The organism is Planococcus wigleyi, assembly GCF_014836985.1.
GTDB lineage: Bacteria > Bacillota > Bacilli > Bacillales_A > Planococcaceae > Planococcus > Planococcus notacanthi.
Map to the genome: position 1 here is coordinate 245,473 of NZ_JACSPU010000001.1, position 115,343 is coordinate 360,815.

The window sequence follows — 115,343 nt, forward strand, 5'->3', positions numbered from 1 at the left end:
GCGGAAATCACAGATGACGTATCTGGAGTAAATTATGCAATTGCAAATTTCGAATCTCCTTCTGGAGATCGCTCGATCTCTATCCAACTGCGCCTAAACAGTTCATCAGGTTTGTATGAAGGGAAACATCTTGTGACGACAAACGATGAAGGAGGCCTGTGGCAACTTAGCTATATCAATGTCAGTGATAATGTATCGAGTCGAAAAAATTATTACCCCAAAGATTTCCCAAATCCTTTAGAGTTTACAATATTGAACGGAAACGGAGATTCTGCCGCTCCGGTAGTCCATAGCCTCGAAGTAAGCCCGGACAAAGTATCTGTCGGTGAGGAAATAATAGTGAAAGCGGAAATCACAGATGACGTATCTGGAGTAAATTATGCAATTGCAAATTTCGAATCTCCTTCTGGAGATCGCTCGATTTCTATCCATCTGCGCCTAAACAGTTCATCAGGTTTGTATGAAGGGAAACATCTTGTGACGACAAACGACGAAGAAGGCCTGTGGCAACTTAGCTATATCAATGTCGGTGACAACGTATCAAGTCGAAAAAATTATTATCCAAGAGACTTTGTGGAAACAAGTAAATTAAATTTTATTATAAGTTCTTCTCCCAGTGACCTCGAAAAAATATCAATAAATGACCCAACTTTACCGTATGCTATAATCACGAAGAATGAAGTTTTGTTTGAAAAACTAATTAAAAAAGACTTATACGTCGGTCCTAACTCTACTATTACTATAGCTGAGGACGTAACAATAACCGGGAACGTATACGTTTACGGAACACTTATCAGCCATGGAGGATTAACAATCCAAGGCAGCCTAAATGCTAAAGCCGTGACATATGGTTCGAACTCTACTGTATCTCCGGGTGCGGTAAGATTGGTTGGTGGTCAGAATACGATTCGTTCGACTGTCGTCTCAAATCAACCGTATGAAGTTCCATTTTCAGTCGATAATGAAGATTTAACAAATGAAAAAGGAACTATAGAAATTACTGGGAAGACACTGCCTTTCCTAGATGTTTCCTTACAAGGCAGTCCAATTTCACTCGAAGAGGATGGGTCTTTTGCTGCCACAGCTGAAGGTGTAACTTCTAAAGGAATTCAGTTTAACTTAATAGATGTGTTTGGAAATGATATCAAGAAAGATATTGCCGTAAAAGATGTTGTGCCGCCTGCAGATGTCAGTGGATTTACTGTTTCAAAAGAAACGCATAATGAAATTCAAGTGGCTTGGAAAAGCGGTACCGATACTGATTTGAAAGAGTATGCTTTGTATTCGAATGGCAAGTTAATAACCACATTACCAGCGGATTTAACTTCATACAAATTCGAAAAGTTGAACGAAGGTACAAGCTATGAATTAGCAATAGCCGCGGTTGATACGAGTAATAACACAAGTAACCTGGTAAAAGTAACTGCAACAACTTCACTTTCGAAACCTATCGTAAATCCAGTAAGCGACAAATCAACTTCCGTAACTGGACAGGCTGCTCCTGGCACTACGGTGTCAATTCAAAACGGAGAAGCTGTGAGTGGATCAGGGAAAACGGATGCTGCTGGGGAATTTAACATTAAAATTCCAACTCAAAAAGCAGGGACAAAATTAACGGTATTTGTTAGTAATGAAGCTGGTATCGTAAGTGAGAAAGTGACGATTACAGTGGAAGACAAAACGGCTCCTATTTTGTCGACATTAGCAGAAGTGACGGACAAATCAACTATTGTAAAAGGAGCTGCAGAAGCGGGCTCCGTCATTGCAGTGAAAGTTGCAGGTGTAGAAATCGGCAAGGGAACCACGAACAAAGACGGAAATTTTGCAGTGACAATTGCTAAACAAAAAGCTGGAACAAAGTTAAGTGTAACGGCGACTGACACAGCTGGAAATGTTAGTTCTGCAAAAGTAACGACAGTGATGGATGTAACAGCACCAAGCACGCCATCAGTGAACAAAGTGACAGAGCAATCAACAGCTATCACTGGAACAGCGGAAGCCGCTGCCAAAATTATAATTAAAGTAGGAAACAAAGAAATCGGCACAGCAACTGTAAGTGCAGATGGAACCTATTCAGTATCAATTCCGAAACAATCAGTCGGAACTGTCCTCTCTTTTACAGCGACAGACAAAGCGGGCAATGTCAGTTCTGTAAAAGAGATTGTAGTGGTGGATGGAACGCCTCCGGCAATTTCATTGACAAGCAAAGTCACGCACCATTCCACACGCGTTATCGGTACCGCAGAAGCTGACGCGAAGATCACGGTCAAAGCTGGAACGAAATCGATCGGCACAGCCACTGCTAATGCAAAAGGGCACTATGAAGCAACCATCGCGAAACAAAAAGTCGGGACTAGATTGTCTATCGTAGCAACGGATGCCGCGGGCAACAGCAGCAACGCCATTGCGGTCACGGTCGTGGACGGCAACTACCCCGATTTGAAACTGACGCACTGGGCGTTGGATGAAATCATGTACTTAGCCGACGATCAAATCATCGGCGGGTACCCGAACGGCGGCTTCCAGCCCGAGAAAAACACAACACGCGCAGAAGCTGCGAAGATGTTGGCTCTAGCACTGGACTTGCCGATTGTGGAGACTTCTTCCGGCTATAAAGACGTTTCAGGCAAGCACTGGGCAAAAGATTACATCGCGGCGGTTTCAAAAGCAGGTTTGTTCAACGGGAACCCGGATGGTACGTTTGCGCCGAACGATGTCCTGAAACGTGCGGAGATGGCAAAAGTCATCAGCATCGCGTATGATTTGAATTCAAGCAACAAGAACCATTTCAACGACGTGAAAGCTGGGCATTGGGCGAAGGGTTATATTTCGGGGCTTTATGAAAATGGCATTACGACCGGATTCCCGGATAAGACGTTCCGTCCTGGAGCTTCTACGACTAGAGCCGAGTATTCGGTGTTCTTGGCGCGAGCTTTGAATGAGGATTTCCGTTAATAGAATCTTTGTAAGAGAAAGCACATTTCGAAACTTCGAATGTGCTTTCTTTATTTTAAAAAAAGTAAAGAGCTAGTTCTTTATTAAGGTAGTAATTAAAAGTATTCATCAATAGGTTTAATTAGTAGAGAGATTTAAAGTTTTACTATTAAAATATATTTTAGTAGAAAAAGAAATAGTGTGGGTGCCAGGCACCCGCTCAATTTCGTGCAAATTTAAATGATTTGCCCATTGTGCGAGCTTAAATACAGTTCTACATGAAAATTTCTCTTATTTTATTAAAAAGTTCCTTAATTTCCGTTTGGAACTATTAGATCTAGGGAAATAATTGATATCTTGAGATAACATAGGAGGAACACAGGTGGATCGTTTTTTGCAGGGTGTTGCTGATTTTTCAGCTTGGTTATGGGGGATACCGCTCATCACCATGCTATTGATATCAGGTCTTTATATGACAGTTAAACTTGGATTTTTTCAATTCCGTTATTTTGGCTATATTGTCGGACAGACGTTCGGCAGCGTATTTAAAAAACCGAAAGGGGAAGGGACCGTCACTCCGTTTCAGGCGTTGACATCTGCTTTGTCTTCTACTATCGGAGCAGCGAACATTGTCGGTGTGCCTGCAGCGATTATGTTCGGTGGGCCGGGAGCGGTTTTTTGGATGTGGGTCATTGCGCTGATCGGCATGGCGCTTAAATTCGCTGAAAGTGTGCTGGCGGTTGAGTACCGCGAGAAAAACAGCATGGGCGAGTTCGTCGGTGGTCCGATGTACTACATGACGAAAGGCTTGAACATGAAGTGGCTGGGCATTTGGTTTTCATTTGCCTTGATGATTGAGTTGATCCCAAGCATCATGGTACAAGGGAATTCCATCGCCACTACAGTACAAGCGACGTTCAACATTCCGTTGTTGTGGACGGGGATTGCTACCGCTGTACTGGTGTCCATTGTTGTTTTCGGTGGCATCAAGCGAATCGGTAAGGTCACAGAAATTTTCGTTCCATTTATGGCATTGATTTACGTCGGTGGCGCAATCGTGATTTTGTTGATGAATGTCAGCGCCGTGCCCGAATTCTTTATGCTGATTTTCAGCAATGCCTTTTCGCCTGCTCCTGTTATGGGTGGTTTTGCCGGGGCAGCGATTGTGGAAGTAATCCGCTGGGGATTTGCCCGCGGCCTTTATTCAAACGAAGCTGGACTCGGTACAGCCCCGATTGCCCATGCAGCTGCCATGACAGATCATCCTGTTCGACAGGGGTTCTGGGCAGTCATTGGAGTGGTTGTCGATACGCTGATTGTCTGCACGGCAACAGCTTTTGTTATTTTGTCTTCGGGTGTTTGGACGGAAGACGGGGCTATGGAGAATTCCTCTGCTTTGACGAGCCTGGCGTTTGAATCTTATTTCGGCCAATTCGGTGCAGTTCTTGTAACGATTTCATTGATTTTCTTTGTCCTTTCCACAATTTTGGTGGTTGTGTTCTACGGCGCCAAGCAGGCTGAGTTCCTGTTTGGCACGAAAGCGTCTTATGGCATGCAAGTGGTGTACATCCTTGCGGTTGTTTTGGGCGCAGTCGGAGCAGCAGAAGTGATCTGGGGATTCCTCGACATCATGCTGGCAGCAATCCTCATTCCGAACGTCATTGCCATCTTGCTGTTAAGCAAAAAAGTAAAAGCATTGACTACCGAGTTTTTCACGTCGGACAAGTATTACATAAAAGACCAAAGAGAGAAGCAACGAAACAAAGCGAAAAAAGCAGCAACAGCGGATCGTTAAGTTTCACCTCTGTGTGCAGCACAAGTCAGTCTCTGCAAAGAAGTTGACTAACAAAAACGCCACCTCTGAAATCCATTGATTTCAGAGGTGGCGTTCTGTTATTTACGGGGAGTAATGAATAGAGAGGGAAAACCGGAAGTCACAGTTGGCCACTCAAGACCAGCTATGACTTCCGATTAATAGGTTGTAACCAGGATGCCTTTTAGCGAATCTTCGAATGAAAATTCCAGATTGATTTTTTGTTCTTTATCAAAATAACCGATCACTTCAGTCCCTGTATCTGTCCGGCTGTAAAAATTCTGCCCGTAATGCTGAATTATTTCTTCTTTCGAATTTTCGAGGGAAACGTTTTTTTCAGTTTCATACTTGGCTGTTGGAAGAACATATCTGACGACTTTCCCGTCAACAATCTTCACCTCTAAATCGATGTTTTTCTTGCTGGAACCAAAGCTTAAGTAAGTAGCCTTTGGTTCTTTTGTTTCTTCCATAACGATAGGTTCGCCCAAAGTTTTTAGAACGTCCGATTCAGAAGATCCGACGTGAACCGATGCCACACTTTCAGCGGACAAATCCGTACTGGCCGTCTCATCCAGCAATTCAAGTTTGTCCTTTGTTCCACAAGCGGATAGAACAAACAAAGCAAGCAGGAGCACAGTTCCAATAAATAATCTCTGTTTTCGCATAGACTGTTCGGTCTCCTTTCAAATAATACCCTTTACTATGATTACATATGGGTTTCCAGATCTCCACTTAATTCTTCTATTATTTTTTCTTGGTCGTATGGAATATTATTTTCCTTGAAGTATTGAATAAGCAATGCAGCATATCCAGACGCGTAAGCAGTTGCGAACGATACACCTGTGTCAAGTGTCATCTTGTCCTCGTATAATCGCTTTCATCTTAATAGAAGCTAAATTAAATTCCGAGCAGCAACGGAGAGTGGTAGCTTTCAATTATTTCTTAATTCCGGTTAAAGAGAGGAATTATTCCAAAGGTAAAATTTGATTGAAAATTTCTTTTGAAAATAAAAAACTATTAATTATAAAAAAAATATATAGAAAAAATAATTCTATTTGATAATATAGTATTAAGACTAAAAACCTTAATAAATTACAAATTTTATAATTTAATAGTTATATAATTTGAAAGAAGCTGGTTTTTAAATAAAAATAGCAAGAAATGAATGGAAAAACACATTTTTATTAAAGAGAAGAAAAGGGGAAAAAGAATGGTTGCAAATAGAGAAGAAGAACCAATTTATTTTGAAATGGAAGAAATAGAAGGAAATATGTACGAAGAGTTTAAAGGAATTGTTGAAGAAGTAAGTACTACAATAAATCAAAAGATTTTATCTTCACAGGTATTTAAACCATTGGAAGAAACTTTGAAAAGATATGAATCTCAGTTGCCAAAAATAAAAAATTCAATTGAAAGGGCAGAAAGCGTAAATAAATATCTTGAATTAACAAAAGCTAACCTTTCTAAAGATATCGCAAGTACGATCAAAATTGTTAGCAATCAAGTTATAAAAGATGTAGTTCTTTTAAAATTAGAGGAAGTACTAAAGAAATATGAAACTCAAACTGTCAATATAACTAAACAATCAAGTGGCTTAAAAGATGTTGTAATTGAAATGAAAAAAATAGAGAACTTAATGATTGCTACTGTCAATAATGCGATCGAAAATCAAATTAAAGAAATACTAGAAGAAAAAGTATTGAAAAGGTTTGATCTAATCCATAATGAATTCAGCAAACATTTGTCGTTTTTGAATTTAAGTAATAAAGAAGCAGAAGGTTTACTCGGAAATTTGGAAACAACTCGAAAAAATATTCATAAAGATACTATTAAAAGTTATGAGGAAATAAGTCGAAGTCTAAATGAATATCTATCTATGGAACTAACTGGATTATATGATAAGTTCGGCGAGCAAATAGCTGTAATTGAATCAAATAATCAAGAGTTTCAAAACACAACAAAATTCTTAAATAAAACAATAGAAAATTTGCAAGAAAAACATGAATTATTAGTAAGTAAATTTAGTGAAGCTGATTTAAAGATAGAGGCTTTGAAGCAACAAAATAGTTTGGCAGAACAAAAAATGGAAGCAAGCGCTCGGAAACAATTATCTTTGTTAATCGGTATAGGTTTAGTGAATATCGGAATTTTAATAAGTGTGTTTATTTAATTAAATATTCTAGAATTCTGATTGGAGAATAAATGCGGATGAGTATAAATTTAAGGAATGAGAAGCGGATGCTTCTTGTAAAAGAAATGATTAGTACACGTGGCAAAGAAAGAATGAAAGTAAATCTTCAGCACCATTTTACTCATCAAAAAAAGAAAATTGGATCTATAAGTAAAGAAATTAATGATTTCGTAGAGAGTTCGAAGAACGGTGAATTAATTCGACCTATTCCAGGTGAAATGGACGAAGTAGCCTATAAAATGAATGAACTTACTGAGAGTCTAGATCAGACTTTTACTTTATTTATTGTTGGTATGGGTAATTACGGAAAATCGACCTTAATAAATGCTTTGCTAGAATCAGAAAAGGCTCCAGTAGATTTTAGACCTAAAACATGGAAAATCGATGTCTACGATTCTAATATGCCAAACGATAAATGCTTAATTATATATAAGGATGGAAAAAAAGAAGAAAAGTCAGTAAATGAAACGAAAATATTTATTGAAGAAGAAGAAAAGAAAGCTTCAATAAGCCAAAAATACGTACAAGAAGAGAAACGTAAGATTCTTTCAGCCTTAAAAACGAAAGAAGAAGTTCGAGAAACGGAAGAATACTTGAAGAAAGAATTTCTTTATCAATCTAATATTATTGAAGTTCGCTGGCCGGTAAAGAAAAATATTTTGACTGAAAAATTTCATCTTGTAGATACACCTGGGTTAGTGCAAGAAAATTTGTCTGGTCAAACAATTGTTAGTCTGCAAAATTATTACCCTAAAGCAGATGGTGTTATTTGGATGTTAGATGCGACAAAGATTGCTTCTAGAAAATCAAAGGAAATGATTGAAGAGTTAGAAAAGTCTCTTGAGAAAGTTGGAGGAAGAACAGACAATATTATCGCGGTAGTGAATCGTATAGATGCTATTCGCAATAATGGTGGTGAAGAAGCTGTTCAATTAATAATGTCAGATGCCAAAAAAATATTTGGTTCCTACTTCAAAAAAATTATACCTATTTCTGCGAAGCAAGCTTTAAAAGGGATACTTTCTGAAGACAAAATACTAATTGAGCAAAGTGGTATGCTACAGCTCCACAATGAAATAAAGACAAATTTTTTAAGAAATGCTCAAAGTATACAATTATCCAGCAAGATGACGGGGTACAAACAAGTGGTGTATCAACTTAATGAAGATGAACACCCAATAAAATCTTATTTTAGTAGATTAAGCAGTGATTTAGGTGAACTTTCAAAACGGAATTCTAAAATTAAAGAGAAGTATGAAATGCAGAAAATAGCGTATGAAGAAAACTTACAAAATATTGTTGATGACTTTAAAACGAACTTAAAAGTACGAGTTGAAGGAAGTGCTGAAACTCTTTTTGATTTAGAAACTGAAGAGTCAAGAAAAAATTATATTAATACTCAAATACTGAAATTCGAGTTACTAGAAAACGAACTACAGAATTTCATGAGATATTGGCAGAAAGAGTTAAATACTTCTCTGAAAATCCTACAAAAAGAAATGGTTTTCACTGAATATAAATTTATTGATCCCTATAAATTATTGAAGAATGATAAAGAAAAATCAAAGTACTCTACTGAAAACGTTAATATCAAATTAAGTTCGGGGACGGTTGATACGGGTGAACTTAGTATAGTCTCTGGAGCAGGATTTGCAGTTATTGGAGCCATGGTATTAGGACCAATAGGGTTATTATTAGGTGGAATTACAGGTGCTTTAGGAATAAACAAAGGAATTGCTAAGTTTTTTAAAAGTGGGACATTAAAAAAACAGCTGAATGAAGCTGCATCTGAACATATTGATACAGTCCAAGAAACTGTTTTAGAAGAAATGGAGAAACTGAGATCAAAAGGCGAGAATAACGTGATGGAAGTGCTTCATACTACTTTTTACAATCTTCATGGAAAGCAAAATCAAAATATCCCCAATCTACTTAGAGAATTTTTTAATTGTTTCAAAAAGAAGATTGAATATCCTGACTTTCAAGAATTGTTGATGAGCGAATATATTAATAAAAAACAAAAGGGAGCTTAATTATGAGTGTACATGAGAATATAACTGACCTTTATACGAAGATGAACAATTCTCCCATTAGGGAAATGATACGATCTGAAAAGAAAAGTCCTTTAGAAATTGACACTGATTTTATATCTGAGGATACAAATAGGTTGAAAATATTAATCGATAACCTGAGAGAACCCTTAAAAGTTGTAGTGATGGGAGAAGTAAAAGCCGGAAAGTCTACTTTATTAAATGCTTTTGCAGCGGAACAGCTATCTCCAATGAATGTATCAGAAGCTACAGCAAGTATTTTAGAAATAGTCTATAGTGAAAAACCATACGGTAAAATTGTAATGAAAGAGGACGAGATTAAAGGGACTCCGAAAGAAATTTTTCAATTACTTGAAGAAAAGCAAAATGACCAATTTTTCTTTAAAGAGTGCGACCATGTAGAAATAGGGTATCCATTGCCCAATCTACTTAATTTTACTTTAGTTGATACTCCTGGACTAGAAACGGTAACAGATGAAAATTCGGACAGAACCAAAATCTATCTTGGAAAAACAGATGTTGTGTTGTGGGTATTTAATGGTAATCACCTTGGACAAAGCGATATAGAAGATGCTCTTCTAGAAGTAAACAAATTTGGTAAACCCATTATTGCAATTGTAAATCGAGTAGACGAAGTAGATGCAGAACCAGAAGAGATAACCGAATACATGGAAGAACAAATTGGTATGTACGTTAAAAAGGTGTTTCCGCTTTCTGCTAAGATGGCATTAGAAGGCAGAAAAAATAATAATCAGGAAGTAGTCAAGGAATCAGGATTTAAAGACATTTTGGATTACCTTGATAAAAACATAAGTAAACAAGTAGATTTAACAAAGCAAGAATCCGTCCTTCAGTCAGCTGATGCACTTTTGAGTAGAGATTTACTTAAGCACAGTGGATATATCGATGCTATTAATTTTATTGAAAAAGAATCAAATGAAGTACGTGATAGGATAAATGAAAATAAAAGTATGATTCAGAGAAAGATTATGTGGGAATTCGATAATTGGTACAGTAGGGATTTTCTTGAGAAAGAACGTCAGCAATTAAAAAATCTAGTAGAAGATTCAGGAGCATTGAACATAAAAGGTAATTTAACAAAGGTTGAAAAAGAAATTCCAGTTTTACTTTCAAATGATAACGTCTCTGAAAAATTAAATGAAATGATAAAGAAAACAGATATAAGTTTTGAACAATTATGGCAAGGAGCCATTAATAATATTTCTAAAGATACTTTGTTGAAAATACAAGAGTTTCAAGAACAGGCGGAGGCTAAGTTACAAATGGAATTATCCCAACAATCTTTTGTTAACGATAAAGATGTTGATGTAGTTTCTGGGGCTACAAAAGGAGCATTGCTCGGTGGTGCGACAGGGGCAGCAGGTGCTCTTTATGCAGCAGCTTTAGGTCCCGCAGCATCCGTAGTTACTTTAGGAGTAGCAGCTTCAACAATGTTGCCTCCGTTACTGATTGTAGGAGCCGCATTTGGTGCAGTATCTACATTTATGAAATTAAAGTCGGAAAAAAATATTGCTATTCGAAATATTGATGAGGCAATCCAAAGAATTAAAGAAGAGAATAAAGCTGCAATATACTCTACTGTAGAAAATCTTTTTATTGAACGTGGTGAAACTATATCTAGAAACCTCGAAAGCAATATCTTGAAATCATTTTCAAATAATGAAGATTTTGATGGATTGATTAAGCTTAAAATGGCGATTGAAAAGTATCTATATAAATTAAAAGATCATCAACAACTGTTGGTATTAGAGAACGTTTAAAATACCTTTTAATAGAAAATGATAAAGCGGTGTTCCTTTAAATGCAGGATACAGCGCTTTTTCTTGAATTACTAAAATCGTAAAAGACAATTTAAAATATATTATTAGTTTGGGGGAATAGTTGTTATGGGTGTTCTAAGGTTTACGGTGGGTGGTACGGCAAAAATATTAGGTAAAGCCGCAAACGGGCTGGTAGGAGAAACTGGAAAACTGTTATCTAAAAGATCCCCAGAAGCTGGAGAATTTTTAAGTGATATTGGTACAAGTGTTATAAATGCTTCGGTTGCTTCAATAGATACTTTCTCGCAGTTTGCTGATGGTGGAATTCAAACAGTATATGGAGCGGCAACTAAAAACAAAGATACTGTACAAGCTGGTTACGAAGAGATGAAAGCTCCGATAAGTCGGACAGCTATGGGTATTGGGAAAACTGTGAAATATAGCGTTCAAAATGTTAGTAAAACGGCAGGAGGCCTAATAAGCGGTAATATCGTCGAAGCGAAAGAAGGTGGTAAGAACTTGTTGAAAACGGCTATTGTGCTTGGTGCTGCAGTAGGAGTTATTGATGTGCTTGATGGCTCAGATACGGCAGATGCCGAAGAGCTTGAAACACGTAATCATAATTTAGCTGGCGAGGAACATCCAATAACTGGTGTGCCGTTTGAAGAAAACTCGATTTATTATGAGGGCACACTTCATGAAGGAAGTTTTCCAGTATTTGAAGCAAGCTTTGAAGCTCAATTAAATGAAGACCAATATTTAATGAGTGATGTCACCCATATTCAAGAAGCTAATTTACAACTGTACAATGCTATTCAAGAAAATCCTATGCTCGCAGATTCAATTGGTTTGACAGAATCAGAAATTATGTACTTGCATACAAGTATGACTCCTGAAGGATATGATTGGCATCATCATGAAGAACTCGGAAAGATGCAATTAGTAGAAGAAGAAGTTCATCAACAAACAGGACATACTGGTGGAAGAGAGATTTGGGGTGGCGGAGCTGAATTCAGATAGATAGAATTAATGTAAATTGTTGGAAAATGAATCATGAAGTAGTAGTATTAAAAATGCTTTACGTTAGAAACTGGTGAAAAATAGAGTGAAAAGATGTTACTCATCAAAAAGGCGTGTCCGGGAATCTAAATCTGAAAAAAGAGATGGGGTAAAATGAAGTGTCAACACCGGTTTATTTTCCCATGATAGCCGGAATAAGATTCCCGCTTTTTTCTTTTCCTTTAGGCGATAGAGATCACCTTTGATATTAAAGATCACCCAATGGTGAAGTAGGCCAACAAGAATGGCTATGGTCGATACATCATTTCCAAATGCTTTGACCTATTTAATAACCAACCTATTCAAGGCTAAAATTTAAGAGACCTCATATGTGTGTGACTCCAAATTAAAGGAAAATTGGATATGAAGAAAGCTTTTTTGCATCACCATCAATGTCATTATTATTGAATTCTCTTACCACGGTATTAAACGTGGCATGGAGTATTTGATCTTCAACTCTGCGGCTGCCCTTATGGTAAAGCGTGTGTTTTATAATATCCAGGACTTGAACATCGAGGAGCAGTTTATTACTGTTGATACGGAAATGTATATCTTCATCGTTGGTGCCATCAAAGGAGTCGGGCAGGATAATATCATCGGCAGGATTTTGGCTATCCATGATGTATATCTGCCCAATCCTCTTGGCAGCATGGAGATAGTACTCTAAAGGGAGCGATTTACTCATGGAAGGAAATCTATTTGTTTTGCTTATTGCAATCGTCTTATCTATTGCTACAGTTATTGCTGTTATCAAAGGTTCATTCAATTCTGGAGATGCACTTTCTCCGAGAGCTTTATCCTCCAAGTTTGTTCGGGAAGATATTGTTTCCGGTCATCTGATTGTAGATGGCCGGAAGATTCCTACTTATAATATGGGGTTGCTCAGTCTTGATGGCGGCATCATCACATTAAAATTCTATCACGGTTTCAATTCGCCCGTTCGTATCACAGATGTGACAATGAATGGTATTTCCATCTTTTCTTTCCTAGCTTCAAGCACCAACCAGAAGGAGCGGAACGATTATACTATCCAGTTATTAAAGCAGACAGCTAATCAAAAGACTATCTCTCATGACTTGGCAGGTGAAGTGGAACAAATCATATTGGAAGTTGATGAATTGAACGCCCATATGGCAGCTGGCGAAATCGTTCACCTTCCTGGTTCCGAAGACTATGCGTGGCGTGGGCGCTGAACCGGTGCTTCCGTCACTACTCTTTTGAAAAAATTGAGACCAAAATGGTTTGTCCCCCTTTTTTCGGACAACCGAAAATACAGCTTTCAAGTCTGTAAATGCGCTTCGAGAAAGGTTTTAAAATCGCGCCCCTGTGTTAGACGCAATTTAATTTATACACAATAATTGCATACCAAAAAAGCCGTATCTAGGAACCCCAAGGGTTTAGAGTGACCCAATAAAATGAGACAAGGAAAAAATACCCCCAACGTCGTATGTAGTTACAACGACAAACTGGAGGTGTTTTTCTGTATGGGGTCAAAAAAGGGATCGACAAAACAATTTTATCCCGAGGAAATTAAATTAGAAGTGATCCGGATGAAGCTTAGCGGCGACTATACCATTGCCTGTTTATGGCATGCATGTGGTTTATATCCTTGCGGTTGTTTTGGGCGCGGTCGGAGCAGCAGAAGTGATCTGGGGATTCCTCGATATCATGCTGGCAGCTATCCTTATTCCGAACGTCATCGCCATCTTGCTGTTAAGCAAAAAAGTAAAAGCATTGACCATCGAGTTTTTCACGTCGGATCAGTATTACCTAAAAGACCAAAAAGAGAAAAAACGAAAAAAAGCAGCGAGAGCGGGTTACGATTCTTAACATAAGCTCCGCGTCAAAAGCCTTGAATTCCCGAGAAGGGAAGTTCAAGGCTTTTTTGCTGGATTGTATTTCGGAGAGGGGAATGATTGAATTGTGTGGGTGCCAGGCACATAAACAATATTTCTTCAAATTAAAAAGCCTTAGCCCCCTTAAAAGAGATCAAGACTTTGATGCTGCTACTTTCACTAATCTACTTTTGACCTCTTTTTGGATTCCTTACTTTCTTTAACTTAACTCTCTTTAGAAAATTTGTTATCCACGGAAGATGATTGCCTCATTGATTGCTTCTACTACTGAATAAATGAAGTTCTTATCAAGTGACCAAAGTGCATCTTTTTCATTGGCACTGGTGGATAGCCTTACAATAAATTTGGATTTTTTCATCATAAATACTAATACAGCTAATGCTATAAAAAAGATACCTCCAAAAAAAGTTTCGGCAAGCACTAGGAGCCCTATCAACGCTGAAATTATCTCGAACTTTCTACCAGGTTTTGATTCTAAAGTAGATACAGAGGTTACATTTGCGGTTGCGTATGTGGTGCCTCCCAAATTCATTCTGGTATTAGTAATTAATACATTTTTACTTTGAAAGAAAACCGTTTCTTGTGCCTGAGCCACCACTCTGCGACCTCCTAAATAATTATATTTATATATTACTATCGTATCGTTTTTAAAAGCAGAAAACAACGAAATCTAAAGATAAAAGATTTTAAAGCTTTTAGAAAACGTATTGCCTTAATAAAAAGAACTCAGTTTATAAGCAATGATTGCATACTAAAATGCCGCATTCAAAACCCTTACAGGTCGTAAAATGCGGTTTTACTATATTTAAGAAGATATGAAGATCGAATCTTTGATGAAAAAAATCAATATTTTAATTACTTTGTTAATCCTTGCTGGATTCGCGGCAATCGTTATTTGGATCAATACGAGAGATTCAGTTGTTCCAGCTGTCCAAGCAAAACTGAAGAGGTGGCAGAAGTAGAAAGCTTATTCCCGATTTCGGAATGAGCTTTTTTCATTTAAGAGGAATAAGTTTAGTGGAAGACTGTTCATTTGGAGCAAGCAAGCCTTGCGTCTTTTTCATATGAGAAAAGAATCAGAACGCGCAGATCACGTTTATTCTTCCCGCTCAAGGGAAAAAGATAACATCTCATAAAAGTTTATGGAAAATATTACATATAAAAATGGAGGGAGTTTATGCTGGAGATTCATCCTCTTCTATTAATAGTGATTATTTTCAGTATCAGCCTCAGCTTTGTTACGCTATCGACGATCCGAATGATCTTGACCTTGAAAGGCTATCAGTATTCAGCCGCAGCGCTATCGATTTTGGAAGTGATCATCAACATCCTTGGCCTCGGGCTGGTATTGGATAATGTAGCGAACGTGCAGAATTTATTGGCGTATGCGCTTGGGTTTGCAGCGGGGATTGTTGTGGGTTCCAAGATTGAAGACAAACTGAGTCTCGGCTATGTGACGGCCAATGTCATTTCCCAGGACAACAGCGGCAGACTTGCTTTGCAATTGCGGAAAAAAGGCTATGGGGTGACGGACTGGCAGGCAAATGGTTTTGAAGGAAAACGCAGTTCGATGCAGATTCTCATGCCGAAAAAGCAGGAAGTGAATCTGTACCGGACGGTGAAAGAGCTGGATCCACAGGCATTCATTGTGGCGTATGACGCCAAAACGATTTACGGCGGGTTCTGGATACGTGCCCTCAAAAAACGGCATATTGCCAAGTGAATAGTGTGGGTGCCAGGCACCCACACAATTGGAAAAACGCTCATCCCAACTTGAACTTGGAATGAGCGTTTTGTTATGAACTTTTGATTTGATCTTGTTTTACATCTCTACGCATCGTATGCTTAACGCCCCATTCATGCATCGCTTGCAGGACGGGCTCCAGGCTCCGGCCGTACTCTGTTATGGAATACTCGACTTTTGGCGGGACTTGCGCGTAGACTTTGCGTTGGATGATGCCTTCGTCTTCCAACTCGCGCAATTGTTTCGTCAGCATTTTTTGGGTGATGCCGGGCATCATCCGCTTCAGTTCGTTGAAACGTTTGGTGCCTTCTTGAAGCAGGTATAAGAGAATCATGTGCTTCCATTTGCCGACGAGGACGCCTAACGCATCATCGACCGGGCAATTTTCGGGGATCCTGTCCACTTCTATTTCCTCCTCGGTATCTTTTTGTATACTATACCACTTTAGAGTGCGTACTTATAAAGATGGGGATTGGCGTTTATACTGGAAGCAGTGAGGCTACAAAAGTTGGGCATTGCCCACTGCATGTTACGATGAACTTATTCGAAAGGTGGAACTATCAATGGAAAAATATCGCATCAATCCAGATGACGGCATCGAGTTTGGCATCTATACACTGGGAGATCATCTCCCGAATCCGGCGACGGGGGAACGGATTTCTGCGCAACAGCGCATTCATGACATTATCGACTATGCGGTGCTTGCCGAACAGGCAGGCGTTGACTTCTTTAGTGTGGGCGAAAGCCATCAGGAATTTTTCGCGACACAAGCGCATGCGGTGGTGCTTTCGGCTATCGCGCAGGCGACGAAGAAAATCAAAATCGCCAGCTCTTCAACGATCATCAGCACGTCCGATCCGGTCCGGGTCTACGAGAACTTTGCGACGCTTGATTTGATTTCCAACGGCCGTGCGGAACTTGTGGCAGGGCGCGCTTCCCGTGTCGGGCTTTTTGAGCTGCTTGGCTACAATCTTCACAACTACGAAGAATTGTTTGAAGAAAAATTCGAATTGCTTCGCCTGATCAATGAAAACGAAACCGTCAATTGGAGCGGGGAGTTCCGTGCACCGCTGCGTGATGCACAAGTGCTTCCGCGTCCGGTCAACGGTTCGTTGCCGATTTGGCGTGCAGTGGGCGGAACGCCGGCCAGTGCGATGAAAGCGGGCTATGCAGGTGTGCCGATGTTCATGGCGCATCTCGGCGGTTCGACTTCCCAATTTAAACGGACGGTGGACAGCTACCGTGAAGCAGCGCGGGCAGGCGGGCATGACCCTGCACAATTGCCGATCGCGACAGCCGGATTTTTCTATGCGGCGGAATCTTCCCAGCAGGCGCTGAAAGAGCTGTACCCGCACATCAATGAAGGCATGAAACGCACCAACGGCGGTGGGTTCCCGAAACAGCTTTTCGCACAAGGCGTCGATCCGCACAACATCATGAATATCGGCAGCCCCCAGCAGATTATCGAAAAAATCCTTCATCAGCATGAAATGTTCGGCCATCAGCGCTATATCGCCCAAATCGATTTTGGCGGCATGCCGATGGACAACATCAAGAAGAACCTGGAACTGATCGGTACGGAAATCCTGCCGGCCATCAAGAAATACACCGCTAAAAACAAGGAGGGGCAGGCATGAAGATTGTTGGCTTATCCGGTTCCCAAATTGGCTCGAAAACAAGAATCGCCATGGACGCCACCCTTAAAGTGATGGCGGAAAAATACCCGGAAGTGGAAACGGAATTGATTGACCTCGCAGACTACAAAATGGAATTCAGCGATGGCCGGAACTATTTGGATTACAGTGGCGACACCGGCTATGTGACAAAGACCCTGATGGAAGCGGACGCCATCATCATCGGCACGCCGATTTTCCAGGCTTCGATTCCGGCAGCGTTGAAAAATATTTTTGACTTGCTTCCGGTCAATGCGTTCCGCGACAAAGTCGTCAGCATGCTGGTAACAGCAGGATCCGCCAAGCATTATTTGGTGGCGGACACCCAGTTGAAGCCGATTCTTGCGTACATGAAAGCGCAGATGGTGCAAACTTTTGTTTTCATTGAAGAAGTGGATTTTCACCAGAAACAAATCATCAACCACGATGTGCTCATGCGCTTGGAGCGTTTGGCGGAAGATACGGTGGTCTTGACGGAAACGTTCACGAAGATCCGTGAGGAAAAAGAAGCGGAGTATGATTTTTAATTGGATGGGATCACGAGAAAAGACGCCGGAAATTCGGCGTCTTTTTTTGATCTCTTCAGTACATGAGCTTCAAACGTTCAGAAATGTCCCTGATGGAATTCGTGGCTATGGTGACCTCGTTGTTTTCTCGCCAGTTTCACCAGAAACGCAGCAGCTGAAATGCCGATGGCTGGACCGTAGATGCCTCCCCAACGGAGAGGGATTTCTTTTGAACCGAAAGAAAGCGGCTGTTTCTTGCCATACGTGTAGGCGGTCAATTGATCCACCGTCGGCATCGCGGTATGGCCCGGCCGGACCATGGCATAAAACTCGTCGGTTAAATGCTCGACTTCATCCGCTACATTCATCAAATGGCCCATGACGTTTTCAAAGGTCGGACTCTTGGCGATTTTGCTGACCATTAAGACAAAGACCGGCTCGGGAATCCGCTCGATTGCCCGGATCCCAGGAGGCGTGATGGTGACTCCGGCATTTTGAGTGGCCTGGAGTGCTTCATGCAATGCGCGTTTCAACAGCACATGGGCATCCCGTGTAGCGGCGAAATGTTCTTGGTCTGTATTGCACGCGTAAACGGCTGGGGCCAGCGTCGGAATCAACAGAGCGACATGCGTCTTTAGCCAATCGTCCATGTCTGTCCGAATCTCCGCACGGAAGCCGCGCATCGAGCTCAGCACTTCTGCCACTTCACGTGTTCTGGCTGTCACGCTGCCGTCCACTTCGCCGATTGGCAAGGCCATCGGTTTCTTTTCTTCAACGGGCATCATGTGCATGACATGCCCTTTCTTGAAGCCGCCGGGATGCGGAAAACCGGCCATGACCCGTTCTTTGCCGAGTGCGTCAATGAATTCCTGCTGCCCCGCTGCATTGTTCATCATCAACAGAAACGTGGGGATGGTTTTATTGGCAGCCAAGGCAGGGAGAATCTCGGACACGCGATTTTTGCGCATCGGCACGATAACCAAATCATAATGGTCTTTTTCGTTCAAGTGGTCCACGACTGGCAGGTGTGTGACCGTCTGTTCGCCAGTTTCCGTGTTTTCGGTGACAATTCCGTACGTTTTCAATTCTTGCTGTCGCTCCTCGTGATCAAGCAGGGCAACCGAATGCCCTGCCTGTGCCAGGCGTTCAGCGAACAAGCTGCCGAAGGGCCCGACACCGTAGATCAGGATGTTCTTCTTCATGGGGATCCCTCCTTTAACATGTTGGAAAGCGGCCATGGCTTGAGTGGTGGACCTCCTTTTCTTTAGAAAATGTGTTCTTCGCTTCAAGCTCAACGTATGAAGAGATATGTAAAGTTGGTCAGTTGCAGGCATTGATGTGATTCAGTATTCTACATGCGTGCTATTTATTTGATTTATTATATCATTTTCCAGGCCTGGAGTATTTCATGAAATCTCAGACTCGCCGCGAGGGTTGGCTCGCTTTTGATTCGATATGATTATGATATCAATCAATTTATAATTGAATATTCAGTTAAATTAAACTATGATGGTTGTAGTACTTTAAAACTAAGGAATTTACATAGTGGTTTAAAAGTTAAAGAGTTGAGAAGATCCCGTATGAGGATGCAGGACAATGAAAGGCTCTTCTTCTTGATCATTCAGAAGAAAGAAGCAGAAGGGGAAATGGAGGGATGAAAAGATTAGCGCTTCCGGCTTTATTGCTTGGCATTATTGCCATTGGATTTTTAATTTTTTGGTTGGTTGGCCGATATCTATAGAGAATCCGTCATAATGAAGGAACAAGTAGATAAAAGGGGTTTCCGAGAAGTTTTTTGATTCGGCAACCCCTTTTTTGTTTTGGATAGACGAATTGCGGTAGCGAATGGAGTTGTTCGTGTAGCGATCGGGGATGTGCAGGTAGAGATAGAAGTTGTACAGGTAGGAACGGTTAAAACTCTTGTAGAAAAAGCGAACACCCGGTTTGAAACGAAAAGGCGTGATAAAAGAGAAGTGGGAAGCGATATCGCGGTTGCTAATGAAAGCGAAAAAATGGTAACTTATAATTCGTTTTTGATGAATGATAAAATATTTATTTTGAGACTATAGTCACTCTGCGAGTTTGCTGTTAAACTGAATTAGCTAACAATATTTGGATGTTGTTGCTTTAATGCTGTAAAAGTTATCAAAGGAAAAACTCGAAGGCGATAATTGAAAAAGGGGGATTTATTATGAAAAAGATTGGTTTTGCTATTATGTCTTTAATGCTAGTAATGAGTTTCACAATCAGCGCAGCACCGATGCCGGCAGATGCTGCAGGCGTGAAGGCAAAGACGTATGCCAACTGTAAAGAAATCAATAAAAAATACAAAGGCGGCATTGCCAGTTCTTCCAAAGTGAAGAACAAAGGCGGCGCAACGAAATACAAGCCGTTTGTATCCAAAGCTCTGTACGAAGCGAATAAGAAGAGCGATCGGGATAAAGATTTGATTGCTTGCGAGCGATAAAAAAGTGCCAGGCTCTTCTATGAGCGAGGAGCACCAATTATAGAAAAAAATGCCATCTTCGATGAAATCAGCAGATTTCGAAGATGGCATTTTTGCGTTTAAAGAGAAGGATGAGGGCAGTTATAATCTGTCCTTGTAGGCAGAACTCTCAACAAAAAACATCCCAAAAAAGTTTTTGGGATGTTTTTTCTATTTATTTCTTCTCCAAACCAATCGCAAACCCTAAGTAGCTCAAGGCATTGCGTGCTTTGAACAAATTGCTCATGGCCATGCGTTCGAGTTCGATCTGCGTCATCTGGTGCTTGCGGAGTTCGCCATCTTGGGCGATTTCTTCCTGCTTGGTGATGACTTGGACAAAGCTGCGTTCCATCTGGTCGCGGAGCTGCAGCGTCCGGATGGTGGCGACGTTCTGGACCTGGGACAGCTCGTAGCCGAAGATGTCCTTCGACAGCCAGAATAAGGCTTTCAGCGCACCGTTTTTGGTGTCGCGGATAAACGGCTTGAGCGAGTTTTTCATGTTTTCTTCCTCGAACCAGATGCGCTGCATGCCGGCGCGCGGGTCTTTCATGTCGAGCTTGTAATAATGGGCCACGAATTGAGCGGTTTTTGTGAACAGTGAGAACGACTGGCGGTAGACGGTCTTCAACTGTTCGTTGCGTTCTGCGCTTGGTTTCTTTTCCTGTGCTTCGTATAAGTTCCAGCGCAACGCTGTGAATTCCGAAACCATGGCGTCCATGAAGGTTTCGAGGAAGACGCCGCGTTCCTGGTCATTGGCTTCTTTGTGGCGGTAATTCAGCGTATCGATTTTCATGGTGCCTTTGGGATCGATTTCATTGCCATCATTCAGAAGCAAACGGTGCTTGGCACACCAGTCACGGTACTCGCGTTCGTGGCCTTCGAAAAAGTTTGGCTTGTAGCTGCCGGTCATATCGATTGGCCCGATTTCCTCAAGCATCTTGACGGCGAGCTTCAGGCGGTCTGCATATAAGGCGCGGCCGTTGGTGTTGCTGATTTTCTCAGCGCCTTTGTCGAGCAAGTCGCGTGACAGGTGAAGCGCTTCGGCTTTCTGGTCTTTGTCGCGCAGGAACGTCGAATAAAACAATAGCCCCCAGCCGCGCTCAGCGTCTTTGCGCTCGTAGGATGGATCTTTCTCGGCTTCGATCATATCTTCCAAGACATCCAGCCCATCAAGTGAACGGCCTACATAAATCAACGCTTCTGCGTAGTTCAGGCAGATTTGATTCCAGATGGTGGTCGGCACTTTGGCGCGGAACTGAGCGTGCAAGCTTTCAAAGAGAAACAGCTGGCGCTGCTTCATTGGACTGTTCCAGTCTTTTTGAAGCTGGTGCTGGATTCCGAGTTGGCTGGTTTCCAATAGAATCGCCAGTGGATAGGAAGTTTGGCCATCCAGGCGTTTTTTCAAATGGCTGATGATGTCGTTGAGCTTTGCCGGCTGTGTGCGGGTTTTCTGGAATTCCTGGAGCAACAGCTGTGCAGCTTGGTAGACTTCTTTTAAATCAAATTGCCCGTAATCGTCTGATTGGGCAATGTCCTGTAATGTTGACATGGGAACCCTCCTTGAATAGGTGCTTCTTCTATTATTGTAACGAAGTGTGGGGCAGGGGTCACCCTTTGTTGTCGGAATTTTATGGTTTTCAGTTTTGGGAGTGGAGAATCAGATTTTAAAGGGAATTGACTGGTTTTAATAATATCTGAATTTTTAGTAATTTATAGAGGTATTCGTAAGATTTTGCTGTTAAACTAAGGTCAAGAAGCAAGCAATTAAACGGAGGAGTGACGAGCGTGAAAAAGCTGATGGGTGTGCTGGTCGTTGTGCTGTCGCTGTTTTTAGCCTTGCCTGTTGCCGCTGCTGCACCGGATTTGCCGCAGAATCACCAGTTTTATGAGGAAATGACTTATTTGATGGAGAAAGGAGTGATTACGGGGTATACGGATGGCACGGTCCGTCCGGATCAACAAGTGACTCGTGCCGAAGCGACGGTCATGATCGGCCGACTGCAAGGGCTCGATGGGACGAAACGGGCGACGCCGTTCCGTGACGTGGCGGCTGGCCATTACGCCAGCGGCTATGTCGCCGGAGCGGCAGAAGCGGGCTATATCCTTGGATACGGGGACGGGACTTTTCTTCCCAATGCGCCGATCATCCGCGGGGATATGGCGCTGATTTTGGAGCGTGTCTTTGACCTTGCGTTTACGCTCAATCAGTCGTTTACGGATGTGCCGCAAAACGCTTATTACACAGGGGCTATCAGCAAGATCCTGGCGGCGAACATCACCATCGGTTATCCCGACAATACGTTTCGGCCGAAACAGGCTGTCACGCGCGGCCAGTTCTCTGCATTTCTCGCGCGCGCCTTGGAGCCGGAATTTAAAAACGATGCGACGATCGCCCGTTCCTACCAGAAAGACAAAACCAAAACTTACACGTATCACATGTCCGACGGAACAACAGCGGTCCACCGCTTTGTCGATGTGCCGGATCGCGGCGGGATGGCCTACGGATTCATGTGGACAGTCGAAGTGGATGGCGACACCTACGAATACATGGAGTTTGAAAGCCATCAGCTCTTCGCATTCGGCTATCCGTATTCCGAGTACGAGGTCGCACTCGTCTATCCGGTCCGAGTCGGCAAAACATTCAATGTGGGGTTAGGCGATGAAGTGATCATCCATACCATCACCGGTGTCAACAAAACCGTCGAGACGCCATACAGTACATTCACCAACGCAACTGAAGTGACGACGCAGGATGGTCTGCGGTATTACATGGCGGAGGGCTTTTCAACGATTAAATCGATCAACGCGCAAGGGCGTGTGGAAAGTGAATTGGTGAGTGTGGAATAGGACGGAATAGTGAGGAATTGTGTGCGTGCCTGGCACGCACACAATTCAATTTGCGGAGTTACGCACGTTCAAAGCAAAATACGCACGCTCAATATAAAATGCGTTTACTCAAAAAAACTTATGCACGTAAAAAAAGAAATACGCACGTTTGAGTTTCAAAATTAGCAGCTAGTTAACTATTCGCCCTCAGGTTTAGGTGCCTGGCACGCACACAATTACCAGCCGCTCTGCGTATGCAGAGTAGGCTTTTTTTATGAATTCAATCTCTCAGTTCATATGAATTGCATATTTTGTAAAGGCGTATTATATTGTATGAGACATCAATCATTGACCCATCAATTATATGGGTTTGACAATCAGTAGATAAAAAGGAGTTTCGACAGTATGCAAAAATTAAAAGTAACAAATGATTTCGATCAGATCGTCAACGGCCGCCGTTCGATCAAACTATATGACCCGACGGTGAAAATTAGCCGTGAAGAAATGAGCGAAATCATCGCTCAGGCGTCCAGAGCACCGTCTTCGATCAACTTGCAGCCATGGCGCTTTCTCGTTATCGACAGTGAAGAAGGAAAAGAAAAGTTGCTGCCTTTGGCTTCATTCAACAGCAATCAGGTCAAGACTTCTTCAGCGGTCATCGCCATTTTTGGAGATCTCAATAATTTTGATTATGCCGAAGAGATTTTCGGCAAGGCAGTGGAACTGGGCTATATGCCTGCAGAAGTGAAGGAAATGCAATTGAACTATTTCACACCTCTGTTTGAAGGGATCAGCAAGGAACAAATGAAGGACACCGTTATGCTGGATTCGGGTCTTGTGGCCATGCAATTGATGCTGGTCGCCCGTTCGTACGGATACGATACAAATCCAATCGGCGGATACGACAAAGAACAGATTGCTGAAGTATTCGGCATGGACAAAGAGCGCTATGTTCCGGTTATGCTCATTTCCATCGGCAAAGGGGTAAATGAAGGCTATCCTTCTTATCGCCTGCCGGTAGAGGCGATTACAACCTGGAGCTAAACCAGCGTTTATTTCAGGTGAATATGGTCCGTTGGTGTATACTCTTTAGTGACAGGTCAATGAATAGTGAACCGCGCTATCAACTGGCCTCAACGATCAGGTAGGAGGTCCCGTTATGACGTGTTCATTTTCAAAACAGGAACAAGTCCTGCAGCAGTTTAAAGGGCTCACCAACCAAGTCAGCCCCAAATTTGAACGGTGTACAGGCATCAGCGCATCACGCTATGAACTGCTGTCGCAGCTTTATCAAACAGATGAAATCAACCAATCGACCTTGCAGAAAGCCGTCAATATCGACGGCGCAGCCATTACGCGCCATTTGAAACAGCTGGAAGCCGGCGGAATGGTGGCAAGACGAAGAAATCCTGCAGATAATCGGGTGATTTTCGTCAGCTTGACGGAAGAAGGGCGCAAACAGATTGTCGAATACCGTAAAGAAAATATGGGATTTGTGAAGCAAATGCTCCATGATTTCACATCGGAGGAAGTAGACGTCTTGTCTGATATGCTGGACCGCATGCAACACAACATCGTTGATTACTGATACAAAAACAGTAAAGGATAGGTGAGACTCAATGATCATCATTCACGCCAACATGCAAGTAAAATTGGATCAAGAGCAGGAATTTCTTGAGGCAATCAAAGAACTTCTGCCAGCAACACGAGCGGAAGAAGGCAACATCAGCTACGAGTTGATGAAATCCATCGAGCAGGACGGCCATTACACAATGGTGGAAGTATGGAAAGACTTCGAAGCCACGACTGTCCACGGCAAAAGCGAACACTTCATGGCTTTCACTGACAAAGCAGCAGCGTTTATGGCTGCGCCAATGGAGTTGAAAGTGTTTAACGGAGAGACTGTCGAAATCTAAATTTATAAATTTGTAATGCCGCTCTGCATTTTGCAGGGCGGTTTTTTATGTATGAGTTGTTTGGGAGTTGTTTGCGTGCCTGGCACGCAAACAATTTACAAACAACTCAATAGTAAGCAAGCAGGTCGCTTTTGCACTGTCCATCGCCGTTTTTAGTATGATAAGCTAAAAAGAAAAACGGATGGTGAGTGGATGAAGGCGTATATTTTGAAAGTGGAAATGATCGGTTTGGAGCCGGCTGTATGGCGGCGTCTCATTATACCGGCGGGGGCGACGTTTCAACGGCTGCATGCGGCGATCCAGGGCATAACAAATTTTCAAAGCGAGTATTTGGACTGGCCGTTGCATTTACATGAATTCCGTTTGCCGGAAGAGAATTTGCTGGTCACCAATGAGCCGCAGGTTTATGAAGAGTTCAAAAAACAGAAGAAAGGTGCGGGCGGACCAACTGTCCGGAAACCACAATCGATTAAAATTGATGATTATTTGGAGAAGTATGGCCAACTTTCCTATACGTACGACTTCGGAGACAATTGGCAATTTGAGATCCGTCTGAAGAAGTGGTAGAGGATTATTATTTCGGTTATCCGACAGTATTAGACGGAGCGGGAGATGCGCCGCCTGAAGATGTAGGAGGGGCGACCGGATTCAAGTACTTGCTTTCAGTGCTCGCGGATGAGTCGCATCCCGATTTTAAGGAGATGTTATGGTGGAGCAAAGAGCAATATTTTGAACCATACAACCGGAGCCGCATCAATGAGTCTCTCACTAACCAAAAAATCAAGAAAACGGAATGGGAGAAGATTGACCACGTGAACTATGAAGTATTGACGGACAAATACCGTCCGATTGAAAAAGATACCGAATGGGACCGATTGCCCGCCGATTTTGATGCAGAGCAGTTCTGGAAGTATATCAAGGCCTGTACCCATCTGTATGGTGTGGTGCCGTTCGATAAAGTTCTGGAAATCTTCAACCGGCAGAACCCCAAAATGTACATAAAAAGTGGCCAAGCGTTTAGAGTCATGAGAGAAGCAGAGTGGCAAAAGCCGATGGGGCAATCACAAGTGAGACAAGATGGCTTGGATTTTATTCATCAACAGGTAATGGAATCCGGGACAAAAGCCTTTATTGAAAGCAACGGGTCTGGAAAAGACTGGTACGTCCCGGATAAAGAGAAATTGCTGAAGTATGCGGACGACCTATACATCGAACCGACTGCTGCTTACCAGGCGTTATATCGGAAGCTCGAGCCGCATTTTCATCCGCTCAAGTCAGTCAGCCTGAAAGAGGCCTTAAAGAAAGTATCTTTGATGATGCAGATTGAGACTGGTGCAACCCAAGCAATGCAAGAATTGATTAATTTCAGCGGCTTTGGTAGTGACCAAGATTTGAATGAGCTGGTCGGACTGTATTCGAATTTTGCTAATCATTCCCGTCATTGGGCCAATCGAGGCAACCGACCAGTCGAGCTAACTCACCGAGATAATTTGATGCCGCTGCCAGCTATGCCCTATGAAATAACAGAGGACAGTGTAAAAGTGGGCCGCAATGATCCGTGTCCATGTGGCAGCGGCAAGAAGTATAAGAAATGTTGCGGAGCTTGAGCAGGTTGACAAGACTTGTCCCCTGTAATTGAGTGCGTGCCAGGCACCCACTCAATTACAGACGTATCAATGTACGTTAACCCGGTGACGTTCCCAATCGCCATCGCGGTGTCATCGAGTACGGCATTTGCAACCCTAATCGCATCGTCAACTAACGCACTCTTCATGACCGCAGGGGGCTATAAGTTCAGCGACTTCGCCAAAGCGGGGATTCCGTTGTTGTTTCCGGTGTAGGCGGCAGGGCACGTGATTTGTCAAATAAGTAGTATATGCTGATGTGTTGAGAAGTTCGTCAATCCTTTAAAGAATAATTGTATGAAGAAAAGCCCTACCTTGGAAACCATAGGGTTTCCAAGGTAGGGCTTTTCGTATTAAGGAAATTTGCAACTTTAACTAGCATTTCTGTTTAAAAGAACCCTTGCTTGTCTTCGCTGTAGCTGACCAGCATGTTTTTCGTCTGCTGGTAGTGGTTCAGCATCATCAAGTGGTTTTCACGGCCGAATCCGGACATCTTGTAACCGCCGAATGCGGCATGGGCCGGATATTGGTGGTAACAGTTCGTCCATACGCGCCCTGCCTGGATGCCGCGCCCGAAACGGTAAGCCGTGTTGGTGTCGCGCGTCCAAATCCCTGCACCCAGTCCATATAAAGTGTCATTGGCAATTTCAAGCGCTTCTTCTTTCGTTTTGAAAGTCGTTACTGATACGACAGGCCCAAAAATCTCTTCCTGGAAAATCCGCATTTTGTTGTGGCCTTCGAAAACGGTCGGTTGAATATAGAAGCCTTCAGACAGCTCGCCGTCCAAGTGATTGCGGTCGCCGCCAGCCAGAACCTTAGCGCCTTCCTGCTTGCCGATATCCAAATAGGATTGGATCTTCTCCATCTGTTCAGTGGAAGCCTGTGCTCCCATCATCGTTTCCGGATCCAGCGGGTTGCCGGTCTTAATTGCTTCCACGCGCTTGATGGCACGTTCCATGAATTCATCATAAATATCTTCCTGAATCAGCACGCGGGATGGGCATGTACAGACTTCCCCCTGGTTAAGAGCGAACATGACAAATCCTTCAATCGCTTTATCAAGGAAAGCATCGTCCTGGTCCATAATGTCTTTAAAGAAGATGTTCGGTGATTTGCCGCCCAATTCCAGCGTCACCGGAATCAAGTTCTGTGAAGCGTACTGCATAATCATACGCCCTGTCGTCGTTTCACCTGTAAATGCCACTTTGCTGATTCGTGGACTGGATGCAAGCGGCTTGCCTGTTTCAAGACCAAAACCGTTGACGATGTTCAGCACGCCCGGAGGCAGGATGTCGCCGATCAGTTCAGCCAATACCAGGATGCTTGCGGGCGTCTGTTCAGCGGGTTTCAATACCACACAGTTGCCGGCAGCCAGAGCTGGTGCCAACTTCCAGACAGCCATTAAGATCGGGAAGTTCCACGGGATAATCTGTCCGACAACACCAAGCGGCTCATGGAAATGATACGCGACTGTATCGTTATCGATTTGGCTTAACGAACCTTCCTGCGCACGGATCGCTCCGGCAAAATAACGGAAATGGTCAATGGCCAACGGGATGTCGGCATTCAATGTTTCGCGTACCGCTTTGCCGTTATCCCATGTTTCCGCAACGGCCAGCATTTCCAGGTTCTGCTCCATCCGGTCCGCAATCTTCAATAAGGCATTGGCGCGTTCAGTGACCGACGTTTTCCCCCAGGCATCTTTTGCCGCGTGCGCTGCATCCAACGCCAGTTCCACGTCTTCAGCGGTCGAACGGGCGATTTCTGTAAACTTCTTGCCGGTGACCGGTGAAACGTTCTCAAAATATTGTCCTTTTACCGGCGCTTTCCACTCACCATTTATAAAGTTTTCGTACTTCTCTTTAAACGTCATATTTGAACCTTCTGTGTTTGGCATTGCGTAGACCATTGTAATTCCTCCCTTTGAATTGGAATACCGTACTAGACATTTTCCTTATAAGAAAAGATAAATAGAACGGTTCGTTTTTATAATGTCAAAAAAATCAGAATTATTCAATGCAGTTTAGTGAGGACATCAAAATAATGCTAATGAGAGTAGTTAAAATCCAGAGACTTTAAAAAGACGGAAAATTATAATAAGTTAACTGCTAGAAAAGGAGGTTCGTTTCATTAACCTTGAAGTGAGAGTATATTTTGTCAGTGACGTACAAAAAGTGGATTCCAAGCGGCATTATTCCTTTTGGAAATTAGAATGGTAATGGCGTGTGAGGGGATGCTTTCGGTTCTCTAACAGGATTTGCTATGAAACCAGCCAGAGAGTTTAGTCCTGAATTATTTACTGCTCCAGTGGGCGCGATACAGAAGGAAATGATAGACACTCGATCAAAGAATCGTTTCTGCAAAACCTATTGATTTTAACCTATTACAGAAAGAAGGAGATTCTCTATGAAACGTTCAAAAAGATTTGAAATTTTGGAAGAAAGACCAGTCAATAAAGACGGATTTGTACAAGAATGGCCAGAGACGGGATTTGTAGCCATGGAAAGTCCAAATGATCCAAAACCTTCTATTAAAGTAGAAAATGGAAGAATCGTAGAGTTGGATGGCAAGAGGAGAGAAGACTTCGATATGCTCGATCAATTTATTTCCGATTATACAATTGATGCATCAATTACAGAGCAAGTTATGGCGCTGGACAGTGTAGAGATTGCCAGAAAACTTGTCGATATTAACGTCCCCCGTTCTGAAATCGTCGAACTGTCGAAAGGGGTGACACCTGCAAAATTGCTGGAAGTCCTGAATCACATGAACGTCGTAGAAATGATGATGGCTTTACAAAAGATGCGGGCCAGAAAAACACCATCCAATCAATGCCATGTAACAAATGTTCGAGACAATCCCGTGCTGATGGCTGCGGATGCTGCAGAAGCAGGGTTGTATGGATTTGATGAGCAAGAAACCACTGTTGGAATTGTTCGATACGCTCCATTTAATGCATTGGCTCTACTGGTCGGTTCCCAGACAGTAAGAGGAGGGATTTTAACTCAAGATTCCTTAGAAGAAGCAACTGAACTTCGTTTGGCTATGCTCGGACTGACTTCATACGCTGAGACGATTTCTATTTATGGAACTGAACCAGTTTTTATTGATGGTGATGATACGCCTTGGTCTAAGTCATTTTTGGCCTCTGCCTATGCGTCACGCGGGGCTAAAATGCGTTTCACATCCGGGACAGGTTCAGAAGTGCAAATGGCTGGAGCCGAAGGGAAGTCCATGCTTTATTTGGAAATTCGTTGTGTCATGATGGCGAAAGGTGCGGGAGTTCAAGGCTTACAGAATGGATCAATCAGCTGCATCGGTATACCTGCCTCAGTTCCAAGTGGACTCCGTGCAGTTTTAGCTGAAAACTTGGCTACGACAATATTTGACTTGGAAGTAGCTTCTGGGAACGATCAAACGTTTTCGCATTCGGAAATTCGCCGTACGGCTAAAATGCTTTGCCAGATGCTTCCTGGGACCGATTTTATCTTTGCTGGATTCAGTGCGGTGCCAAACAATGAAGACATGTTTGCTGGATCGAATATGGATTCAAGTGATTTAGATGACTATTTAATCATTCAACGGGATTTGATGGTAGACGGCGGATTAAAGCCAGTAGATGAAGAAAGCGTGATTGAAGCACGCTATCAGGCTGCAAAATCTATGCAGGCAATTTTCGATGAGCTGGGATTCCCTGCTATTACTGACGAAGAAGTGGAAGCCGCCACTTACGCCAATAGCAGTGAAGATATGCCGACGAGAAATGTCGTAGAAGACTTGAAGTCAGCCGAACAGATTTTACGAGATGGCATTTCAGGCTTTGATATAGCACTTGTATTGGAAAAAAGAGGGTATCGGCAAACAGCCGAACGGATCTTCGATATGTTAAAACAGCGTGTTGCAGGCGATTACCTCCATACTTCTGCGATTATCAATAAAGACAATCACGTTATGAGCGCGGTAAACGATGAAAACGATTACAGCGGTCCGGGGACTGGCTACCGCCTAAGCCCTGAACGTTGGGAAGAAATCAAAAATATTCGCCAAGCGATTAGTCCACAAGATTTTGACTGAGGGGGAATTTCAAATGACGACACCGACTTTTTATATCGATATGAAGATAACAGAAGAAGGAAATGCACAAAAAGGTTCAAATCCACGTGAAGTGATGGTCGTGCTGGGGCCAGCGTATGGTAAAGAATTAAATAAAACCATTGTCAAAGTAGACCATGCTTCTGTTCTCCGTGAGATTTTATCAGGAATTGAAGAACAAGGAGCTGTTCCACGAGTCATTCGAAGTTTACGCACCGCTGACTTGGCTTTTATGGCACATGGTGCCGCGCAACTGAGCGGCTCAGGAATCAGCATTGGCTTACAGTCGAGGGGAACCGTAGTGATCCATCAACGTGATTTGGATCCGTTAAGCAATCTTGAACTATTTCCACAGTCTCCGGTCATTACCTTGGAAATGTATCGGCAGATTGGGCAAAATGCTGCCAAATATGCGTTAGGAGAAAGTCCAAATCCTGTGTTGGTCGTAAATGATGCCATGACACGCCCGAAATATCAGGCGATTGCGGCATTGCTTTACTTAAAAGAATGCCAGTCACTGGTTCCAAACCAGAAGCCGATTGAACTCAAAGTGGAATTTTCAATTACTGAATAGGAGGAATTGCAAATGAAAAACCCAATCCAGGAAAAAAAGAGAAGGTTGTCAAAGGAAGACTATCCATTAGGATCGAAAAGTGCTGATTTACTATTTACAACAACGGATAAAGCCTATGACGAGTTAACACTGAATGCAGCTATATCGGGTGAGATTAAAGGAACGGATATGCGAATCAGCCCGAAAACCTTAGAGATGCACGCAGAGATCAGTGAAAGCTTAGGGCGTAACCAATTGGCTAAAAATTTCCGCCGTGCAGCTGAAATGATCAATATTTCCGACGCACGTATATTGGAAATTTACAATGCCATGCGGCCAAATCGTTCCAGCAAAGAAGAACTGCTGAAAATCGCTCAAGAATTGGAAGAAGAATACGGTGCTGTAGAGAACGCCAGTTTAATCCGGGAAGCAGCAGACGTTTATGAAAGAAGAGGTAGATTAAAGGAAATTGAGGACTGAGTGCTATGAAAAAATTAATAGCGGGCGTAGATATTGGCAACTCCTCAACGGAAGTTGCCATCGCACAAATAGAAGATAATCACGCTGTCTTTCTTTCTCAACATTTAGTTAAAACTACCGGAATTAAAGGAACGATAGATAATGTAAAAGGCATACGCTTTGCATTGCAAGAAGCGGCCAAAAAGGCAGGTATTTCATTAAAGGATATTGAAACGATCCGTTTGAATGATGCAGTTCCTGTAATTGGCGATTTAGCAATGGATTTGATTAGTGAAACGATCATCACGGAGTCTTCGATGATTGGCCATAATCCGGATACGCCAGGTGGAGCAGGTATGGGGATTGGCATCACAGTTATAATTGATCAGCTGACTGCAATAGAGAATAAGGAGCAGGAATACATTGTCGTTATTCCAAAGGAATTTGACTATGAATGGGCTGCTCATCGGATAAATAAGGCAGAGCAAGATGGAATCATCATTACAGGGGCTATTGTCCAAAAAGATGACGGTGTGTTGATTCATAACAGGTTAACGAAAGAGATACCCATTGTAGATGAAGTTTCCTTGATTGAAAAAGTGCCGCTGGGCAAATTGGCTGCGATTGAAGTTGCTTTACCTGGTTATGTCATTCGAACATTAAGCAATCCCTATGGACTTTCTACCGTGTTCAATCTTGATCCCGACCAAACGAAACAAATTGCGTTGGTTGCAAAAGCCTTGGTAGGAAATCGTTCCGCTGTGGTCATACGCACTCCTCAAGGAGAAGTGGTGGAGCGCAAGATAGAAGCAGGACGTGTCATCTTAAAAGGAACTAATAAGCAGCAATTGGAAGTATCCATCAATGATGGGGCCGAATCCATAATGAGTACGTATGAAAAGCTGGGGGTTCTTCAAGATGTCCGAGGAGAAACCGGCACGAATGTCGGGGGAATGTTTAATGGATTGCGCTATGATTTAGCGCAACTTACTGGACAAGCTGCTGAGGAAATCATGATTTCTGATTTCCTGGCAGTGGATGCAGTCATTCCAACGAGCATCAGTGGGGCGATGGCTGGTGAACTGTCGATGGAAAGCGGCGTCGCTTTGGCTTCGATGGTAAAAACAGATAAAGTTCCAGTGCAGCGAGTAGCTTCTTTACTGGAAGAGGAAATAGGCGTAGCGGTAGAAATAGGCGGAATTGAAGCAGATATGGCAATTCGTGGTGCCTTAACTACTCCGGGCACCAGAAAGCCTCTTGTCATTTTAGATATGGGCGGCGGTTCGACTGATGCGGCTTTAATGAGTGAATCCAGTAAAATCACTTCAATCCATTTGGCAGGTGCCGGAGACATGGTGACGATGCTGATCAATTCAGAATTGGCTTTAGACAATAAAGAGCTGGCTGAAAAAATCAAAAAAAATCCATTAGGCAAAGTCCTAAGTTTATTCCATATGCAATTGGAAGACGGGACGATTCTTTTTTCGAAAACGCCATTTCCTCCACATACATTTGGGAAAGTGTTGATTCGCGAAGAAAACGATCTTACCCCTTTGCCGAATAAGTTATCGATGGAGAAAGTACGCGATATACGCCGAAGTGCCAAGCGGCGTGTGTTTGTGACAAATTCGCTCAGAGCCCTTAAAAGAGTTGTGCCTACTGGAAATTTGAAGCACTTATCTTTCGTTGTCATGCTGGGGGGATCAGCTTTGGATTTTGAAATTCCACAGATGATTACCGAAGAGTTGGGGAGATTTGGAATAGTAGCTGGCTTTGCTAATATCCGAGGAACTGAAGGTCCCCGGAATGCAGTGGCGACTGGTTTAATCTTGTCTTCTGTTGGAAAAGAGGTCGTCCAATGAGCCTGAGGGAAGTTTATGTACTGATTCTCCATCATGACATTCAGCTGGATGAACTGAAAGAAGTTTGTGCAGGCTTGGAAGAAGAAGGCGTTCCCTATTTACTTCAAGAAGAAAAGCAGCTGGATACGTGCATTCAATTGTCAGCGAAGGCTGCTTCAAATTCACCGCTGCAGGTTGGCATCGGAATCGACCGATTCGGAAATATCTGTGTGCAGCATGAAAAACTGGAAAAGGACAAACCATATCTGCGGGGAGAATTAAAGAGCAGTCGAAAGGCTGGAAAGAATGCAGCCCGCTTGGTCAAAGGTTTGTCTTTAACGTTATAAAAAGAAGGGATGAAAAAAATGAGCCAACTTACGTTAGCGTTAGCGAAAAAAATGATTGAGGCTGCAGAAAAAGAAGCTGCCGAAATCAACGTTCCCATGGTGATCAGTATTGTGGATGAGGGAGGCAATTTTGTGGCTTGCCATCGGATGGATGACGCGCTTTTAGTAAGTGTCGACATCGCTCAAAACAAAGCTTGGACATCGGTCGCTATGAAAATGCCAACTGAAGAACTAGCGAAGGCAACAAGTGATGGACAAGAGTTATTTGGTATCAATACAACAAATAGCGGCCGTGTGGTTATTTTTGGAGGCGGAATTCCGTTGAAAGAAAATAAGGCGATTATTGGTGCCGTAGGGGTCAGTGGAGGTTCCGTTAAAGAAGATATTCAAGTAGCAAAAGCTGCAGTGGATGGGTTGGAGAAATCCAGCCAGACTGCAGCAGACGTTTCCAATTAAAAATAATGGGCACGGTTATACTGTGTTTCCGAAAAGATCTTTAGGAGTTTCCCAACTCCTAAAGGTCTTTTTGGAGAAGTTACATTCCTTTTATAGGACTTCGATGATAAATGATTGAGCAGATAATACCTCAAAACTTTCTTTATAAAGATTAAATAAGCTATAATAGAGGAAAACAATTTCTGAAAAGAAGAAATATTCAGAATTGGTATGGGGGGTAGACTTTGACTGCATACAATCTAAACCAACTTGTGAATGTCGAGGTTCTTCAGGAGATTCAGGAACGTTTTGCAGTAGCCAGTGGATTAGGGGTTATTATTGCAGATGAACACGGGCAACCTATTACGAACCCCTCAAACTTCACCAACTTTTGTTCTAAAATGCGTTCAACGGAAGAAGGGGGGGAATGTTGCGCTTTGTCGGATCAAAGCTTAGGGCGCCAAGCAGTTTTGCAAGAAAAACCAACTGTTCACTATTGTCACGCCGGCTTGATTGATTTAGCTGCACCCATCGTTCTGAACGGGCACCATCTCGGCTCTGTTTTATGTGGCCAAGTATTGATGGAACCGCAGGATAAAAAGCAAATTCAATTTATGCGTGAACAGTTCAAACATTTTTCCATTGAGAAAGAATTACTTGAGCAGTATGTGCAGGAGATAGAGTTTTCAAGTCAAAGGCGAATCGATTCGACTTTGCAGATGTTGCAATTGGTTGCGGATTACATTGTGAAAATAGGTTCTACCCACATGGTTGAAGAAGAATTGAACAACAAACTGATGAAGGAGCTGGAGGTGCATATTCAATTAGAGTCTCTTCTTCAGGAAACAGAACTAAAGGTATTGCAGACGCAAGTCAATCCGCATTTTTTATTCAATACCTTAAATACAATTTCTCGGATTGCTTATTTGGAAAATGCTGAGCAAACACAAAATGTAACATATTCATTGGCAAAAATTATGAGATACAGTTTACGCAGTTCCACCGAACCCGTAACGTTAAAAGAAGAATTAGACTATATCCAAAGTTATTTGACGATCCAGCAGTCACGTTTTCGCAATCAAATCCAATATGAACAATTGTTGGAAATAGATGCTGAGGCGATTAAAGTACCTATATTTTCAATTCAACCACTTATTGAAAACGCTATCATTCACGGTTTAGAACCACAAAGTGGAGACCTGAAAATTAAATTCCATGGTTATTTGAAAGAAGGCAATGTCATACTGGAAATTTCCGATACAGGGGTAGGTGTATCGGAAGATAGAATAGCTACTATTTTTTCGGCTGCCCGAAAGAAAAGCAATAGCCATACTACAGGGATTGGTATGAATAATGTTCAACAACGGATAAAGCATTACTTCGGCAAAGAATATGGCATAAGTGATATTAAGAGCGAAATAGGCAGGGGAACGACGGTGCAAATTACATTGCCAGCAGTGGTGGAGGTGGATGCCCTTGAATCTCATGATAGTAGACGATGAGCCGCTGGAACGAGAAGTATTGTCGATGATTATAAAAAAAGAAAAGTTAGCCATTGATCAATTTGTGGAAGCGAAAAATGGCGTAGATGCGGTCTATTTGGCTAAACAGAAGAAAATTGACTTGGTGCTCATGGATATTGAAATGCCGGTTATGGATGGCGTAACAGCTGCGAAAATAATCAAAAAAGATTTACCGGAATGCCATATTATTTTTTTGACAGCGAACGACGAATTCAGCTTTGTTGATGGACTGATTCCACGAGAAGTTAACGACTATCTTTTAAAGCCGGCTCACCCCACAGATATCGTCCAAGCCTTACTAAAACATATTCCAATCCAGCAACGACCGGTGCTGAACTCTTATGAATTCCATGAACCTTATAGACATCCTGAAATTGATAAAGTCATCGAATATATAAAGGAGAACCTTCACTTAGATTTAAAGTTGGACGCATTAGCGAGCATGGTTCATTTTAATGGCCAATACCTCAGCAGACTGTTTAAGCAAGAAACCAATCATACACTTACACAATACATTACGGCTTGCCGACTTGAAAAAGCGAAGCATTATCTTAGTTATTCAAGTGAAGACAAGGTCGTAGAAATAAGTAAAAAGTGTGGGTTTATTGATTCGAATTATTTTGCAAGGGTTTTTAAGAAATATGAAGGAATTAGTCCTAGCCAGTATCAGCAACAGATTTTTTCGAACAGGAAAAAGAGAATCAATTCTTTTAGCAATTTCCTGATGTAAATGCTATAGCCCATCTTTTTATTTAATTCAGGTTGCTTGATTAATTCTTCATTATGGCCTAATTTTCCAAAAGGATATGGAGTTAAAATGTGTATGCGGAGTGGTGATGAATGATAACCAGAAACAAAATTTATATGCCTGATTACAAAAAAACAGCCAGCTTCGGCAAGAAGCTGGCTGTTTGCTATAGTAGACGATTTTATAATTTAAAGCGCCGCCATACCGCCATCGATCCGGTACTGCGACCCTGTAATGAACGTACTTTCATCGGATGCCAAGAACACTACCAGGCTCGCGATGTCGTCCGACTCTCCGTAGCGTCCGAGCGGAATGCTCTTGGCCATCGTGGCTTCATCCACTTCCAAACCGGTTTCCAGGGAACGCATCATGCGTGTGTTGACTGGTGACGGATGAATGGAGTTGACGCGGATTCCGTGAGGAGCGTTTTCCACTGCTGCCGCTTTCGTCAAACCGACAACTGCGTGCTTCGATGTGATATAAGGCGAAACGTTCGGCGATCCGCCAAGTCCTGCAACCGAAGAGGTGTTGATGATGCTGCCGGATTTTTGCTTGATCATGACCGGCAATACTTTCTGAAGCCCTAAGAAGACGCCGCGTACGTTGACGGCAATGACTTTATCGAAATCCTCCACTTTTTGTTCGGTAATCGGTGTAACTTTGCCTTCGATCCCGGCATTATTGAAAAAGATATCGATTTTGCCGAACTTTTCCACGGTTTCATCGACATACTTCTGGACGTCTTCTTCCTTGGAAACGTCTGCTTGGACCGTTAAGACACTTTCGCCCAGTTCTTTTTTCGCTTCAGCAAGCGCATCTTCAAAAAGGTCGACCAAGACGACTGACGCTCCTTCATCCAAAAACCGCTTCGCTGTGACTTTGCCGATTCCTCCGGCTCCGCCTGTAATCACTGCTACTTTTTCCTGTAATCTTCCCACCATACATTCCTCCTGTTAATTTCAGAATTGATGAATAATTACTGAGGTACATTTCTTATTCTCCTAGTAATATAGCTGATATTAATGAATAGGGGTTATTGGGTGGAACCGACACCCTCATTATTAAATTATTATAGAAAGAAAAACAACCAGCTTCTAGCTGAAGTTGGTTATTTTAAAGTAAAAGATGCGTATTAAGCTCGTGTGTTTATGTAATTGTGTGTGTGCCAGGCACCCATACAATTTACAATGAAGAAATGGTCTTAAGGAGTTGCCTGGATGGCTTCCGTAATTTGGTCTACCGCAATTACGAGCTGATTATTATTAACGACGGCTCAAAAGACGGGTCCATTCCTTTGTTGATGGACGTGCTGCAATTAAGGGAATGTCCACTTCCTGCAATGAATAAGCTTGAGTACGAGGCTGTTAAAATGACCTATTGTTCCGATCTGTATCCCCACATACATGTAATTGATAAAGAAAATGGCGGCAAAGCCGATGCTTTGAATGCAGGGGCTGACCATTCAACGGGAGATATCATCATTACGCTTGATGCCGACAGCGTACTGGAGAAAAACTCGCTTATGCACATCAATGAAGCGATGCAGGATCCTCTGGTTATCGCGAGCGGCGGCATGGTGCATGTTGGACAAATGTACAAAGGAGGCCATCCGGAATTTAAAGGAAAAGGCCTGGTGAAATACCAATTGTCTGATTACATGATGTCGTTCTATGTCAAACGCCTGGTGCAAGCAAAATTCGGCTTAATGTCCGTCGTATCCGGCGCATTCGGTGCATTTCGGAATTACGCATTGTTTGAAGTCGGCGGCTATAAGAAAACGATTGGCGAAGACATGGAAATCACACTCAACTTTCAAAAGCTCATCCATCAAAAATACAAAAACAGCAAAATGCTCTTTGTTCCGAAAGCGCAATGCTATACCGAAGTTCCTGCTGACTTTAAGAATCTGTCTAAGCAGCGTGTCCGCTGGCAGAAAGGGTTTCTCGATTCCTTGCGAATCTACAACAAACATAAAGTCCATAACCTGGGGATGAAGTTCGTGATGTTTATGATTTTGGATGCCTTACTGCCTGGAGTAGTTGGCATTGTCACCACATTTGCGCTCATCGTATCGCTTTTCACTGGGGATCTGGTGGGACTGACGTTGATCTTGTTGATTATGACAGCGACTTTGCAAATCTGCCTGCGTTTGACTGCTTACCGAATCGCCATGCAATATGACCATCGGTATTCACTCGTAGACTATGCTAAAATTTTCGTTTTTTCAATTCTTGAATACCCCACTTATCGGATGCTGGATACGTATTATTTCGTCTATGGCTCGGTTGCTTACCTGTTTCAGCACAACCACTCATGGAATAAAGTGGAACGAACCGGCTTGGTTTCCATCTATCCCGAAACCCTGGCTGTAAATGGCATACCAGAGGTGCTTCAAGTGGCCCATGCAATGGTTGTTGACACAGTCCTGGAAACCTTGGAAAAAGTAGAATCGGTCGAGTCGAATGAAACCCAAAAAACGAATGAGGGAGTTAAAAAAGTTGGATAGGTAAATGACTAGCATGAGTACGCTCGTTCATTATTATTACAAAAAACCGCTTAAGAAAAATTCTTAAGCGGTTTTTTGGCATCTATTGCTCTTGCAGCATTAATTGATAATGAATGTAATCGAAGAAATGGGCCTGAGCGAGCATTTCTTCGGAAGCGATGTTTTTTGCCTGTTGAACAACTTCTCTAGCCATTTCTTCTTCTCCTGTAAGCAAAAAGTAGCTTTGAAGATAATAATAGACAGCGAGGGATTCATAATCTACTGTGGCATCCTTGGTTTCGCGATTATACCGTCCGTAAAGTCGCTGCTCGTTATTCCATTCTTCTTTGAGCCAGTAAAAAAACGATTTGGAATGCAGATTTTCTTTTTCCCGATTGATGGCAATCAGCAATTGGTCAATTAAATGGACTTCATCATTGTTGATGTATTCCTGCAGCTTGGTATCGTAGTATTCCGGAAAAAAGACCTGTGTGGCGTCCACATTCTTCAGCAATTCAACTGATTTCTCGGAGATGACTTGGGAACCTGTTACGTAACTAAGTGTCAAGCGCTGCGCCGGTAGCGAATATGACCAGTCATAATAGTCCACTGTATAGTTATTGTGCATCTGAACAGAATAAAGGGAGCGGCTGATTTTATCCGCTAACTCATCATAAGCGGTGTTTTCAAAAGCGTCTGCTGCCCGTTGCAGAACCGATAGAATGCGGATGTCATCAATCAACGCATTAGTTGTAGCCTTTTCGTTTAAACGCCACTGGATGAAAGACAGACGATTTTCATTGATGAGAAACTCATTTTCCAGAATCGAAACTTGCTCCTGAAAAGTCTGTTTATCACCAGCCAGCAACAGGTATTCCATGTACAAACCGAGGCTTTCTGATAAGACTTCGGAATCCGGTTTCCCAGGGTAGGCATGGATTAGTCTATCGGAGTGCATGTATTCTTTTTCAACTTGCTCCTGCACAGAGTCCATATCTCCACATCCGCTCATCATTAATAGAAGAAAAAAAAGGCAGATAATTTTTTTCTTCATCAGCCGATTCCTTTAAAGCGTTTTGTTTTATCCCAAGCAATGGTCGTTCCGCGGATGCGGCTCCAAACATAAGTGGAAAAGCTGCGAATCAGCAAGATGATGAACAACTGAGCATAGGTAAAGTACATCACGAAGACATAGAGGACATTCTTTAAAGAAACATTTCGGTCGACGACTAATGCACTCAACAATTGGCTGGTGTAGACAATGTAACTCATGAACCACAAAATCAATAACGGAGCCTCCATGTTCGGTAGCTCATAGCCGGCTAAGCTCATTATGAAAAAAACATCGGAGAAGAGAAGGACTCCTACAAAGACCAGGTAAGTCAAAACGTGCTGAAGGCTCAGGAAGAATGTCTTTCCTCTCCAATGTGTCAAATCCAATAACGATTTTTCCAGAAGATAAATATTGCCTGTGAGCCAGCGCGTCCGCTGTTTGATGAAAGTTTTGACTTGTTCAGGCTCTTGTTCCCATGTTCGGGAAGTAGGCACAACCGGCAGCAAATAACCTTTTGCTGTTAGGCGGACGGTCAGCTCTGCATCTTCTGCTAAAGCCAGCACGTCGTACCCACCCAATTCTTCCAACACGGATCGGCGAAGCAGCATATTGGTTCCAGCGAGCGACCCCAGTTTGAAGATTGTCCAGCGTCCACATTGCATGAGCAGCTGGAACACTTGGAATTCCAATGCAATCATCCGTGTTAAAGTGTTGGTGTCTTCATTTTTTGTTTTCACGTAACCCACGGCGCCAGCAGCATTTTGGGTCGTTTCTGCTGCTTTGACTAATTTTTCAAGGGCGTCGGATTCAGGTTCATTGTCCGCATCATAGACAACAAAATATTCAGAATCAGAAATGCTTAAGCCATAGTTCAACACCCGAGATTTTCCGGAAGGTGAGCCTGGTGGAACTGGAATGTAGTGAATTCTAGAAAATACATTGGCAAATTCTTGAGCAATCTCCGCTGTATCATCCTTTGAGCTGTCGTCCAGGACATAGATGTCCAATTTTCCTTTGTACTGCAGCCGGGCCATGGCCCGCAATGTGTCTTCCAGTACAATGCCTTCATTATGTGCGGGAATAAGCAACGCGACACTAGGGTATGCATCGAGTTCTGGCGCATCTCTATATGCGAGGCGAAACCAAATGCCAGCGACAGTCATAATAGAATAGAAAGTCAACAGCACCCAAAAAAAAGCCATGATAATGACGATTAAAGTTGTCATGATTTGATCTCCACCAGAGCGGCCAATTGACTGGCCTTATCTACCTGCATCTTCATGAAAGTGAAAGGAGGTTCAATGAAATTGAGTTCTGACCGGACCTTTTCCTGAAAGCGTTCGAGCATCCGCTGAGTTCCTTCTGCATGCGTATTTTTTAAAACAATATAAATGGCTCCGCTGTTACTGGAAATCAAATCGAATTTTTGGCGAATTGTCTGCAGTGCCAGACGTTCCAGGTCTTCCTGCAAATTTACCTTTGTCCGTTTATTTGGATAAAGGATATCGATTTTAACGAACCAGGCTTCTTCTTTATTGCGCTCACTCGATTTCAACAGCCATTGTGCCTGTTCATTGAATTCGGTCAAGGTTAGTAATTTGGTGACACCGTTGTATTTTTGCAGCAGTTTCACTTGCTGTTTCAATTCTTTATTTTCATAACCGATCTTTTTGATGAAGTTTAATAAAATCCAATACATCAATACCAGGCTTGTCAGTAATAGATGTTCATACATATACAACATCTGCATTTCAGGAGTTTTCTGATTGGTAAAGGAATATGCGGTTAAAAAAACGCCAAAAGCCAAAGCGATGGTAATTGCGTATAAAAATAGATAGCGGTCGTGCAAAAGAGTCATAATTAAAATGGACAGAGCGCCAATAGCAAGGACAATTTGATAAAAAGGCAAAGCCAGATAAGCGATAGCCCACCCGTTGATCAAAATTCCTAAAATCAATACACCGAGAACTAGATTTTTCTTCATACTTATCCCTCGCTTCTTAAAATTATGGGCCTAAAGACTTTTGTGACCGATTATTTATTCGATTAACAATACCATGTAACTATGAATTTGGCATTATTTTTTTATAATAGCTTTCTATTATTAATAAAATTGTTTGCGTGCCAGGCACGCAAACAATTTACAAACAACTCAATAGTAAGCAAACAGGTCGCTTTTGCACTGTCCATCGCCGTTTTTAGTATGATAAGCTAAAAAGTAAAACGGATGGTGAGTGGATGAAGGCGTATATTTTGAAAGTGGAAATGATCGGTTTGGAACCGGCTGTATGGCGGCGTGTCATTATACTGGCGGGGGCGACGTTTCAACGGCTGCATGCGGGCGATCCAGGGCATAACAAATTTTCAAAGCGAGTATTTGGATTGGCCGTTGCATTTACATGAATTCCGTTTGCCGGAAGAGAATTTGCTGGTCACCAATGAGCCGCAGGTTTATGAAGAGTTCAAAAAACAGAAGAAAGGTGCGGGCGGACCAACTGTCCGGAAACCACAATCGATTAAAATTGATGATTATTTGGAGAAGTATGGCCAACTTTCCTATACGTACGACTTCGGAGACAATTGGCAATTTGAGATCCGTCTGAAGAAGTGGTAGAGGATTATTATTTCGGTTATCCGACAGTATTAGACGGAGCGGGAGATGCGCCGCCTGAAGATGTAGGAGGGGCGACCGGATTCAAGTACTTGCTTTCAGTGCTCGCGGATGAGTCGCATCCCGATTTTAAGGAGATGTTATGGTGGAGCAAAGAGCAATATTTTGAACCATACAACCGGAGCCGCATCAATGAGTCTCTCACTAACCAAAAAATCAAGAAAACGGAATGGGAGAAGATTGACCACGTTAACATAGAAAGAAAACAACCAGCTTCTAGCCGAAGCTGGTTGTTTTAAAGTAAAGGATGCGTATTAAGCTCGTGTGTTTATGTAATTGTGTGTGTGCCAGGCACCCACACAATTCCCTCATAGCTCCTAATCCCTGTTGGGTGGAATTCCTGTAATATCTTGACAGGCTTAGTAAGAGTCAGTAAAGTAGGAGAGATGCCTGAATGGTATTTTGTCGTATTTCAATTAACGGTTTTCAAATCTGCCTCTAAGCAAATCAATTGTTGGAAATTGATTTATTTTGATTGGCAGTGGATTTATCAGGAATTGCGTCAAAGAGATAGATTAGGTGGAAATAAAAATGAATACATTCCGGCGAAAGTGTTAAGGAAGAATCTTTAGCAACGGCTGCCGACATGAGGTGAAGAAGTGCAAATCATTAAAGCAAAGAATTATGAAGAAATGAGCGAAATCGCTTGCTCAATGCTCGTGGAGCATGTTCAACAAAACGAATCCCCGGTACTCGGATTGGCAACAGGCTCTACGCCTGAAGGGCTTTACCACTCACTGATCACTGAATACCGCAAAGGAACTGTGTCATTCCAAGGTGTGACGACGTTCAATTTGGATGAATATGTCGGCTTGGACGAAGAGGATGCCAATGGCTATCAATTTTATATGAATGAAAAGCTTTTCAACCATATCAACATTCCGAAAAGACAAATCAATTTGCCTAACGGTGTATCGGCAGATTTGGACAAGGACTGTTCAGACTACGAGTGGAAGATCCAAGAAGCCGGCAACATCGACATCCAAGTCTTGGGACTGGGCTTGAACGGCCATATCGGATTCAATGAACCGGGAACATCGTTTCTAAGCAGAACACATGTCGTCGATTTGGACGAATCGACGCGCGAAGCCAATGCCCGCTTCTTCTCAAGCATTGACGAAGTGCCGACCCATGCTATCAGTATGGGGATCGCTTCCATCATGGAAAGCAAGAAAATCCTGCTTTTGGTATCCGGAAAAGAAAAAGCCGAAGCCTTGTATCAGGCGATGAACAGCCCGGTGTCGGAAGAATTTCCGGCAACGATTCTCCAACTACACCCTGAAGTCACCGTCATCGCCGATGAATTGGCGTTGTCGAAAGTGCTCGAGTCATATGGTGAAGACGCCATCGCTCATGAACTGCAAGTGAAATAGACATATAGACAGAACCTACCCCCTGCCGTCACGGCAGGGGGTTAATTGTTTGCGTGCCAGGCACGCAAACAATTCCCTTTGAATAGGAGAAAAATACTAGTCAATTTTCATCGTGGGTCTTATAATGAAAAGAATCAAGTTGCTCTATAAAATTAGAAGAATTAATGATATAGCTATTCGATAAACCCAGTCTATTTTCCATTAAGGCTCAACCCATTTGAATCACCATACAAATAGAGGACTTACGACTATAGAAGAAAGCTGAAGGGAAGAACGCTTTGAAAGCTAAATACATACCGGTTGTGCTGTGGGCTTTGTGCATCCTGCTGGCCACCAACAACTACAATTTTCAGTCCCTCTTATTCGCTCAGGAAATCGATTTCCACATTCGCCTGTTCCCGAACTTTTCGGATCTGTTCATCACGAGCGATATCCATTTGGAAAGCAAGACCTATGTGTTTCAGAAAGTCGGTCATGCCCTGTCTTTTGGCATCCTGTTCTTGATCTTGGCCAAAACCATTGCCAACGATACCAAAGCCATCATTCTATGCAGCCTCTTCGCATTCTTCACGGAAGTGCTGCAGTTGTTCTTTGAACGGAGCGGCAGGTTGAGTGATGTGCTGATCGACATCGGCGGCATTTACCTTGCCTATCGTTTGAGTGTTTACGTGAAAGCACAGGGAGGACCGGTTCCGGCCTTTTGGAAAACCGTCCAGAAAATTGCCGGTGTATTTGCGGATCAGAAATTACGCTAGTCTTAATAAAATAAAATCGCCGCCTCTTCGATGGTTGAAGAGGCGGCGATTTTTATTATTTATGGATAGAACGTCAGTAAAAGAACTTATTAATTTAAATAAAAGTTACCACGTTAAAATTATTTCCTAGGACCTCTGAAATGGTATTGCATCCTATAATTTTCCACTATATAATAAATCAACCACATTTTCATGGGGAAATGGGAGAGGCGGGAATAAGAAATGAAAGCGACAGGGATACAGACAGCACAGCAAGCCGTGGAGGCAATCCGTCAGTTATGGGCGGGGCGTTCAATCCGGAAATTGCGTGCGTTTTTAGGGGAACTCGAGACAGAAGATGATTTTTACCGGCTGATGCGTTTGACGGATCAGGCGGATTTATATACGTATAGCCATTTGCTGGCAACTCAGGCGCATAAGCGTTTCGGGACGCTGCGGACATTTACGTGGAGTTGTGCGCGACTGCTTGAAACGGGGCGCAGCCTGGAAGCGGAAGAACGCATGATGGGACGCCTGCAGGGCATTTCGTCTGCCAACGATTCGGTGGAAGAGCTGGCGTCGGCGCATCAATTGCTGCTGCGGGTATTTGCCCAGCTGAACCGCCTGCCGGAAGCGAAAGCGCAACTGGATCGTTACGCGGAACTGAAAGGTTTTGTCTGGCCGGACCTGGAAGGCTTTTATTTTATCCACAGCGGAGAATGGGCTGAAGCGGAACAGGTATTGGAAAAAGTCTTAAGTGATGATGTGACGGAACGCAGCTCGTATGTAAGGTTGCAATATGCGGATGTGCTGGCGATGACCGGCCGCCCAAAAGAGTCGTTGGGCGTTCTGGAACATGGAGAGCAGATCGAGCCCGGCACATGGACTTACCGTGCGGACATCATCCGTACGCTGTTTTTCCTCGGCTATTACGAAAAAACGTTAGATTTGATCACGGCATACAATGAAGAAAATCCCTATCATGTCCACCGTCCGTCCTTTATTTACATGACTGCCGAAGCTCTCTATAAACTTGAGCGCTGGGAAGAGTTGAAGGCATGGGTTGCGGATCACCCGAAAGTGCTGGAGAAAAGTGTCTACGGCAAAGGGGAAATCCGAAAGGAAGCCGAGCGCCGGGAGCTTCAATTGACGCCCAACATCCAGAAGCTCAATTATTGTGTGCCGGCATCACTCGCATTGATGCTGGAAGCGTATGGCATGAAAAAAGGGCAGGACGAAATCGCTGAGCATGTATTCGATGTGACGGGTTCAGATCTGCAAAAGACCATGGAATACATGGAGATGCTTGGGTTTACAGCGCGTTATTTCAAAGGGACGATCGACGTCTACAAAAAATTGATTGATGCTGGGATTCCAGTGCTGCTCAGCATGATGATTGAAAACAATGCGCATGTGCAAGTGGTCATCGGCTATGACGACCGGCTGCAGGCGCTGATCATCCAGGATCCGAATGACCTTGGACCGTATTTATTGTCCTACCAGGACGTTGCCGATACGTTCAAGTTGACCGATTCCTTGAGCATGGTATTTTTGATGCCGGAACAGCTGGAAATGCTGGAGTTGCTGGACAGCAAGCAGCATGACTTTTTCAATGAATTATTCACTATTTGGGGAGACGACACAAAAGGGCGCGACAAAAACCGGTCAATCGAGTTTCTAAAGGCGCATCCCGATGAGCGCTATGCGGCAGTGGTCGGTTTGGTGACTTTGTTCTCAGAAGAAGCGAAAGCCCTTCATTCGACATGGCTCGAAAAGATCCACCAGGACCTCGGCAAAGAAGACGGCGAAGTGGCTTTGCTTGCGGCGCATATGCATTACCAGAAAGATGAGACAGAACAAGCGCTGGCAAGCCTTGCGCTTGTGAAGGAAAAGAATTCGCCATACGCGCTGTTTTTGAAGGCGGCGATTTTGATGAGCCGCAATGAACACCAGAAAGCGATCCCGCTCTTGAAACGCTCGATTGAGTTGGACAATTACCAACCGATGGCGTACAGCCATTTGGCGCGCTGTTATTTGGAAGTCGGCAAGACCTACCAGGCATTCAAATGGTCAGGAATTGCGCTTGACCAGGTGCCGAACGACATCTCGACGCGCATTACGCATAGCCTGATCCAATACGAATCGGGTGCTTATGAGAAAGCGTTGGCGCGTTTCCGTGAGCTTTCCGATGAACAGCCGGAAGATGGGTATTTCATTTACGAAATGGGCCGCTGTCTGTTGGCGCTCGGGGAAGAAGAGAACGCCATCGAGGCATTCGGGCGTGCTCGGGATATTGATCCGAAAGAGCCGTTTTCGTATTTGCGGATTGCTGAAATCCACCTGGCTGCAAAAGACTGGCCGGAAGCGGAAAGCGTTCTGCATGCCGGCATCGCCAATTGTGAAACGGCTGATGTGCTGCATCAGTATTTGGGCCATCTCGACATGGAAAAGGAACAGTATCAAGAAGCGGAAGCGGAATACCGCAAATCGCTTGAAATGGACCCGAATGATTTGTTTACGGCGACGCACATTGCCCATGCGCTGCTCAAGCAGCAGAAAATGGCCGAATTGGGTAAATGGGTCGCGCATTATGCGGAATCCGGCGATACCGATTATTTTGTCCGGACTGCGGCGATGCTGTGGCAGGAGTCAGAGGACGATGCGGGCAAAGCACTGGCACTGGATCTGCTGGAAAACGGTATGGCGCGTGTTGCGCTGGATCTTCATGAAATGGCCGAACAGTATGCGGATTTCGGCGAAGCACCGCAGTTCCGCAGCCGCTTGTTTGATTTCTTCAAAGGCCTGCGTGAAAAGAAAGCGGATGCGCTTTTGCTGTGCTATGAAGCGAGCCTTTACGAACTGGAGGACCATCAGCGTTATGCACAGATCCTCTACAGCCAGGCGGCGGAACTGGAAGGCCTGGCGCTTGCTCTTTACCGCCTTGGCCTGCTTGCTGAACAAGCCGGAAAATGGAATGAAGCACTGGCTCACTTCACGAAATGTGCGGAAGCGGAAGCCGGCTTCACAGGAGCTCATGAAGGATTGATGCGGACGCATTTGGCGTTGGAAAATAAAACACAAGCGTTTACAGCGGCTTTGCATGTGCTGGAAAATGAACCACTGCTGCTTGATCTGGGTGAGCTGTTCGGTCTGATCGACAATGAAACACAGCTTGCGGCTGTAGAGAATTCATTGAAGAAAGTGTCCTTGCAAGTACCGGAGGAATGGCTGCTTGCAGCACAAGCTCATATAGCAGAGAAAAAAGGCGATTTATCGGGAGCAGAATCGTTGTTCCAACAGGCGAAAGCGGTCAACGGGGCCTATCCATCGCATTACCAGCATATCGAATTTTGCGTCCGCCAAGGGGATGTAAAGCGTGCAGTCGGATTGCTGGAGGAATTGATTGCCGAGCATCCGGACGAGGAAGGTTTGTATGCCGAATACGTCCGTTTGCTGATGGACATGCGCAAAACCGGCGACCTGCACAAACGGTTGAGAAAACGCCTGAAAGGCGAGGAATTGGCGATGGCGCAAACGTACAGCGCAGATCAATTGGCGGAATGGGTCGATGAAGAGGATGAAGAAGCGCCGAAGCATTTTATCCGCAGGCTGCGTGACAAGTCACGACGTTTCCTGATGCTTTCAAACGTCATTTCGCTTTACCTGGAGGCCATGAAGAATTTCAAGGACAGCGAAGTGCCGGTGCTGCATCTCGCCGACTTCTATATGAACCGCGGCATGGCGGATGATGCGGCGAAGGAACTTGCGCCGTTCGTCAAACGCACCGGCCATTTTGGAGCTGCCAAAGCGCTACTGCAGGCGACCCTGCAGGAAGCGAACGAAAAACAGTCCGAAAAGCTGTTGAATAAAGCCATCAAACAGGCGAAACAACTTCATTTGGAGCAGCCGGCAGATATCGATATTGTGTTATGGCAAGGCGATATGGCGGCTGTACTCGGCGAAATCGCACAGGCGGAGGCGTATTACGAGCAGGCGATTGCTTTGAATCCGTACCACAGCGAAAGCTATGTCCGTTTATTGCATTTGTTGGCAGAGCACCAGCCGGAAGACGCCAAGCGTTTTGAAAGCCGTCTGCCCGAGGAGCTGCAAGTCAATGAATGGATCCGTTTGTCGCTGGCCATGATCTACACGACGATGGGCGACAGTGCAGCCGCCACAGAACGGCTGTTGGCGCTGCAGGATGATGAACCCACATACTTGCCGGTAGGCTATGAACTTGCACGTGCTGCCATGAAAGCCGGGCAACCCACGCGTGCCAAAGAATTGCTGAGCCAGTTATTCAATACCGAAGGCGGCGAACAATTTATCGAAACCGCCATCGAAGAGGAATTGTTCGAAGAAATATTGGAAGATGTTTTTGCCGTAGGGGTTTAACTCTGTTCCAAAAATAAATACAGCTAATCAAAACCACCTTTCCTGAAGCTCATAGATTTCAGGGAAGGTGGTTTTTGTATGCCGAAATATGGCAAAGGTGCGAGCGGATGATTGCCTGTATTTGTCGAAAAGAGTTGAATTTGGCACTACCTTTCTTCATAATTATTAGGGATATAGTCATGAATTAAATACAATAGGTTCAAGGAGTGGCAAAAGAATGAAAATGATGGTCAAAACGATAAGTATAACAATCGGCGTCTTGGCGCTGTTGGCAGGAGCCGGTTATTATTTTTTCACGCAAAATTCCACGAGCGGCGGAGAAATAACGAAAGTGGCGGACAAAATCGAGGAGCGTGAAGAAAAAGAAGGCACGCCTGAAAAGAGCGGAACTGAAGAAGAAGATGCTGATATGACAGAAGTCGATTTGCAAATCCTACTTCATCAGATGACGCACCAAAAAATCAGCGCTGGCAAAAAGAAAGGCGCTGTCGAAATGACGCAAGAGAACATCGATGGCTTGCTGCTGATTGTACAAGCCAACAAGCATCTGTATGAGCACGGCCCTTTTTATGAAGACGCCTTGACTGAGTGGCAGCAAGGAGATTTCTCCAACTCCGTCACGGTCCACAACACCATCTGGGATTGGCATAATGGTACGGTCGGCAGAGCTACCGGGTTGATGAGTGCCGAAGAAGAACAGGAATTTGTTGAAAGACATTTTAGATAAAAATACTATACATAGAAGAAGAGGCTGTCCGCGGACAGCCTCTTTCTTCAGCTTCTTGCCGATTTGTAATTGTTGTACTCAGGCACCACCGAGCGGTCCACATAAAGGTGGAAGAACCACTCGCCGGCTGACAGGACCAATGCGCCAACCAGCGCCGGCGTCACCATCTCGAAATTCTGGCCGGTCAACAGCCAACCGATCAGCCAAATGGTCAGGAACGCCATGACGAAATCAACAAAAGTTGCGATGGTATTGCGCCCTGACTGATTTTCTGGTCTGCCGGCATTCAAAAAAATCATGATATCGCCCATTGCGTAGGACAATGCTGTCAGCGCCAAACTGATCAGCAGCGTATCAACAAACGAAACATCAAAAATCAAGGTAAGAACGATCAATAAGACAGCAGCCACCATTACAAATTTAATCGCCAGTGCAAGCAAATGCCTCAACAGCTTCTCCTCCTCAAAAAAAATTCTATTAAGGAGAATTTACCCGTTTTCCGGACAGAGTATGCCGAAATGTGAAAATAACACGAAAAGCCGCCTCTCCATTGGCTGAAGAGGCGGCTTTCAAACGATTAACGTACGTTCATTTCATTGGGGTGAGCGCCTTTGCGGCGGTCTTTGTTGAGTGCGTTGATTTCATTCATTTCCGCTTCCGACAGCTCGAAGTCGAAAACATTGAAGTTCTCTTCGATGCGTGACGGCGTCACGGATTTCGGAATGACGATTGTGCCGTTTTGCAGGTGCCAGCGAAGAACAACCTGAGCCGGCGATTTGCCTTTGGCTTCGGCGATTTTCTGGATGGTCTCATCTGTCAGCACTTCGCCGCCTTGGTCAAGCGGGCTCCAGGCTTCAACGAAGATATCATGCTTAGCGCAGAATTCCTTCAATTCGTTTTGTGCCAGGTACGGATGGCATTCCACTTGGTTCAGGACCGGCGGAATGTCGCATTCCGCAAGCAAACGCTCGAGGTGCTCAATTTCGAAATTGCACACACCGATCGCTTTGACACGGCCATCTTTATACAGCTGCTCCAACGCTTTATAGGTATCCACATAATTATCGAATTCCGGAGTCGGCCAATGGATCAGATACAAATCGACGTAATCTAGGCCGAGGCGCTCCAAGCTTTCTTCGAAGGCGCGCAACGTATTGCCGTAACCTTGGTCGCTGTTCCAGACTTTCGTCGTGATGAACAACTCTTCACGCGGCACAGTCGTTTCCTTCAACGCTTTGCCGACGCCTTTTTCATTCTGGTAAATCATAGCGGTATCGATCGACGTATAACCCGTCTCCAACGCTTTCGAAACAGCTGCGGTTGCCTGGTCGTCTTCAACTTGCCAAACGCCAAAGCCCAGCTGCGGCATTTTTATCCCATTGTTTAATGTAATAAAGTCCATTATGCATTTCTCCTTTAGGTTTATTCGGTTAGAGTAGATGTTTACCCGGTACTTCGGAACTCTAAGCATTATTATAAAGGAATCTTTCAACTTCTGTCGAAATAGTTTTGGGAGAGGAGTTGAAAGCCATGAGTATGCAAAAAATTGTCGAAACGGATTTGGTGCGCGACGAGTACGGCAACTATTACAAAGTAGTCGGCACCCATATGGAAGAGGATAAATTGACTGCCATCGAGGTTTCGAACCTGTATTTCGAAAAATCTTTCGAAGTTGGCACAGACAGTCTGGACGAAAGTTACCAAGGCAAGCCGTTCGGCGTCTATATCCAGGATCAAGTGAACGCCTACATCGAGGACATTCAGCAAAACGAACGCCCGATCTATGGCATCCGCGACTTGATGGTCAACCGCATCAAAGTCTACGCGGTCGACATCACCCAACCGCACCCAAAACGCAATTTATAATAGAAGATACGAAGCCATCGCCAAGCTCAACATGAGCTTGGTGATGGCTTTTTTATGGCTTGGAAAGTATTTCGTGGCGAATGGAAAGTATTCCGCCATTAACAGAAAGTATTTGCGCTCCATTGGAAAGTATTTGCCCCGAAACAGAAAGTATTTCCATATAACTGGAATAAATCATCGTGGATTCCTCCCGATTATGGAAATACAATCCCCAACAGAAGAAATACGCTTCTTAAGCGGAAAGCGCAGCATGCGCTTTCCTTGTTTTGGGTATTCAGCCACTGGTAAAGAGTAATGCTATTAAGTGGAAGATGGAAGCACAGGTGGCATCCAGTCCCTTCAAATACATGCCGTAACCGAAAAATATGTATTCTCGGACGCAAGAATCTATAGAACCACACAGAATTAAAATAAAAAATATCTATTTGTGTAACTAAAATACTACTTTAGTTACTTAATTGTAAAAAAAATAGTCATTTACTCTTATATATTCTTAGTTATAATGCTATTATAGATTTATGAATTTTTAGACAACTTAAATAAGAGAGGAATTTGTTAAATGACAAGGGATGAACTGTTGGAAGCATTGGAAAATGATATGGGATACGTTCAGGCATATCGCAAAAAAGAAGAGGAGTACATTCAAAAAGACTCCTTTAACACTCGATCCATTCTTGGTAAAAAAAAGAATAAGACAAAATGGCTCTTATTGATTGGATTGCCGATCGGATTTGTGCTGCTGAATGCTATCAATCCGTTTAAAGATCCGAGTACATTTGCAGATGTTTTTTGGGGAGTGATAATAGCGTTAATCGCTTCATTTGTGTTGAGCAAGAAAGAGGACAAAGCATATAATGCTGAATTGGCAAGTCTCGAAAATGAAATGCAACAACTGGAAGGTACTTATTATAAGAATTCTGCCTTGCCTAGCGTCAGCCAAGGGATTTATAAAACAGAAAGGTTTCACTACTATGTTTCTAATTTTATTGCGGATGATTTAAAAGAATGCGCCAAACTTTTTCACCAGGAAGAGCAGAACGATCGAATCATTGGTTCTGTGGAAGAAGTAGCCGATAGCGTATGGGATTCACATTCCGCTATGGCTGGGCAATTAAGTCAGGTAAATCAATCCCTTAATTCGGTAAACCGGGGGTTATCTTCAGTAAATAGCAACTTGAATTCAGTCAAATCAAATACAGAAAGATTATAAAAACCGACAGAAAAAGGGGAATTGGAATGAAGAACTCAGGGTTAGCAGCGGTATTAAGTTTTTTATTAACAGGATTAGGACAAATTTATAATGGTTCTATCGCCAAAGGATTGATATTGATTGTTGTGCAAGTAGTCAATGCCTTTTTAATGGTTATTCTTATTGGTTTTATCACTTATCCGATTGTTTGGATCTGGTCAATTTACGATGCTTATAAATCGGCTGAACGAATCAATGCACAACTCGTCCAGCGCCCATACGGCAACCGGGCTTAAGCAATGGAGAGCCAAGGGATAAAGTATAAAAGAATGATAGTTTTCAGCGCAATGCTTTTCCTGATTGGCTGCTCGGATACTTCGAACGAGCCAGACACGGAAGAAATCATTGTCGGGGAATTTGCGGAAGTAGAAACCGAAGTCGCGGAAGTGAAAACTAAAGCTGAAGAGACGGAAGAGGAGAAAGAAGAAACAGCAACTTTCCAATTGGCAAATTACGAAGGTGAATGGGAACAGCAACATGAAATGAATGCCCCCTATCTGACCACACGAATTGAAAACGTCGAAGGCGATTCTGCTACTGTTTATATCGATTCTATGTCGGAAGGTGCGCGTTATATTGCATCAGCCGGGCAGGAGCAAGTAATGTTCCAGGAAGGCAAAGCGATTGTGGAGTATGAAGATGATGGTTCTGGCGCTTCCGGAACTGTGGCAGTCGAACTGCTGGAAGAAGAAATTCTGTTAACGGTCGTGATGGCACAGGAAGGGCAACCTTTATGGAGATTGCCTGATGGGGAATTCAGTCTTGGGCGAACTCAGGCAGAGGACCAAGCCACAGTAATAGAAGATGAAGCTGCCGATGCTGAAGAAGATTCTTCCCCAGAATCTGTAACGATTTCAGCAGGCAAAATAGCTCCACAAACTGATGAAGAGTATCTGTCAACCGCAACAGCCATTATGGCAGAGTTTTGGGAGGTTATGGACTATATGATTACTTTGTACTCCTTCAACTCCAGCAACCCTGGCGATTACGCCATCATTGAGCCGCATATTTCCCATCTTGTCACAGCAGAGTTTTCGGAAGCAACGCTTGCTGCTTATGCAGAGGATTATTATTGCGAATGCGATTCCGGATTGCTCCCGGGTATTGATGAGAGGCTAAGTAATACCAGCATCAAGCAAATCGATGAAAATACCTATCAAGTAATTGGAGATTTTTTAATCGATCCCATGTCACCGGAACCAACTAGCATGACACAGATTCTTGAGTTTAAAAAGCAGGAAAATCTATGGAAGCTGAACAATTGGCAGTTCCATGAGTAAGAGGTTGATAAAAATCCTAACTTTTTTAAGGTTAGGATTTTTTATTTCCTAAAATATCCTTTACTTGAAGCTGAATTCTAATATAATAGGTAAATAGATGTTATTTATGTGAGAAAAGTAATACCTTGTACTCGTTATTATTTCTTATATCTATGCCATTTTTCTAACAATATTAGGAGGTTATATGATGAAATGTACAAATTGTGGTCATGAACAAGCTTCAGGGAAGTTTTGTGGGAAATGTGGCAGTGTGCTGGAAGCACATCTAACAGGAGATGGACAAACTTCCGCTCTGGAAGCAACACCCGAAAAACCCGTACAGCCGTTGTACACAGCTGCACCATCAGCAACAGGAGCATCCGCCTATCAGCAGCCAGTAGAACCAAATCAGCATGTTGTGAAAGTGAAAGAAACTTCCAAGCAATATTGGGCGTATTTTCTGCAATATGTTAAAAGTCCTTCATCTATACTTGCTCAATCATCCGTCAACTTCACTAATTCACTAATTACCGTGGCGATTTTCGCATTGGTTTTTGCGTTGGCGGTCTACAAAAACCTCAGCTTGATCATTGCTCCATTTGAAGATTTCGGGAGCATATTCACGGATTCTTCCAGTATGATGCCATCTTTTTTCAGCGTCTTGATTAGCTCAATTTTGACCATTGCTGTTATTTTCCTGTTATCAGTAGTCTGTATTTATGCTGTCAATAAATTCTTGAGAACGAATCTTCCGTTTAAAAACATTGTCACTAGTTTTGGCACCTTGCTTATTCCAAGTATGGTTTTATTGTTGGCTGCCTACTTGTTGTTGATGATTGAATCGATCATCATTGGAAATTCACTTCTTGTCTTGGCAATCAGCTATAGCATTTTCGTTATGCCGCTATTTTTAATCACTGCTTTGCTTACAGCCAAAAAGCAATCGGTTGATGCCTATTATGGCTTTATTAGCTATATCATCCTTTTTGGAATCGCCCTTTCAATCACGCTTTCTGTGCTCTTTGATTCAACAATAGGCAGATACATGGAAATGTTCAGTGACATTCTATAAATAAGAAAGCAGGAAAATAAATGACCATTTTTTGTACCAGTTGCGGGCATCCAAATGAAAAAGGAAATAAAATATGCGTGGAATGTGGAAAGCCGCTGGCAGTACGGGCATCCGCTGAAACGAAAAAACCAATGGCTCTGAAAACCAAGGTGCTTACAGCGGTTATTGTGTTGCTTCTTGCGGGTCTGGGTGGTTTGTATTCATGGGGAACCAAAACCGCTTCTGCGGAGACAGCGGTCTCTAAATTTTTTGAGGCACTGGAAAAGAAAGACGCAAACATGCTGGCAGAGCACATGGCGTTATCAAACGGCAAACAGGTCGAGCCTAAACAAGCAGCTGCTTTCATGGAATCATATCCAAACTTGACTCCGTACGATTTGGAGCAGGTGGCAACAATCAGCCAAAGCGGAAAAGTATTGGGTGTATTCAATGCCTTTAAAGTCGTTTTGCCTGAACAAACGGTTTCCTTTGAATTTCCTCACGAAGGGCTTGAGCTTCATTTAGATGGAAAGAAAGTGGCCTCGGTAGAGGAAGAAGATGGGATTTACCGATTCACAGGATTGGTTCCCGGATCTTATGATGCAAAATTCGTTTATGACGGAGAGTATACCGAGTTCACACATCCGTTTGAGCTGACGATTGAAATGAATACTGGTTCTGAAGAAACGTTCATTTATGAAGAGCTGCCGGCAGAATCGGTTGTTTTGGACTTCGATGTGTTCAATGAAACCAATTATAAAAACTACAAAGTCATTGTCGGCGAGAAAGAATTTGCGGTTGATGCTACTGGTGCAACCGAGCCAATCGGTCCATTGCCTTTGGATGGCAGCCTGACTGCACAAGGGGAAATCGAGTTTCCATGGGGCAAACAGGTTTCCGAACCATTGAAAATCGACTCTGACTATCAAACCTTGGAAATCTCTAAACTTTCCAAAGACCAGGAAGGCAAGCTGGTCGAACAGCTGACTTTATTTGGCGAACAATACACGCAGGCACTCGGTACTCGGGATGCTTCTGTTTTGAAAACGGCCACTGCCGATCAACGGAAAGTGTTCGAAGAAGAGTTCAAAATGATGAAAGAAAGTAATTTGTACTTTAAAGGTTCATTAACAGAAATCAAATTGGAAGAGCCTTCGATTGTATTAAACGGAAATGGCGAATCGGTTTCGATGCTTGCCGAATTGGTCGTGAACGGCGCTAATTATGCAAAAGGCGATACCGTCGTACTGGACCGGATTAATCTGGAAGCAGAAATCAGCTTTGTCTATGACGCAGATGCAGGCAAATGGCTAGTGGGGGAATACGTGAGCAACTGGTTCTCGTCCATTGAGCCGACACGTACGATTAAAGGTTCCGGAAAAGTCTACGAAGTGGCCGGAGCAGCCGGTAAAGCAGAAAAAGCCGAAGTACCTGCAGAAGTTACCGAAGAGAATTTCGGCATCAGCGACAGTGAAATCGACTATTTCTTTAACGCCTATAACGATAGCAGTGTGGCGGCCATCAACTCGGGAGATTTCGGTATGGTGTCATCCATGGTCACGCTTGATGGGCCGAGATTCCAAGAGCAATCTAAGTTTGTCAATGATACGTATGCTAAAGGGATTACAGAAGAACATTTAGGGACGTCTGTCGAAAAAGTGGAAGTGGTGGACGACGGTTATCTGCAGGTGACAACGATCGAGAAATTCATCATTCACGGCACAGAGAAAAGCAGTGAAAAAGATTATCGGACAGTAACGATTATTTATGTAGAGGGCGCTGATCTTTATGCCCACAAACTGATATCCACAAAAGAAATCTAGGAGGAAACCGATATGAAGCAGTTTTGTCATGAATGTGGAAATCCGATGGAGGCAGATCAAGTATTCTGTGCTGAATGCGGTGCGCCAAAAGCTGTGCCAAACACTGAAGCGCAAACACCGATCGTCCAAAAACCGAAAAAGCCTTGGTCATTCAAGAAAAAGTTGGCGTTCCTGTTGGTTGGTATTTTGGCGATTGCTTTGGTGGGAGGGCATTACACTATTCAAGCGAAGACTTCCCCAGACAGCAAAATCAGCAATTTCCTGACAGCACTGGAATCCGGTGATGCGGAAGCGGTCCTAAAAGAAATCACCATTTCAGAGGACATCAACAAAGATGAAAAAGTCTATGTCTCGTACTTGAAATCGCTTGATTATGGAGTGCTGCAATCGAATATCACTGAAGCAGCGGCTGGCATTAAAAAAGACGGCATCACTCGCGTCATAACTGATGACAATGGCCATCAAGTTTTCAAGCTAAAACAGGAAAAATACTTGAGCTTGTATCCCGTCATTTCGATTGAAGCCGTTCCAGTCAATGTGGAATTGGCGACCGATTTGCCTAATGGGGAATACAGCATTGCCGGCAAGACTTTCGATTTGGCTAAAGGCAAACAAGTGATGGGAGCGTTTCTTCCAGGCGTCTATCCGGCAGCTGTCTCTGCTGATGGAGTTTACAAAAGCACAGCAGAATTTGAACAGGAAATTTCCGGCAATGAAGATATGGCAATCGAGCTGCAAAAAAAACAGCTGATGGTCACCCTTTCTTCTAACGAACCGGAAGCCTTAGTATTTATAAACGGCAAGACGACTAAGAAAAAAGTGAAAGAACTGGCTGAAATCGGTCCTCTATTTGAAGGAGAGAAGCTGTCTGTCCATGCCGAGCTGAAAGACAAAAAGTCAGAACTTCTTGAAGTGGTTGGCGGCGATCAAGTCAATTTATCTATTGGTGAAGAAGCGGTAGTAGCTATAGAAGAAGGGGAAACAGAAGATAGCGTTTATTTTGATAAGGAAAACATCACTGAGTTTATTTGGAATTTCCGCAGTGCCTATGAAGCGGCGTTGAATGCTAAAGATTATTCGCAAGTGGCATCGTACTTGAAGCCAGGCAGTAGTGCTTTGAAAGAAATCGATGAATTTATAGGAGATCTTGGAAACCAATATTTCCTCTATGAATTCTACACAGATGATGTTCTCGATTATAAAGTCGAAGGCAACAAAGCCTATGTTAATACTTATGAAGAATTTGACTTCACGAATCACTTATACGACACCGTCAATTATAAACGTTATAAAGTATACGAAATAGTAATTGGAACAGACGGCACTTATGAAATCGAATCTATAACTATTGAAGACACGAAGCGAACAAACTAAAAATGGTCGAAAAACCATCGCCAAGCTCACAATGAGCTTGGCGATGGCTTTTTTATGGCTTGGAAAGTATTTCGTGGCCAGTGGAAAGTATTCCGCCGTTAACAGAAAGTATTTGCGCTCCATTGGAAAGTATTTGCCCCGAAACAGAAAGTATTTCCATATAACTGGAATAAATCATCGTGGATTCCTCCCGATTCTGGAAATACAATCCCCAACAGAAGAAATACGCTTCTTAAGCGGAAAGCGCAGCATGCGCTTTCCTTCTCTTAGCCATCCAGTGCCTTCCTACAATGATTATTTCCGGCATCAGCGGGTAAAGAAGAAGCAACGACACATTCAGGAGGGATGCATCATGACCAACAATGACGCACACGATAAGAACCTGCACCACAACCAGGATAATGAGGAATCAACACTCGATAAAGTCGTCAAAAAAACCAGCGAAATGCTGAGCGGCAGCGATGAAGGCTGGGAATCCTCCGGCAAAACCGACGTAAGAGAAACTGCAGGCGACGATTTCCAAAACGCGCCGGATGAAAGCTCGGAAGATGTGCCGACGGAAGACCGAGTCATCCGCGATCCGAAAACCGGCGAAGAAACAATTGTGAAGAATGACAATAAAAAATGGTCACTTTAAGCGAGACACTCCACGACCCATTCCACTCCCTGGAATGGGTTTTCTTCGTCCAATTGTGATAAACTTTTTTTTGAAGGTAATTAATAGAATATTAAATTTTTAATTGAAAAATATAGCCTATACGTCGGAAGGGGATGGAAGAGAATGGCCAAGAAAATGGAACAGATCCAGCAGGAAGCGTTGCAGCGTTATTTAGCATTTGAGGAAGAGCGCCGGCTGGAAGCACAGGCGGCAGCATCAAGAGAACGGATGATGACACGGTCGAGCATCATCAACCACCATGATAATTTGGCGATGGAGCGGATCATCAACAAAAGCGATTTGTTTCCGATTGCGCATCTGCAAGCGGGGCTGGACGTCAGCAAAGCCGTTTGCCGGATTTCGATCCGCAGCAAATCCGGTCAGCTGCAAAGCTACGGCACCGGATTTCTGGTGGCACCGAATTTATTGCTGACGAATAACCATGTGCTCGAAACGCCCGAAGCTGCAATGTACGCGGTGGCCGAGTTCAATTACGAAGATGACGTCCGCTTCATGCCGCGCGACATCATCAGTTTCCGCTTGGATCCGGAAGCGCTTTTCATTACCGATGAGGCGCTGGACTTTACGCTCGTAGCGGTGGAAGAAAACAATCAGCATGACATCCCGCTGACCGATTTTGGCTATTTGCCGCTATTGCCGAAGCCGGGGAAAATCCTCGAAGGCGAATACGTTACCATTATCCAACATCCGAACGGCGGGCCGAAAGCAATCACCATCCGTGAAAATGAAGTTAAGTTCATCTCATCTGACTTTGTCCATTATGTCAGCGATACGGAACCGGGTTCGTCAGGTTCGCCTGTGTTCAACGATCAATGGGTAGTCGTGGCCTTGCATCATGCGGGTATTCCAGATCCGAATGACCCCACTAAATGGATTGCCAATGAAGGCATCCGCATCAGCTCGATTATCCAACATCTCAGCGAGGCGCGGAGCAATTTGGAAGAGGAGCGTTCACGTAAACTGCTGGATCAGCTGCTCGCTGTTGTTATGCCTGGCTCTGCTGCAGAACCGATGGAAGTCGGCGTGTTATCCGAAGATTGGTATGCGGATGCTTTCGGCTATGACCCGGCATTTCTGGGAGACGGATTCCATGTGCCATTGCCCGCATTGGGCGACGCCCTTATAGACGATGCGGCGCAAACTGCGGACGGCGAGACGGTCCTTGATTATATGCATTTCTCGATTGCGATGAGCAAATCGCGCCGATTGGCGTTTTACACAGCCGTCAACATTGATGGCAACCAGCTGGTGGACGTCAAGCGAAGCAACGACCGCTGGTATTTTGATCCAAGGATTGACGAAGCTTACCAAATCGGACCGGAATTTTACCAATCAAACGATATCGACCGGGGTCATTTGGTTCGGCGCCGTGATCCGAACTGGGGCGTTGATGCGGTGAAGGCCAATGAACACACATTCCATTTCACCAACTGCTCTCCCCAGCATAAGAATTTCAACCAAAAAGCGTGGCTGGATCTGGAAGATTATTTGCTCGATAATGCCCGCGACCACAGCATTAAAGTCTCGGTGTTCACAGGGCCTGTGTTCCGGGACGATGACGTGCGCTACCGGGATGCACAGATTCCGGATCAGTTCTGGAAAGTGGCGGTGATGCTGAAAGACGATGCGACTTTATCAGCTACTGCTTACTTGCAGACACAGGAAGATTTGATTGGTGGAAATCTGGAATTCGTCTACGGGCAGTTCGGGACTTATCAAGTGTCGGTCGCGCAAATCGAAGAACTGACAGGGCTTGATTTCGGCAATCTGCGTGAGGCTGATCCATTGGCTGCAGGGAAAGCAGCTCTTGTCCAACGGGCGGAGGATATCCTTCTATGAAAATGATGCTGGAGCTGGAAGGCGTCACCCGAAAAAGAGACGATAAAATCGTATTGAATGGCGTCAATTGGCAGGTCCGAAAAGGCGAACATTGGGTGCTGTACGGCTTGAATGGCGCCGGGAAAACCTCACTGCTGGATTTGATCAATGCCTATTTTTTCCCATCGGAAGGCAAAGTGACGGTACTCGGAATGGAATTCGGCAAGACCTATCTTGCGGAAAAACTGCGCAGCCAGATCGGCTTTGTGTCTGCCTCTATCCAACAGAAGTTGCCGATCTACAACAATGCATATGAAGTGGTGCTGAGCGGAGCGTTCGCTTCTCTCGGCCTGTATCAGGAAACGACGGATGAAATCGACCGAAAAGGCGTCGAGATTCTTCGGGAACTCGGCTGCCTCGATTACGCCAACCGCGATTACCACACCTTGTCGCAAGGCGAAAAGCAGCGCGTGTTGATCGGACGTGCGTTGATGGCGGATCCCGAACTGCTTATTTTGGACGAACCGACCGCGGGCCTCGATTTCATCGCCCGGGAAGAACTGCTCGAGGCGATTGCCGCCATCGCGCAAAAGCCGAACGGCCCGACCATCATCTACGTTACCCACCATATCGAAGAGATCTTGCCGGAGTTCAATAAAACCTTATTGCTGAAAGCCGGCAGCGTCTTCGCTTCCGGCAACACAGAAGAGCTCATCGACAGTGAACAGTTGTCCGGTTTCTTCGATATGCCCGTAAACGTCGTCTGGAGCAACGGACGGCCCTTGCTGTCAAAAGTCAGAAACCATTGAATGGCTGAGGGCGGGGTCCCAAGCCTGCTTGGGACCGAAAGTGCTCAGCGGAAAGCGCAGGCTTGCGCTTGCCTGAGTTTGGGCATTCAAGAGGTCTTGACTGAATTGGACAGTATTGTGTGGAGATTGGACAGTAAATCCATTTATCGGACAGTATTTGCGGCAATTTAGACTGTATATCACCTCAAACGGACTGTATATCCAATTCACTGGAAGAAGTCGGCAGCAATACACCGAATAACTTCAACAAACCCTGTCCGACAAGACACGCTCTTGCCGGACAGGGTTTTATTCTGCTGAAAATCACCGGTAAACTATCTGAACTATCTGCAAACTATGATAAACTGTCGGTAGACAACCCAGATTCTCAGACGTTTTCAAACTATCCGAATGGGAGGAATTGCTATGGCAGAGGGCATTCACAGGATTTTAGAAGAACGTGGGATTCAAGTACCGGAAGCGCATCAGGACATGCTGGTGCAACAGATGAAAGCGGTGCAGCAATTGCGGGAAACCGTGGACAATTCGCAGCTGAAAGATTTTGATATGGGGCTGACGCATGTGCCGGGAGGTGAGCGGCCATGAACGAAGAATTGGCAGCACAATCCATTGGCGAATTAGCGCCGAAACTGCGCGACAAACATGTGTCGCCTGTTGAAGTGACGGAAGCCGTATTGGCTAATATCAATGCGTATGACGGAGAAATCAATGCCTTTATTCGCGTGCAGAAAGAGCAGGCGCTGGAATCGGCGAGGCAGGCGGAGCAGGAGATTCAAAGCGGCAATTACCGTGGCTTCTTACACGGCATTCCGATGGCGCTGAAGGATATTTTGTATTTCAAGGACGAACCCGCGACGATGGGTTCGAAAATCCATGAAGAATTTGTCGCTGATTTTGATGCGACTGTAGTATCGAAACTTAAGCTGTCTGGCGCGACTTTCCACGGCAAACTGAATATGCACGAGTATGCATGGGGAGCGACGACCACCAATCCGCATTACGGAGCCTGCAAGAATCCGTGGGACCTCAGCAAAATTCCAGGCGGCTCAAGCGGCGGGTCTGGTGCTGCGGTGGCGGCGAACATGACCATCGCTTCGCTTGGGACAGATACCGGCGGTTCGATCCGGATTCCGGCATCAAGCTGTGGCATTATCGGTTTGAAGCCGACGCATGGCCGCATCAGCAAGTACGGCTGTTTTCCGTTGTCGTGGAGCCTTGACCATATCGGCCCGATGACGAAAACCGTTTTCGACGCAGCGCTCCTGTTGGAAGTGCTCGGCGGTTACGATCCGAAAGACCCGACATCTGTGGACCGGCCGACGCAAAATTATTCCGGAGGGTTGAATGAAGACGTCAAAGGAATGGTCATCGGCATTGAGGAAGGTTATTTTTTCAAAAACGTCGATAATCGTGTCAATGAAGCGGTCCAGTATGCACTGCAGCAACTTGAAAAGTTGGGTGCGCGTATTGAGACAGTCCGCATCCCATCGCTTGCACAAGCCGAATTTGCGGAACTTGTCACCATCACAACCGAAGCAAGCGCCATCCATCATGACAATCTGGTCAAGCAGCCGGAAAAATTCGGTGATGACGTCCGCTTTTTATTGGAAGTAGGCGAGCTGATGTCAGGTGTCGATTATGTTCAGGCACAACAGATCCGCCGCAAGCTGGATCTCGATTTTGCGGCAGCGTTTGAAAAAGTGGATGTGCTTATCACGCCGACTCTTCCGTTCCTGTCACCGCCAATCGGCGACAGCACCGTTGACATCAATGGCCAGGCGCTAAGCTTTTTGGATGAAGTCATCCGCTTCACGGGTCCGGGCAATTTGACCGGCTTGCCGGCACTCAGCATTCCATGCGGTGTCCGCGACGGGTTGCCAGTCGGTCTGCAGATTATGGGCCCGGCGTTCCAGGAGGAAAAAGTCCTCAACGTCGCCTACGCAATCGAAAAGCTGGAGCTGATGAAAGGCCATAAGCCGGATTTGACAGCGATTAAGCCAATCTAACGCGATTCATCCAATAAAAGCTGATTTTTGAGCGGAAAGCGCAGGCTTGCGCTTTCCTGGGTTTGGGCATTTAGAGTGGTTTTGGGCATTTATCGTGGTTTGGAAAGTATTTTGCTTCTTCTGGAAAGTATTTAAGCTCAAACAGAAAGTATTTTCAGCCATATGGAAAGTATTTGCCCCAAAACAGAAAGTATATCCAGTTATCTGGAAAAAAATCGCTGGTTCTACGCCAATTCAACCTGAAAGGATGACGAAATATGGCCAATACGCATCGATTTCCGGAAGACCGCGTGCATTACACGTGGGATAAGGACCCGCAGCCGGTGTTGACGATCGATAGCGGAGACCAAGTGGATTTTTCCACCCGGGAAGTAGCAGATGATCAATTCAATAAAGACTCAAAGACCGAAGACATTGCCACACTCGATTGGGCGAAAGTCTATCCGCTCGCAGGACCCGTCGAGATCCGTGGTGCGGAACCGGGCGATACGCTGGAAGTGGAAATCCTCGACCTAAAGCCGGGGAGTTGGGGCTGGATGGCGATTTTGCCTGGGCTTGGCCTATTGCCTGAAGAATTTCCAGACGCCTACTTACGGACATTCGATTTGAGTGACGGCGAATCTATCCATTTCAACGATTACATCAAAGTGCCCATCACCCCGTTCCTCGGCACGATGGGCGTCGGTCCGGCAAATGCCGAAGGGCAAGCCATTATGCCGCCTGGAACATTCGGCGGCAATATGGACACTCGGCAACTGACGGTTGGCACCAAATTGTATTTGCCGGTGCAAGTGGCGGGCGCCATGTTCAGCTGCGGCGATGCCCATGCAGCGCAAGGTGACGGAGAGGTTTGCGTAACGGCGCTCGAATGCCCGATGCACGCATTACTGAAGTTCCGTCTCATTAAAGGCAAATCCATTCCGGCACCGCAGTTCCAGACAGCTGGCGCATTGACGCCAAAGGTCGACCATAAAGGCTTCTACGGCACGACCGGTGTCGGACCGGACCTGATGGAAGCGGCACGCGACGCCATCCGCGCCATGGTCGATCACCTGTCCGAAAACTACGAACTGGAACCAAAAGATGCCTATTTATTGTCCAGCTTGTGCGTCGACCTCAAAATCTCCGAAATTGTCGATGCAGGCCAATATGTGGTGAGTGCACTGCTGCCGCTTGCGGTGTTTCAGGAAAAATGAATGAGCAGAACCCGAACACTGCCGAAAACGGCAGTGTTTTCTAATGAAAAAATAAACTGTCTTTAAAGTTATCTGAATTAACTGCATTTTTAATAAACTCTGTGTTAAACTAAAATAGGATTCAGAAGAGACTAAAATCAGCCAATTACTTCCTATTAAAACTACACAAGGAGAGATTGTTTAAATGTAAGATATCTATTTTGAGAAAGACTATGCGCGCTTATATGAAAAAATAGAGAAGGGGAAGTGCGAAGAGTTTATTTTTGATCATCCATTAGGAACAGTCAGCCATCTATTTATTAAACGTGAAATTCCCATAGAGCTAGTGGGGCGCGTTTTTTATGATTTGGTAACGCCATATGGATATGGCGGCCCGCGTATGATCAGCTGCAAAGACGGCGACAGGTTAGCGCTGGCCGCGGATTTCCAGCAGGCATTCGGCGATCATTGCCTTAAAAACGGAATCGTTGCCGAGTTTGTCCGTTTTCATCCGGTCGTGAAAAACCACTTGGATTTCAGTGCTTGCTATGAACTGAGCTTTAAACGCCATACCATCCAGACCAACCTTGCAGATACAGATGATCCCATTCTTACTGAGTATTCAGCTTCCTGCAGAAGAGATATCCGGCGTGCGTTGAAGGCTGGTGTGGAGTACCGGATTATCGAGCATCCTGAAAATCTGAATGACTTTAAGGAATTGTATTATTCGACTATGGAGCGAAATGATGCCCAGGCGATTTATTATTTCAATGATGAGTACTTCCAGAATTGCATTGATTTGCTGGGGCCTTATTTAGTGGTGGTGGAAGTGACTTATCAGGGAGACGTTATCGGCATGAGTTTAAGCTTTGTCTGCGGCGACTTTATTCACGTTCATCTTACCGGAACGCTTCAGGAATACCACGGGCTGGCTCCTGCTTATGTGCTGCAATACGCTCTTGTGTTGTGGGGGAAAGAACAAGGGAAAACATTGATTCACCATGGTGGCGGGCGAACTGGTGAACCGGATGACAAACTCTACTTGTTCAAGAAAAAATTTGGACGTAATGAGGAGTTCGATTACTTTATCGGCCGGAAAGTTTGGAACCCGGCAGTTTACGAATCGTTGTGCAAATCCGCAAATCCGCCAGCCGATCTGGAGCAGTTTCCTGCTTACCGGAGTCAAGGGTGTCTTGTGGCCATCAAATAGCGGAACGTTGTCGCGTAATCTGCTTTTAGGAATAATAAAAAGTTCAAAGGGCGCCAATTTCTAAGTTCGGTCTTGACCATTTAATGAAAAACAGCAAGTTAAAAGCTTGTTCCAAGAAACAGTAGGAGGTTCGTTATGAAAGAGATTGGTGGATACTTTGGGTTGGATAATCTGGCAGGCACTGAATTTTACAAAGGCCTGATCGGGCTTAATACCGGTCGGCATGCCCTGCTGTACCTGCTTAAAGCGCGGCGCATCACCAAATTGCATATTCCCTATTACTTATGCGACTCTGTTAGCAGGCAGCTGGTGAAGTATGGCTATGAATTTGAGTATTATCATGTGGACCAGGAATTTCAGCCGATTTTTGATGAAGAACTGGCACCTGGCGAATACTTGTACATCGTGAATTTTTATGGGCAAATTACGGAAGAAAAGACACAGGCATTGAAGCAGCATTATGGGCAGGTGATTCTGGATCATAGCCAGGCTTTTTTCCAGAAGCCATTGCCCGGTGTCGATACAATCTATTCCTGCCGCAAATTCTTCGGGGTGCCGGACGGTTCTTATTTGGCAACTGATGCAATTCTGCATGAAACGCTCGAGCAGGACATTTCTAAAGACCGCATGAAGCATATACTTGGCCGTTACGAGGCGCCGGCAAGTGAATATTACCATGATTTTCACAGCAACGACGGTGTACTCGATGAAACGCCGCTCCTGGCAATGTCCAAACTGACCCGCAATCTGATGGGCGCCATTGACTACGACAAGAGCTGCCGCATCAGAAATGAAAACTACGCTTATCTGGAACAACAATTGGGTGCAGATAACCAAATGAATCTGACCAAACCGGAAGGCGCATTCGCCTACCCGTTGCTGGTGGAGGACGGCATACCCATCCGAAACAAGCTGGCCCAGCAGAAAATCTACATCCCGCTGCTTTGGCCAAACGTTCTGGACGACTGTCCGGAAGATAGCATCGAATACCAATATGCCGCGAACATCCTGCCGCTGCCATGCGATCAACGCTACAATTTAGAGGATATGGCTTACATGGTGGAAATGGTGAAAAAACAGTTGATGTAAAAAGAAGCTCCGGCTTCTTTTTTTTTTATGAATGGAATCCGTGGATGTAAAGGTTCTATTGTAAACTGAACGTAAAAAACATTACGTCTTTATTAATAAAATCAAAAAAAGATGCTATACTAAACGGAATAATCCACTATCGGAATAGTTTGTGCAGAGTTTGAATTACAGAAAAGAGTGAGTCCGTTGTTTACTAATCTTTCCAAGAAAATCACCGTCAAAAAGCTCATCGTCTGGATGCTGACTGTATGTTTTATGGTCGGCTTGCCGTTTCTGACGTTGTATGTCAGTGAAACGATTGTCCGAAAAGCGTTGGACATGCCGTTTTCTGTCTGGACGACGGAGTTTACCAAACGCTTTGCCTTGAATATCATCATCTTAATTGCGGTCTTCAATGTCTTGTATATTCTGCCGCGCAAATGGTTCATGTTCACCAGTTTTCTGGTGAGCTGTATCCTGGTTATTTTTGCGGTGGCCAATAATATGAAAATCGAGCTGCGCAATTCCCCGATTTCCCTTGGCGATTTCGCTTTGCTCAATGAACTGCGTGGATTGGAAAATCCCGTCGATTTGTCGATGCCGCTCATTCTCGGGGGAAGTGTGGCTTTTCTGGTTGTCACTGTTGCCATTTTTTGGCTCGTACCGAAAATCAAAGAATGGTGGGTGCTGAAAATCGGCGTCTCGGTCCTGTCCATGGCGTTCCTGGCCATTTTATGGACGGGCTATCCGTTTTCACCGATGGAAAAAGTGCAATTCCAAAATACCTGGTGGCAGCAGGAAGTCGGAACGATGAGAAACGGCTTGTTCGGCAACTTTGTCTTGCTGGCGCAACAGGCAAAAATTGACCCGCCGGAAGGCTATTCAAGAAACACTATTGAAACGATTGGCAAAGACTATGTGCCGGGCGAAAGCACGACAGAAGAAAAGCCGAACGTCATTATTCTCATGAGTGAAGCCTTTATCGACCCGTATCATTTTGGGGAAGAACATTTCACCCAGGACCCGATTCCGAATTTCCGCAAGCTGTACGATGAATCGATGCATGGCACTATGTATTCGCCGGAATTCGGCGGGGGAACGGCGAACGTGGAATTTGAAGCGTTGACCGGTTTGAGCCGACAGTTCATGCCGGACAGTTCTGTCGCGTATCAGCTGTATGTCAAGAAGCCTTTGCCTTCCGCTGCTTATGCATTCAAGGACGCCGGATATGAAACGACCGCCATCCATTCGTATTTCGGCTGGTATTACCAGCGGGAATCGGTTTATCGTCTGCTGGGCTTTGATCAATTTATTTCCGGGGAAATGATGGATCTGGACCACGCGCTTGGTTCCGGCTGGGGCTTTCCGAAAGACCATAACATCACCAATTCGGTGCTGGAAACCCTGGACACGACCGAAGGACTGGATTTTGTCCATGCTGTAGCGGTTGAGGGACATCAGCCTTATAAGCCGCAGGAAGAGTCCGAATTGGTGAAAACCGGTGAACTTCCGGACATCACCCGGCAGTACTTGAATAAATTCACCGATAAGATGAACAGCGTCGACAAAGAAATCGGCCGCCTTGTAGAAGAACTCGAAAAACGTGACGAGCCGTCGATTTTGGTTTTCTTCGGCGATCATTACCCGACTTTCGGGAACAATAACCAAGTCTACGGTTCGCAAGGGACGCAAATCGCGAACAATATGCTGGGGGATTACGACGATTTCATCAATACTCACAACGTCCCTTACTTCATTTGGAAGTCGGAAGGCAACGAGCCGAAAGAACTGGACTTGTCGCCCAATCAATTCGGGGCCATCGCTTTGGAAATGGCCGGCGTCAAAGGGAATACAGTGACCGCCATTCTGGATGACATGCGGGCAAAAGGCGATGCTGTCATTCCGTATAACCAGTGGCAAAAGCAGATGGGCGCACAAACAGAAGAAATGGGCGACCTGCACCAAATGCAATTTGATTTGCTTCACGGCAAACGCCATGTTGAAAAAACGATTCCTGGATTGATCGGCAAGCCTGCGGACGATTACCATCTTGGCCTGTATCCGGAAATGGATGTCCGGAAAATCACGGACAACGGCAATTCCTTTGAAATCCTGACCAAAGGCGTTCCGAAGTTCACGAAATTATTGAGTGAAAATGATGAAGAGCTAGTGGCCGAATGGAATGAACTCGGCAACGGGCTTTCGGCTTTTACAGTCAATAAAAGCGATATAGAAGCTGGAGAAAAATTCCGGTTTGCCCTATACGATTCATTGGAAAACATTCTGCGGAACACCGATTATTTTGAAATAGCGGAAACGCCGTAATACGCAAAAGGAGCACATGAAGTCAAAACTTCATGTGCTCCTTTTCTCTCTTTTAGTCAAACCAAAAGTCAGCAAAGTCATATTTATATGCGCGGTAAGAGAACGTGCTCGCCTCATACTTGAACTGGGCCAAAAGCTCGCCTTCTGCGCTGTATTCTTCCAAGGTCTTGGCCATGCCGCTGTTGATGACGATCGAGTCGCCAGTCGATTGTGCATTGCTGACGATGGAGGAATAAGGAACGTCGAATTCCTGGACCCGGTCATAGCTGCGGTTGGTTTCGTCCACCAGGAACTTCGTGAATTTGGAACGGTCCTGGTCATTTGCTTCGAAAGTCTGGCTGGTGTCACGGATGACTGCCCCTGTGTAATCCGGGCGGCTTTCGTACCACCAGTAATTATTGTTGTACATATACAAGTAATATTGGCCTTCCGGCAAGCTGTCGTCCGCCACATAGGTAACGGAATGCTGGCCTGCTTGGCTTGGAAATTCGCTGCTTTTTTTGAGCCGCAGCTCTTCGCCTTCGGTGCCTTCCCAGACGTCGTGAATGCCGATCAAGTAATTGATGGTCGGCTGCGTATAGATGTCATCAACTTTAACGATGGTCGAATTTTCCCGCGCGCTGAGGATCAGCGAGTCGCCTGCCAAGTCAATGGAGTTGAAATGAAGCCAGTCCCAGACGCTTTTGCCATCTGTTTCCACCGGTTTCGTTTTTTGCTTATAGCCGCTCAGCAGTTCATTGAAATCGACCAGCAGCTTTTGTTCGCCGGTGTTCAAGTCAATGCTCATCACCAAGTCTTCGACGGTGTTTTTAGCCGGGTCGGAAACGAGCGTCAGCACTTGGCCGTCTTCGTTGATGACAAAATCATGGTGCATGACGTAGCCGTTAAGTTCAAAGGTGTCAGTGATTTTGCCGAGTGGGTTCATCCGTGCCAGCTTTTGGTCGGTCGTGGTGAAGACCATCGAATCTTCGTAAGCCACCATCCGGTCCATGCGGTAATCTTCCGAAATGATTTCAGCGCGCATGGTGCCTGCGTTATCGAACAGGAACGTGTAGCCATCATAATTATTGACACCCATCAACGCGAACAAGCCGTCAGCGAGTTCCGTATTTCCGGAAGACGCCGTCTGTTCCATGGTGATCGGGTAGCCGGATATGGTTGCAGGCGCCGCCACTTTAAATGAATAAGTATCGCCTTTTGTGCCTTCTTCGTTGATATAGGTCACTTCAACGGTATTTTCTTTACCGGGTACGAGGCCGATCAATTGGTACTCCGCTTCAGTCGACTCCGGATTGGCGTCTTTGGCGTCACGCTTGAAATCCGATGTGCCTTCTGCAGAAACCGTATACGTCAACGTGCCGGAATCCGCTGCCTGAAAATGAAGATAAAGCCCGGTGGTATTGGTGCCGAATGGATTCATGACCGCAAGCGGCTCGGACACTTTATAGTTTTCTTCCTGTTTCAGGGCATCCAGCTCTTCTTGGAGCCGGTCGACAATTTTCACGTCATAAGCGGAACTGGAAGGGCTCACCCGCGTATCGAGAAATTCAAGCTCTTCCACCGTAACTTCTATTTCGCCGTGATCCTTCATTTTCACTTCTTCGCTGCAGCCGGTGAGCAAGCCCGCAACCAGCAGTGCAGCACCGGATAGCCAAAATTTTCGTTTCATTATGTAATCCTCCATTAGTTGATCGGAATCATTAAACCTTAGTAACTTTACCATATATGAAAGTTGTATTTCAATTTTATGATGGATTTTTATTACTTTCAATGAAGGGAATTTAAAGGAATTTGAATTCTTTGTGGCGAATGCAACTGAAAACGAAGCAAAGGAGTGTTTCCAATGGCAGAAGAAAACAAAGTACAGCCGGGATCCATCATTTCTTCAGATTTAACGGTTCATAATGCAGAAACGGTCCGCGATTTCTATAAGGAAGTCGTGGGGTGGGGACATAGTGATTTTCAGATGGGAAACTATGCTGATTATATGATGAACACGCCGGATGGAAATCCGGCTGCAGGAATTTGTCATCAAGCGGGAGACAATGAAGGATTGCCACAGCTATGGCTCGTCTATTTCGCGGTTGCGGATCTGAAACAAAGCCTCGAAGCCTGCCAAAACCGCGGCGGCATCGTCCACCGCGAACCCGAAGGCGCCATCGTGCCAGGAAGCTACGCCATCATCGAATATCCAGCCGGCGCTTTCTGCGGGCTGAGCCAGATCTGAAAAAGCTGCTGCCTAGAGAAAAAAGCGGAAAGCGCAGACCTGCGCTTTCCCGTGTTGGGCATCCGGCGGTTTTAGGGTGTTGAACAGTATTCAGGTGAGAACGGATCGTATTTTCCTCAATCGGACAGTATTTGTATCCAATGGACTGTATATGCCGGAGTTTGGACTGTATGTCCAACAACTGGAAGAATAGCTGGTCTCGCATTTAAAGAATAGTGACGCCACCTCCTTATAATCTCCGCGACCAGAATTACAGTCTATAAGTAATAGAATTATGATTAAAACGTTTTTCGGGTTCTGTAGATAACGGACGAAAAGCTGCTTATTCAGGAATTCCATTTCCTGTTCCAGACGAAAAATAGCGTTGTTGCATCAAAAAAATATATTTAATAGATACGCTTCAAAGTACTTATATTTTTTCCGGTATATGGTATGATTCAAAATAGATCAGCTATACGGAAACGATATTAATATATTAACTCACTCGACAATTTTTGAGGGTTGTCCGGTCGATTCTGTATGAAATGTCTATTATCAGCCGATCAGGATTCACCATCAGTTCATTAATTGGAGGTTTATTATGTACACAATAGGATTTGTCATCAGCCACAAAAACAATGAAAAAAGAAGAGCGCTTTTGCCGCAGGATATGCCGAATATCAAAAACATCAAGCAGTTATTTTTTGAAGTAGGATACGGCGAGGCATTGGGCTACTCGGATGCCGAGTATGAAGTGTCAGGCGCTCAATTCGTTTCACGTGAAGAAGTGCTCCAATGTGACGCCATTGTCGATGTGAAACTGGGCAACGCGGATTATTTCGATCAATTGACACCTGGTAAACTGTTGATCGGTTGGGCGCATGCCGTTCAGGATATCGCCTTTACAGATTCGGTGCTTGCAGGAGACCATACAGTGGTCGCTTGGGAAGAAATGTTCGAAGACGGCCGTTACATCTTTTACCGCAACCGCGAAGTTGCCGGAGAAGCGGCGATTCTTCAAGCGTATCAATATTGCGGCAAAATGCCTTACGAAACGAAAGTGGCGGTTCTTGGAAATGGCCATACGACAAAAGGTGTGCTGCGCATTCTTCACGGCTTAGGTGCCGATGTTGATGTCTACGGGCGCAAGCTGGAATCCCTGTTCATCAAGAACATGGGCAATTACGATGTGCTGGTCAACTGCGTTATGTGGGATACGACACGTACAGACCGCATCATTTATAAGGAAGATCTGAAACGCCTGAAAAAAGGAGCGATGATCGTCGACGTCAGCTGTGACCCGAACATGGAAATCGAAACGTCCCGTCCGTCGACCATCGATGATCCCGTCTATACAGTGGATGGCATCATCCATTACACGGTGGACAACACGCCGGCAATGTTCCCGCACACAGTCACGAAAGTGCTGAGCGAAGGATTTTCCCCAATGGTCGATAACTTTGTCGAAGGCAATTGGACCGACATGATCCGTGATGCCGTCGTCATCGAAAACGGCCACATCATTGATCACCACATTAAAGAGTTCAGAGAAGCCAGAAACCTATTAGTGAAATAAAGAAAACAGCCGTTTCCAGTGAAATCATTGATTTCGTCGGAGCGGCTGTTTTTTATTGACCTCTTACTTACCGATCAGTTCCGTAGCCATGTAAACTTTAAGCTTATCAAACAAATAAGCTTGCCCTTTCGTATTTGGGTACAGCGAATTCTGCATCAATGCCGTTTGGGAGATGGCATCACTATGGATTTCAGCAGCCATCACTTGATAGAAATCAAAGAAATGAACGTTGTTGGCAGCAGCCAACGCTTCGCTTGCCTTCATATAAGGCATCATCTCTCTATTGTCCCCGACAGAAGTAGTCGGGTTCGGCGTGCGGATCAGTACTTCCGTATCACCCGATGCCGTGATTTCCTCTAACATCACTCCGTAGTTTTTGGCATACTCTTCAACCGGAATCCTCCAGCCGCCGAGTGCATCGTTCAGTCCTGCGGAAATGACGACCAAATCAGGTGAATGATTCAAGACGTCACTGCCAATGCGCTGTTTCATATGGGAAACAGTATTGGCATTCATCCCGGCGTTGACGATTGTTGTTTGATCCGGATAATTGGATTCGAACCATTTTTCCAGCAATGCCACATGATTCGGATTGCCATCCGGCAGCGAATCGGGGGACGTCACATAATCGCCTAGAAAGACGATGGTGACAGAATCTCCTGCAGCCAGTTTTTCCGCAAACGTCACGGGTTCTTCGGCGGCCACTGCCTGAGCGCCGCTTGTTTCAGGGAGGAGTGCTGTTTCTTCTGTGATTTCGATATTGCCGAAGTTGGTTTCACCGATGATAATCACAAGGATTAGGCTAATGATAAGTACGTAAACTAACTTGTTGAGCATCATATTACCTACCTTTCTTAGTAAACGTAATTACATATTACCATAGAAAGAAGTATAATTAACTAAAATTTCAGAATTTTTATGAGTATTCAGGCTTAAATCCCTTAAAAGCGCTGTTTTCGTAGTTTTAAAGGGTTATAATGGGGAACAATATAAGTAATGTATAACTGTCACGGATATAAAGGAGGCGCCGGAAATGAAGCAAATAGGAGAGAAATTGAAAAAATTAAGAGAAGATAATCAGCTGAGTGTAGATGAGCTGGCGCTTGCATTAGGTTTTGCAAAAACAGTGATTTGGGGATATGAAAGCGGCAAAAAGCAGGTAAGTGTTTCCCATCTGGAAATATTGGCCGATTATTATAAAGTGACTGTCGATTTCTTATTGGAACGGGAACAAATCTCTGACACATTGGACCTTCTAAACCTAACGGATTTGAATTCCATCAAACTGGTTGTAGATGACCAGCCGGTGAATCAAGAAGAACTTTCAGAAGTAACCTCTTATCTACAGGTCAAACGCCGCTTAAAAGAAGAAGCTGATCAGCTTCAAGGACGGGTTGCGGACTTGAAAGAGGGCTAATAAAAAGTGCAAAGCAGCCATCAATGGATGGATGCTTTTTTTAGTGGGCACAGAGTGCCGGGCAGTCACTTGGAAGTATTGGAGGAGATAGGCATGACGGCGGCTTTGGCGACGGTTTTATTGTGCATCGGTTATTTGGCATTTACAGTTGATAAAAAACAAGAGAACTTTCCGGTGCCGGTTGTACTCGTGCTGATTGGCATCGGTTTGTCATTCCTGCCTTATTTCAAGGAGATTGAAGTGACGAAAACGATGATTTATGATGTTTTTCTGCCGGGACTTTTATTTGTATCGGCTTATCAGTTCTCTACAGACGCGCTGCGGAAAAATGCCGGCATCATCGGATTGCTCAGTACTGTCGGACTTGGATTGACGATCGCGTTGGTCGGTTTGGCGGTCTATTGGATCGGGGGCTGGTTCTTTTCCATCTCGTTGGCAGGGGCGATGGTGATTGCGGCAGTTCTGGCGCCGACAGATCCGGCTTCGGTCGTCTCAATCCTGAAAAAGTCTTCGCCTGACAAGAGCATCGCCGATATCGTCGATGGAGAATCCATGATCAATGACGGCACCAGCATCGTTTTGTTCAGTGTATTGGCAGGGATCTATCTTGAATCGCAATCGTTTGATGTGCTGTCGGCATTGGGTGAGTTTTTCTATGTCTCGGCAGGCGGTGTTATTCTTGGCGTTGCAGTGGGGTGGCTATTGAGCAAAGCCGTCCATATCACCCATCACCGGGATTACCAGGTCATGCTCAGTATCGCTTTGGCATACGGGGCTTTTCAGCTGGCCGAAAGCTTCGGGTTTTCGGGTGTTTTGGCGACTGTTTCAGCAGGCATCATGCTGTCCTGGGAATTTTCCCATGCCAATAAGGAAGACCATTACCGGGAGGCCTTATCCGGATTTTGGGATGTGGTCGAACCTTCCTTATTGTCGCTGCTATTTTTACTGATCGGCATTGAAGCGACAGAGCATCTGGTCTGGGACAATTGGCTATTGGCCATCCTTATTTTATTCGTCAGTATCGCGATTCGTTTTGTGATCGTCGGCGGTACGTTCAAGCTGTTGGCTGGTACTAAGCATGAAGCGATCTGGAAAAAAGCGCTGCTTATTTCCTGGTCCGGCATACGCGGTTCGATGTCGGTTTTCCTCTTGCTCCAGCTCGGGGTGATGGCGGCGGGAGGCGCTGCAGATGAGTTGATTTCACTCAGTTTTTCCGTGGTCATCTTGTCGCTGATCATCCAGAGTCTGGGCATCCATCCTTTGTCTAAATTATTGGAATCAAAATAAAACAGCCCTCGTATGGAAGCTAAGGCTTCTGCACGGGGGCTGCTCTGTTTATGCTTTTACATATAATTCTTCAATCATTTCAGGAAGCATCGGTTTATGGAAAAAATAGCCCTGAGCTTGGTTGCATTTTTTGGTTTTCAAAAAAGCCAGTTGTTCCAACGTTTCCACCCCTTCTGCAATCACATTCAGCTCCAGGTTATGGGCCATCTGAATGATGGTATCAACCAGAGCCGCGTCTTTGGGATTGCTGTGGATATTGCGTGTGAAATGCTGGTCGATTTTTAATGTATCAATCGGGAACATTTTCAAATAGCTCAAGGAGGAATAACCCGTGCCGAAATCATCAATCGACAAATGGATGCCCATAGCTTTCAATTCCTGCATTTTTGAAATGGCGGAAGCTGTTCCTTGGATGATGCTTTCAGTCAATTCGAGTTCCAAAAACTCAGGAGCTAGCCCTGACTGGTACAAAGCGGATGTAACGATTTCAGCGATATTGCCTTGGGAAAACTGCTTTGCAGAAATGTTTACAGCTACACGGAAAGGGTCTAAACCAGCATCCTGCCAGGATTTATTCTGCTGGCAGGCCGTATGGAGAACGTATTCGCCGATCTGGAGAATCATGCTGTTTTCTTCCGCGATGGGAATGAATTCTGCTGGAGAAATCGGTCCCAAAAGCGAGTGATTCCAGCGGACCAACGCTTCGACGCCGATGATTTTTTCGGACGTGATGTCGATCTGCGGCTGGTAATGGACCGTAAACTCGCCAAGCTCCAATCCTTTACGGATACTCATGGAAATTTTGGATTTCCGTGAGACCAACTCATTCATTTCGGAAGTGAAGAATTGGAAGTTGTTTCGCCCTTCCTCTTTGGCGCGGTACATGGCGATGTCGGCATTCTTGACCAGTATTTCCGGTGACTGGCCATCAGAAGGGAAGAGGCTGCCGCCGATTGACGAAGTAGTAAAGACGGTCTCATCATTTAATAGGAAAGGTTCGTTCAGCGCACCGAGAATTTTTTGTGCAACCGCTTCTGTTTTCGTGTAATCCGCATTCAGCAGCAATACGATGAATTCATCGCCGCCAAGGCGTGCTAGCGTATCTGTTTTTGAAAGGCAGGATTTGATGCGTGTGCTTGCCTCAACCAACAGGCGATCCCCGGTTTGATGGCCATAAGTGTCGTTGATCAGTTTAAATTGGTCAAGGTCCAGATAAAGGATAGACAGCACTTTCCCATTGACTGCTGCCTGATCGATTGACGACTCGAGACGATCGTTGAATAAGCGCCGGTTCGGCAGTTCGGTCAAGGAATCCAAATAAACGAGATTGCTGATTTTCTCTTCTGTTGACTTCCGTTCGGTGATGTCCCGGATGATCAGGCTGTAATAAGCGCTGTTCGCCATCTGCCAAGTGCCCATGGACAATTCCACTGGAAATCGGGTGCCATCTTTTTTAAAGCCAATCAATTCAATGGTTTTGCCGATCAGGTCCAATGAATCGTGTTTTGGATGAGTTTGATGTTCGAAAATCATTCGGACATTCTGTTGCTGGATCTCTTCTTTACTGTAGCCGAAAAGCGATTGAGCTCCATTATTCCATTGGCTAATGGTTCCTGCAGCATCTGTAACGACAATGCCGTCTGCAGTGGACTCGATGACCGAGTGGAATTGGCGATCGTAATCGTCTGACAGCGACTTCACTTTCGTCTCACTGCGGATGCTGGTAATGGCAATCAGCAAAATCAGCGCCATCCCAATTCCGACATTATAGGCAATATAACTGCTGCCCATCGTATTTCCGGCCATTGTATGTGTGTGTGAATCCATTTTAAATTGCACAGCTGCCATGCCGACATAATGCATTCCTGAAACGCCTATGGCAATCAATGCTGCACTAACGACTTTCAGTCCAATCAGCTTGCTGCGTGCCCGCGCATAAAACAGCAGGAACATCGCCAGGAGCGAAGCGGCCAAAGCGACGAAAACTGACAGGATAACCAAAGGCACATCGTATTGGATGTTGGCCTGCATCTGCATAGCTGCCATACCGCTGTAATGCATGGCAATAATGCCGATTGTAATCATTATGGCACCTATGGCCACTTCTATTTTGCGGACTTGTGGTTTGCTGGTGATGGCAAAGGCAATTCCGCTGGCAAATAAGGCAGGGAAAATAGAAAGAATGACTAAGGGTGTATGATAAGTGACCTCCACTGATACATGGGAAGCCAGCATGCCGATGAAATGCATGGACCAAATTCCAAGGCCCATGACCAGAGCGCCATGAAGAATCCATTTAACCCGATCTCTGCCGACAGTGGAAAATAATGTGCTGCTTATAGTTAAAGCTGTATAAGCAGAAATGAAAACGACAGCAATGGATAAAACAAGTAATGGCCAATCGTAAGATAATGGTAATAAGTTCAAAAAGTTCACTCTTTCTTTTAACTTGAATGGGTGTTTAGGGTTAACTATACAGAAAAAACAGGAAGTTATTAATAGATTTATAGATCTATAGTCCATTTATTTTAGCATCTTACTACTGTTTTGATAATAAATTTAAATTTCTGTCAACTCAATGGTGCTTATTTGCTCGGACTACTTTATACTGAATAGTAAATGGAAAATAAAGAAAATAATTTGGTTTATTTGTAGAACATTGTTCGGATTCAGCAAAATGTATGCAATGAGTTGTATCAGTCAAAAATGTGGATTGGGAAGGTGAAGAGATGAAAGTCAAAAAAGCGATTATTCCGGCTGCGGGGCTCGGAACACGATTCTTGCCAGCGACAAAAGCCATGCCGAAGGAAATGTTGCCCATCGTTGATAAACCCACTATTCAATACATAGTCGAAGAAGCGATCGCTTCGGGAATTGAAGATATCATCATCGTAACGGGCAAAGGCAAGCGTGCGATTGAAGACCATTTCGATCATGCTTTCGAACTTGAAGATACGCTGTTGAAAAAAGGCAAGACCGATATGCTGGATTCTGTTTTGGAAACATCTACTGTCGAAATCCATTACATCCGACAAAAAGAGCCGCTGGGCCTCGGACATGCTATTTGGTCTGCGCGCCGCTTTATCGGCAATGAACCGTTTGCTGTCTTATTGGGCGATGACATTGTGGAGAATGAAGAGCCATGCCTGGGTCAGTTAATGAAGCAAAATGAAGAGACCGGCAAAAGCATTATCGGTGTTCAGCAGGTGCCGGAAGATGAAACCCACCGCTACGGCATCATCAATCCTGTTTCAATTGACGGGAAATTGATCAAAGTTGATAATTTCGTCGAGAAGCCCGCCGCGGGAACGGCGCCTTCGAATTATGCCATTATGGGGCGTTACATCCTGACACCGGAAATTTTTGAGTTTTTGGGCCGCCACCAGCTTGGCGCAGGCGGCGAAATCCAACTGACGGATGCTATTCAAATGCTGAATGAAGTCCAATCGGTCTATGCCTATGAATTTGAAGGACGTCGTTTTGACGTTGGTGAGAAATACGGCTTTATCGAAACGACCATTGAATTTGCGTTGAAGCGCCCTGAATTGAAAGATCGGTTGCTGAAGTTATTTGATGAAAAGTTAAAAGAGTCGTATATCAACGAAAAGTGATGGCCTGTGTATAGATAAAGCAAAGCGCTTCAGCCACTAAGGCGAAGCGTTTTTTTGCCTGCAGCCGGTTATTGCAGCCGGCAGATAATGGTACACTGAAAAGGTTCTATATCCATTGGAATAGGATTTGAAATTTTTATAATCGACTCTAAAAGAAATGAGTGTTTGAAGTGGTGAGAAATTTGAGTTTCAAAAAAATAGCGGTGTGGCTGTTGATGCTTTTCTTCATGGTCGGCTTGCCGCTTGCAACATTGTATGTCAGTGAACGGCTGGTCCGTGAAGTGCTGACTTTGCCGCTACGGGAATGGGTGGCGGAATTGCCGGAGCGCTTTATGGTCAATGTGCTGCTGATGCTGGCATTATTCAATCTATTGTATATCCTGCCAAGAAAATGGTTCATGGTTACAAGTCTGATCTTGAGCAGCTTTTTGGTGGTCTTCGCTTATGCCAATCAAGTGAAAATGGAGCTCCGCAGCTCGCCGATTTCACTCGGGGATTTTGCGCTGCTGAAAGAATTGGGCAGTCTGGAGCAGCCGGTCGGCATCAATGTTCCGTTGCTGGCGGGCATTGGTTTGGCTTTTATTGTGTTAGTTGCAGCAATTCTATTTTGTGTACCGAAGCTGAAGGAAAATTGGATTCTGAAGACAGGAGTTTTTCTTGTTTCCGTGTTGTTCCTGGTGATGATGTGGACCGACAAGCCGGCCTCTCCAATGGAAAACGCGAACTTTGAAAATACGTGGTGGAAGTTGGAATTAGCACTGATGCGCAACGGCGTCTTCGGCAACTTCGTCATGCTGGCTAAAAATTCCCGAATTGAACCGCCTGAAGGTTTTTCTGCAGATAACATGAAAACCATTGCGGAAAAGTACCAGCCGGATGAAAGAACGGGCGGAGAAAAACCGAATGTCATTTTCCTGATGAGTGAATCGTTCGTTGATCCATATTTATTTGGGGAGCAGCATTTTGCTAAAGATCCAGTCCCTAATTTCCGCCGTCTCTATAAGGAATCACTGCATGGCGGAATGTATTCCTCAGAATTCGGGGGTGGGACGGCCAATGTAGAATTCGAGGCGTTGACTGGCTTCAGTATGCAGTTTATGCCGGCGAATTTCGTGCCGTACCAGTTGTATATTACCAAGCCGTTGCCGTCCGCGGCTTATGCTTTCAGGGAAGCGAATTATGAAACAACAGCAATCCATTCCTACTTCGGCTGGTTTTACCAGCGTGAATCGGTGTATCGCCAAATGGGCTTTAACCGTTTTATCTCGGGTGAATTCATGGATTTAGACCAACCCAACGATCCCGGAAAAGGGTTTCCAAAAGACAAGCACATAACCGATTCAGTCATAGCGACGCTGGACAGAACCGAAGGACCGGATTTTATTCATGCAGTGGCTGCTGAAGGCCATAGTCCTTATTACAAAACCGAGCAATCGGAATTTATGAATAGCGGCACGTTGCCGGAGGAAACAAAACAGTATTTAGCCAATTATACGGGGAAAGTACATGGTGCTGATGCCGAACTCGGGCGAATGGTGGAAGAGATCGAAGCGCGTGGCGAGCCGGCAATCCTGGTGTTTTTCGGAGATCATTATCCGTCCTTTTCAGATAATGAAGCGATATATGGAGAAGCGGGCACAGGCATTGCGAACGACATGCTGGGGGATTACGACGATTTTATTGCCACCCATAAAGTGCCGTATTTCATCTGGAAATCCGATGGCAATCAACCCGCAGAACTTGATGTCACACCTAACCAGTTCAGTGCCTTGGCACTTGAGATGGCAGGCATCCAGGGCAATACGGTGACAGCGATACTGGACGATATGCGGGAACAAGGAGATTCGGTAATTCCGTACAATCAATGGCAAAGTGAAATGGGTCCGCAGACCCAGCAGATGAAAGACCTGCAGATGATCCAATACGATCTGCTTCATGGCAAGCGTTATTCAGAATACTTGATGCCGGACCTTGTCAGAAGGCCTTCTGCGGATTACCATTTAGGGCTTTACACTGAAATGCATGCGCAGAAAGTGCTGGAAACTACAGATTCCTATGAATTTTATGTTGAAGGAGCTCCCAGATTTTCAGAAGTCCTGGTTGATGGTGAGCCTGTCACTGCCGAATGGCAGCCAGCGGAGCAAGGTTTGGCAGTTTTCAGTGTGTTGAAAGATCAAGTGAAAGAAGATGCAGCGATTCAAGTGGTTGTCTACAACTCCAGAGGAGCCGTATTAAAAGAAACGTCTGAATTTACAATTGAAGAAACTGTGGCAACAAGCAAAAAGTAAAAGCAGCGGCCGAAATTTCGGGCCGCTGCTTTTTTAATTGGCTTCTATTCTATTGATCAATTCGATACCTGAATATTCACCATCGGCGGTGATGCGTTTCAGTTCGAAAGGAAGTGAACTTTGGCTGTTCATGCCGCTGTTTACGGTAAAGGCCATTTTGTACCCTGCTTTTTCAGCTAAGCGGATGGTGTCGGCTGAATAATCACCGTATGGATAGCTGATCGCAGTTACTTGGGTGCCGACATTCTGTTCAATGGCATTTTTGGATGCCATAAAATCGGCATAGACCCGCTCTTCGAATTCCGCTTGTGTTTCCATGCCATTCTCCATTTGCATAGGTCCGGTGATCAAGCCGCGACTCTGCAATTGTACATTGTCTTGTTTTGAATGGGAGTCCCAGGTATGGCTTTGGATGCTGATGGTTCCTCTCATTTCACGGGCCTGCTTCCAAGAGATTTTTGGGTATTCTCCTGCAATAGAGCCGCTATCCTCAAAAATCCGGCTGGCAACCACGTAAATGCTTGCTTTCATGTTCAGTTCTTTCAGTATGGGAAAGGCTTCTGTGTAATTGCTCAGATACCCATCATCAAAAGTGATGAGAATCGGCTTTTCCGGAAGTGCGGCCTTCTGTTCCAAGTAGTCCAATAATTCAGCTTCGGTTATAGTGTTATACCCGGCAGATGCCAGAGCAAGCATTTGTTCTTTGAAACGTGCCGGATCAACGCTGATTGAATCGTTCCGTCCAGGCAACAAAATATGGTACATCAACACAGGTATTTCAATAGAGCCGGTACTATTGCTGACTAGGCCAATTTTTGGGTCGGCGAGTGTGGCCTCTTCATTCGAATTGCCTGTGTTTTGAATGCTGAAAAAGACAAAACAGCTAAACGCTAAAATAAATATACTTATGATTAATCCAATTTTTCTCATTTAATAAGTTCTAACAGGATGCATGAAAAGATCCTCTCCGTAGTTAATAAGTACTGTTAAAGAGTATCTGATAAATAATGGAAGTTGTCAATGAAAAATTTAAGACAGCAAAATGATGGATTGGTCATATGAAATTTATAAAATATTTTGCGTAAGTAATCTAAATAATCTAATTAATCAGTATTATTTGTGGAAATTCTTTGGAAGTATGATAAACTATCTAACTATAGATGAAATAATGTAAACGGTTGGAAATTCAACAAGAATACTGACTTTGCTACTGGCAAAGAACAGCTACAAGGAGGCAAGGCCCAAGTGAAAGATATTTACTTTGAACGTGATTACGGGCGTTTGTATGAAAAGATTGAGCAGGGGACATGCGAAGTTTTTGAATTCCAGCATCCATTAGGGAATGTCAGCCACTTGTTCATCAAACGGCTTATTCCGATATGCATCAATGAAGAGTCCTATTATGACATCAGTACCCCTTATGGCTATGGAGGACCAAGAATCATCAATTGCCAAGAAGGCAGCGAGAGCCAATTGGTTCACGCATTCCACGACGCCTTTGAAGAATATTGCCGAAAAGAGAACATCGTCAGTGAATTTGTCCGTTTTCATCCTTTATTTACAAATGCACAGGATTTTAACAGCAGCTATGAATTGACATTCCGCCGTTACACTACCGGAACAAACTTAAAGGATTACGAAGATCCGATCAAATCGGAGTTTTCCAAGTCTAAGCAAAAAAGCATCCGAAAGGCGTTGGCGGCAGGCGTGGAGTATAGAGTGACAGTAAATCCGCCCGATTTGGAAGAATTCAAGCGCATTTACTATCGCACGATGGGCAGGAAAAATGCTGAGGCTGTCTATTATTTCAATGATGACTATTTCAAAGAGATGCTCGAGCATTTGGGTGAACATATTTTATTAGTGGAAATTCTATATGAAGGCCAAGCGATCGCAATGGGGCTGAATATGGTCTACGATAAATTTATCCATATCCATCTGTCCGGTACCATGGAGGAATTTCATCATCTGTCTCCGGCATTTGTCATGCGCCAGGCACTGGTGATGTGGGGGAAAGAAAATGGAATAGAACTGATTCACGAAGGCGGCGGTGTCACAGGCGAGATCGATGATCCGTTGTACTTGCTGAAAAAACAATTCGGCAAAAATACAGAATTCAAGTACTATGTCAGCTATAAGATATGGAATCAGAAAGTCTATGAATTGCTTTGCAAAACGGTGGGGACAGAAGTGGGCACAGGATCATTTCCGACATATCGTTCAAAGAAGAATCTTGAAGAACCTGTTGTTCCTTAAAAAAACAATAGGCTCTCTAGTAAAAAGTCTGCATCTTGATGCAGGCTTTTTTTATAGTTCGGTAAAAGTGTGGAACGAATAATGAGTGGAGGATCGAGTGCTGATGTCAGGTGAAGTTTTCCAATGCCGAATGCTATAATAAAACGAATGCCATTAATTGATTCTACTAGAAAAGGATTTGTAAAATGACTGCATATAGAAGTATTTCCTGGATTGCCGCCTTTTCGTGGATGGCTGTCATTTTTTATTTGTCGCATCAGCCAGGTTCGGCATCAAGTGATTTGAGTTCAGGCATAGTTGCGACACTTTTGAATTTTATCGATCAAGTAGCTCCGAACCTTGAATTAAATGTGGAAAGTTTCCATACCTTCGTCCGGAAAAACGCTCATTTTATGGCCTATTTGTTTTTGAGCTTGTTAAGTTTGAATGCTTGGAAAAGCAGTGGATATCGAGGTTGGAAACAATTGTTCTTGGGTTTTGGGATGTGTGTGTTGTTTGCAGCGACCGATGAAATCCACCAATTGTTTATCGAAGGGCGGAGCGGTGAAGTTAGAGATGTTCTAATTGACAGCACAGGAGCTGCGGTCGGAGTCGGGGTCTACATGATTGCCGCTAAAGTTGTGGGCTTATGGAAAAATAGCGATGATAAGCAGAAAAAAGCGGAATTGTAGTAATTGCCGCTGCATATCTTATGTCATTAGATTCATCGATATTCACCTTTCTGTGACAAATGAACCTAGTAAATGCCAAAAATTTATCGTAAGATGTTATAAATAAGAAAAGCTTTATACTTGTTTGGGAGCAGTTTTCATCAAACTAGTATTTTGGAAATCACAAGGAGTAGAGTATGAATGACATCAGCAAGGTTGGAACAAAAGAGGTGGATCGTATGTGGGCTTTAATTACCGGCGGCTTTTTGTTTGTCCTGGCCGTTGTCTTTTCTTTAGGAAAAGCGAGCTCGAAGAGAGAAGATGTGGCCCATGGCCATCGTCAGGAATTGCTTGCACGAGGAAACGAAACCATGCAGGAAATCATAGTGGAAACATCCGTGATTGAAGAAACTGAGCCCCCTAAACTTCATAAAGAGAGAAAAGCGCCACATCCATCAGAACAACTCTAATGGATGTGGTATTTTTTAGTTCTAATTTACTGAATAAATCATAAACATTGAATTTTCAGTTATATAATTATGATTTTGCACCTATATTCTGTATGATAAGAAGTAAGGCTATTCTGCCTCAAGGAGGTGCATATCATGAAGAAAAACAAAAAAATAGGATCTGTTTTGCTGATGCTCTTAGGAGTTGTGGGACTTGGCTATTTCTTTTTGATGATTGAAAAGTTAACGCAAGGAAATGAAGAAGAGAATGGCCAGGAAAGTTATAGTGCCAATTTAGAAGAAGCGGTCGATAAAACGGTGGAACTTCAAACCGCCATTGATGAAACTCCAGCAGGAGGTACGCTGGAAATTCCGCCAGGCGTCTATAAACTTAGCAAAAACCCTGATAATATAGCCGTTACTGGCTATGGCGACAGCTATTTCGCCTTAAAAATTTCAAAACCAATCACGATTCTAATGGAGGAAGTGATACTCCAAACAACTGCAGAGGAAGAATATGGAGTGTTTTTGGTCAATGAAACTGAAGATGTCCATTTGAAAGGCGGCGTGATCATGGGAGAACGTGAGCCGACAGAAGGGGAATTGACTTCTCATATAGGGGTATTGTTTTTTTATACAAACGATAGCTCAATTGAAGACACCTATCTGAAAAATTTCTCCCAAGGAGTTCACCTCAATCATTCAGATAACAATGTTGTCCGAAAAGTAACTACAGAATTCAATCATGGATCGGGCATCATCAGTTTCGATTCCAATAGAAATCTTATTGATTCTTGTGTGGTAAGGAATTCCGGTGACGGCCATTTATCTTTGTATGGAGGTGGCGAAGATAATCATGTAGTCAATTGCGTGGTTACTGAAGACCGCCCGGAATTTACCGATCAGCAGGGCATTACGGTAGAAAGTGAAAAAGGCAGTTTGATTGAAAACAATACGGTGAGCGGTTTTTACTACGGCATCGATGTTAAGAATGGATCGGAAGGGAACATTATCGAATCGAACATCGCTTACGATAATGAGTACAATATTGCTGTACGAGGCGGGGATGGCGGTGCAAATCTCCAACTGCCTAGTTACAACACGCAAATTTTGAACAATATGGTAGTCGACCCCCGCGATAAATCTTCCTACGGCATCTATATCGGGGCGGGTGACGGGCATGTCGTGACAGGCAATACCTTGAACCCCGGCAATTTAATTCTGCCTGAGGAAGATTTAGAACTTTATGAAAGCCAAAATTATTTTGTGACGGAAGATGGAAGCTGAACACGTATCCTGTTGGGGCCAGCAATGGCATCAAGGGGAACGTGTTTTTTTTTTTTTTGAAAAAAAGAGGAGCGGCAAAAGAGTATGGAGGTGCGCTCTTTGGTTAGTGAGGTGCGGAAATCAGCTGTTGAGGTGCGCTTAAAGCCATTTGAGGTGCGTTCAGCCAACTCTGATGGAAATACTTTCATGCAAATTTCCTTCAAATGGTATAATTGAGGCAATGAACATCTTTATTAGATAAAGGAGGAAAAAGATTTATGGCAATACTGGTTTGTGGAGGCGCCGGATATATCGGCAGCCATACAGTGAAGGAATTGGTCGATACATATGAAGTGGTGGTGTTGGATAATTTGACCACCGGGTTTGACTCGTTGATTGATGAGCGAGCGACTTTTGTAAAAGGGGATCTGGGTGATGGTGCGGTGCTTGATCGCATTTTTGCGGATCATACGATCGATGCTGTGTTCCATTTTGCGGCCAATAGCCTGGTAGGCGAATCCGTGGAAAATCCGTTGAAGTATTACCGCAATAATGTCAGCGCGACGCTCGTGTTGCTCGAGAAAATGATTGAGCATGGCGTTAAGCGCTTCATTTTTTCATCAACAGCTGCCACTTACGGAATTCCGGATACGGAGATGATCACGGAAGAAACAGCCAATAAGCCGATCAATCCATATGGCCGCTCTAAACTGATGGTGGAACAGGTTTTGGCTGACATTGCCCACGTCCACGATTTCCAATATGTCGTGCTCCGCTACTTTAATGCGGCAGGCGCGCATAAGTCAGGTACGATTGGTGAAAGCCACGACCCTGAATCACATTTGATTCCGATAGTGCTTCAGCACCTTTTGGGCCAACGTGAAAAAATTTCAGTATTTGGTACGGATTACGACACGGCTGACGGTACTTGTGTTCGGGATTATATCCATGTCACCGATTTGGCGCGTGCGCATATCCTGTCATATGAGGGGATGGCCAAAGGGGAAATTGCGAATGAAACGTATAACCTCGGCAACGGAGCAGGTTACTCGGTGAATGAAATCATTAAAGCTTGCGAATCGATTGCAGAACGGAAAGCAACGATTGAATATGCTGATCGGCGCGCAGGAGATCCGGCTACATTGGTCGCTTCCTCCACTAAAATTGCAGCGGCTTTAGGCTGGAAACCGGCATTCGATTTGGAAGCCATCATTTCCAGCGCCTGGGCGTGGCATTCAAAGTGAAAAATAACAGTTGAAAAGATCCCTTGAGCATCCAAACGCTCAAGGGATTTTTTATGCCTGTAAACTAAGGGCGATCAAACACTTTTGATGATTAAAAGCGCTGAAATTTAAATAACATAATTTATTTTCTAAATAGAGCGAATTATCTATATTCAAACCTATTGTTTGTGATAGAATGGGAAAAACAAAACGGAACTGAGTATATAGTAATGGTTTCGAATTTGTTTGCTTCCTCCATTTTTAAGATAGCTATTACCCCTTATCACTCAATCCCCAAATTACATTAAGAGGAGAGAAACTTATGAATAAGAATCCATTAGTCAGCGTTGTCTGTACAAGCTATAACCACGGGGATTATCTTGCTGAAGCAATCGACAGCTTTTTGATGCAGAAAACAAATTTTGATTTTGAAATTTTGATTTATGACGATGCCTCAACCGATCAAGGGCCGCGTGTCATCCGAGAGTATGAAAATCGCTATCCTGATCTGATTAAACCAATTTACCAAACCGAAAACCAATACTCAAAAGGAGTCCGTGTGGAATTGTTCAACCACAACCGGGCGAACGGAAAGTATATCGCTGTTTGCGAAGGGGACGATTATTGGACGGATCCTTATAAATTGCAAAAACAGATTGATTATATGGAGGCGCATCCGAATTGCAGCATGACTGTCCATGCAGCCGACCGGGTTTTATCGGATAAGAAAAAAATCCTTTCCACAGTGCGGCCCGAGAAGGCCAATGCCATTTTATCCATGGAACGCGTCATAGAAGGCGGAGGGGACCTGGTAGCCACAAATTCGATGGTTTATTCAAAAGAAAAAATCCCGGAATTGGCTCCGTTTTATTTAAATGCGACGGTAGGCGACTATCCGATGGTTATTTTAGCTGCGCTTCATGGAACGGTGGATTATTTGGATGACAATATGTCCGCTTACCGCGTCGGGGTGAAAGGGTCTTGGACAGAACGTGAGCTGGCGACCAGTATGAAGCGCATCAACCATTATCACGATATGGAAAAAATGTTTGATGAAATCAACGAGTATACGAATTTTCAATACAACGGCGCATTGGAAAAAGCAAAACGGGGCTACCAATTTTCGCTTTTGGTGGAGCAGAGGAAGTTCAAAGAAGCAAAAAGCGGCGAATTTCGGCAAATCTATTTAGAGCTTGGCACAAAACAACGTGTCTTGATGGGGATGAAACGCTATTTCCCGAATGTTACTGAAAGCATCCGCAAAGCAAAGTGGAAATTTGTCCAGTAAATAGAGCAGTAAGAAGGACTGTGGGATAGGAGACCGTTAAATGGAACCACAACCATCATTGAAGAAAAAAACAATTGGCGGTCTGGTGTGGAGTTTTGGTGACCTGATAGGCAACCAAGGCATACAGTTCCTCATCCAGATTATTTTGGCGCGGTTGTTGCTGCCTGAACATTTTGGATTGATCGGCATGATTCTGATATTTATCGCCTTGTCAAATTCGTTGGTCGACAGTGGATTTACACAAGCTTTAATCCGTGAACGCCACGCCAACCAAACGGATTATTCAACCGTCTTTTATTTTAATCTAGTTGTATCGTTCTTGATTTATTTGATCTTGTTCCTGGCTGCTCCGGCAATCAGCCGTTTCTTCGGCGAACCGCAGCTGGTGGCACTGGTCCGTGTATTGTCTATTGGAATCGTCATTAACGCATTTGCCGTCATTCCAAAAGCCATGTTCGCCAAAGAAGTAAACTTTAAAACGCAGGCCAAAATCAATTTAAGTTCCAGTATCCTGTCCGGTCTTTTTGCGGTGGGGCTGGCATTGGCGGGCTACGGGGTTTGGAGTCTGGTGCTGCGGCAATTATCGATGAATGCCATCCAGTCTCTGTTGTTCACGGTGACAAAAAAGTGGGTGCCTTCTTTGGTGTTCAGTGTGTCTTCGTTCAAGCGTTTGTTCGGATTTGGCTGGAAACTTCTTGTCTCCGGAATGATTGATACTTTCTATACGAATGTCTATTTCCTGATTATCGGAAGGCAATATTCAGCGGCACAGTTGGGCTATTATACAAACGCCTCCCGTTTCAGCGAAATCGTTTCGCAGAATTTGGCGGCGACTATTTTAAGGGTGACTTATCCGGTGCTCAGCAGCATCCAGGATGAACACGAACGCTTGAAACAGTCCTATAAAAATATCACCAGGCTTGCCGCTTTCCTCATTTTCCCGGTAATGGTCGGCATGGCTGCGATAGGGGAACCTTTAGTATTGTTGGTGTTTGGCGAAAAGTGGCTGCCGATGGTGCCTTATTTTCAATTGCTGTCCATCGCTGGGATGCTGTACCCCATTTTGGCGCTCGATTTGAGTATTCTGCAGGTGAAAGGGCGATCGGATCTTTATCTATCCTTAGAGATCATCAATAAACTCTCGTTGACGATACTTTTGTTTCTTGCAGTATGGCTGGAATTGGGGGTCATCGGATTGATCGGAGCAGCTATTTTAAATACATACTTGGAATTCTTCGTCAACAGCCATGTCTCTAAGCGGGAAGTGGCTTATCCGGCTATGGAAAAATTAAGTGACCTCTTCCCGATTTATTTGATTTCGTTTGGGATGGGTGCTGTAGTGTGGCTGATCGGTCAGCAAGTTGAAGGGAATCTTCTTTTCCAAATGGTCTTGCAGGTAACTGCTGGAATCTTTATTTATATCGCCGTTTGCCGGATCGCAAACATTGGCGAACTGAGAACGGTTTATGGATTGATTAGTTCCGTTCTTGCTCAAAAAAACAAACGGTAAGCAGGATTATCTGCTTACCGTTTGTTTTTTGGGCCACCGATATGCTGGGAAAAGTTCGCTTTCTGTATCGGTATTTGTCAGCTGATTCAATTGCTCGTATATTTGTTCGTTCCAGATTTTATTACCTACGTAATAGTCGAATTCGGTATTTTTACCAAATCTTTTTTTGAATACATAGAGGGAGTCGTCCGGGCCGGGATGGACGCCGCCGCCGGAATGGATATATTCCACTCCGTGTTCTTTTGCCCACTCGACGATGGCGTAGGTCATGACATAAACAGGGGATAAATGATTGAAGCCGTCCACAGTTCCTGATAGATGTGTATGGACAAACGCCCCCGTGTGGAAATGCATTTCTGCTCCAATCACTTGGGAGTCGTAGATGGCCTCAACTATTATCAGCTGTTCGCCTAGATTATCGATGATTTTGGAGAAGTACTGCTTGTCGAAAAAGTAGAAGTCTCCAGCGCCGACGCGCTTCATCGTCGTCAAGTAGATGTCCTGAAACTCGTCTAAATTAGAAGGATTTCTGGTGATCCGGTAAGTCACGCCGTCCTTTAACGCTTTACGGATTCTCTTTCGGGTTGAACCTGAAAACTCTTCCTGCACCGGATCTTCGAAACCTTTCAAAGTGACGCCGGTGGTGTGGCGTCTGAACAAAACGTTATAGCAGGATTTGAAATCCAAAGCATTGTCAATAAGCGGGTGGAAGCGGACAAATTCCGTAACAATCTTATGGCCATCGCAATAAACTTGAAAAGCCTGACAAAAATGTTTGACCAGTTCATCTTTGCGCGTGTCATCTTTCAGTTCCGTGATGACTGGCCCCCCATAACCGTAGGGGGTGAGCAGATCAAAGTATGGCCCGCCTTCCAGTTGGATAGGAATTTCCCGTTTAATGAATTGATGATAAACAGACCCCAAAGGATGTTCGAATTCGAAAACTTCACAAGTTCCTCCTTCGATATGCTCATACAACTGGGCATAATCTTTTATGAAAAATAAATCTCTCAAATCAAAACCTCATTTCTTCGTATATTTTGATGTGGATTCACGCCTTCACGAGTAGTGCAGACTGCAATCTAAGAGAAAATTCTGCTATGTCAGCAGCTGCATACTGAAGATGATTGATATTACTAAATTTTCAATTAAATTTAACTTCATACCGATTGTAACGAAAAAAATAGGTAAATGCTAGTGGTAATTTTGTTTTTGTCAAATTCATATAAGGAAAAGTAAGCAGTAAGAAAGGAAAAATTGTAATTTAAGTTTTTTATGAGGTATTAGTATTCAGAAAAATGTGCATTTTTAGAAAAAATATTCTATACTAAAGAATATGAAGTTCAGGGTGGATCGGCAATTTTAATCTTCAATTGCATATAAGAGGAGAATGTTAATGATTTCCAATAATAACTACAGCAAATGGCTCTTGTTTCTTTTGGGGATGATCGGAGTGGCACTCATTTTTTTTACCGGGAAACTTTTTTTACTGGAGGAAAACAGGATCGATGCAGGAGTACAATTTGAGGCGGAAGGTGACGGCGTGACGGATGATACAAGAGCGATACAGCGCGCGATTGATGAAACTCCGATTGGCGGGACGATGCATATTCCTCCTGGCATTTATAAATTGAGCAAAAATCCTGATTTCAAAGCAAGCACTGGATACGGAGACAGTTACTTTGCATTGAAGGTATCCAAACCTATTACGATTATCATGGAACAAGCGATATTCAAAACAGAATCCGAAGGCGAATACGGTGTATTTTGGATTACGGATACGGCGGATGTCCATTTGAAAGGCGGATTTTTGCTGGGGGATGAATTACCGAAGAGCGGGTCGTTGATTTCGAACATTGCCATTTTGCTTCAAGACAGCCAGAAAAGCTCGATAGAAAATGTGTATACAAAAAATTACTCTCAAGGCATCCACTTGCATCACGCCAATGACAATATCGTCCGGAACGTGACGAGCGAATTTAATTATGGTTCAGGCATCATTAATTTTGCGTCGGACTATAATACAATTGAATCTTGTGTTGTCAGAAATTCGGGAGATGGCCATCTTTCCTTATTCGGTGGTGGCAAACAAAATCTAGTCAAAGGCTGTGTAGTGACGGAAGACCGCGAAGGCTATACCGATCAGCAGGGGATTACGATTGAAAGCGAAAAGGAAAGTGTGATCGAAAAGAATTCAGTCAGTGGATTTTATTATGGCATCGATGTTAAAAATGGCGCGGATTCCAATATCATCGTCGGTAATCTGACGTACGACAATGAATTCAATATTGCGGTCAGACCCGGTGATGGAGGCAATAATTTGATGACCCCAAGCCACAACATACGCATTTTTAATAATTTGGCCATCAATCCTCGTGAAGATTCCGAGCGGGGCATCTATGTCAATGTTGGGAAGGGACACCAGATACAAGGAAACACGGTAGAAGAAAATAATTTAATCATTCGCGATGAGAAGTTGCGGAAAGTTTATAAAAAAGATAATTTTTTTGTGAAAGGCGAATAACCTGAAATAGGTTGCAAAATTGTTAAGTTATGGTTAATATTTCTGAATAATGCGTTTATTCAGTTAAGTTCATGTTAAGATGTAGTATGTATAAAAGTTTCAGAGGCATTCCATTCAGCTGAAGCAGGCACGTACTAGTGAACCGAGGCACTATAGCTGGTGACGGAAACTTACTTAAATGAAGAGGAGTCTGTGACTTATGGTAAACGAAATAATGGTGAGCGTTGAGTGCAACAGCTATAATCAGGAAGATTTCATAGCGGAAGCATTAGAGAGTATATTGATGCAGAAAACAAATTTCGCTTTTGAAATTCTAGTCCATGACGATGCATCGACTGATCGGACAGCTGATATCATTAGAAGTTATGAACAAAGATATCCGGATATCATCAAACCCATTTACCAGACGGAAAATCAGTATTCCAAAGATGTTCCGTTTGAGACGTTCAACGATGAACGGGCGCGAGGAAAATACTTGGCGATTTGTGAAGGTGATGATTATTGGACCGATCCGGAAAAGTTGCAGAGGCAAGTCGATTATATGGAGGCGCACCCTGAATGCAGCATGTGTGTCCATGCTGCAGAAAAGGTCTCTGCGGTAAGCAAGAAAAAAGTCGCGACTATACGGCCGAGCCATAAGGATAAACTCTTTTCGGTAGAAGAAGTGATTGAGGGTGGGGGAGACCTGTTCGCCACCAACTCGATTTTGTATTCTCGCGAAAAAATACCTAAGATGCCGGAGTTTTATTTGAATGCCACCATTGGCGATTATCCGTTGGTTATCTGGGGGGCATTGAGAGGTACTTTCTATTACATGGATCGAAATATGGCTGCTTACCGGGTAGAGGTCAAAGGTTCCTGGACGGATATGCAAGTCTCTGATGTTGCCGCAAAACAAAAACACCTCCAGGAAGTCGCCGTTTTGCTCGACGAAATCAATACTTTCACTAATTTCAAATATGATTACGTCATCAATCGCACGAAAAGACGAAACCGCTTTTATATCTTATTGAAACAATTAAAAATAAAAGAGACCTTGAAAAAAGGGTACCGGCAGTTCTACATGCAACCGGAATTTTTTAAGCGGGTCTTCAAACGGATTACGATCTGAAAAATGTCTGGATATAATCCTGAACAAATAAAAGGCGGTTCCTGAAAGTTGGCATGGCCAATTCTCAGGAATCGCCTTTTGCTATTAATTCTCATGCATTGGAATTAGTTTAAAGCGGCTATCTGGCGGGATCTCTAGAGAAGAATTTTAGACGCGAAATTTGATCAAATAGAAAGGGTTGGATGAACTTTAATCCGGCTCTTTTTTTAATGGGAAAGGCGAAAGCCGGTTTTAACAATTGGAATAATCTCCTTATTCAACTTTTCTAAAAAACAGGAAGGATATAACAGTTAAATGAAGAGTCTTACTTAGAGATTTGTAGGAATAGCTACGAAACTTTTAGTTTTCCAAAAGATAGTGGAATAATTTTCATATTAAAAATATAAAAATAATCTAAATTATCTGTTATTTATGACTTATAGTATGTTAGAATGAAATTCAAGAAGTGAAAATAAGCATAAAGTATTGTATCTAAAAAGGAGGTAAGTTCTTATTGGCGTAAAATAGATTTTATTTACCTACTTTTTATGATTAAATAATAGTTGAATTACAAATATCTGAACATTTAGGCACTTCGGATAACATTCTATATCAAAAGTTTTCATTGATAGGAGCCGGCAGATGAAACAGGAAAAGTCATTAAAGAAAAAAACAATCAGCGGTCTGTTGTGGAGCTTCGGAGACATGTTAGGAAATCAAGGCGTGCAGTTTATTATTCAAATTATCCTGGCGCGGTTATTGGCTCCTGCCGATTTTGGGTTGATCGGAATGATTCTGGTGTTCGTTGCACTTTCGAATTCACTTGTCGACAGCGGCTTTACACAAGCATTGATACGGGATCAAAAAGCCAATCAAACCGATTATTCAACGGTGTTCTATTTCAACTTGGCTGTATCGATTTTTATTTATGCAGCGTTATTTGTCTCGGCGCCCCTGATCAGCAACTTCTTCGATCAAGATCAATTGACGTCGATTATCCGGGTACTGGCATTAGGTGTCATCGTGAATGCGTTCTCGATCATTCCTAGAGCGATGTTCACCAAAGAAGTGAATTTCAAGGTGCAGGCAAAAGTTAATATGGCAGCAAGTGTGCTGTCGGGCATTGTAGCAGTTGCCATGGCACTGACTGGTTTTGGTGTGTGGAGTTTGGTTATCCGGATGCTGGCTTTGAATCTTATTCAAGCGCTGTTGCTGGTTTTCTCCAGGAGATGGATGCCTTCACTGGTTTTCAGTGTAGAATCCTTCAAGCGGCTTTTTGGTTTCGGCTGGAAATTGCTTGTGTCAGGTTTGATTGATACAACCTATAACAACATTTACTACCTCATCATCGGCAAGCAATATACGCCCACTGCTTTAGGGCATTATACGAATGCTTCGAAATTCAGCGATGTCGCTACACAAGCGATGACGGCGACCATCCAGCGGGTAACCTACCCGGTATTGAGTGGGATCCAAGAGCAGCACGATAGGCTGAAGCAAAGTTTTAAGAAAATCATCAAACTTTCCGGATTTCTCATTTTTCCGGTTATGGTCGGTGTGGCGGCAGTCGCGGAGCCGCTGATTTTACTGGTTTTCGGCGAAAAGTGGAGAGAGATGATCCCTTACTTCCAGCTATTGTGCATCGCCGGAATGCTGTATCCGATACACGCATTGAATTTGAACATTCTTCAAGTGAAAGGGCGTTCGGATCTATTTCTGTATTTAGAAATCATTAAAACCATTGTACCGACAGTGCTGATATTTATTGTCTTCTGGATGGATTGGGGCATTACCGCCTTAGTGGCCACAGTGGTCATTGACTCGCACATTTCCTTATTCATCAATATCTATTTTTCTGGCCGCGAGATTTCATACAGCGTCAAAGAACAGATTCAGGACTTGTTTCCGATCTATGGCATTTCTTTGGCGATGGGCGCAGTAGTTTACGGCATCGGCGGATTTTTGCCCTTTTCCAATCTACCGACCTTGCTTTGCCAGATTGGAATTGGTGTAGTGCTCTATATCTCGATTAGCAAACTGTTTAAAATTCAGGAATTCGATACCGTTCTTGACTTATTGGTACCTGTCATAAAAAAGATTAAGCCCGCTAAGACGGGTTGATTGGCAGAAAGTGGATTTAAACCTTGGGAGGGAATGTAATGGCTAAAGCTTTTGAACAACCGATTTATGTGACACGGCCTTTGTTGCCGGATATCACCGATGTCACAGAACGGATAAAAAAGGTCTGGGACAGCAAACAATTGACGAATTTCGGTGCGCAACATGATGAATTGAGCCGACAGCTCGAAAATTATCTGGAGGCAGAACATATTTCCATGTTTTCAAATGGCACGATGGCTTTATTGCTCGGCTTGAAAGCGTTGAAACTGACGGGGGAAGTCATTACGACGCCGTTTACATTTCCGGCTACGGTACAAGCTTTGGACTGGAATAATTTAACGCCTGTGTTTTGTGACATCGATCCGGAGACCTTCAATATTGATGCCGATAAAATCGAAGCGTTGATCACCGAAAAAACAAGCGCCATTCTGGGTGTCCATGTTTTCGGAAATCCGTGCGATGTGGAAAAAATTCAAGCCATTGCCGATAAGCATAACCTGAAGGTCATCTATGATGGCGCCCATGCGTTCGGTTCCAAAATCAATGGGGAGCCGATCAGCAGTTTCGGCGATATGACGATGTTCAGTTTCCACGCCACCAAATTGTTCAATACGATCGAAGGCGGTGCCTTAACTTACAATGATCCAGAACTAGGAAGGCAGTTGGATTTGCTGAGGAACTTCGGGCTTGCCAATGCTGAAGAAGTGGTGTTATCGGGATTGAACGCCAAAATGAATGAAGTCCAGGCGGGTGTCGGGATTGAAGTGCTGCAAGTGGTTGAAGGCGAACGAAGAAAACGCCATACCATCAAAAAAGCCTATGAAGAGAATTTATCGGATATTGACGGCATCCGGATTTTAACGGGGCTTGAAGACGAATCCAGCAGCTACCAGTATTTTGTCATTGAAATAGACGAAGCGGTGTTCGGACAGTCGAGGGACATAGTCCATCAGGAACTCCAAAAATACAAGGTCTTTGCCAGAAAGTATTTCTATCCTTTATGCAGCGATTTCGAGTGGTACAGCGAACTGCCATCCGCGCGACCTGAAAATCTGCCGAATGCGAAACGGGCGGTCCAACAGGTTCTTGCGATGCCTTATTACGGTGATTTGCCGATTGAATCAGTCAAAGCCATTTGTGAAATTATTCGGGAATTGCATGTTGCTCAGGAAAGTGTATCTCAACTATAAGAAATGAGGGATCGATGATGAAGGGAATTATTTTAGCTGGTGGAACGGGAACGCGCCTTTACCCGTTGACCAAATCAATTTCAAAACAAATGCTGCCTGTCTACGACAAACCGATGATCTATTATCCATTATCTGTGTTGATGCTGGCGGGAATCAAGGAAATCCTGATTATTTCAACGCCAAGAGATATCTCCGGCTTTTTGAGTTTGTTAGGCAATGGACAAAAACTGGGCATCAAATTGGAGTATGCGATTCAGGAAGAGCCGAATGGATTAGCTGAAGCCTTTACAATCGGTGAAAGTTTTATTGGCGATTCGCCTGTGGCACTGGTACTCGGCGACAATGTCTTTTACGGATCGGATTTCGGAAGCCGTCTGCAGGAATCAGCTGAACTGACGAATGGCAGCATCATTTTCGGCTGTCATGTAGCAGATCCGAGAGCTTACGGTGTAGTGGAAGTGGATGACGAGCTGAATGTCATTTCTATTGAGGAAAAGCCGGAGAAGCCGAAATCCTCTTATGCGATTCCTGGCCTTTATTTCTTCGACAATAAAGTCGTTGAGATTGCAAAAGGAGTCGCACCTTCCGCGCGTGGAGAAAAAGAAATCACTTCCGTTGTTGATGAGTACATGAAGCGCGGCGAATTGCAGGTCAATATTATGGGGCGCGGACTGGCTTGGCTCGATACCGGAACACATGAAGCTTTACTGGAAGCTTCCAATTTCGTAGAAGCTATCCAAAAGCGGCAAGGGCTGTATGTGGCATGCCTGGAAGAAATCGCATACCGGAAAGGCTATATCAATCAAGCGCAATTGATCGAGTTGGCGCAATCTTTGAAAAAAACGGATTATGGCCAGTACCTGCTGGATATTGCTTCTGAAAAATCATTATTACCGAATAACTCATAAAGGGGCGCCTCCATGGAAAATATACTAGTAACCGGCGGAGCGGGATTTATTGGAGGGAACTTTGTCCAATACATGGTCGAGAAATATCCGCAATACCATATTTATAATCTGGATTTGCTGACGTATGCAGGAGATCTGACAAAGCATCAGCAGATCGAAAACAAAGAAAACTACAGTTTTGTACACATCGATATCGCTGACCGACAGGCAGTGGGCGAATTATTCGAACGGGTGGATTTTACTTATGTCGTCCACTTTGCTGCTGAAAGCCATGTCGATCGGTCGATTACAGATCCGGAAGTATTTATCCGAACCAATGTGCTGGGCACGCAAGTGTTGCTGGACGCTGCTAAATCGGCGGAAGTCCGGAAGTTCGTCCATGTCTCGACTGATGAAGTATATGGCGAACTGAGCTTCGATCCCACAACATTCTTTACGGAAGAAACACCGATCCAGCCTAATAGCCCGTACAGTGCCAGCAAAGCGTCTTCGGATCTATTGGTCCGGGCTTATCACGAAACGTATGGGCTGCCGGTCAATATTACGCGCTGCTCCAATAATTACGGCCCGTACCATTTTCCGGAAAAATTGATTCCATTGACGATTTCACGGGTGCTGAATGACCAAAAAGTTCCGGTTTACGGCGACGGCAAAAATGTCCGTGACTGGCTCCATGTGCTGGATCATTGCTCGGCGATCGATTTGGTGATGCATAGTGGAACGGTCGGCGAAGTGTATAATATCGGCGGCCACAATGAGATGACCAATCTTGAAGTGGTGCGCACCATCATTCGGGCTTTAGGGAAGACCGATGAGTTGATTGAATTTGTCGAAGACCGTTTAGGCCATGATAAACGATACGCCATCGATCCAACGAAAATCGAAGAATTGGGATGGCGACCGGTTTATGACTTTGAAACAGGCATTGCCCAAACCGTTGATTGGTTTCTTGAAAACAAGGAATGGTGGGAAAAAATCATCAGTGGCGAATACCAGCAATACTTCGATAGGCAATATGCACGCAAATAGAGAGATGGGCCAGATGTTGTATGCCGGTGGACAAGGGGGAAGAGCAGCTTGAGCAATCAGTCGACAATCAGTGAATATATAAGGAAATTGTATCCGGATAAACAGGCAGTGAAAGTCCTGGAATTCAATGCTGAAACCAGCGGCCTGAAAAAACAGTTGGCAGCTTCGGGTTATGAAAATTATTTGGGGATCTGTACAGGCGAGCCAATGGGCAGCCGGGATCCTGATCTGTATTACGCGAATGAAAAGACGTTGACCTATAAAAACAATGCAGAAGTATTAATCATCAACCGGGCTGATTTTATGGATCTGAAAAATGCATTTCATTCTTCTGCGGATGTGATCTTGTTTATTCCGTCCAAAATCATTGACCGTGCCAGCTTCCTGCCGCTCTGGGCATATAAGCTGGCGAGAAAGAAAAAATGGTCTTTTCATTTTGAAGCGTTTGCCGGCAGTGCAGGTGAAACCCGGACCGTTATCGTCTTCAAGCGCAATCACCGGAAAGAAAAGGCAGCTCGGCAATACCTATCTCCTGAATTGGGATTGGAAAATTTTTTCGATTTGTTGAATGAGCGGAAACTGGATTACGTCATTTTGCGCTGGTTTGATGAATTGCCTTTTTTGGATCTGGATGAAGACGTGGACTTGTTGGTTTCAGACACCCATATCGAAAAAGTCAGAGACTTGTTAAATGAAAAAGTCGGCATATTGCCGTTTGATATTTATAGTGCAGGCGGGTTGCCGGGAAGCAACTTCAATAATATCGCCTATTATCCGCCTTACATCGCGGAAACGATTCTGGATCAAAAAGAATTGTGGAACAGCAAGTATTTTATTCCGTCTAAACGGCATTATTTTCTTAGCCTCATGTACCATGCGGTTTACCACAAAGGCGAGAAATCAGGGATTCCAGCCAAGGCTGGAGGTGTCGTCAAAAAGATTCCGCAGGATCATGATTATCCGGGAGTCCTCCAGGACCTTGCTGTCCAAACGGATGACAGGCTGGAAGAAATCAGCCTGGAATATTTCCATCATTTTCTTGAAGAAGAAGGGTGGGCGCCGTCGACTGACACGATCCGGAAACTGATCGGCGTCAGTGGAAGCTGGCTCGAATCGACCATTAAATCGAGTGAGCATAATTTTGAAAAAGACGGGGAACTGATGGTGTTTGTTGTTCGGGAATGGGCGGAAGAGCGGCAGTTGACCCATAAGATCATCGATTGGTTTGAGCGCAACGGCCTGTGCTTAATTCGGGCGATCAAATTGGATGAAGAACAGAAAAGAAATGCCTCCCAAAGCATGCGCGGCGGTAATTGGGGGCAAGGTCCATGGCCAGTGAGCGGCGGCAAGCCGTCGACTTTGCTGGTCATGTATGATTACCACCCGAAACCGTTAAGTGCAAAGATGAAGAAAAAATACCCGCATGTCTCGAATGAACATTATTTGCTGAAAGAGCAGTTGCGTTCGGAAATCAATTTTTCCTTATCCAAAGATGAGCGGGCCAATCCGCTTCACAGCGCTGACGATGAAATTGAAGCTTTGGATTATATTTCTGCAGTCGCACCGGACCTCATTGGTGATATTGAAGCGATTGTCACTGAATGGGACAATGCTTACCGGACGCCGGAAAAAGTGATAGCGGACGTGTCTGAAAAAAAGCGGCGCGCCAAAGTGGAAGTCATTGAGTACCAAGGAGGAAAAGCGGTAAAGAAAACCTATAAAGCGGGCAAAGAACGGTTTTTGGAACGTGAAAAGTTTGTCTATGGCGAATTGAGCAAGGAATGTGATTTTATTCCGAAGCTGATCGACAGCGGCGAGAACTACATCATCGTTCCATACTTAAAGACCAATAAAGTGACAGAAAGCTGGCACATCAAAAAGCAGATTCTGAAGCGGAAGCATAAACAGGAGATTTTCAAGATCAATGAATTCTTCTACAACAAAGGGTACGCACTGATCGATTTCCATCCGGGCAATATCCTTTTGACATCTGAAGGGTTGAAACTCATCGATTTCGAATTTCTTTATCAATATGAAGAAAAGCCTTTGGATGTCCGTGAATCGTTCGACTTGAATGGGTTTCCGGAAGATTTTACGGAAGATAAGCCATACGGGATATTTCCAAAGCAACGCCGCAATATGTGGAAAAAGATATTATATTAAACGCGATTAGAGGAATGGCCTATGGCGTCTTTAAAAAACCAAGCGGTGAGCAGCGTCAAGCTCACTTCAATATCGATGCTCGCAACGAGTATCCTGCAGATCGGCCAGTTGCTGATTTTGGGGAGGGTGCTGGGGCCAGCTGTCTTTGGGCTGATCGCCATGGTGCAGATCGTCATCCAGTTTTCGCAATTGTTCCTGGAGATGGGCATCACGGATGCCATTATCCAAAAAGAAAAAATTTCTAAACTCGAACTGTCCAGCCTCTACTGGTTTTCCATTTTCGTCGGGCTGGTGCTGTTTCTCGTTTTATTGATAGCGGCGCCTGTTATTGCCCTGTTGTTTGATGAGCCTAGCCTGACACCAATGATTCAAGTAGTCGGCATCAGCTTTTTGATCTTGCCGTTCGGCCTGCAGTTCCAGACGCTTGCTACAAAAAAACTGGAGTTCACCCAAATCACCAAAAACGAAATCCTGGCGACGGCAATCGGTGTGCTGCTGACCATTTATTTGGCAGCCTTTACAACGCTTGGTGCGTGGTCACTGGTGTGCGGACATATTGCCATGTCGCTGGTCAGAAGTGTCCCGTGGGTAGTCGGCGGTTACCGAAATCCGGAAACCAGGCCGCAGTTCGTATTTTCGTGGAATGCCATCAAAGGTTTCGTTTCATTCGGCATGTACCGGCTCGGATCAACGAGCATCAATTATTTCACTACAAAAATCGATCAGGTGATCATCGGCATCACATTGGGGTCGGTGGCACTGGGTTATTACAGTATGGCCATGAACCTGATCATGCAGCCTGTCCAGAAATTGAATTCGATGATCAATCGGGTAGCGTTTCCGGTATTTTCAAAAATTCAGCTGGACAGCGCCAAGTTGCGCAGAGCTTATCTGTTGATCACCAATATGCTGACTACTTTTAATGCCCCTCTGCTGGCAGGAGTGATTGTCTTGGCTCCTTATGCTGTGCCGCTTTTGCTTGGAGAAGACTGGCAACAAAGCATTTTGATCATTCAAATCCTTTGCCTCTATGCTTTGTTCAAGGCATTGGGAAATCCGAGCGGCAGCTTATTTATCGCCGTTGGAAAAGTAAGGTGGAGCTTTTACTGGCAGCTGGCTCAATTGGGGATCATACCCGCCGTCGTTTTCCTGTCCAGTTTATCCGGCAACATCTTCGTGGTGGCGTTGTCGGTTGGTTTGCTGAGGCTGGTACTGTTCTACGTCAGTTATTTTGTGCGAATCCGCCACATTATCGGTGAAAGCTTAGGTGAGTTGACGATGTCGATCGTCAAACCGATGGCCCACTCGGTTATTATGCTGGCTCCTTTATACGCCATCAACGCCCAGTTAACAGGAGTCGGACCAATCGCCATCATTGTTATCGACGCCTTGATCGGTATGCTGGTGTATGGTTTGTTGCTGATTTTCAATCAACGCGAATTGATGGTGGAAATAAAGAGCTTTTTTCAAAAGCGGACAGCGGTTAAAGGGGCATAAGCACTCGTTGCAATAAACTTGCTTCATTAAAAATAAGCAGATACTCGGTAATTGTATGGAAGTATCTGGTGCGGAAAAATAAAAATAATATTAATTATCAAATAATCAAAATAATCTGTAATATTTAGACTATTGTATGGTAGAATGGAAAAATAAAATCGATTAATAAGTATATAGTCTTGGGTATATTGATATCTTTTGATTTTTTATTTATTCATAGCTGTATATGAACATCAAAAAGACACCAGCATCCATAAATTATCTATGGCATTCGCTGAGAAAAAGGTGGGGTAATTATGAATTTGGATTCAAAGATTTACGTGGCGGGGCATAGAGGCTTAGTGGGATCGGCGATTACAAGAAATTTGCAGGAAAATGGTTACACCAATCTTGTGTTCCGGACCAGTGGGCAACTGGATTTGACGAAGCGTGATCAGGTGGATGCATTCTTCGAAGAGGAACAGCCGGAATATGTATTTTTGGCAGCAGCGAAAGTGGGAGGCATTGTAGCGAACAATAATTTTCCGGCAGACTTTATCCGGGATAATTTAATGATTCAAACTAACGTCATTGATGCAGCCCATCAGAACCATGTCAAAAAGCTGTTGTTCCTTGGCAGCACGTGCATCTATCCGAAGTTGGCGGCGCAGCCGATGCGGGAAGATTCACTATTGACTGGTGAACTCGAGCCGACCAATGAAGCTTATGCCATTGCGAAAATTGCAGGGATTAAAATGTGTCAGGCCTATAACCGGCAGCATGGGACAAATTTCATTTCCATCATGCCGACCAATCTATACGGACCAAATGATAACTTTGATTTGAACAGCTCCCATGTTTTGCCGGCACTGATCCGGAAATTCCATGAAGCTAAATTGAACAATGCGCCGACTGTTGAAGTGTGGGGGACCGGAACACCGAAACGTGAATTCCTCTATTCGGATGACTTGGCGGATGCTGCGATTTATTTGATGAATACGTACGATGGCAGTGATTTGGTCAATGTCGGAATGGGCAAGGACATTTCCATCAAAGAACTGGCGGAGAAAATCGGGGAAGCGGTTGGTTACCGAGGGGAAATCGTTTTTAATACTTCCAAACCGGATGGCGCTCCACGAAAACTGGTAGACGTCAATCGCCTGACGAACCTTGGCTGGACAGCGAAAATCTCATTGGATGAAGGCTTGGAAATGGCCTATACATGGTTCTTGGAAAATATAGAAAAAAATACAATGATGACGAATTGAGGGGGAAAATCATGAAGAAAGCATTGATTACTGGAGTTAACGGGCAGGATGGATCGTTTCTATCGGATTTCTTATTGGAGAAGGGTTATGAGGTTCATGGCATTATTCGCCGCAGTTCAAGCTTCAACACCAGCCGCATCGAACACTTGTATATTGAAGAATTGAAGTCGAGTGAGAATTTTTATATCCATTATGGGGATATGACTGATACCTCGAATATCATCCGGTTGATCAGTGAAATCAAACCAGACGAAATCTACAACTTGGCAGCGATGTCTCATGTCAAAGTGTCGTTCGAAACGCCGGAATATACAGCAGACGTTGATGGTATTGGCACGTTGCGCATCCTGGAAGCGGTCCGCATCCTAGGTTTGGAGAAAAAGACGCGCATCTACCAGGCTTCGACTTCTGAACTATACGGCAAAGTGCAGGAGGTCCCACAAAGGGAAACCACGCCGTTTTACCCACGTTCACCTTATGGCGTAGCGAAGCTATACGGTTATTGGATTACAAAAAATTACCGGGAGTCATATGATATGTTCGCCGTGAATGGCATCCTCTTCAACCATGAATCGGAACGCCGTGGCGAAACGTTCGTAACGCGCAAAATCACGATGGCGGCTGCCCGCATCGCCCATGGCAAACAGGAAAAACTATTGTTGGGCAACCTGGACGCCAAACGCGACTGGGGCTATGCCAAAGATTACGTAGAATGCATGTGGCTGATTCTTCAGCATGAAACACCGGAAGATTTCGTGATTGCCACCGGGGAAATGCATACTGTCCGTGAATTTGCGACGCTGGCTTTTAAACATGCAGGGATTGAAGTGGAATGGCAAGGTGAAGGAATTGACGAAAAAGGCATTAATGTGAAAACGGGTGAAGTGGTGGTTGAAGTAAATCCTGACTACTTCCGTTTAGCAGAGGTCGAGTTGCTGCTGGGGGATCCTTCAAAAGCGAAAAAACTGCTTGGATGGAACCCGACTTCCACATCGTTTGAAGAACTCGTGGAAATCATGGTGACACACGATTGCAATTTGTTGAAAGAAGAAAAAAGTGCCATCACTGAGTACTGATCTAAGCGGGTTCCTTATCGGGTGGGGGGAAATCTAATGGTGACCTTAAATGATAAAGTCAGTGTGATTATTCCGACGTATAATCGTTCGGAGTTGCTGAAAAAAGCAATAGAAAGCCTGGAAAACCAAAGTCATCAGAACTTCGAAATCATCATCATCGATGATTGCTCGACAGATGATACGGCTGAAGTCGTGAGGGGGATGGATGATGAGCGCATCATCTATCTCAGACACGACACTAACAAAGGTGGATCGGAAGCCAGAAACACTGGAATCAAACAAGCCACGGGGAGTTTTATCGGCTTTTTGGATTCGGATGACCAATGGCTGCCGGATAAATTGGAAAGGCAGCTCAAACAATTTGAAGGCCAGCCCGATGTTGGAGTGGTTTATACGGGAGTGCAGGTTGTCGACGAACACAACCAGCCTACCCGTAAAATCGTTCCGGCATACAAAGGGGAAATTTTGCCCAAACTGTTTGAATCCAATTGCATTGATACCACATCGTCGGTTTTGGTGAAGAGGGAAGTGTTGGATCAGGTGCAGGGCTTTGATGCCAGTTTGCCGAGTTGCCAGGATTGGGATTTATACATAAGACTGGCACAGGTGACAAAATTCGATTTTGTTAAAGAAAGCCTGGTGCTATTCTATCACCACAGCGGCGAGCGGATCACCACCAATAAAAAGTCGGTGCTGACTGGGCATATGAGTATTTTTGAAAAGTATAAAGAATTGGCGAAAAAACAGTCCAAATCGACTTTTCATCGTTTTACGTTAACCATTTGGAAAGTGATTTTCAGGACCGCCATCATCAGCGGAAACAAAGAAACCGTTCGGCTGTCACGCAACGTATTGGCAGAAGGATTTAAGAATAATCGTACCTCATTGAAGTTCCTGTTCTACTATCTGTCGACTTTTTTGAATATGAAGATCTTATCTTATCTTTATACGCAATCCAAAAAAAACAACAGGAAATCCCAGCTGTTATCTGCGACTACTCCGTCCTGAGGATTGAAGTAGCCGGAAAGTGTGCGGTTGGCAATCGGGAAAAGGACATCACGAATAAAGGACTGAGACGATGGAAAAACAACTTGAGGCCGATGATCGATTTGAAAAAGTCCTGTATATCATCGTCAATTTATTAACCGGGATTTCTGTGATTTATTATCTGCTTCGTATTGGCCAGGTTTTCAATCCAGAAGATCCGTGGAACTTGTTCATTTTAATTATTTTTTCCTTTAAATTCCTTTTAGATATTTATGTCTTTAAGGTGGGATTTGCCACTTTTTCGCTGGTCCTGCTATTTTTGCCGATCATCAGCATATTGGGTTTCGGGCCAATAGGAGAAGTGCAGCCATTATTCAATGACCGCACCCATCTCATTGAAAAACATTTCTACACATTGGCATTCGGTGCCTTGTTTTTCTACTATATCTGGTCAATTCTGCTGTGGCTGACCAATAAAACATACCGCAGTTACGATGCGAAGATTTTGGCGTTTTATTCAGGGACGGTCCAAAGCTTATTGGCTACCTGGTTTTTCAGTGCAGTAGCCATCGTTTCTTCCATTATTTATTTGCCGGATCTGCCGGGGAAGGCCTATCATGAGATGTCGCCCAGCCTGCTTCCCGGAAATGCCTGGAACTCTGTGGTCGTCATCTCGTATTTCTTCGTGTTGATGGGCGTCAAAGGCAGTGCCATCCGTAAGTTCGCCATTCTGTTTGTACCTTTTTGGCTGCTCGCGCATTATGCCAGAGTTGATATCTTGGGCTTGTTGCTGATCCTGTATCTGCTTCTGACAGCTACCAAAAAAGCGGATGTCATCCGGTCGAAGTTCTCTTTTAAAAAAGCGGCATTGATTGTCGGCGGTTTGCTGGTCTTCTCCTATTTGGGGCTGGTTCGGCATACTGGGTTGATTTTTGACGTGGAAGCCATTACGGAATCGTTCTTCATGCTCATCAACTATCCCACTGTACAAGACCTTGTCTATTCGACAGCCGCTGCAATGGAAGTGACACATACGTATGGCAACTATAATACGCTCATCGACTATATTCCGCAGTTGATTCCTTCGTTCTTTGGAATCGAGGCGCAAAGTCCTCAGGCGGCCCACTTGGTGGCGTCGCTGATCCATACCAATTATGGATTGTTTGTCTACGGGGAATACTATTTGAATTTTGAGGTTATCGGATTGATCGTGGCACCTTTTGCGACTTATGCTGTTCTGTTTGTACCGGCGATCTTGCTGAAGAAATTTTTCGGCAATATGGGGATGGCTCTGGGGTATTACTGGATTGTGCTGACGATTGCCCGAGTGTTCTGGTACGGCTATATCTATTATATCAAGCCGTTGATCATCATCATGCCGATTTTCATCATCCTGTATCTGGTCATTGCATCTTTTGAAAAAGATTTAGTGGACAAGCCTGCATTGAAATCCACTGATCCACATGCATAGGTAATTCCCTGCTTGTCCATGAAATTCTTTGGCAGGCAGACGTCATTCAATGAGAGGTGAGTCAGTATGGCTGGAGTAAAAAAAGGGAATTTAATCTTTGTAGGCCCGCTTCCTCCTCCCATTTTGGGAGAGAGTATCGCTTTGCAGTCTTTGTACAAATCCGAAAAACTTCACCAACGGTATAAAGTGAAGAAAATCAACTTGAGCCGGAAGGATTTTGAACATCCGGGGGCTCTTTCTTTTGATAAATTGTTGACCGATTCCTTAGCGATTCTTTACTCCGGTTTTTTATCGGCCGTGATGAAAAATCCGATTTTGTACATTTCCATTTCCCAGACGAAAATGGGCTTACTGCGGGATTGCGTCATGATCCAAGCATGCAAATTATTGGGGCGCGGGAAAGTGGTGACGCATCTGCATGGCAATAATTTAGGCGGCACGATTGATGCGACTTCCGGGATCGCCCAAAAGTTCATCATCAATTCATTGAAGAAAATTGATGTTGGCATTGTATTGGGCGGTAAGTTGGCCCCCAATTACCGTGGCTACGTCGACCGTGTAGAAGTCGTATCCAACGGCATTCCGGAAGATTTCATCCTTAAAGATGAAGTGGGGCAACGTAAAAAAACAGGACCTATTTCGTTATTGTATTTAAGCAACCTGATGTTTGAAAAAGGTTATGTGGAATTGATCAAAGCGACAACTGCCTTAGTTAAAGAAGGGCATAATCTGCGGCTGGACCTGGTTGGGGGAATTCAAAATGAAACCGAATTCCAGGAAGTGAAACAGTATATTCAAACAAATGACATGGAAGAACACATCCAATACCATGGGCTTAAACAAGGCGAAGAGAAAAAACGCTTTTTCCTGGAATCGGATATGATGGCCTTGCCCACCAAGTACAAAGTGGAAGGACAGCCCATGTCCATCATTGAAGGGATGGCGGCCGGGTTGCCGATCATTTCATCAGACCGAGGAATTATCGCCGAACTCATTAAAGATTGCGGCGTCATTATCGAGCCGACTGTCGAAGGCGTCAAATCCGCTATTAAGAATTTGGTGACCGATGATGCAGAACGCCTTCGCCTTGGAAAAGTGAGCAGGGATACATTTGAAGCGTTCTACACGGAAGATAAATACACCGATTCGTTAATCGCTATTTTTGATGAACTTTAAAGGAAGACTGCACGTATTGCGGCATGTTCTTCGGGAAAGGAAGGCTCAGAATGCTACGTAAAAAAAAGATCACCTTTGTCATCAATTATTTCTATCCGGATCTCGCAGCGACCAGCCAATTAATGACAGAGTTGACGGGACGCCTCCAAAATAATTTTGATATTACGGTCATTGCCGCGCAGCCGGGATATGCCGGAGAAAACCATGATAGCAACCGCTTATTCGAGGTGGATTATCTGGAGAGCATCAAAGTGGTCCGGATCAAACTGCCTGAGGTCGATAAGAATTCCAAAGTCAGTCGGATGAAATACATTTCGTCCTATTTTTTATTGGCGAATATCGCTTTGCTGAAGGAAAAAGGGACGGATGTCATTTTCACGATTTCGCAGCCGCCGGTATTGGGCGGTTTGATCGGTACCATCGGCAAGTTCCTGAAGCGTTCGCGCCATATTTACAGCGTCCATGATTTTAATCCGGAACAGGCGGCAGCAGTTGCTTATACGAATAACCAGACCGTCTTTAAAATCGCCAAAGCTGTCGATAAATTGAATTGCAGCTACGCGGACCAAGTGCTGCTGGTGGGTGAAGATATGGCTGAAACCTTGAAAGGGCGCTTTGTCGGCCAAAAGGTGCCGTCTCATACCGTCATCAGCAATTGGACCGATGAAGAAGCCGTGGTGCCGCTGGACAAAGACGAACCAGCTATCCGTGAGTTTTTGGAGACTAATGGGCTGCAGGATAAATTCATCGTTATGTATTCCGGAAATCTTGGCCTATACTATGACTTGGAGAATTTAATCCAAGTTGCCAAAGAATTTACGGACCAGCCCGATATTGTCTTTTTGTTTATCGGTGAAGGTGCTGTAAAACAACGGATACAGGATTACGCGGCTGAAAACCAACTTGAAAACGTCAAGTTCCTGCCGTATCAGCCCAAAGAATTTCTTAAGTATTCGTTGAATGCGGCAGACGTCCATCTGGTGGTCAATCAAAAAGGCATCAAAGGGGTTTCGGTGCCAAGCAAAATCTACGGGGTCATGGCTGCTGGGAAACCGGTGTTGGGCGTTCTGGAACAAGGCAGTGAAGTGCAGCGCCTGATTTTTGAAAGTGGCGCAGGTGTGGTCATTGAACCCCAGGATTATCGAGGAGTCGTTCATGCAATCCAATATTTGCGAAGCCTGGATCCGAATGAATTGAAGGCGATGGGACTCAAAGGGCGCGTTTATCTTGAAGAGAATTTGACGCGGGATACATCCATCAATAAGTATCGGTCTGTCTTCCAGGAAGTCGCTGGTACTCCCCAACTGGAGGCGGCTTATCAAGCGGATCCGTATAATGAAGTGATCAATAAAAAGTGAATATCCTTTTTCGAACTGTCTCTCTAAAACAGGAGAGACGGTTTTTTTTGTGTGCAGATAGTTAAGGGATGAAAAATTTGACAGTCTATTAGTTTCAATTAAAAATTTTAATGTTTATAATTTCTAAAAAAACAGAAAAATTAAATAACTATTAACCTATTGATTTCAAAGGTTCCGGGTTATAAAATAGGTAAATATATCTGACATTTCTAATTAATTAGAAAATTATATTGAATTATTAGGTATTTATATATATAATACGGGTATACCTTTTTCAATTGATGTGAAAATATGATTACTTAGTTTTTGTTACAGGTATATATTACCTATAAGTTTTTTTGTTTAATTATATTTTCTGAAAAGCGTGATTAATATGAACCATCCACAACTTAGAGTTGCAGATGGAGAAGGAGGACGTAATATGCGATTAGTAATGTTATCAGGGGGATCGGGAAAACGCCTATGGCCGCTATCCAATGATGCGCGCTCAAAACAGTTCCTCAAGGTTTTAAGTGATGAGGAGGGCAATAAGGTTTCGATGGTGCAGCGTGTCTGGAAGCAAATAGAAGAAACGGGCATGGCTGAAAACTCTATTATTGCCACAAGCAGTTCGCAGGTGGATATGATAAAAGCTCAATTAGGCCAGGGTGTACATGTAGTAACTGAGCCCGAGAGAAGAGACACTTTCCCTGCAATCGCCTTGGCAGCAGTTTATCTATATTCTGTCCAAAAATGCGGATTGGATGAAGTGGTTGGGATGCTGCCGGTCGATCCATACGTTGAAAACCGCTTTTTCAATCGTGTTCAAGATCTGGAAGAAGTCCTGCTTTCATCCGGTGCCGATTTGGCATTGATGGGTGTAAAGCCGACTTATCCTTCTGCAAAGTATGGCTATATTATTCCGGACAGCCAGTCGCACGATTCCTATTTGACGGTTGATTACTTTAAAGAAAAACCGACGGAACAGCAGGCGGAAGAATTGATTGAAAAGAATGCCTTATGGAATTGTGGGGTATTCGCTTTTAAATTGGGGTATATTATCGGCTTGCTGAAAGAAAGAGGAATGCCGATTGAGTATTCCCAGTTGCTCAGAAACTATCGCCGTTTGCCTAAAAACAGTTTTGACTATGAAGTGGTCGAGCGTGCAGAACATATCATCTCCTTGCCTTACGACGGGTATTGGAAGGATTTAGGGACGTGGAATACGCTGACGGAAGAAATGGCGGTCCAGGTAACGGGGAAAGGAATCATTGGCAAAGGAGTGGAAAACTCACACATTGTCAATGAATTGGATATTCCGATTACGTTACTGGGATTGGATAACGTGGTGGTTGCTGCGAGTCCGGATGGCATTTTGGTTACAGACAAAGACGCCAGCACCAAGGTGAAGGAATACGTTGAAGGCTTCAACAACCGTCCGATGTATGAGGAACGCCGTTGGGGTTGGTACCGTGTATTGGAGTACACGCGCTACGCAGAAGGCAACGAAGTGCTGATCAAACGCCTGGGCATAAACGCCGGAAAAAACCTCAGTTATCAGATGCATTATAAACGCAGCGAAGTATGGACGATCGTTAAAGGGGAAGGGATTTTTGTATTCAATGATCAATTGAGCCACGTCAGAACAGGAGATGTCATCCATATTCCGTTAGGCGCTAAACATACTTTAAAAGCGACGACCAATATGGAAATCATCGAAGTACAGACAGGCAGTGAGCTGATCGAAGAAGACATCTACCGCACATCCAATGAGTGGGAAGAAATAGAAGCAATCTGCAAAGTACGCCAAACCGCCCGCCACGGATAATGGATGGGCAGCGCATATGATTTGCTTGTCATTTCCATAGTGGGAGGGAAGATTATGTACAAAGAGCCCGTTTTCTTAAAACCGGTTTTTCAGGAACGCATTTGGGGTGGAGAAAAGCTTCAGAAACTATTCGATTATGATATTCCTTCAGAAACCACTGGAGAAGCATGGGTCATCTCTGCCCATGAAAATGGACCGTCGATTGTCATGAACGGTGAATTAAAAGGGATGAGCCTGCTGGAGGTTTGGCGGAACTATCCTGGTTTATTCGGCTCAGAAACAACTGGCAGTGATTTTCCGTTATTGGTGAAAATTTTGGATGCCAATGACCAGTTGTCTGTGCAGGTGCATCCGGATGATGCATACGCCAAAGAGAAAGCACAAATGCCCTATGGCAAGACAGAATGCTGGTATATTCTGGATTGTGAAGAAGGTGCCGAGATTATTATCGGCCATCAAGCCAAGTCCCGTGAAGAGTTTCAGGAATTGGTCAGCAAAGGTGAATGGCAAAAGCTGTTTCAGCGCATTAAAGTGAAAAAAGGCGATTTTGTCTATGTTCCGAGTGGCACCTTGCATTCCATCGGAAAAGGCATCGTTATTCTTGAAACTCAGCAAAGTTCTGATATTACTTACCGTCTGTACGATTACGACCGTGTCGATCAGGAAGGCAAAAAGCGGGAGCTTCATTTAGAGGAAGCAATGGCGGTCATGACCTGTCCGCATCAGCAGGTCATGCAGGAGAACCTGAAGGAACAGCTGAATAACCTGCAATCAACCCGTTTGGTTGAAGGGGAATACTTCACTGTCTACCATTGGATGCTGGGCGGAAAAGTTGAAGTACCGGTAACCACCGCGTTCCTGTTGGTCAGTGTCATCAGTGGTTCAGGGCAGATTGTGACAGAAGAAAGCGTCTCGACGGTGAAAAAGGGCGACAATTTCATCGTGCCGGCGACGATCGGAAATTATTTCATCGATGGCGAGCTCGAAATGATTGTATCCCATACTTAAAACCGTCTTAAATTATCGGAATATTAAAATATATGAAACAAGATGATTTAAGTTATTCTGACGGCAAAAAGTAGGTATTTAAAACTATTTATTCTGTTAAAATTAAAAATTCTTAATAATTGAACTATATTTCGGGGACTATCGATGTTACAATGGGACAATATTTGAGGGTTTTGTGTACAAAAAACTTATTCTGTCCCATTCGTAAAGATAGGAATCGATGATTCAGAAACTATCAAAGGCGGGTGGAGTTTATGGCAAAGAAAGTGACAAAGGCAATTATTCCAGCAGCGGGGCTTGGGACTCGATTTCTTCCAGTGACGAAGGCGATGCCCAAAGAAATGTTGCCGATCGTAGACAAACCGACAATCCAGTACATTGTCGAAGAGGCAATTGCTTCCGGGATAGAAGACATCATTATCGTAACGGGGAAAGGCAAGCGCGCCATTGAAGATCATTTCGATAAAAATTTCGAGCTGGAAGACAATTTGTTCAGAAAAGGAAAATTTGATCTTCTTGAAAAAGTTCAGCATACCTCGAATGTGGAGATTCACTACATCCGCCAGAAAGAACCGAAGGGCTTAGGGCATGCAGTCTGGAGTGCACGTAAATTTATCGGCAATGAACCGTTTGCGGTATTGCTAGGAGATGACATTGTTAAAGCGGATAAACCATGTCTCAAACAATTGATCGACCAATACGACAAAATGCAGTCTTCCATTATCGGTGTCCAGCAAGTCCCTGATCAGGAAACACACCGTTACGGCATCATTGATCCGAGTGCGGTCGATGGACGCTGCTATGAGGTCAGCAATTACGTAGAAAAACCAAAGCCAGGAACAGCTCCTTCCAACCTGGCGATAATGGGACGCTATATTCTGGTTCCTGAAATTTTCGATTTCCTGGGCACCCAGCAAGCTGGTGCAGGAGGAGAAATTCAATTGACGGACGCCATCCAAAAACTCAATGAACTGAAAAAAGTTTACGCATATGATTTTGAAGGAAAACGCTACGACGTAGGCGAGATGCTAGGGTTCCTGCGGACAACCATCGAATTCGCTTTGGATAGCCCGGAATTCGGAAAAGACGTGGAAAGCATCATTAAAGAATTGATGGCTGAGAAATCAGCTTCACCATTATTTTAAGTTGGGGGCGTCCGTATGAAGATTTCGGTAATAGGAACTGGGTATGTCGGATTGGTAACAGGTGTGAGCCTGTCTGAGATCGGCCATCATGTAACCTGTATTGATGTCAACCAGGACAAGGTCGCTAAGATGCAACAGGGGATTTCGCCTATCTATGAACCCGGTCTCAGTGAAATGATGACAAAAAACATCAATGAAAACCGTTTAAGTTTTACAACAGACCACCGTCAAGGCCTTAAGCATTCGGATGTGATCTACATCGCGGTGGGTACACCCGAAAACCATGACGGATCTGCTGATATGTCCTATGTGATCCAGGCTGCACGTGATATCGCTGAAAATATTCAACAAAATGTAATTGTGGTGACAAAAAGCACCGTTCCGGTAGGCACTAATGACATGATCAAGCAGACCATCCAATCGCATATGGCAGCGAACCTGCAGATGGAAGTGGTTTCGAATCCTGAATTCCTGAAAGAAGGGTCGGCGATCCATGACTCGTTCCATGGAGACCGTATTGTGATCGGAGCGGAAAGCGAGTATGCAAGCAATGTCATTGAACAGATCAATCAGCCTTTTGGCGTCCCTATCTTCAAGACGGATATCAAAAGTGCAGAAATGATCAAGTATGCCTCGAATGCATTTTTGGCGACCAAAATCAGTTTCATCAACGAAATCTCCAATATTTGCGAATTATTGGGGGCCAACATAGAGAATGTATCAACGGGCATGGGGCTGGATCAGCGAATCGGCAGCCAATTCCTGAAAGCAGGAATCGGCTACGGAGGATCTTGTTTTCCAAAAGACACAAAAGCCCTGATCCAAATTGCGGGGAATGTCGAGTATGAATTCGAGCTGTTGAAAGGTGTAGTCAATGTCAACAAAAAACAGCAGGGGATTCTGATCGGGA

The 115,343-nt window shown here is 44.2% G+C and carries 101 protein-coding genes and 2 pseudogenes (1 of these 103 running past the window's edge); 83 read left to right on the forward strand and 20 right to left on the reverse strand.

All coding sequences use genetic code 11. The features are described 5' to 3' along the window. Together H9630_RS01015 and H9630_RS01020 are read left to right on the forward strand one after the other, a co-directional pair. Window positions 1-2,955 (forward strand): Ig-like domain-containing protein (locus H9630_RS01015; protein ID WP_191713634.1); only part of this gene is annotated, 2,955 nt, incomplete at its 5' end. A gap of 361 nt (window positions 2,956-3,316) precedes the next feature. After that, on the forward strand, window positions 3,317-4,729 hold the full coding sequence (locus tag H9630_RS01020; RefSeq protein ID WP_191713635.1) for an alanine/glycine:cation symporter family protein: 1,413 nt from the start codon (window positions 3,317-3,319) through the stop codon (window positions 4,727-4,729). Between the two features lie 176 nt (window positions 4,730-4,905). On the opposite strand, the gene H9630_RS01025 is transcribed toward H9630_RS01020, so the two are convergent. Both H9630_RS01025 and H9630_RS01030 read right to left on the reverse strand, forming a co-directional pair. Beyond that, window positions 4,906-5,412 carry a hypothetical protein gene (locus H9630_RS01025; protein ID WP_191713636.1) on the reverse strand — a complete coding sequence of 169 codons (507 nt, stop codon included), beginning with the start codon at window positions 5,410-5,412 and terminating at the stop codon, window positions 4,906-4,908. Between the two features lie 41 nt (window positions 5,413-5,453). Beyond that, on the reverse strand, window positions 5,454-5,603 hold the full coding sequence (locus H9630_RS01030; protein ID WP_191713637.1) for a hypothetical protein: 150 nt from the start codon (window positions 5,601-5,603) through the stop codon (window positions 5,454-5,456). Between the two features lie 309 nt (window positions 5,604-5,912). Here H9630_RS01030 and H9630_RS01035 point away from each other — a divergent pair, with 309 nt between their 5' ends. The 4 genes from H9630_RS01035 to H9630_RS01050 all read left to right on the forward strand — a co-directional run bounded on the left by H9630_RS01035 (window position 5,913) and on the right by H9630_RS01050 (window position 11,790). Further along, window positions 5,913-6,917, forward strand: coding sequence for a hypothetical protein (locus H9630_RS01035; RefSeq protein ID WP_191713638.1), 1,005 nt, complete (start codon window positions 5,913-5,915; stop codon window positions 6,915-6,917). Between the two features lie 38 nt (window positions 6,918-6,955). Beyond that, a complete protein-coding gene (locus tag H9630_RS01040; RefSeq protein ID WP_191713639.1) occupies window positions 6,956-8,971 on the forward strand; it encodes a dynamin family protein in 2,016 nt (671 codons plus the stop codon). 2 nt (window positions 8,972-8,973) lie between these two features. After that, a complete protein-coding gene (locus H9630_RS01045) occupies window positions 8,974-10,770 on the forward strand; it encodes a dynamin family protein (RefSeq protein WP_191713640.1) in 1,797 nt (598 codons plus the stop codon). A gap of 126 nt (window positions 10,771-10,896) precedes the next feature. Further along, complete coding sequence (locus H9630_RS01050; RefSeq protein WP_191713641.1) at window positions 10,897-11,790, forward strand: HNH endonuclease; 894 nt, start codon at window positions 10,897-10,899, stop codon at window positions 11,788-11,790. A gap of 96 nt (window positions 11,791-11,886) precedes the next feature. On the opposite strand, the pseudogene H9630_RS18900 reads toward H9630_RS01050, so the two are convergent. Beyond that, a pseudogene (locus H9630_RS18900) lies at window positions 11,887-12,102 on the reverse strand (hypothetical protein); the annotation flags it as partial. Window positions 12,103-12,265: 163 nt separating this feature from the next. Here H9630_RS18900 and H9630_RS01055 point away from each other — a divergent pair. From H9630_RS01055 to H9630_RS01065, 3 genes and pseudogenes are all read left to right on the forward strand, one after another. Next, window positions 12,266-12,496: a hypothetical protein gene (locus H9630_RS01055; RefSeq protein WP_191713642.1), complete on the forward strand. Its 231-nt coding sequence runs from the start codon at window positions 12,266-12,268 to the stop codon at window positions 12,494-12,496. Between the two features lie 16 nt (window positions 12,497-12,512). Beyond that, the gene (locus H9630_RS01060) at window positions 12,513-13,022 is read left to right on the forward strand and encodes a hypothetical protein (protein WP_191713643.1); all 510 of its coding nucleotides are present in this window, start codon (window positions 12,513-12,515) and stop codon (window positions 13,020-13,022) included. Between the two features lie 403 nt (window positions 13,023-13,425). Beyond that, window positions 13,426-13,659: pseudogene (locus tag H9630_RS01065) on the forward strand (alanine:cation symporter family protein); the annotation flags it as partial. A 252-nt stretch (window positions 13,660-13,911) separates the two neighbouring features. On the opposite strand, the gene H9630_RS01070 reads toward H9630_RS01065, so the two are convergent. Beyond that, window positions 13,912-14,283 carry a DUF6232 family protein gene (locus H9630_RS01070; protein ID WP_191713644.1) on the reverse strand — a complete coding sequence of 124 codons (372 nt, stop codon included), beginning with the start codon at window positions 14,281-14,283 and terminating at the stop codon, window positions 13,912-13,914. Window positions 14,284-14,862: 579 nt separating this feature from the next. Between H9630_RS01070 and H9630_RS01075 the strand changes: the two genes are divergently transcribed. After that, window positions 14,863-15,408, forward strand: coding sequence for a DUF2179 domain-containing protein (locus tag H9630_RS01075; protein WP_191713645.1), 546 nt, complete (start codon window positions 14,863-14,865; stop codon window positions 15,406-15,408). 73 nt (window positions 15,409-15,481) lie between these two features. Here the strand turns inward: H9630_RS01075 and H9630_RS01080 are convergent, their stop codons facing one another. Continuing rightward, window positions 15,482-15,832, reverse strand: coding sequence for a winged helix-turn-helix transcriptional regulator (locus H9630_RS01080; RefSeq protein WP_191713646.1), 351 nt, complete (start codon window positions 15,830-15,832; stop codon window positions 15,482-15,484). 160 nt (window positions 15,833-15,992) lie between these two features. On the opposite strand from H9630_RS01080, the gene H9630_RS01085 reads away from it, so the two are divergent. Further along, entirely contained in the window at window positions 15,993-17,066 is a 1,074-nt protein-coding gene (locus H9630_RS01085; RefSeq protein ID WP_191713647.1) for an LLM class flavin-dependent oxidoreductase, read from the forward strand. After that, window positions 17,063-17,629: an NADPH-dependent FMN reductase gene (locus tag H9630_RS01090; RefSeq protein ID WP_191713648.1), complete on the forward strand. Its 567-nt coding sequence runs from the start codon at window positions 17,063-17,065 to the stop codon at window positions 17,627-17,629. Before H9630_RS01085 ends, H9630_RS01090 begins: the two co-directional genes overlap by 4 nt. A gap of 77 nt (window positions 17,630-17,706) precedes the next feature. Here H9630_RS01090 and H9630_RS01095 read toward each other — a convergent pair whose 3' ends face one another. Continuing rightward, the gene (locus H9630_RS01095; RefSeq protein ID WP_191713649.1) at window positions 17,707-18,810 is read right to left on the reverse strand and encodes a ketopantoate reductase family protein; all 1,104 of its coding nucleotides are present in this window, start codon (window positions 18,808-18,810) and stop codon (window positions 17,707-17,709) included. A gap of 989 nt (window positions 18,811-19,799) precedes the next feature. Here H9630_RS01095 and H9630_RS01100 point away from each other — a divergent pair. Further along, window positions 19,800-20,075, forward strand: a complete 276-nt coding sequence (locus tag H9630_RS01100) for an excalibur calcium-binding domain-containing protein (protein ID WP_191713650.1) — start codon at window positions 19,800-19,802, stop codon at window positions 20,073-20,075. Between the two features lie 193 nt (window positions 20,076-20,268). On the opposite strand, the gene H9630_RS01105 is transcribed toward H9630_RS01100, so the two are convergent. Continuing rightward, window positions 20,269-21,642 (reverse strand): LA2681 family HEPN domain-containing protein, encoded by a 1,374-nt coding sequence (locus H9630_RS01105; protein ID WP_191713651.1) that lies wholly within the window; start codon window positions 21,640-21,642, stop codon window positions 20,269-20,271. Between the two features lie 236 nt (window positions 21,643-21,878). Between H9630_RS01105 and H9630_RS01110 the strand changes: the two genes are divergently transcribed. The 7 genes from H9630_RS01110 to H9630_RS01135 all read left to right on the forward strand — a co-directional run bounded on the left by H9630_RS01110 (window position 21,879) and on the right by H9630_RS01135 (window position 26,676). Further along, the gene (locus H9630_RS01110) at window positions 21,879-22,940 is read left to right on the forward strand and encodes an S-layer homology domain-containing protein (protein ID WP_191713652.1); all 1,062 of its coding nucleotides are present in this window, start codon (window positions 21,879-21,881) and stop codon (window positions 22,938-22,940) included. Between the two features lie 384 nt (window positions 22,941-23,324). After that, the gene (locus tag H9630_RS01115) at window positions 23,325-23,963 is read left to right on the forward strand and encodes a nitroreductase family protein (RefSeq protein WP_191713653.1); all 639 of its coding nucleotides are present in this window, start codon (window positions 23,325-23,327) and stop codon (window positions 23,961-23,963) included. A gap of 115 nt (window positions 23,964-24,078) precedes the next feature. After that, complete coding sequence (locus H9630_RS01120) at window positions 24,079-24,507, forward strand: MarR family winged helix-turn-helix transcriptional regulator (protein ID WP_191713654.1); 429 nt, start codon at window positions 24,079-24,081, stop codon at window positions 24,505-24,507. Window positions 24,508-24,538: 31 nt separating this feature from the next. Next, entirely contained in the window at window positions 24,539-24,835 is a 297-nt protein-coding gene (locus H9630_RS01125) for a putative quinol monooxygenase (RefSeq protein ID WP_191713655.1), read from the forward strand. A 192-nt stretch (window positions 24,836-25,027) separates the two neighbouring features. Next, complete coding sequence (locus tag H9630_RS18775; protein WP_404825514.1) at window positions 25,028-25,402, forward strand: plasmid pRiA4b ORF-3 family protein; 375 nt, start codon at window positions 25,028-25,030, stop codon at window positions 25,400-25,402. Then, window positions 25,396-26,442: an IS1096 element passenger TnpR family protein gene (locus H9630_RS18935; RefSeq protein ID WP_404825515.1), complete on the forward strand. Its 1,047-nt coding sequence runs from the start codon at window positions 25,396-25,398 to the stop codon at window positions 26,440-26,442. The genes H9630_RS18775 and H9630_RS18935 overlap by 7 nt, the downstream gene beginning before the upstream one ends. A 36-nt stretch (window positions 26,443-26,478) precedes the next feature. Continuing rightward, complete coding sequence (locus H9630_RS01135) at window positions 26,479-26,676, forward strand: hypothetical protein (RefSeq protein WP_191713656.1); 198 nt, start codon at window positions 26,479-26,481, stop codon at window positions 26,674-26,676. Between the two features lie 172 nt (window positions 26,677-26,848). On the opposite strand, the gene adh is transcribed toward H9630_RS01135, so the two are convergent. Continuing rightward, the gene (gene adh / locus H9630_RS01140) at window positions 26,849-28,369 is read right to left on the reverse strand and encodes an aldehyde dehydrogenase (RefSeq protein WP_191713657.1); all 1,521 of its coding nucleotides are present in this window, start codon (window positions 28,367-28,369) and stop codon (window positions 26,849-26,851) included. Window positions 28,370-28,866: 497 nt separating this feature from the next. Here adh and H9630_RS01145 point away from each other — a divergent pair, with 497 nt between their 5' ends. The 8 genes from H9630_RS01145 to H9630_RS01180 all read left to right on the forward strand — a co-directional run bounded on the left by H9630_RS01145 (window position 28,867) and on the right by H9630_RS01180 (window position 36,440). Then, window positions 28,867-30,534 (forward strand): propanediol/glycerol family dehydratase large subunit, encoded by a 1,668-nt coding sequence (locus H9630_RS01145; protein ID WP_191713658.1) that lies wholly within the window; start codon window positions 28,867-28,869, stop codon window positions 30,532-30,534. A 13-nt stretch (window positions 30,535-30,547) separates the two neighbouring features. Further along, window positions 30,548-31,126 (forward strand): propanediol/glycerol family dehydratase medium subunit, encoded by a 579-nt coding sequence (locus tag H9630_RS01150; RefSeq protein ID WP_191713659.1) that lies wholly within the window; start codon window positions 30,548-30,550, stop codon window positions 31,124-31,126. A 12-nt stretch (window positions 31,127-31,138) separates the two neighbouring features. Then, the gene (locus H9630_RS01155; protein ID WP_191713660.1) at window positions 31,139-31,585 is read left to right on the forward strand and encodes a diol dehydratase small subunit; all 447 of its coding nucleotides are present in this window, start codon (window positions 31,139-31,141) and stop codon (window positions 31,583-31,585) included. Between the two features lie 5 nt (window positions 31,586-31,590). After that, window positions 31,591-33,426 carry a diol dehydratase reactivase subunit alpha gene (locus H9630_RS01160; protein ID WP_191713661.1) on the forward strand — a complete coding sequence of 612 codons (1,836 nt, stop codon included), beginning with the start codon at window positions 31,591-31,593 and terminating at the stop codon, window positions 33,424-33,426. Further along, window positions 33,423-33,752 (forward strand): glycerol dehydratase reactivase beta/small subunit family protein, encoded by a 330-nt coding sequence (locus H9630_RS01165; protein ID WP_191713662.1) that lies wholly within the window; start codon window positions 33,423-33,425, stop codon window positions 33,750-33,752. The genes H9630_RS01160 and H9630_RS01165 overlap by 4 nt, the downstream gene beginning before the upstream one ends. Window positions 33,753-33,770: 18 nt before the next feature. Continuing rightward, complete coding sequence (locus H9630_RS01170) at window positions 33,771-34,208, forward strand: GlcG/HbpS family heme-binding protein (protein WP_191713663.1); 438 nt, start codon at window positions 33,771-33,773, stop codon at window positions 34,206-34,208. A gap of 224 nt (window positions 34,209-34,432) precedes the next feature. Then, the gene (locus tag H9630_RS01175; RefSeq protein ID WP_191713664.1) at window positions 34,433-35,689 is read left to right on the forward strand and encodes a sensor histidine kinase; all 1,257 of its coding nucleotides are present in this window, start codon (window positions 34,433-34,435) and stop codon (window positions 35,687-35,689) included. Further along, the gene (locus tag H9630_RS01180; RefSeq protein WP_225218357.1) at window positions 35,673-36,440 is read left to right on the forward strand and encodes a response regulator transcription factor; all 768 of its coding nucleotides are present in this window, start codon (window positions 35,673-35,675) and stop codon (window positions 36,438-36,440) included. The genes H9630_RS01175 and H9630_RS01180 overlap by 17 nt, the downstream gene beginning before the upstream one ends. A gap of 206 nt (window positions 36,441-36,646) precedes the next feature. Here H9630_RS01180 and H9630_RS01185 read toward each other — a convergent pair whose 3' ends face one another. Next, window positions 36,647-37,399 carry an SDR family NAD(P)-dependent oxidoreductase gene (locus H9630_RS01185; RefSeq protein ID WP_225218310.1) on the reverse strand — a complete coding sequence of 251 codons (753 nt, stop codon included), beginning with the start codon at window positions 37,397-37,399 and terminating at the stop codon, window positions 36,647-36,649. A gap of 221 nt (window positions 37,400-37,620) precedes the next feature. Between H9630_RS01185 and H9630_RS01190 the strand changes: the two genes are divergently transcribed. Beyond that, a complete protein-coding gene (locus H9630_RS01190) occupies window positions 37,621-38,964 on the forward strand; it encodes a glycosyltransferase family 2 protein (protein ID WP_191713666.1) in 1,344 nt (447 codons plus the stop codon). Window positions 38,965-39,046: 82 nt separating this feature from the next. Here the strand turns inward: H9630_RS01190 and H9630_RS01195 are convergent, their stop codons facing one another. From H9630_RS01195 to H9630_RS01205, 3 genes are read right to left on the reverse strand one after another with little or no spacing between them, the layout of a single operon-like run. Further along, window positions 39,047-39,997, reverse strand: coding sequence for a hypothetical protein (locus H9630_RS01195; protein ID WP_191713667.1), 951 nt, complete (start codon window positions 39,995-39,997; stop codon window positions 39,047-39,049). Continuing rightward, a complete protein-coding gene (locus H9630_RS01200; RefSeq protein ID WP_191713668.1) occupies window positions 39,997-41,223 on the reverse strand; it encodes a glycosyltransferase family 2 protein in 1,227 nt (408 codons plus the stop codon). Before H9630_RS01200 ends, H9630_RS01195 begins: the two co-directional genes overlap by 1 nt. Continuing rightward, the gene (locus H9630_RS01205; protein WP_191713669.1) at window positions 41,220-41,981 is read right to left on the reverse strand and encodes a hypothetical protein; all 762 of its coding nucleotides are present in this window, start codon (window positions 41,979-41,981) and stop codon (window positions 41,220-41,222) included. The genes H9630_RS01200 and H9630_RS01205 overlap by 4 nt, the downstream gene beginning before the upstream one ends. A 254-nt stretch (window positions 41,982-42,235) precedes the next feature. Here H9630_RS01205 and H9630_RS18785 point away from each other — a divergent pair, with 254 nt between their 5' ends. The 7 genes from H9630_RS18785 (at window position 42,236) to H9630_RS01230 (ending at window position 49,897) form a co-directional block, all read left to right on the forward strand. Then, a complete protein-coding gene (locus tag H9630_RS18785) occupies window positions 42,236-42,400 on the forward strand; it encodes a plasmid pRiA4b ORF-3 family protein (RefSeq protein ID WP_225218408.1) in 165 nt (54 codons plus the stop codon). Beyond that, on the forward strand, window positions 42,387-42,611 hold the full coding sequence (locus tag H9630_RS18940; RefSeq protein ID WP_404825516.1) for an IS1096 element passenger TnpR family protein: 225 nt from the start codon (window positions 42,387-42,389) through the stop codon (window positions 42,609-42,611). The genes H9630_RS18785 and H9630_RS18940 overlap by 14 nt, the downstream gene beginning before the upstream one ends. Next, on the forward strand, window positions 42,605-42,907 hold the full coding sequence (locus tag H9630_RS18945) for an IS1096 element passenger TnpR family protein (RefSeq protein WP_404825517.1): 303 nt from the start codon (window positions 42,605-42,607) through the stop codon (window positions 42,905-42,907). The genes H9630_RS18940 and H9630_RS18945 overlap by 7 nt, the downstream gene beginning before the upstream one ends. 360 nt (window positions 42,908-43,267) lie before the next feature. Continuing rightward, window positions 43,268-44,041 carry a glucosamine-6-phosphate deaminase gene (gene nagB / locus H9630_RS01215; protein ID WP_191713670.1) on the forward strand — a complete coding sequence of 258 codons (774 nt, stop codon included), beginning with the start codon at window positions 43,268-43,270 and terminating at the stop codon, window positions 44,039-44,041. A gap of 278 nt (window positions 44,042-44,319) precedes the next feature. Then, window positions 44,320-44,796, forward strand: a complete 477-nt coding sequence (locus H9630_RS01220; RefSeq protein WP_191713671.1) for a VanZ family protein — start codon at window positions 44,320-44,322, stop codon at window positions 44,794-44,796. A gap of 222 nt (window positions 44,797-45,018) precedes the next feature. After that, the gene (locus H9630_RS01225; protein ID WP_191713672.1) at window positions 45,019-49,170 is read left to right on the forward strand and encodes a tetratricopeptide repeat protein; all 4,152 of its coding nucleotides are present in this window, start codon (window positions 45,019-45,021) and stop codon (window positions 49,168-49,170) included. A 217-nt stretch (window positions 49,171-49,387) separates the two neighbouring features. Next, window positions 49,388-49,897 carry a DUF6241 domain-containing protein gene (locus tag H9630_RS01230; RefSeq protein WP_191713673.1) on the forward strand — a complete coding sequence of 170 codons (510 nt, stop codon included), beginning with the start codon at window positions 49,388-49,390 and terminating at the stop codon, window positions 49,895-49,897. Window positions 49,898-49,944: 47 nt separating this feature from the next. On the opposite strand, the gene H9630_RS01235 is transcribed toward H9630_RS01230, so the two are convergent. Then, window positions 49,945-50,346 (reverse strand): DUF2512 family protein, encoded by a 402-nt coding sequence (locus H9630_RS01235; protein ID WP_191713674.1) that lies wholly within the window; start codon window positions 50,344-50,346, stop codon window positions 49,945-49,947. Between the two features lie 128 nt (window positions 50,347-50,474). Next, a complete protein-coding gene (locus H9630_RS01240; RefSeq protein WP_191713675.1) occupies window positions 50,475-51,299 on the reverse strand; it encodes an aldo/keto reductase in 825 nt (274 codons plus the stop codon). 128 nt (window positions 51,300-51,427) lie between these two features. Between H9630_RS01240 and H9630_RS01245 the strand changes: the two genes are divergently transcribed. The 16 genes from H9630_RS01245 (at window position 51,428) to H9630_RS01320 (ending at window position 69,609) form a co-directional block, all read left to right on the forward strand. Beyond that, the gene (locus H9630_RS01245; protein ID WP_191713676.1) at window positions 51,428-51,763 is read left to right on the forward strand and encodes a hypothetical protein; all 336 of its coding nucleotides are present in this window, start codon (window positions 51,428-51,430) and stop codon (window positions 51,761-51,763) included. Window positions 51,764-52,322: 559 nt separating this feature from the next. Next, window positions 52,323-52,973 carry a hypothetical protein gene (locus tag H9630_RS01250; protein WP_191713677.1) on the forward strand — a complete coding sequence of 217 codons (651 nt, stop codon included), beginning with the start codon at window positions 52,323-52,325 and terminating at the stop codon, window positions 52,971-52,973. 26 nt (window positions 52,974-52,999) lie between these two features. Beyond that, on the forward strand, window positions 53,000-53,248 hold the full coding sequence (locus H9630_RS01255; protein ID WP_191713678.1) for a hypothetical protein: 249 nt from the start codon (window positions 53,000-53,002) through the stop codon (window positions 53,246-53,248). Between the two features lie 33 nt (window positions 53,249-53,281). After that, the gene (locus tag H9630_RS01260) at window positions 53,282-54,292 is read left to right on the forward strand and encodes a hypothetical protein (RefSeq protein WP_191713679.1); all 1,011 of its coding nucleotides are present in this window, start codon (window positions 53,282-53,284) and stop codon (window positions 54,290-54,292) included. A 184-nt stretch (window positions 54,293-54,476) separates the two neighbouring features. Then, on the forward strand, window positions 54,477-55,343 hold the full coding sequence (locus tag H9630_RS01265) for a zinc ribbon domain-containing protein (RefSeq protein ID WP_191713680.1): 867 nt from the start codon (window positions 54,477-54,479) through the stop codon (window positions 55,341-55,343). Window positions 55,344-55,363: 20 nt separating this feature from the next. Next, window positions 55,364-57,145 carry a TcaA NTF2-like domain-containing protein gene (locus tag H9630_RS01270; protein WP_191713681.1) on the forward strand — a complete coding sequence of 594 codons (1,782 nt, stop codon included), beginning with the start codon at window positions 55,364-55,366 and terminating at the stop codon, window positions 57,143-57,145. Between the two features lie 12 nt (window positions 57,146-57,157). After that, window positions 57,158-58,519: a TcaA NTF2-like domain-containing protein gene (locus tag H9630_RS01275; protein ID WP_191713682.1), complete on the forward strand. Its 1,362-nt coding sequence runs from the start codon at window positions 57,158-57,160 to the stop codon at window positions 58,517-58,519. 352 nt (window positions 58,520-58,871) lie between these two features. Beyond that, the gene (locus H9630_RS01280; RefSeq protein ID WP_191713683.1) at window positions 58,872-59,156 is read left to right on the forward strand and encodes a hypothetical protein; all 285 of its coding nucleotides are present in this window, start codon (window positions 58,872-58,874) and stop codon (window positions 59,154-59,156) included. A gap of 144 nt (window positions 59,157-59,300) precedes the next feature. Beyond that, on the forward strand, window positions 59,301-61,037 hold the full coding sequence (locus H9630_RS01285; RefSeq protein ID WP_191713684.1) for a DNA/RNA non-specific endonuclease: 1,737 nt from the start codon (window positions 59,301-59,303) through the stop codon (window positions 61,035-61,037). A 2-nt stretch (window positions 61,038-61,039) separates the two neighbouring features. Further along, a complete protein-coding gene (locus H9630_RS01290) occupies window positions 61,040-61,825 on the forward strand; it encodes an ABC transporter ATP-binding protein (protein ID WP_191714468.1) in 786 nt (261 codons plus the stop codon). 405 nt (window positions 61,826-62,230) lie between these two features. Beyond that, window positions 62,231-62,410 (forward strand): hypothetical protein, encoded by a 180-nt coding sequence (locus H9630_RS01295; RefSeq protein WP_191713685.1) that lies wholly within the window; start codon window positions 62,231-62,233, stop codon window positions 62,408-62,410. Continuing rightward, the gene (locus H9630_RS01300; protein WP_191713686.1) at window positions 62,407-63,831 is read left to right on the forward strand and encodes an amidase; all 1,425 of its coding nucleotides are present in this window, start codon (window positions 62,407-62,409) and stop codon (window positions 63,829-63,831) included. The genes H9630_RS01295 and H9630_RS01300 overlap by 4 nt, the downstream gene beginning before the upstream one ends. A gap of 257 nt (window positions 63,832-64,088) precedes the next feature. Beyond that, complete coding sequence (locus H9630_RS01305) at window positions 64,089-65,027, forward strand: acetamidase/formamidase family protein (RefSeq protein WP_191713687.1); 939 nt, start codon at window positions 64,089-64,091, stop codon at window positions 65,025-65,027. Window positions 65,028-65,406: 379 nt separating this feature from the next. Then, window positions 65,407-66,216 (forward strand): GNAT family N-acetyltransferase, encoded by an 810-nt coding sequence (locus H9630_RS01310; RefSeq protein WP_225218311.1) that lies wholly within the window; start codon window positions 65,407-65,409, stop codon window positions 66,214-66,216. Between the two features lie 135 nt (window positions 66,217-66,351). Then, window positions 66,352-67,305, forward strand: a complete 954-nt coding sequence (locus tag H9630_RS01315) for a hypothetical protein (RefSeq protein ID WP_191713688.1) — start codon at window positions 66,352-66,354, stop codon at window positions 67,303-67,305. 186 nt (window positions 67,306-67,491) lie between these two features. After that, window positions 67,492-69,609, forward strand: a complete 2,118-nt coding sequence (locus H9630_RS01320; protein WP_191713689.1) for an LTA synthase family protein — start codon at window positions 67,492-67,494, stop codon at window positions 69,607-69,609. Window positions 69,610-69,661: 52 nt separating this feature from the next. Here H9630_RS01320 and H9630_RS01325 read toward each other — a convergent pair whose 3' ends face one another. Further along, the gene (locus H9630_RS01325; RefSeq protein ID WP_191713690.1) at window positions 69,662-71,278 is read right to left on the reverse strand and encodes an aryl-sulfate sulfotransferase; all 1,617 of its coding nucleotides are present in this window, start codon (window positions 71,276-71,278) and stop codon (window positions 69,662-69,664) included. 174 nt (window positions 71,279-71,452) lie between these two features. Between H9630_RS01325 and H9630_RS01330 the strand changes: the two genes are divergently transcribed. Together H9630_RS01330 and H9630_RS01335 are read left to right on the forward strand one after the other, a co-directional pair. Then, window positions 71,453-71,836, forward strand: a complete 384-nt coding sequence (locus H9630_RS01330; RefSeq protein ID WP_191713691.1) for a VOC family protein — start codon at window positions 71,453-71,455, stop codon at window positions 71,834-71,836. 580 nt (window positions 71,837-72,416) lie between these two features. Next, window positions 72,417-73,391: a N(5)-(carboxyethyl)ornithine synthase gene (locus H9630_RS01335; RefSeq protein ID WP_191713692.1), complete on the forward strand. Its 975-nt coding sequence runs from the start codon at window positions 72,417-72,419 to the stop codon at window positions 73,389-73,391. Window positions 73,392-73,454: 63 nt separating this feature from the next. Here H9630_RS01335 and H9630_RS01340 read toward each other — a convergent pair whose 3' ends face one another. Continuing rightward, window positions 73,455-74,231: an SGNH/GDSL hydrolase family protein gene (locus tag H9630_RS01340; protein ID WP_191713693.1), complete on the reverse strand. Its 777-nt coding sequence runs from the start codon at window positions 74,229-74,231 to the stop codon at window positions 73,455-73,457. Between the two features lie 193 nt (window positions 74,232-74,424). On the opposite strand from H9630_RS01340, the gene H9630_RS01345 reads away from it, so the two are divergent. Both H9630_RS01345 and H9630_RS01350 read left to right on the forward strand, forming a co-directional pair. Continuing rightward, window positions 74,425-74,808 carry a helix-turn-helix domain-containing protein gene (locus H9630_RS01345; protein WP_191713694.1) on the forward strand — a complete coding sequence of 128 codons (384 nt, stop codon included), beginning with the start codon at window positions 74,425-74,427 and terminating at the stop codon, window positions 74,806-74,808. Between the two features lie 93 nt (window positions 74,809-74,901). Further along, a complete protein-coding gene (locus H9630_RS01350; RefSeq protein WP_191713695.1) occupies window positions 74,902-76,095 on the forward strand; it encodes a cation:proton antiporter in 1,194 nt (397 codons plus the stop codon). A gap of 48 nt (window positions 76,096-76,143) precedes the next feature. Here H9630_RS01350 and H9630_RS01355 read toward each other — a convergent pair whose 3' ends face one another. Further along, window positions 76,144-78,531 (reverse strand): EAL domain-containing protein, encoded by a 2,388-nt coding sequence (locus tag H9630_RS01355; RefSeq protein ID WP_404825518.1) that lies wholly within the window; start codon window positions 78,529-78,531, stop codon window positions 76,144-76,146. Between the two features lie 293 nt (window positions 78,532-78,824). On the opposite strand from H9630_RS01355, the gene galU (H9630_RS01360) reads away from it, so the two are divergent. Together galU (H9630_RS01360) and H9630_RS01365 are read left to right on the forward strand one after the other, a co-directional pair. Next, entirely contained in the window at window positions 78,825-79,706 is an 882-nt protein-coding gene (gene galU, locus H9630_RS01360) for a UTP--glucose-1-phosphate uridylyltransferase GalU (RefSeq protein WP_191713696.1), read from the forward strand. A gap of 182 nt (window positions 79,707-79,888) precedes the next feature. Then, window positions 79,889-81,994 (forward strand): LTA synthase family protein, encoded by a 2,106-nt coding sequence (locus tag H9630_RS01365; RefSeq protein ID WP_191713697.1) that lies wholly within the window; start codon window positions 79,889-79,891, stop codon window positions 81,992-81,994. 33 nt (window positions 81,995-82,027) lie between these two features. On the opposite strand, the gene H9630_RS01370 is transcribed toward H9630_RS01365, so the two are convergent. After that, window positions 82,028-82,924, reverse strand: coding sequence for a polysaccharide deacetylase family protein (locus H9630_RS01370; RefSeq protein ID WP_191713698.1), 897 nt, complete (start codon window positions 82,922-82,924; stop codon window positions 82,028-82,030). A 315-nt stretch (window positions 82,925-83,239) separates the two neighbouring features. Here H9630_RS01370 and H9630_RS01375 point away from each other — a divergent pair, with 315 nt between their 5' ends. The 4 genes from H9630_RS01375 (at window position 83,240) to H9630_RS01390 (ending at window position 86,636) form a co-directional block, all read left to right on the forward strand. Next, complete coding sequence (locus H9630_RS01375) at window positions 83,240-84,250, forward strand: GNAT family N-acetyltransferase (protein WP_191713699.1); 1,011 nt, start codon at window positions 83,240-83,242, stop codon at window positions 84,248-84,250. Window positions 84,251-84,435: 185 nt separating this feature from the next. Beyond that, a complete protein-coding gene (locus tag H9630_RS01380) occupies window positions 84,436-84,921 on the forward strand; it encodes a VanZ family protein (RefSeq protein WP_191713700.1) in 486 nt (161 codons plus the stop codon). Between the two features lie 176 nt (window positions 84,922-85,097). Next, entirely contained in the window at window positions 85,098-85,370 is a 273-nt protein-coding gene (locus tag H9630_RS01385) for a hypothetical protein (RefSeq protein WP_225218312.1), read from the forward strand. A gap of 135 nt (window positions 85,371-85,505) precedes the next feature. Beyond that, window positions 85,506-86,636, forward strand: coding sequence for a right-handed parallel beta-helix repeat-containing protein (locus H9630_RS01390; protein ID WP_191713701.1), 1,131 nt, complete (start codon window positions 85,506-85,508; stop codon window positions 86,634-86,636). Here H9630_RS01390 and H9630_RS01395 read toward each other — a convergent pair. Further along, window positions 86,609-86,824, reverse strand: coding sequence for a hypothetical protein (locus H9630_RS01395; protein ID WP_191713702.1), 216 nt, complete (start codon window positions 86,822-86,824; stop codon window positions 86,609-86,611). The genes H9630_RS01390 and H9630_RS01395 overlap by 28 nt on opposite strands. Before the next feature lie 69 nt (window positions 86,825-86,893). Here H9630_RS01395 and galE point away from each other — a divergent pair, with 69 nt between their 5' ends. The 3 genes from galE to H9630_RS01410 all read left to right on the forward strand — a co-directional run bounded on the left by galE (window position 86,894) and on the right by H9630_RS01410 (window position 90,636). Further along, window positions 86,894-87,859 carry a UDP-glucose 4-epimerase GalE gene (galE, locus tag H9630_RS01400; protein WP_191713703.1) on the forward strand — a complete coding sequence of 322 codons (966 nt, stop codon included), beginning with the start codon at window positions 86,894-86,896 and terminating at the stop codon, window positions 87,857-87,859. A gap of 301 nt (window positions 87,860-88,160) precedes the next feature. Further along, window positions 88,161-89,126, forward strand: a complete 966-nt coding sequence (locus H9630_RS01405) for a glycosyltransferase family 2 protein (RefSeq protein WP_191713704.1) — start codon at window positions 88,161-88,163, stop codon at window positions 89,124-89,126. Window positions 89,127-89,166: 40 nt separating this feature from the next. Beyond that, window positions 89,167-90,636 carry a lipopolysaccharide biosynthesis protein gene (locus H9630_RS01410; protein WP_191713705.1) on the forward strand — a complete coding sequence of 490 codons (1,470 nt, stop codon included), beginning with the start codon at window positions 89,167-89,169 and terminating at the stop codon, window positions 90,634-90,636. A gap of 6 nt (window positions 90,637-90,642) precedes the next feature. Here the strand turns inward: H9630_RS01410 and H9630_RS01415 are convergent, their stop codons facing one another. Further along, window positions 90,643-91,650: a GNAT family N-acetyltransferase gene (locus H9630_RS01415; protein WP_191713706.1), complete on the reverse strand. Its 1,008-nt coding sequence runs from the start codon at window positions 91,648-91,650 to the stop codon at window positions 90,643-90,645. Between the two features lie 382 nt (window positions 91,651-92,032). On the opposite strand from H9630_RS01415, the gene H9630_RS01420 reads away from it, so the two are divergent. The 18 genes from H9630_RS01420 to H9630_RS01505 all read left to right on the forward strand — a co-directional run. Continuing rightward, on the forward strand, window positions 92,033-93,160 hold the full coding sequence (locus H9630_RS01420) for a right-handed parallel beta-helix repeat-containing protein (protein WP_225218313.1): 1,128 nt from the start codon (window positions 92,033-92,035) through the stop codon (window positions 93,158-93,160). A 199-nt stretch (window positions 93,161-93,359) separates the two neighbouring features. Then, window positions 93,360-94,271, forward strand: coding sequence for a glycosyltransferase family 2 protein (locus tag H9630_RS01425; RefSeq protein ID WP_191713707.1), 912 nt, complete (start codon window positions 93,360-93,362; stop codon window positions 94,269-94,271). Window positions 94,272-94,892: 621 nt separating this feature from the next. Next, a complete protein-coding gene (locus H9630_RS01430) occupies window positions 94,893-96,371 on the forward strand; it encodes a lipopolysaccharide biosynthesis protein (protein ID WP_191713708.1) in 1,479 nt (492 codons plus the stop codon). A gap of 38 nt (window positions 96,372-96,409) precedes the next feature. Next, on the forward strand, window positions 96,410-97,561 hold the full coding sequence (locus H9630_RS01435) for a DegT/DnrJ/EryC1/StrS family aminotransferase (RefSeq protein WP_191713709.1): 1,152 nt from the start codon (window positions 96,410-96,412) through the stop codon (window positions 97,559-97,561). Window positions 97,562-97,578: 17 nt separating this feature from the next. Continuing rightward, window positions 97,579-98,469: a glucose-1-phosphate thymidylyltransferase RfbA gene (rfbA, locus tag H9630_RS01440; RefSeq protein ID WP_191714472.1), complete on the forward strand. Its 891-nt coding sequence runs from the start codon at window positions 97,579-97,581 to the stop codon at window positions 98,467-98,469. A 12-nt stretch (window positions 98,470-98,481) separates the two neighbouring features. Further along, window positions 98,482-99,498 carry a dTDP-glucose 4,6-dehydratase gene (gene rfbB / locus H9630_RS01445; protein ID WP_191713710.1) on the forward strand — a complete coding sequence of 339 codons (1,017 nt, stop codon included), beginning with the start codon at window positions 98,482-98,484 and terminating at the stop codon, window positions 99,496-99,498. 48 nt (window positions 99,499-99,546) lie between these two features. After that, window positions 99,547-101,661: a protein kinase family protein gene (locus tag H9630_RS01450; protein ID WP_191713711.1), complete on the forward strand. Its 2,115-nt coding sequence runs from the start codon at window positions 99,547-99,549 to the stop codon at window positions 101,659-101,661. Window positions 101,662-101,682: 21 nt separating this feature from the next. Further along, window positions 101,683-103,158 (forward strand): MOP flippase family protein, encoded by a 1,476-nt coding sequence (locus H9630_RS01455; RefSeq protein WP_191713712.1) that lies wholly within the window; start codon window positions 101,683-101,685, stop codon window positions 103,156-103,158. A 296-nt stretch (window positions 103,159-103,454) separates the two neighbouring features. Continuing rightward, window positions 103,455-104,405 carry a GDP-L-fucose synthase gene (fcl, locus tag H9630_RS01460; protein WP_191713713.1) on the forward strand — a complete coding sequence of 317 codons (951 nt, stop codon included), beginning with the start codon at window positions 103,455-103,457 and terminating at the stop codon, window positions 104,403-104,405. 11 nt (window positions 104,406-104,416) lie between these two features. Next, entirely contained in the window at window positions 104,417-105,481 is a 1,065-nt protein-coding gene (gmd, locus tag H9630_RS01465; RefSeq protein WP_191713714.1) for a GDP-mannose 4,6-dehydratase, read from the forward strand. Window positions 105,482-105,517: 36 nt separating this feature from the next. Next, on the forward strand, window positions 105,518-106,489 hold the full coding sequence (locus tag H9630_RS01470; protein WP_191713715.1) for a glycosyltransferase family 2 protein: 972 nt from the start codon (window positions 105,518-105,520) through the stop codon (window positions 106,487-106,489). Between the two features lie 70 nt (window positions 106,490-106,559). Further along, window positions 106,560-107,939 carry a hypothetical protein gene (locus H9630_RS01475; protein WP_191713716.1) on the forward strand — a complete coding sequence of 460 codons (1,380 nt, stop codon included), beginning with the start codon at window positions 106,560-106,562 and terminating at the stop codon, window positions 107,937-107,939. A gap of 66 nt (window positions 107,940-108,005) precedes the next feature. Continuing rightward, window positions 108,006-109,115 (forward strand): glycosyltransferase family 4 protein, encoded by a 1,110-nt coding sequence (locus tag H9630_RS01480; RefSeq protein ID WP_191713717.1) that lies wholly within the window; start codon window positions 108,006-108,008, stop codon window positions 109,113-109,115. 50 nt (window positions 109,116-109,165) lie between these two features. After that, on the forward strand, window positions 109,166-110,473 hold the full coding sequence (locus H9630_RS01485) for a glycosyltransferase family 4 protein (protein ID WP_191713718.1): 1,308 nt from the start codon (window positions 109,166-109,168) through the stop codon (window positions 110,471-110,473). Window positions 110,474-110,894: 421 nt separating this feature from the next. Next, window positions 110,895-112,280 carry a sugar phosphate nucleotidyltransferase gene (locus tag H9630_RS01490; protein ID WP_191713719.1) on the forward strand — a complete coding sequence of 462 codons (1,386 nt, stop codon included), beginning with the start codon at window positions 110,895-110,897 and terminating at the stop codon, window positions 112,278-112,280. 54 nt (window positions 112,281-112,334) lie between these two features. After that, window positions 112,335-113,288, forward strand: coding sequence for a mannose-6-phosphate isomerase, class I (manA, locus tag H9630_RS01495; RefSeq protein ID WP_191713720.1), 954 nt, complete (start codon window positions 112,335-112,337; stop codon window positions 113,286-113,288). A 254-nt stretch (window positions 113,289-113,542) separates the two neighbouring features. Then, window positions 113,543-114,433, forward strand: a complete 891-nt coding sequence (gene galU / locus H9630_RS01500; protein WP_191713721.1) for a UTP--glucose-1-phosphate uridylyltransferase GalU — start codon at window positions 113,543-113,545, stop codon at window positions 114,431-114,433. Window positions 114,434-114,448: 15 nt separating this feature from the next. After that, on the forward strand, window positions 114,449-115,343 hold the 5' portion of the coding sequence (locus H9630_RS01505; RefSeq protein ID WP_191713722.1) for a UDP-glucose dehydrogenase family protein. It continues 431 nt past the right edge of the window; the window shows 895 of its 1,326 coding nt (coding positions 1-895); its start codon is at window positions 114,449-114,451; its stop codon lies off the right edge, out of view.

Excerpts from the sequence above, each read along its gene's own strand:
- rfbB (WP_191713710.1), top strand. The coding sequence starts at position 98,482 with ATGGAAAATATACTAGTAACCGGCGGAGCGGGATTTATTGGAGGGAAC.
- H9630_RS01195 (WP_191713667.1), bottom strand. The coding sequence starts at position 39,997 with ATGAAGAAAAAAATTATCTGCCTTTTTTTTCTTCTATTAATGATGAGC.
- H9630_RS01350 (WP_191713695.1), top strand. The coding sequence starts at position 74,902 with ATGACGGCGGCTTTGGCGACGGTTTTATTGTGCATCGGTTATTTGGCA.
- H9630_RS01300 (WP_191713686.1), top strand. The coding sequence starts at position 62,407 with ATGAACGAAGAATTGGCAGCACAATCCATTGGCGAATTAGCGCCGAAA.
- H9630_RS01205 (WP_191713669.1), bottom strand. The coding sequence starts at position 41,981 with ATGAAGAAAAATCTAGTTCTCGGTGTATTGATTTTAGGAATTTTGATC.
- H9630_RS01045 (WP_191713640.1), top strand. The coding sequence starts at position 8,974 with ATGAGTGTACATGAGAATATAACTGACCTTTATACGAAGATGAACAAT.
- H9630_RS01475 (WP_191713716.1), top strand. The coding sequence starts at position 106,560 with ATGGAAAAACAACTTGAGGCCGATGATCGATTTGAAAAAGTCCTGTAT.
- galU (WP_191713696.1), top strand. The coding sequence starts at position 78,825 with ATGAAAGTCAAAAAAGCGATTATTCCGGCTGCGGGGCTCGGAACACGA.
- H9630_RS01480 (WP_191713717.1), top strand. The coding sequence starts at position 108,006 with ATGGCTGGAGTAAAAAAAGGGAATTTAATCTTTGTAGGCCCGCTTCCT.
- H9630_RS01470 (WP_191713715.1), top strand. The coding sequence starts at position 105,518 with ATGGTGACCTTAAATGATAAAGTCAGTGTGATTATTCCGACGTATAAT.
- H9630_RS01040 (WP_191713639.1), top strand. The coding sequence starts at position 6,956 with ATGAGTATAAATTTAAGGAATGAGAAGCGGATGCTTCTTGTAAAAGAA.
- H9630_RS01155 (WP_191713660.1), top strand. The coding sequence starts at position 31,139 with ATGAAAAACCCAATCCAGGAAAAAAAGAGAAGGTTGTCAAAGGAAGAC.
- H9630_RS01030 (WP_191713637.1), bottom strand. The coding sequence starts at position 5,603 with ATGACACTTGACACAGGTGTATCGTTCGCAACTGCTTACGCGTCTGGA.
- H9630_RS01090 (WP_191713648.1), top strand. The coding sequence starts at position 17,063 with ATGAAGATTGTTGGCTTATCCGGTTCCCAAATTGGCTCGAAAACAAGA.
- galE (WP_191713703.1), top strand. The coding sequence starts at position 86,894 with ATGGCAATACTGGTTTGTGGAGGCGCCGGATATATCGGCAGCCATACA.
- adh (WP_191713657.1), bottom strand. The coding sequence starts at position 28,369 with ATGGTCTACGCAATGCCAAACACAGAAGGTTCAAATATGACGTTTAAA.
- H9630_RS01100 (WP_191713650.1), top strand. The coding sequence starts at position 19,800 with ATGAAAAAGATTGGTTTTGCTATTATGTCTTTAATGCTAGTAATGAGT.
- H9630_RS01105 (WP_191713651.1), bottom strand. The coding sequence starts at position 21,642 with ATGTCAACATTACAGGACATTGCCCAATCAGACGATTACGGGCAATTT.
- H9630_RS01160 (WP_191713661.1), top strand. The coding sequence starts at position 31,591 with ATGAAAAAATTAATAGCGGGCGTAGATATTGGCAACTCCTCAACGGAA.
- H9630_RS01185 (WP_225218310.1), bottom strand. The coding sequence starts at position 37,399 with ATGGTGGGAAGATTACAGGAAAAAGTAGCAGTGATTACAGGCGGAGCC.
- H9630_RS01370 (WP_191713698.1), bottom strand. The coding sequence starts at position 82,924 with ATGAGAAAAATTGGATTAATCATAAGTATATTTATTTTAGCGTTTAGC.
- H9630_RS01120 (WP_191713654.1), top strand. The coding sequence starts at position 24,079 with ATGACGTGTTCATTTTCAAAACAGGAACAAGTCCTGCAGCAGTTTAAA.
- H9630_RS18775 (WP_404825514.1), top strand. The coding sequence starts at position 25,028 with ATGAAGGCGTATATTTTGAAAGTGGAAATGATCGGTTTGGAGCCGGCT.
- H9630_RS01055 (WP_191713642.1), top strand. The coding sequence starts at position 12,266 with ATGGAGTATTTGATCTTCAACTCTGCGGCTGCCCTTATGGTAAAGCGT.
- H9630_RS01035 (WP_191713638.1), top strand. The coding sequence starts at position 5,913 with ATGGAAAAACACATTTTTATTAAAGAGAAGAAAAGGGGAAAAAGAATG.
- H9630_RS01265 (WP_191713680.1), top strand. The coding sequence starts at position 54,477 with ATGATGAAATGTACAAATTGTGGTCATGAACAAGCTTCAGGGAAGTTT.
- H9630_RS01325 (WP_191713690.1), bottom strand. The coding sequence starts at position 71,278 with ATGAAACGAAAATTTTGGCTATCCGGTGCTGCACTGCTGGTTGCGGGC.
- H9630_RS01250 (WP_191713677.1), top strand. The coding sequence starts at position 52,323 with ATGACAAGGGATGAACTGTTGGAAGCATTGGAAAATGATATGGGATAC.
- H9630_RS01115 (WP_191713653.1), top strand. The coding sequence starts at position 23,325 with ATGCAAAAATTAAAAGTAACAAATGATTTCGATCAGATCGTCAACGGC.
- H9630_RS01060 (WP_191713643.1), top strand. The coding sequence starts at position 12,513 with ATGGAAGGAAATCTATTTGTTTTGCTTATTGCAATCGTCTTATCTATT.
- H9630_RS01230 (WP_191713673.1), top strand. The coding sequence starts at position 49,388 with ATGAAAATGATGGTCAAAACGATAAGTATAACAATCGGCGTCTTGGCG.
- H9630_RS01315 (WP_191713688.1), top strand. The coding sequence starts at position 66,352 with ATGAAAGAGATTGGTGGATACTTTGGGTTGGATAATCTGGCAGGCACT.
- fcl (WP_191713713.1), top strand. The coding sequence starts at position 103,455 with ATGAATTTGGATTCAAAGATTTACGTGGCGGGGCATAGAGGCTTAGTG.
- H9630_RS01095 (WP_191713649.1), bottom strand. The coding sequence starts at position 18,810 with ATGAAGAAGAACATCCTGATCTACGGTGTCGGGCCCTTCGGCAGCTTG.
- H9630_RS01085 (WP_191713647.1), top strand. The coding sequence starts at position 15,993 with ATGGAAAAATATCGCATCAATCCAGATGACGGCATCGAGTTTGGCATC.
- H9630_RS01490 (WP_191713719.1), top strand. The coding sequence starts at position 110,895 with ATGCGATTAGTAATGTTATCAGGGGGATCGGGAAAACGCCTATGGCCG.
- H9630_RS01335 (WP_191713692.1), top strand. The coding sequence starts at position 72,417 with ATGTACACAATAGGATTTGTCATCAGCCACAAAAACAATGAAAAAAGA.
- rfbA (WP_191714472.1), top strand. The coding sequence starts at position 97,579 with ATGAAGGGAATTATTTTAGCTGGTGGAACGGGAACGCGCCTTTACCCG.
- H9630_RS01260 (WP_191713679.1), top strand. The coding sequence starts at position 53,282 with ATGATAGTTTTCAGCGCAATGCTTTTCCTGATTGGCTGCTCGGATACT.
- H9630_RS01345 (WP_191713694.1), top strand. The coding sequence starts at position 74,425 with ATGAAGCAAATAGGAGAGAAATTGAAAAAATTAAGAGAAGATAATCAG.
- H9630_RS01310 (WP_225218311.1), top strand. The coding sequence starts at position 65,407 with ATGATCAGCTGCAAAGACGGCGACAGGTTAGCGCTGGCCGCGGATTTC.
- H9630_RS01290 (WP_191714468.1), top strand. The coding sequence starts at position 61,040 with ATGATGCTGGAGCTGGAAGGCGTCACCCGAAAAAGAGACGATAAAATC.
- H9630_RS01275 (WP_191713682.1), top strand. The coding sequence starts at position 57,158 with ATGAAGCAGTTTTGTCATGAATGTGGAAATCCGATGGAGGCAGATCAA.
- gmd (WP_191713714.1), top strand. The coding sequence starts at position 104,417 with ATGAAGAAAGCATTGATTACTGGAGTTAACGGGCAGGATGGATCGTTT.
- galU (WP_191713721.1), top strand. The coding sequence starts at position 113,543 with ATGGCAAAGAAAGTGACAAAGGCAATTATTCCAGCAGCGGGGCTTGGG.
- H9630_RS01285 (WP_191713684.1), top strand. The coding sequence starts at position 59,301 with ATGGCCAAGAAAATGGAACAGATCCAGCAGGAAGCGTTGCAGCGTTAT.
- H9630_RS01145 (WP_191713658.1), top strand. The coding sequence starts at position 28,867 with ATGAAACGTTCAAAAAGATTTGAAATTTTGGAAGAAAGACCAGTCAAT.
- H9630_RS01485 (WP_191713718.1), top strand. The coding sequence starts at position 109,166 with ATGCTACGTAAAAAAAAGATCACCTTTGTCATCAATTATTTCTATCCG.
- H9630_RS01420 (WP_225218313.1), top strand. The coding sequence starts at position 92,033 with ATGATTTCCAATAATAACTACAGCAAATGGCTCTTGTTTCTTTTGGGG.
- H9630_RS01270 (WP_191713681.1), top strand. The coding sequence starts at position 55,364 with ATGACCATTTTTTGTACCAGTTGCGGGCATCCAAATGAAAAAGGAAAT.
- H9630_RS01340 (WP_191713693.1), bottom strand. The coding sequence starts at position 74,231 with ATGATGCTCAACAAGTTAGTTTACGTACTTATCATTAGCCTAATCCTT.
- H9630_RS01225 (WP_191713672.1), top strand. The coding sequence starts at position 45,019 with ATGAAAGCGACAGGGATACAGACAGCACAGCAAGCCGTGGAGGCAATC.
- H9630_RS01180 (WP_225218357.1), top strand. The coding sequence starts at position 35,673 with ATGATAGTAGACGATGAGCCGCTGGAACGAGAAGTATTGTCGATGATT.
- H9630_RS01430 (WP_191713708.1), top strand. The coding sequence starts at position 94,893 with ATGAAACAGGAAAAGTCATTAAAGAAAAAAACAATCAGCGGTCTGTTG.
- H9630_RS18785 (WP_225218408.1), top strand. The coding sequence starts at position 42,236 with ATGAAGGCGTATATTTTGAAAGTGGAAATGATCGGTTTGGAACCGGCT.
- H9630_RS01125 (WP_191713655.1), top strand. The coding sequence starts at position 24,539 with ATGATCATCATTCACGCCAACATGCAAGTAAAATTGGATCAAGAGCAG.
- manA (WP_191713720.1), top strand. The coding sequence starts at position 112,335 with ATGTACAAAGAGCCCGTTTTCTTAAAACCGGTTTTTCAGGAACGCATT.
- H9630_RS01240 (WP_191713675.1), bottom strand. The coding sequence starts at position 51,299 with ATGGACTTTATTACATTAAACAATGGGATAAAAATGCCGCAGCTGGGC.
- H9630_RS01390 (WP_191713701.1), top strand. The coding sequence starts at position 85,506 with ATGAAGAAAAACAAAAAAATAGGATCTGTTTTGCTGATGCTCTTAGGA.
- H9630_RS01075 (WP_191713645.1), top strand. The coding sequence starts at position 14,863 with ATGCTGGAGATTCATCCTCTTCTATTAATAGTGATTATTTTCAGTATC.
- H9630_RS01200 (WP_191713668.1), bottom strand. The coding sequence starts at position 41,223 with ATGACAACTTTAATCGTCATTATCATGGCTTTTTTTTGGGTGCTGTTG.
- H9630_RS01280 (WP_191713683.1), top strand. The coding sequence starts at position 58,872 with ATGACCAACAATGACGCACACGATAAGAACCTGCACCACAACCAGGAT.
- H9630_RS01050 (WP_191713641.1), top strand. The coding sequence starts at position 10,897 with ATGGGTGTTCTAAGGTTTACGGTGGGTGGTACGGCAAAAATATTAGGT.
- H9630_RS01165 (WP_191713662.1), top strand. The coding sequence starts at position 33,423 with ATGAGCCTGAGGGAAGTTTATGTACTGATTCTCCATCATGACATTCAG.
- H9630_RS01425 (WP_191713707.1), top strand. The coding sequence starts at position 93,360 with ATGGTAAACGAAATAATGGTGAGCGTTGAGTGCAACAGCTATAATCAG.
- H9630_RS01405 (WP_191713704.1), top strand. The coding sequence starts at position 88,161 with ATGAATAAGAATCCATTAGTCAGCGTTGTCTGTACAAGCTATAACCAC.
- H9630_RS01305 (WP_191713687.1), top strand. The coding sequence starts at position 64,089 with ATGGCCAATACGCATCGATTTCCGGAAGACCGCGTGCATTACACGTGG.
- H9630_RS01245 (WP_191713676.1), top strand. The coding sequence starts at position 51,428 with ATGAGTATGCAAAAAATTGTCGAAACGGATTTGGTGCGCGACGAGTAC.
- H9630_RS01435 (WP_191713709.1), top strand. The coding sequence starts at position 96,410 with ATGGCTAAAGCTTTTGAACAACCGATTTATGTGACACGGCCTTTGTTG.
- H9630_RS01150 (WP_191713659.1), top strand. The coding sequence starts at position 30,548 with ATGACGACACCGACTTTTTATATCGATATGAAGATAACAGAAGAAGGA.
- H9630_RS01455 (WP_191713712.1), top strand. The coding sequence starts at position 101,683 with ATGGCGTCTTTAAAAAACCAAGCGGTGAGCAGCGTCAAGCTCACTTCA.
- H9630_RS01170 (WP_191713663.1), top strand. The coding sequence starts at position 33,771 with ATGAGCCAACTTACGTTAGCGTTAGCGAAAAAAATGATTGAGGCTGCA.
- H9630_RS01380 (WP_191713700.1), top strand. The coding sequence starts at position 84,436 with ATGACTGCATATAGAAGTATTTCCTGGATTGCCGCCTTTTCGTGGATG.
- H9630_RS01025 (WP_191713636.1), bottom strand. The coding sequence starts at position 5,412 with ATGCGAAAACAGAGATTATTTATTGGAACTGTGCTCCTGCTTGCTTTG.
- H9630_RS01385 (WP_225218312.1), top strand. The coding sequence starts at position 85,098 with ATGAATGACATCAGCAAGGTTGGAACAAAAGAGGTGGATCGTATGTGG.
- H9630_RS01255 (WP_191713678.1), top strand. The coding sequence starts at position 53,000 with ATGAAGAACTCAGGGTTAGCAGCGGTATTAAGTTTTTTATTAACAGGA.
- H9630_RS01330 (WP_191713691.1), top strand. The coding sequence starts at position 71,453 with ATGGCAGAAGAAAACAAAGTACAGCCGGGATCCATCATTTCTTCAGAT.
- H9630_RS01295 (WP_191713685.1), top strand. The coding sequence starts at position 62,231 with ATGGCAGAGGGCATTCACAGGATTTTAGAAGAACGTGGGATTCAAGTA.
- H9630_RS01395 (WP_191713702.1), bottom strand. The coding sequence starts at position 86,824 with ATGAAAGTATTTCCATCAGAGTTGGCTGAACGCACCTCAAATGGCTTT.
- H9630_RS01410 (WP_191713705.1), top strand. The coding sequence starts at position 89,167 with ATGGAACCACAACCATCATTGAAGAAAAAAACAATTGGCGGTCTGGTG.